Origin of the sequence: Micromonospora sp. NPDC005237, assembly GCF_040607775.1 — a bacterium.
GTDB lineage: Bacteria > Actinomycetota > Actinomycetes > Mycobacteriales > Micromonosporaceae > Micromonospora.
In genome coordinates this window covers 55067-168371 of the sequence record NZ_JBEXHJ010000010.1, presented here as the reverse complement: position 1 = coordinate 168371, position 113305 = coordinate 55067, and the positions used below count along the sequence as shown (strand labels likewise).

General features: G+C 74.2%; 102 protein-coding genes and 1 pseudogene (2 of these 103 cut by a window edge). 73 read left to right on the top strand and 30 right to left on the bottom strand.

The annotated features are described in order from the left end of the window. Window positions 1-739 carry the 5' portion of a lysine 2,3-aminomutase gene (locus ABZT87_RS26615; protein ID WP_355138974.1) on the bottom strand. Its footprint begins 674 nt before the window's first position, so 739 of the gene's 1413 nt are visible here — the first part of the coding sequence; it begins with the start codon at window positions 737-739; the stop codon falls past the left edge of the window. A 124-nt stretch (window positions 740-863) separates the two neighbouring features. On the opposite strand from ABZT87_RS26615, the gene ABZT87_RS26610 reads away from it, so the two are divergent. From ABZT87_RS26610 to ABZT87_RS26570, 9 genes are all read left to right on the top strand, one after another. Beyond that, complete coding sequence (locus ABZT87_RS26610; protein ID WP_355139085.1) at window positions 864-1913, top strand: zinc-binding alcohol dehydrogenase; 1050 nt, start codon at window positions 864-866, stop codon at window positions 1911-1913. Window positions 1914-1917: 4 nt separating this feature from the next. Next, the gene (locus ABZT87_RS26605) at window positions 1918-3483 is read left to right on the top strand and encodes an amidohydrolase (protein WP_355138972.1); all 1566 of its coding nucleotides are present in this window, start codon (window positions 1918-1920) and stop codon (window positions 3481-3483) included. Next, window positions 3480-5042 carry a lysine 5,6-aminomutase subunit alpha gene (locus tag ABZT87_RS26600; protein ID WP_355138970.1) on the top strand — a complete coding sequence of 521 codons (1563 nt, stop codon included), beginning with the start codon at window positions 3480-3482 and terminating at the stop codon, window positions 5040-5042. Before ABZT87_RS26605 ends, ABZT87_RS26600 begins: the two co-directional genes overlap by 4 nt. 65 nt (window positions 5043-5107) lie before the next feature. Then, window positions 5108-5857, top strand: a complete 750-nt coding sequence (locus ABZT87_RS26595) for an OAM dimerization domain-containing protein (RefSeq protein ID WP_355068852.1) — start codon at window positions 5108-5110, stop codon at window positions 5855-5857. Then, window positions 5854-6261, top strand: coding sequence for a hotdog domain-containing protein (locus ABZT87_RS26590; protein WP_355068854.1), 408 nt, complete (start codon window positions 5854-5856; stop codon window positions 6259-6261). The genes ABZT87_RS26595 and ABZT87_RS26590 overlap by 4 nt, the downstream gene beginning before the upstream one ends. 40 nt (window positions 6262-6301) lie before the next feature. Next, a complete protein-coding gene (locus tag ABZT87_RS26585; protein WP_355138968.1) occupies window positions 6302-7639 on the top strand; it encodes a glutamate mutase L in 1338 nt (445 codons plus the stop codon). 676 nt (window positions 7640-8315) lie between these two features. Continuing rightward, on the top strand, window positions 8316-9947 hold the full coding sequence (lnt, locus tag ABZT87_RS26580; protein WP_355139083.1) for an apolipoprotein N-acyltransferase: 1632 nt from the start codon (window positions 8316-8318) through the stop codon (window positions 9945-9947). A gap of 34 nt (window positions 9948-9981) precedes the next feature. Then, window positions 9982-10791 carry a polyprenol monophosphomannose synthase gene (locus tag ABZT87_RS26575; RefSeq protein WP_355138966.1) on the top strand — a complete coding sequence of 270 codons (810 nt, stop codon included), beginning with the start codon at window positions 9982-9984 and terminating at the stop codon, window positions 10789-10791. A 65-nt stretch (window positions 10792-10856) separates the two neighbouring features. After that, complete coding sequence (locus ABZT87_RS26570) at window positions 10857-11390, top strand: FxsA family protein (RefSeq protein WP_355138964.1); 534 nt, start codon at window positions 10857-10859, stop codon at window positions 11388-11390. A 60-nt stretch (window positions 11391-11450) separates the two neighbouring features. On the opposite strand, the gene ABZT87_RS26565 is transcribed toward ABZT87_RS26570, so the two are convergent. The 3 genes from ABZT87_RS26565 to ABZT87_RS26555 form a co-directional block, all read right to left on the bottom strand. Further along, window positions 11451-11792, bottom strand: coding sequence for an RNA polymerase-binding protein RbpA (locus ABZT87_RS26565; RefSeq protein ID WP_046564157.1), 342 nt, complete (start codon window positions 11790-11792; stop codon window positions 11451-11453). Window positions 11793-11980: 188 nt separating this feature from the next. Continuing rightward, entirely contained in the window at window positions 11981-13168 is a 1188-nt protein-coding gene (locus ABZT87_RS26560) for a hypothetical protein (protein WP_355138962.1), read from the bottom strand. Window positions 13169-13194: 26 nt separating this feature from the next. Further along, window positions 13195-14565: an MFS transporter gene (locus ABZT87_RS26555; RefSeq protein WP_355138960.1), complete on the bottom strand. Its 1371-nt coding sequence runs from the start codon at window positions 14563-14565 to the stop codon at window positions 13195-13197. Window positions 14566-14622: 57 nt separating this feature from the next. Here ABZT87_RS26555 and ABZT87_RS26550 point away from each other — a divergent pair, with 57 nt between their 5' ends. Genes ABZT87_RS26550 through ABZT87_RS26540 form a run of 3 tightly spaced genes read left to right on the top strand, consistent with a single transcriptional unit; the run spans window position 14623 to window position 17467 of the window. Then, window positions 14623-15270 (top strand): TetR/AcrR family transcriptional regulator, encoded by a 648-nt coding sequence (locus tag ABZT87_RS26550; protein ID WP_355138958.1) that lies wholly within the window; start codon window positions 14623-14625, stop codon window positions 15268-15270. Window positions 15271-15326: 56 nt separating this feature from the next. Next, window positions 15327-16652, top strand: coding sequence for an NAD(P)-binding domain-containing protein (locus tag ABZT87_RS26545; RefSeq protein ID WP_355138956.1), 1326 nt, complete (start codon window positions 15327-15329; stop codon window positions 16650-16652). Continuing rightward, the gene (locus ABZT87_RS26540) at window positions 16649-17467 is read left to right on the top strand and encodes an SDR family NAD(P)-dependent oxidoreductase (RefSeq protein ID WP_355138954.1); all 819 of its coding nucleotides are present in this window, start codon (window positions 16649-16651) and stop codon (window positions 17465-17467) included. Before ABZT87_RS26545 ends, ABZT87_RS26540 begins: the two co-directional genes overlap by 4 nt. Window positions 17468-17475: 8 nt before the next feature. On the opposite strand, the gene ABZT87_RS26535 is transcribed toward ABZT87_RS26540, so the two are convergent. Continuing rightward, on the bottom strand, window positions 17476-18126 hold the full coding sequence (locus tag ABZT87_RS26535; RefSeq protein ID WP_355138952.1) for a LysE family translocator: 651 nt from the start codon (window positions 18124-18126) through the stop codon (window positions 17476-17478). 214 nt (window positions 18127-18340) lie between these two features. Here ABZT87_RS26535 and ABZT87_RS26530 point away from each other — a divergent pair, with 214 nt between their 5' ends. Continuing rightward, window positions 18341-18820, top strand: a complete 480-nt coding sequence (locus ABZT87_RS26530; RefSeq protein ID WP_355138950.1) for a DUF1992 domain-containing protein — start codon at window positions 18341-18343, stop codon at window positions 18818-18820. 7 nt (window positions 18821-18827) lie between these two features. Here the strand turns inward: ABZT87_RS26530 and ABZT87_RS26525 are convergent, their stop codons facing one another. Then, window positions 18828-19394 (bottom strand): maleylpyruvate isomerase N-terminal domain-containing protein, encoded by a 567-nt coding sequence (locus ABZT87_RS26525; protein WP_355138948.1) that lies wholly within the window; start codon window positions 19392-19394, stop codon window positions 18828-18830. Window positions 19395-19481: 87 nt separating this feature from the next. Between ABZT87_RS26525 and ABZT87_RS26520 the strand changes: the two genes are divergently transcribed. Continuing rightward, complete coding sequence (locus ABZT87_RS26520; RefSeq protein ID WP_355138946.1) at window positions 19482-20468, top strand: helix-turn-helix domain-containing protein; 987 nt, start codon at window positions 19482-19484, stop codon at window positions 20466-20468. Between the two features lie 113 nt (window positions 20469-20581). Here the strand turns inward: ABZT87_RS26520 and ABZT87_RS26515 are convergent. Then, window positions 20582-20980 (bottom strand): annotated as a pseudogene (locus ABZT87_RS26515) (hypothetical protein); the annotation flags it as partial. 372 nt (window positions 20981-21352) lie between these two features. Here ABZT87_RS26515 and rox point away from each other — a divergent pair. Together rox and ABZT87_RS26505 are read left to right on the top strand one after the other, a co-directional pair. Further along, on the top strand, window positions 21353-22792 hold the full coding sequence (gene rox / locus ABZT87_RS26510; protein WP_355139081.1) for a rifampin monooxygenase: 1440 nt from the start codon (window positions 21353-21355) through the stop codon (window positions 22790-22792). Window positions 22793-23788: 996 nt separating this feature from the next. Beyond that, window positions 23789-24238: an HIT family protein gene (locus ABZT87_RS26505; RefSeq protein ID WP_355138944.1), complete on the top strand. Its 450-nt coding sequence runs from the start codon at window positions 23789-23791 to the stop codon at window positions 24236-24238. An 18-nt stretch (window positions 24239-24256) separates the two neighbouring features. On the opposite strand, the gene ABZT87_RS26500 is transcribed toward ABZT87_RS26505, so the two are convergent. Continuing rightward, entirely contained in the window at window positions 24257-24718 is a 462-nt protein-coding gene (locus tag ABZT87_RS26500) for an HNH endonuclease (protein ID WP_355138942.1), read from the bottom strand. Between the two features lie 9 nt (window positions 24719-24727). After that, on the bottom strand, window positions 24728-25309 hold the full coding sequence (locus tag ABZT87_RS26495) for a nucleotidyltransferase family protein (RefSeq protein ID WP_355138940.1): 582 nt from the start codon (window positions 25307-25309) through the stop codon (window positions 24728-24730). Window positions 25310-25438: 129 nt separating this feature from the next. Here ABZT87_RS26495 and ABZT87_RS26490 point away from each other — a divergent pair, with 129 nt between their 5' ends. From ABZT87_RS26490 to ABZT87_RS26470, 5 genes are all read left to right on the top strand, one after another. Continuing rightward, window positions 25439-27253 carry an acyl-CoA dehydrogenase family protein gene (locus ABZT87_RS26490; protein ID WP_355138938.1) on the top strand — a complete coding sequence of 605 codons (1815 nt, stop codon included), beginning with the start codon at window positions 25439-25441 and terminating at the stop codon, window positions 27251-27253. Beyond that, window positions 27253-28344, top strand: a complete 1092-nt coding sequence (locus tag ABZT87_RS26485; protein ID WP_355138936.1) for a phosphate acyltransferase PlsX — start codon at window positions 27253-27255, stop codon at window positions 28342-28344. Before ABZT87_RS26490 ends, ABZT87_RS26485 begins: the two co-directional genes overlap by 1 nt. Window positions 28345-28421: 77 nt before the next feature. Further along, window positions 28422-29390 carry an ATP-binding cassette domain-containing protein gene (locus tag ABZT87_RS26480; RefSeq protein ID WP_355138934.1) on the top strand — a complete coding sequence of 323 codons (969 nt, stop codon included), beginning with the start codon at window positions 28422-28424 and terminating at the stop codon, window positions 29388-29390. Next, window positions 29387-30160: an ABC transporter permease gene (locus ABZT87_RS26475; RefSeq protein ID WP_355138932.1), complete on the top strand. Its 774-nt coding sequence runs from the start codon at window positions 29387-29389 to the stop codon at window positions 30158-30160. Before ABZT87_RS26480 ends, ABZT87_RS26475 begins: the two co-directional genes overlap by 4 nt. Then, window positions 30157-30921 carry an ABC transporter permease gene (locus tag ABZT87_RS26470; RefSeq protein ID WP_354860764.1) on the top strand — a complete coding sequence of 255 codons (765 nt, stop codon included), beginning with the start codon at window positions 30157-30159 and terminating at the stop codon, window positions 30919-30921. Before ABZT87_RS26475 ends, ABZT87_RS26470 begins: the two co-directional genes overlap by 4 nt. A gap of 7 nt (window positions 30922-30928) precedes the next feature. On the opposite strand, the gene ABZT87_RS26465 is transcribed toward ABZT87_RS26470, so the two are convergent. Next, window positions 30929-31768, bottom strand: a complete 840-nt coding sequence (locus ABZT87_RS26465) for a thioesterase family protein (protein ID WP_355138930.1) — start codon at window positions 31766-31768, stop codon at window positions 30929-30931. Window positions 31769-31846: 78 nt separating this feature from the next. On the opposite strand from ABZT87_RS26465, the gene ABZT87_RS26460 reads away from it, so the two are divergent. Further along, window positions 31847-33007 carry an acyl-CoA dehydrogenase family protein gene (locus ABZT87_RS26460; protein WP_355138928.1) on the top strand — a complete coding sequence of 387 codons (1161 nt, stop codon included), beginning with the start codon at window positions 31847-31849 and terminating at the stop codon, window positions 33005-33007. A 32-nt stretch (window positions 33008-33039) separates the two neighbouring features. Further along, window positions 33040-34113, top strand: coding sequence for an acyl-CoA dehydrogenase family protein (locus ABZT87_RS26455; RefSeq protein WP_355138926.1), 1074 nt, complete (start codon window positions 33040-33042; stop codon window positions 34111-34113). Window positions 34114-34176: 63 nt separating this feature from the next. Here the strand turns inward: ABZT87_RS26455 and ABZT87_RS26450 are convergent, their stop codons facing one another. Next, the gene (locus tag ABZT87_RS26450) at window positions 34177-34572 is read right to left on the bottom strand and encodes a VOC family protein (RefSeq protein ID WP_355067498.1); all 396 of its coding nucleotides are present in this window, start codon (window positions 34570-34572) and stop codon (window positions 34177-34179) included. Window positions 34573-34651: 79 nt separating this feature from the next. On the opposite strand from ABZT87_RS26450, the gene ABZT87_RS26445 reads away from it, so the two are divergent. Continuing rightward, on the top strand, window positions 34652-36181 hold the full coding sequence (locus tag ABZT87_RS26445; protein ID WP_355138924.1) for a GMC family oxidoreductase N-terminal domain-containing protein: 1530 nt from the start codon (window positions 34652-34654) through the stop codon (window positions 36179-36181). On the opposite strand, the gene ABZT87_RS26440 is transcribed toward ABZT87_RS26445, so the two are convergent. Further along, complete coding sequence (locus ABZT87_RS26440; RefSeq protein WP_355067502.1) at window positions 36178-37458, bottom strand: condensation domain-containing protein; 1281 nt, start codon at window positions 37456-37458, stop codon at window positions 36178-36180. The genes ABZT87_RS26445 and ABZT87_RS26440 overlap by 4 nt on opposite strands. A gap of 78 nt (window positions 37459-37536) precedes the next feature. On the opposite strand from ABZT87_RS26440, the gene ABZT87_RS26435 reads away from it, so the two are divergent. From ABZT87_RS26435 to ABZT87_RS26395, 9 genes are read left to right on the top strand one after another with little or no spacing between them, the layout of a single operon-like run. Then, window positions 37537-38505 (top strand): ferritin-like domain-containing protein, encoded by a 969-nt coding sequence (locus tag ABZT87_RS26435; RefSeq protein WP_355138922.1) that lies wholly within the window; start codon window positions 37537-37539, stop codon window positions 38503-38505. A 16-nt stretch (window positions 38506-38521) separates the two neighbouring features. Then, on the top strand, window positions 38522-44935 hold the full coding sequence (locus tag ABZT87_RS26430) for an amino acid adenylation domain-containing protein (RefSeq protein WP_355138920.1): 6414 nt from the start codon (window positions 38522-38524) through the stop codon (window positions 44933-44935). Then, window positions 44932-49977 carry an amino acid adenylation domain-containing protein gene (locus ABZT87_RS26425; RefSeq protein ID WP_355138918.1) on the top strand — a complete coding sequence of 1682 codons (5046 nt, stop codon included), beginning with the start codon at window positions 44932-44934 and terminating at the stop codon, window positions 49975-49977. The genes ABZT87_RS26430 and ABZT87_RS26425 overlap by 4 nt, the downstream gene beginning before the upstream one ends. 1 nt (window position 49978) lies before the next feature. Continuing rightward, window positions 49979-51088, top strand: a complete 1110-nt coding sequence (locus ABZT87_RS26420) for an NAD(P)H-binding protein (RefSeq protein ID WP_355138916.1) — start codon at window positions 49979-49981, stop codon at window positions 51086-51088. Then, complete coding sequence (locus ABZT87_RS26415) at window positions 51085-52266, top strand: Gfo/Idh/MocA family oxidoreductase (RefSeq protein ID WP_355138914.1); 1182 nt, start codon at window positions 51085-51087, stop codon at window positions 52264-52266. The genes ABZT87_RS26420 and ABZT87_RS26415 overlap by 4 nt, the downstream gene beginning before the upstream one ends. Next, window positions 52263-53039, top strand: coding sequence for an alpha/beta fold hydrolase (locus ABZT87_RS26410; RefSeq protein WP_355138912.1), 777 nt, complete (start codon window positions 52263-52265; stop codon window positions 53037-53039). The genes ABZT87_RS26415 and ABZT87_RS26410 overlap by 4 nt, the downstream gene beginning before the upstream one ends. Further along, window positions 53036-53866 (top strand): FAD binding domain-containing protein, encoded by an 831-nt coding sequence (locus tag ABZT87_RS26405; protein WP_355138910.1) that lies wholly within the window; start codon window positions 53036-53038, stop codon window positions 53864-53866. Before ABZT87_RS26410 ends, ABZT87_RS26405 begins: the two co-directional genes overlap by 4 nt. Beyond that, window positions 53863-54366 carry a (2Fe-2S)-binding protein gene (locus tag ABZT87_RS26400; protein ID WP_355067513.1) on the top strand — a complete coding sequence of 168 codons (504 nt, stop codon included), beginning with the start codon at window positions 53863-53865 and terminating at the stop codon, window positions 54364-54366. Before ABZT87_RS26405 ends, ABZT87_RS26400 begins: the two co-directional genes overlap by 4 nt. Window positions 54367-54394: 28 nt before the next feature. After that, window positions 54395-56086 (top strand): carbamoyltransferase C-terminal domain-containing protein, encoded by a 1692-nt coding sequence (locus tag ABZT87_RS26395; RefSeq protein WP_355138908.1) that lies wholly within the window; start codon window positions 54395-54397, stop codon window positions 56084-56086. Between the two features lie 47 nt (window positions 56087-56133). Here ABZT87_RS26395 and ABZT87_RS26390 read toward each other — a convergent pair whose 3' ends face one another. Continuing rightward, window positions 56134-56610, bottom strand: coding sequence for a VOC family protein (locus ABZT87_RS26390; protein WP_355138906.1), 477 nt, complete (start codon window positions 56608-56610; stop codon window positions 56134-56136). Between the two features lie 11 nt (window positions 56611-56621). After that, window positions 56622-57710 (bottom strand): methyltransferase, encoded by a 1089-nt coding sequence (locus tag ABZT87_RS26385; RefSeq protein ID WP_355138904.1) that lies wholly within the window; start codon window positions 57708-57710, stop codon window positions 56622-56624. 59 nt (window positions 57711-57769) lie between these two features. Between ABZT87_RS26385 and ABZT87_RS26380 the strand changes: the two genes are divergently transcribed. Continuing rightward, the gene (locus ABZT87_RS26380) at window positions 57770-59167 is read left to right on the top strand and encodes an LLM class flavin-dependent oxidoreductase (protein ID WP_355138902.1); all 1398 of its coding nucleotides are present in this window, start codon (window positions 57770-57772) and stop codon (window positions 59165-59167) included. A 55-nt stretch (window positions 59168-59222) separates the two neighbouring features. On the opposite strand, the gene ABZT87_RS26375 is transcribed toward ABZT87_RS26380, so the two are convergent. Then, window positions 59223-60374, bottom strand: coding sequence for an acyl-CoA dehydrogenase family protein (locus ABZT87_RS26375; RefSeq protein ID WP_355138900.1), 1152 nt, complete (start codon window positions 60372-60374; stop codon window positions 59223-59225). A gap of 92 nt (window positions 60375-60466) precedes the next feature. Here ABZT87_RS26375 and ABZT87_RS26370 point away from each other — a divergent pair, with 92 nt between their 5' ends. Genes ABZT87_RS26370 through ABZT87_RS26360 form a run of 3 tightly spaced genes read left to right on the top strand, consistent with a single transcriptional unit; the run spans window position 60467 to window position 63657 of the window. Continuing rightward, a complete protein-coding gene (locus ABZT87_RS26370; protein ID WP_355138898.1) occupies window positions 60467-62194 on the top strand; it encodes an AMP-binding protein in 1728 nt (575 codons plus the stop codon). Between the two features lie 24 nt (window positions 62195-62218). Beyond that, on the top strand, window positions 62219-62524 hold the full coding sequence (locus ABZT87_RS26365) for a phosphopantetheine-binding protein (protein ID WP_007460186.1): 306 nt from the start codon (window positions 62219-62221) through the stop codon (window positions 62522-62524). Then, window positions 62521-63657, top strand: a complete 1137-nt coding sequence (locus ABZT87_RS26360) for a methyltransferase domain-containing protein (RefSeq protein WP_355138896.1) — start codon at window positions 62521-62523, stop codon at window positions 63655-63657. The genes ABZT87_RS26365 and ABZT87_RS26360 overlap by 4 nt, the downstream gene beginning before the upstream one ends. Before the next feature lie 43 nt (window positions 63658-63700). On the opposite strand, the gene ABZT87_RS26355 is transcribed toward ABZT87_RS26360, so the two are convergent. Beyond that, on the bottom strand, window positions 63701-65293 hold the full coding sequence (locus ABZT87_RS26355) for an AMP-binding protein (RefSeq protein WP_355138894.1): 1593 nt from the start codon (window positions 65291-65293) through the stop codon (window positions 63701-63703). 94 nt (window positions 65294-65387) lie between these two features. Here ABZT87_RS26355 and ABZT87_RS26350 point away from each other — a divergent pair, with 94 nt between their 5' ends. Genes ABZT87_RS26350 through ABZT87_RS26340 form a run of 3 tightly spaced genes read left to right on the top strand, consistent with a single transcriptional unit; the run spans window position 65388 to window position 67658 of the window. Further along, the gene (locus ABZT87_RS26350; protein WP_355138892.1) at window positions 65388-66425 is read left to right on the top strand and encodes a methyltransferase; all 1038 of its coding nucleotides are present in this window, start codon (window positions 65388-65390) and stop codon (window positions 66423-66425) included. Window positions 66426-66434: 9 nt separating this feature from the next. Continuing rightward, complete coding sequence (locus ABZT87_RS26345; protein WP_355138890.1) at window positions 66435-67460, top strand: methyltransferase; 1026 nt, start codon at window positions 66435-66437, stop codon at window positions 67458-67460. A gap of 3 nt (window positions 67461-67463) precedes the next feature. After that, entirely contained in the window at window positions 67464-67658 is a 195-nt protein-coding gene (locus ABZT87_RS26340) for a ferredoxin (protein ID WP_234584997.1), read from the top strand. Between the two features lie 232 nt (window positions 67659-67890). Here ABZT87_RS26340 and ABZT87_RS26335 read toward each other — a convergent pair whose 3' ends face one another. From ABZT87_RS26335 to ABZT87_RS26325, 3 genes are read right to left on the bottom strand one after another with little or no spacing between them, the layout of a single operon-like run. Next, entirely contained in the window at window positions 67891-70152 is a 2262-nt protein-coding gene (locus ABZT87_RS26335; protein WP_355138889.1) for a xanthine dehydrogenase family protein molybdopterin-binding subunit, read from the bottom strand. Between the two features lie 34 nt (window positions 70153-70186). After that, complete coding sequence (locus tag ABZT87_RS26330) at window positions 70187-71395, bottom strand: cytochrome P450 (RefSeq protein ID WP_355138887.1); 1209 nt, start codon at window positions 71393-71395, stop codon at window positions 70187-70189. Then, window positions 71392-72603, bottom strand: a complete 1212-nt coding sequence (locus tag ABZT87_RS26325; protein ID WP_355138885.1) for a cytochrome P450 — start codon at window positions 72601-72603, stop codon at window positions 71392-71394. Before ABZT87_RS26325 ends, ABZT87_RS26330 begins: the two co-directional genes overlap by 4 nt. Window positions 72604-72681: 78 nt before the next feature. Between ABZT87_RS26325 and ABZT87_RS26320 the strand changes: the two genes are divergently transcribed. The 18 genes from ABZT87_RS26320 to ABZT87_RS26235 are packed head-to-tail and all read left to right on the top strand — an operon-like array spanning window position 72682 to window position 90441. Beyond that, window positions 72682-73956 (top strand): cytochrome P450, encoded by a 1275-nt coding sequence (locus ABZT87_RS26320; protein ID WP_355138883.1) that lies wholly within the window; start codon window positions 72682-72684, stop codon window positions 73954-73956. Between the two features lie 41 nt (window positions 73957-73997). Next, window positions 73998-75137, top strand: coding sequence for a steroid 3-ketoacyl-CoA thiolase (locus ABZT87_RS26315; protein WP_355138881.1), 1140 nt, complete (start codon window positions 73998-74000; stop codon window positions 75135-75137). Window positions 75138-75142: 5 nt separating this feature from the next. After that, complete coding sequence (locus tag ABZT87_RS26310) at window positions 75143-76396, top strand: CoA transferase (RefSeq protein WP_355138879.1); 1254 nt, start codon at window positions 75143-75145, stop codon at window positions 76394-76396. Window positions 76397-76408: 12 nt separating this feature from the next. Next, entirely contained in the window at window positions 76409-77161 is a 753-nt protein-coding gene (gene fabG / locus ABZT87_RS26305) for a 3-oxoacyl-[acyl-carrier-protein] reductase (protein ID WP_355138877.1), read from the top strand. Next, entirely contained in the window at window positions 77158-77628 is a 471-nt protein-coding gene (locus tag ABZT87_RS26300; protein WP_354855239.1) for a hypothetical protein, read from the top strand. The genes fabG and ABZT87_RS26300 overlap by 4 nt, the downstream gene beginning before the upstream one ends. After that, on the top strand, window positions 77628-78101 hold the full coding sequence (locus tag ABZT87_RS26295; RefSeq protein WP_355138875.1) for a beta-hydroxyacyl-ACP dehydratase: 474 nt from the start codon (window positions 77628-77630) through the stop codon (window positions 78099-78101). Before ABZT87_RS26300 ends, ABZT87_RS26295 begins: the two co-directional genes overlap by 1 nt. Window positions 78102-78119: 18 nt before the next feature. Beyond that, complete coding sequence (locus tag ABZT87_RS26290; protein ID WP_355067542.1) at window positions 78120-78374, top strand: acyl carrier protein; 255 nt, start codon at window positions 78120-78122, stop codon at window positions 78372-78374. 2 nt (window positions 78375-78376) lie between these two features. Beyond that, window positions 78377-79582 (top strand): beta-ketoacyl-[acyl-carrier-protein] synthase family protein, encoded by a 1206-nt coding sequence (locus tag ABZT87_RS26285; RefSeq protein WP_355138873.1) that lies wholly within the window; start codon window positions 78377-78379, stop codon window positions 79580-79582. After that, the gene (locus tag ABZT87_RS26280; RefSeq protein WP_354855243.1) at window positions 79579-80613 is read left to right on the top strand and encodes a beta-ketoacyl synthase N-terminal-like domain-containing protein; all 1035 of its coding nucleotides are present in this window, start codon (window positions 79579-79581) and stop codon (window positions 80611-80613) included. Before ABZT87_RS26285 ends, ABZT87_RS26280 begins: the two co-directional genes overlap by 4 nt. A gap of 3 nt (window positions 80614-80616) precedes the next feature. Continuing rightward, entirely contained in the window at window positions 80617-81729 is a 1113-nt protein-coding gene (locus tag ABZT87_RS26275) for a beta-ketoacyl synthase N-terminal-like domain-containing protein (protein ID WP_355138871.1), read from the top strand. After that, the gene (locus ABZT87_RS26270; protein ID WP_355067548.1) at window positions 81726-82745 is read left to right on the top strand and encodes a beta-ketoacyl synthase N-terminal-like domain-containing protein; all 1020 of its coding nucleotides are present in this window, start codon (window positions 81726-81728) and stop codon (window positions 82743-82745) included. Before ABZT87_RS26275 ends, ABZT87_RS26270 begins: the two co-directional genes overlap by 4 nt. Next, window positions 82742-83551 (top strand): alpha/beta hydrolase, encoded by an 810-nt coding sequence (locus tag ABZT87_RS26265; protein ID WP_355138869.1) that lies wholly within the window; start codon window positions 82742-82744, stop codon window positions 83549-83551. The genes ABZT87_RS26270 and ABZT87_RS26265 overlap by 4 nt, the downstream gene beginning before the upstream one ends. Next, window positions 83548-84456, top strand: coding sequence for a thioesterase family protein (locus ABZT87_RS26260; RefSeq protein ID WP_354855247.1), 909 nt, complete (start codon window positions 83548-83550; stop codon window positions 84454-84456). The genes ABZT87_RS26265 and ABZT87_RS26260 overlap by 4 nt, the downstream gene beginning before the upstream one ends. Next, entirely contained in the window at window positions 84456-85148 is a 693-nt protein-coding gene (locus ABZT87_RS26255; RefSeq protein ID WP_355138867.1) for a DsbA family protein, read from the top strand. The genes ABZT87_RS26260 and ABZT87_RS26255 overlap by 1 nt, the downstream gene beginning before the upstream one ends. After that, window positions 85141-85899, top strand: a complete 759-nt coding sequence (locus ABZT87_RS26250) for a class II aldolase/adducin family protein (RefSeq protein WP_354855249.1) — start codon at window positions 85141-85143, stop codon at window positions 85897-85899. Before ABZT87_RS26255 ends, ABZT87_RS26250 begins: the two co-directional genes overlap by 8 nt. A gap of 3 nt (window positions 85900-85902) precedes the next feature. Beyond that, window positions 85903-88683 (top strand): cytochrome P450, encoded by a 2781-nt coding sequence (locus ABZT87_RS26245; RefSeq protein WP_355138865.1) that lies wholly within the window; start codon window positions 85903-85905, stop codon window positions 88681-88683. A 4-nt stretch (window positions 88684-88687) separates the two neighbouring features. Continuing rightward, window positions 88688-89860, top strand: coding sequence for an LLM class flavin-dependent oxidoreductase (locus ABZT87_RS26240; RefSeq protein WP_355138863.1), 1173 nt, complete (start codon window positions 88688-88690; stop codon window positions 89858-89860). Continuing rightward, window positions 89857-90441, top strand: coding sequence for an NAD(P)H-dependent oxidoreductase (locus tag ABZT87_RS26235; protein WP_355138861.1), 585 nt, complete (start codon window positions 89857-89859; stop codon window positions 90439-90441). Before ABZT87_RS26240 ends, ABZT87_RS26235 begins: the two co-directional genes overlap by 4 nt. Here ABZT87_RS26235 and ABZT87_RS26230 read toward each other — a convergent pair. Both ABZT87_RS26230 and ABZT87_RS26225 read right to left on the bottom strand, forming a co-directional pair. Beyond that, complete coding sequence (locus ABZT87_RS26230; protein WP_355138859.1) at window positions 90428-90967, bottom strand: hypothetical protein; 540 nt, start codon at window positions 90965-90967, stop codon at window positions 90428-90430. The two genes, ABZT87_RS26235 and ABZT87_RS26230, sit on opposite strands and share 14 nt — an antisense overlap. A 177-nt stretch (window positions 90968-91144) precedes the next feature. Next, a complete protein-coding gene (locus ABZT87_RS26225) occupies window positions 91145-93943 on the bottom strand; it encodes a LuxR C-terminal-related transcriptional regulator (protein ID WP_355138857.1) in 2799 nt (932 codons plus the stop codon). A 569-nt stretch (window positions 93944-94512) separates the two neighbouring features. Here ABZT87_RS26225 and ABZT87_RS26220 point away from each other — a divergent pair. Then, complete coding sequence (locus ABZT87_RS26220; protein WP_354855255.1) at window positions 94513-95196, top strand: hypothetical protein; 684 nt, start codon at window positions 94513-94515, stop codon at window positions 95194-95196. Window positions 95197-95249: 53 nt separating this feature from the next. Beyond that, entirely contained in the window at window positions 95250-95732 is a 483-nt protein-coding gene (locus ABZT87_RS26215) for an NUDIX domain-containing protein (protein WP_354855256.1), read from the top strand. Between the two features lie 52 nt (window positions 95733-95784). Here the strand turns inward: ABZT87_RS26215 and ABZT87_RS26210 are convergent, their stop codons facing one another. Beyond that, on the bottom strand, window positions 95785-96519 hold the full coding sequence (locus ABZT87_RS26210) for an NAD(P)H-binding protein (RefSeq protein WP_355138855.1): 735 nt from the start codon (window positions 96517-96519) through the stop codon (window positions 95785-95787). Between the two features lie 69 nt (window positions 96520-96588). On the opposite strand from ABZT87_RS26210, the gene ABZT87_RS26205 reads away from it, so the two are divergent. Further along, window positions 96589-97056: an Rrf2 family transcriptional regulator gene (locus ABZT87_RS26205; RefSeq protein WP_355138853.1), complete on the top strand. Its 468-nt coding sequence runs from the start codon at window positions 96589-96591 to the stop codon at window positions 97054-97056. A gap of 6 nt (window positions 97057-97062) precedes the next feature. On the opposite strand, the gene ABZT87_RS26200 is transcribed toward ABZT87_RS26205, so the two are convergent. Continuing rightward, window positions 97063-98607: a glycosyltransferase family 39 protein gene (locus ABZT87_RS26200; protein ID WP_355138851.1), complete on the bottom strand. Its 1545-nt coding sequence runs from the start codon at window positions 98605-98607 to the stop codon at window positions 97063-97065. 110 nt (window positions 98608-98717) lie between these two features. Here ABZT87_RS26200 and ABZT87_RS26195 point away from each other — a divergent pair, with 110 nt between their 5' ends. Genes ABZT87_RS26195 through ABZT87_RS26185 form a run of 3 tightly spaced genes read left to right on the top strand, consistent with a single transcriptional unit; the run spans window position 98718 to window position 100846 of the window. After that, entirely contained in the window at window positions 98718-99749 is a 1032-nt protein-coding gene (locus ABZT87_RS26195) for an aldo/keto reductase (protein WP_355138849.1), read from the top strand. After that, a complete protein-coding gene (locus ABZT87_RS26190) occupies window positions 99746-100252 on the top strand; it encodes a DUF664 domain-containing protein (RefSeq protein WP_355138847.1) in 507 nt (168 codons plus the stop codon). The genes ABZT87_RS26195 and ABZT87_RS26190 overlap by 4 nt, the downstream gene beginning before the upstream one ends. Before the next feature lie 24 nt (window positions 100253-100276). After that, window positions 100277-100846, top strand: a complete 570-nt coding sequence (locus ABZT87_RS26185; RefSeq protein ID WP_355138845.1) for a GNAT family N-acetyltransferase — start codon at window positions 100277-100279, stop codon at window positions 100844-100846. Here the strand turns inward: ABZT87_RS26185 and ABZT87_RS26180 are convergent. Then, a complete protein-coding gene (locus ABZT87_RS26180) occupies window positions 100843-101106 on the bottom strand; it encodes a flavin reductase (RefSeq protein WP_355138843.1) in 264 nt (87 codons plus the stop codon). The genes ABZT87_RS26185 and ABZT87_RS26180 overlap by 4 nt on opposite strands. 199 nt (window positions 101107-101305) lie before the next feature. Here ABZT87_RS26180 and ABZT87_RS26175 point away from each other — a divergent pair, with 199 nt between their 5' ends. Both ABZT87_RS26175 and ABZT87_RS26170 read left to right on the top strand, forming a co-directional pair. Continuing rightward, on the top strand, window positions 101306-102076 hold the full coding sequence (locus tag ABZT87_RS26175) for a Scr1 family TA system antitoxin-like transcriptional regulator (protein ID WP_355138841.1): 771 nt from the start codon (window positions 101306-101308) through the stop codon (window positions 102074-102076). Continuing rightward, window positions 102067-102258, top strand: coding sequence for a DUF397 domain-containing protein (locus ABZT87_RS26170; protein ID WP_354855266.1), 192 nt, complete (start codon window positions 102067-102069; stop codon window positions 102256-102258). The genes ABZT87_RS26175 and ABZT87_RS26170 overlap by 10 nt, the downstream gene beginning before the upstream one ends. A gap of 66 nt (window positions 102259-102324) precedes the next feature. Here ABZT87_RS26170 and ABZT87_RS26165 read toward each other — a convergent pair whose 3' ends face one another. After that, window positions 102325-103557 (bottom strand): MFS transporter, encoded by a 1233-nt coding sequence (locus ABZT87_RS26165; protein WP_355138839.1) that lies wholly within the window; start codon window positions 103555-103557, stop codon window positions 102325-102327. Window positions 103558-103626: 69 nt separating this feature from the next. Between ABZT87_RS26165 and ABZT87_RS26160 the strand changes: the two genes are divergently transcribed. Then, window positions 103627-104121, top strand: a complete 495-nt coding sequence (locus ABZT87_RS26160; RefSeq protein WP_355067577.1) for a MarR family transcriptional regulator — start codon at window positions 103627-103629, stop codon at window positions 104119-104121. 7 nt (window positions 104122-104128) lie between these two features. Here ABZT87_RS26160 and ABZT87_RS26155 read toward each other — a convergent pair whose 3' ends face one another. Beyond that, window positions 104129-104905 carry a maleylpyruvate isomerase family mycothiol-dependent enzyme gene (locus ABZT87_RS26155; protein WP_355138837.1) on the bottom strand — a complete coding sequence of 259 codons (777 nt, stop codon included), beginning with the start codon at window positions 104903-104905 and terminating at the stop codon, window positions 104129-104131. Window positions 104906-105464: 559 nt separating this feature from the next. On the opposite strand from ABZT87_RS26155, the gene ABZT87_RS26150 reads away from it, so the two are divergent. The 3 genes from ABZT87_RS26150 to ABZT87_RS26140 all read left to right on the top strand — a co-directional run bounded on the left by ABZT87_RS26150 (window position 105465) and on the right by ABZT87_RS26140 (window position 107027). Beyond that, entirely contained in the window at window positions 105465-106007 is a 543-nt protein-coding gene (locus ABZT87_RS26150; RefSeq protein WP_354855270.1) for a DUF2087 domain-containing protein, read from the top strand. 10 nt (window positions 106008-106017) lie between these two features. Further along, complete coding sequence (locus ABZT87_RS26145) at window positions 106018-106533, top strand: GNAT family N-acetyltransferase (RefSeq protein ID WP_355138835.1); 516 nt, start codon at window positions 106018-106020, stop codon at window positions 106531-106533. Window positions 106534-106601: 68 nt separating this feature from the next. Beyond that, the gene (locus tag ABZT87_RS26140; protein ID WP_354855272.1) at window positions 106602-107027 is read left to right on the top strand and encodes an Hsp20/alpha crystallin family protein; all 426 of its coding nucleotides are present in this window, start codon (window positions 106602-106604) and stop codon (window positions 107025-107027) included. Here ABZT87_RS26140 and ABZT87_RS26135 read toward each other — a convergent pair. Continuing rightward, window positions 107017-108174, bottom strand: coding sequence for a WYL domain-containing protein (locus ABZT87_RS26135; protein ID WP_355138833.1), 1158 nt, complete (start codon window positions 108172-108174; stop codon window positions 107017-107019). The two genes, ABZT87_RS26140 and ABZT87_RS26135, sit on opposite strands and share 11 nt — an antisense overlap. A gap of 95 nt (window positions 108175-108269) precedes the next feature. Between ABZT87_RS26135 and ABZT87_RS26130 the strand changes: the two genes are divergently transcribed. Both ABZT87_RS26130 and ABZT87_RS26125 read left to right on the top strand, forming a co-directional pair. Continuing rightward, on the top strand, window positions 108270-109268 hold the full coding sequence (locus tag ABZT87_RS26130; RefSeq protein WP_354855274.1) for a tyrosine-type recombinase/integrase: 999 nt from the start codon (window positions 108270-108272) through the stop codon (window positions 109266-109268). Window positions 109269-109297: 29 nt separating this feature from the next. Next, entirely contained in the window at window positions 109298-110143 is an 846-nt protein-coding gene (locus tag ABZT87_RS26125; RefSeq protein ID WP_355138831.1) for an LLM class flavin-dependent oxidoreductase, read from the top strand. 22 nt (window positions 110144-110165) lie between these two features. On the opposite strand, the gene ABZT87_RS26120 is transcribed toward ABZT87_RS26125, so the two are convergent. The 3 genes from ABZT87_RS26120 to ABZT87_RS26110 all read right to left on the bottom strand — a co-directional run bounded on the left by ABZT87_RS26120 (window position 110166) and on the right by ABZT87_RS26110 (window position 112922). Continuing rightward, window positions 110166-110537 carry a VOC family protein gene (locus ABZT87_RS26120; protein ID WP_354855276.1) on the bottom strand — a complete coding sequence of 124 codons (372 nt, stop codon included), beginning with the start codon at window positions 110535-110537 and terminating at the stop codon, window positions 110166-110168. 104 nt (window positions 110538-110641) lie between these two features. Continuing rightward, a complete protein-coding gene (locus tag ABZT87_RS26115; RefSeq protein ID WP_355138829.1) occupies window positions 110642-111118 on the bottom strand; it encodes a hypothetical protein in 477 nt (158 codons plus the stop codon). A 100-nt stretch (window positions 111119-111218) separates the two neighbouring features. Beyond that, window positions 111219-112922: an acyl-CoA dehydrogenase family protein gene (locus tag ABZT87_RS26110; RefSeq protein WP_354855279.1), complete on the bottom strand. Its 1704-nt coding sequence runs from the start codon at window positions 112920-112922 to the stop codon at window positions 111219-111221. A 183-nt stretch (window positions 112923-113105) separates the two neighbouring features. Here ABZT87_RS26110 and ABZT87_RS26105 point away from each other — a divergent pair, with 183 nt between their 5' ends. Continuing rightward, on the top strand, window positions 113106-113305 hold the 5' end (the start) of the coding sequence (locus ABZT87_RS26105; RefSeq protein ID WP_354855320.1) for a hypothetical protein. The gene runs 211 nt beyond the window's last position; the window shows 200 of its 411 coding nt (coding positions 1-200); it begins with the start codon at window positions 113106-113108; its stop codon lies beyond the right edge, outside the window.

The following is a 113305-nucleotide window of genomic DNA, read 5'->3' as shown; positions in this document are numbered from 1 at the left end:
GGTACGACTCGAGGTTGCGCCACGGGACGTTGGCCACGTCGCCGCCGGAGACGACTACGTCGCGTACGCCGGGGTGGGCCTTGAGGTAGGCGATGTGGGCGTCGTAGCGGTCGACGGGCTTGAGGGTGAGTTTGAGCTTGTCGACGGCGGGGGTGGAGTTGCCGACCAGGTCCATGCGGGTGCAGTGGCCGCAGTACTGGGGGCAGGTGGAGAGCAGCTCGGCGAGGACCTTGGTGGGGTAGCGGTGGGTGAGACCTTCGGCGACCCACATGTCGTGCTCGTGCAGGCTGTCGCGGCTGGCGTAGGGGTGTGAGGGCCAGTCGGTGCGTCGGTCGGAGGCGACCGGGATCATGTAGCGGCGGATGGGGTCGGCGAGCAGCGCCTCGGTGGTCAGCGGCGTGAACGGCACCATCGTGTTGATCATTTGTGGCGGCACCAGCATGGACATGGTGGCCAGGGCCTTCTGGTCGGCCTCGAGGTCGGTGTAGAAGCTGTCGTCGACGAGGTCGCCGAAGACGGCGCGGAGCTGCTTGATGTTCTTGACGCAGTTGACGCGTTGCCACTGGGCGGATTCCCACTGGTCGCGGGTGACGGTGCGCCAGCCGGGGAAGCGGGTCCAGTCGGGTTCGACCAGGGGGCGGCGGTGGTATTCGTACGGCTGCCCGGCGGTCGGTACGGCGACCGGGGCGTGACGGGGTTGCGGGATGGTCTGGGTCACGGCCCCTCCTCGGTGGATCATCGAAGCTCGAAGGCTACTGGAAAATATTCGGTACAGAAACTAGTCTGCCGTAAGTTTTCCCGCTACGCGAGCCTTGACCGGGGCTTCGAGCGGCCGGACAGGGGAGGTCGGCGTGACGTCACCGGTGGGACTGCACCGCGTCGTGGAACCGGCGGGGGTGCTGCCGCAGGCGGCCTGGCGGCTGGACGCGTCCGCGGCGATCGCGCCGAACGAGGTGCGGATCCGGGTGGAGCGGCTGAACCTGGACGCGGCGAGTTTCCGGCAGTTGTCGGAGAAGCACGGCGGCGACGGGGCTGCCGTGCGCGCCGAGGTGCTGGAGATCATTTCCGCGCGGGGGAAGATGCAGAACCCGGTGACCGGCTCCGGCGGGATGCTGATCGGCACTGTCGAGGAGGCCGGTCGGCGGTCCCCGCTGGGACTCAAGGCCGGTGAGCGGGTCGCCACGCTGGTGTCGTTGACGTTGACGCCCCTGGTGATCACCGACGGGTTGGCGCGCTGGGACGGCCGCAGCGAGCAGGTGCCGTGTGACGGGTGGGCGATCCTGTTCGCGCGGTCCATCGCGGCGGTGCTGCCCGACGACGAGGATCCGCAGTTGTCCCTGGCCGTGCTGGACGTGTGCGGGGCGCCCGCGCTGACCGCCCGGGTGGTGTCGCGCCACGTCGAGGAGCGTCGGCGTAGCGGTGATCCGACGCCGGTGCGGGTCGCGGTGATCGGCGGGGCCGGCAAGAGCGGGTCGCTGTCTCTGGCGGCGGCGCGACGTGCGGGCGCCGCGCGTACCGTCGGGGTGGTTCCGGTGGCGGCGGAGCGGGACGCGCTGACGGACGCCGGGCTGGCGTCGGTGGTGGCGTTGGCCGACGCGCGCGACCCGGTGGGGTTGTCCATGGCGGTGACCACCGCGCTGGGCGCTCCGGCGGACGTGACTGTGGTGTGCGTGGACGTGCCGGGCTGTGAGCACGGGGCGGTGCTTTCCACCGCGGACGGCGGCACGGTGATCTTCTTCTCGATGGCGACGAGCTTCTCCGCGGCGGCGTTGGGCGCGGAGGGGTTGGCGGCGGACGTGACGATGCTGGTGGGCAACGGGTACGTGCCGGGGCACGCGGAGTTGGCGTTGGGGCTGTTGCGCGCCGAGCCGGGGGTGCGTCGGCTGTTCGCGGCGCGGATCGCGGCAGACTGAGGTCATGACGAACCCCTCGACGTTGTACCGCGGCGGCGTGCTGCACTGCCCCGCCGACCCGAGCGCGACCGCGCTGTTGGTGTCCGGTGGGCGGATTGCCTGGTTGGGCACCGACGGTGACGCGCCGCCGGCCGACCGGGTGGTGGACCTGGACGGGGCGCTGGTGACGCCGGCGTTCGTGGACGCGCACGTGCACGCCACCGACACCGGGTTGGCGCTGTCCGGGCTGGAGCTGTCCGGGGTGCGCTCGGCGGGGCAGTTGCTCGACGCGGTGGCCGGGTTCGCGGCGGGGTTGCCGACGGACGCGGTGGTGCTGGGGCACGGCTGGGACGAGTCCGGCTGGTCGGACAAGACGTTGCCGGACGCGGCGGCGTTGGACCGGGCGGCCGGTGGCCGGCGGGTGTACCTGTCGCAGGCGTCGATCCATTCGGCGTTGGTGTCGTCGGCGTTGCTGGCGGCGTGTCCGCAGGCGGCGCAGGCGGCCGGGTACGACGCGTCGGGCTGGTTGCGGCGCGACGCCCACCATGTGGTGCGGGCGGCGGCGCAGGGGTCGGTGACGCGGGCGCAGCGGGTCGCCGCGCAGCGGGTGGCGCTCGCGCACGCGGCGTCGCTGGGCATCGCGGCGGTGCACGAGTGCGGCGGTCCGGAGATCTCCGACGAGGAGGACTTCACCGGCCTGCTGGGCATCTCCGGGGCGGGGGTGCCGGAGGTGTACGGGTACTGGGGTGAGCTGGGTGGCGCGGCGCGGGCCCGGGAGTTGGGCGCGGTGGGCGCCGGGGGTGACCTGTTCGCGGACGGGGCGTTGGGGTCGCGCACGGCGCACGTGTCGCAGCCGTACGGCGACGGTGACGGCTGCGGGCACGGGTATCTCAGCGCCGAGCAGGTGCGTGATCACTTGCTGGACTGTGCGGCGCAGGGCCTGCAGGGCGGGTTCCACGCGATCGGGGACACCGCGATCGACACGGTGCTCGACGGGTTCGCGGCGGCGGCGGCGACGCTGGGTGTGGAGCGGCTGCGCGCGGCCCGGCACCGCATCGAGCACGCGGAGATCATGAACAAGCGGATGATCGCGCGGTTCGTGGAGTACGGGATCGTGGCGAGCATGCAGCCGGCGTTCGACCGGTTGTGGGGTGGGGCGGGCCGGATGTACGAGGCGCGGTTGGGGTTGGACCGGTCGTTGGAGTCGAACCCGATGGGTGCGATGCACTCGGTGGGTGTGGCGTTGGCGTTCGGGTCGGATTCGCCGGTGACGCCGCTGGACCCGTGGGGGTCGGTGCGGGCGGCGGCGGCGCACCACAACCCGGCGCAGCGGATGAGTGTGCGTTCGGCGTTCGCGGCGCACACCCGCGGTGGGTGGCGGGCGGTGCACCTGGACGTCGAGGGTGTCCTGGCGCTGGGTGCGCCGGCGACGTTCGCGGTGTGGTCGACGCCGGCGGGGGTGGAGCGGGGTCTGCCGGTGCTGGTGGCCGAGGACCCGGAGGTGCGGGGTCCGGACGATCCGACGCCGCTGCCGGTGTGCCGGCGGCTGGTGCTGCGTGGTGAGGTCATCTATGAGGAAGGGTCGTCGTGACCGGGAAACTTGACCTTGATCCGGTGTTGGTGGCGCGGGCGCGGGAGTTGGCGCGGCGGGCCGGGCAGCCGGTGGTCGACCTGGCCCGCAGCCACACGACGGTGTCGGTGGAGCGGGCGGTGCTGCGGTTGGCCGGGGTGAGCGGCGCCGACCCGGACGGCATTCCGTGGGTGAACCGGCTCGTGGACGCGGTCGTCGCGGACGTGGGGTTGGGGCACGGGGTGGCGGTGCCGGTGTTCGACGCCCTCGCTCGCGAGGGGATCACGGATGTGACGTTGCTGGCGCAGAAGGCCGCCGCCGGGTCGGTGCGGTTCGCGCTGCCCAGCGGTCGGTCGGCGACGGCGGCCCGGTCGGCGGCCCGCAAGGCGGTCGGCGCGGGTATCCGGCGGATCGACCGGCGGCGCGCGGAGCGCGAGCGCCTCGTCAAGCGGCACGGGGACCCGAAGCAGCGGCCGTGGATCTACCTGATCGTGGCGACGGGCGACATCTACGAGGACATTCCGCAGGCGCAGGCGGCTGCACGCGCCGGTGCGGACGTCATCGCGGTGATCCGCTCGACGGGGCAGTCGTTGCTGGACTACGTGCCCGAGGGCGCCACCCGGGAGGGCTTCGCCGGCACGTACGCCACGCAGGAGAATTTCCGGTTGATGCGCGCGGCGCTGGACGAGTCGTCGAAGGAGCTGGGCCGCTACGTGCGGCTGACGAACTACGCGTCGGGGTTGTGCATGCCGGAGATGGCGACCCTGGCCGGGTTGGAACGGCTCGACATGATGCTCAACGACTCGATGTACGGGATCCTGTTCCGCGACATCAACCCGGTCCGTACGTTCGTCGACCAGCGGTTCTCCCGGCAGGTGCACGCCCGCGCCGGGATCATCATCAACACCGGTGAGGACAACTACCTGACCACCGCCGACGCGGTCGACGAGGCGCACACGGTGACGGTGTCGCAGCTGCTCAACGAGTTCTTCGCGCACGAGGCGGGCCTGGCGGACTGGCAGTTGGGCCTGGGGCACGCGTTCGAGATCAACCCGGAGGTGCCGGAGTCGTTCCGGTTGGAGTTGGCGCACGCGTTGCTGGCGCGGGAGTTGTTCCCGGACGCGCCGTTGAAGTGGATGCCGCCGACCAAGCACATGACCGGTGACGTGTTCCGGGGCAATCTGCTCGACGGGTTCTTCAACCTGGCGGGCGCGCTGACCGGTCAGGGCATCCTGCTGGTGGGGATGATGACCGAGGCGGTGGTGACGCCGTGGTTGTCCGACCGGGACATCGCCCTGCAGAACGTGCGCTACGTGCTGGGTGCGGCCGGTGGGCTGCACGAGGACTTCGTGCCGGCGGCGGGCGGGTTCATCCGCCGGCGCGCCAACCAGGTCCTCGGTGAGGCTCTGGACCTGTTGGAGCGCATCGGGGAGCAGACGCTGCTCACCGCGATCGCGGAGGGCACGTTCGGCATCATGAAGCGGCCGGCGGACCGCGGCAAGGGTCTGGACGGGGTCGCCGCGCACGAGGCCGACTACTGCAACCCGGCCACCGACATCCTGGAGGCGGCGGCGTCGTGAGCGAGCGCAGCGAGAGAACCGGCCAGCACAGCAGCCACGCGCTCGCGCCGTCGCGAAGCGACGGCGTGAGTAAGCAGATCGTGCGTCCGTACGGGGACACCACCGGCGACGGGATGGTGCAGGTGTCGTTCACCCTGCCGGTGGCCCACGACAAGCGGGCCGAGGGCGCGGCGGTGCAGCTGGCCAACAAGATGGGCATCGACCCGGCGATGGTGGTGCACGCCAAGCCGATGGGTGACGGATTCACGTTCTTCGTCGTGTACGGGCGGGTCAACCACCTCGTCGACGTCGACGCGGTGCAGGTGGTGGAACGGGACTTCCCGCTGCTGTCGGCCAAGGAGGTCAACACGGTCGTCAAGCAGCGGCTGCGCCGCAAGCTGTCGGTGGTCGGGGCGTGCATCGGCACCGACGCGCACACCGTGGGCATCGACGCGATCCTCAACGTCAAGGGCATCGCGGGCGAGAAGGGCCTGGAGTACTACCGGGAGTTGAAGGTCACCAACATGGGCGCGCAGGTCAGCGTGCCGGAGCTGGTGGAGGCCGCCCGGGTGGAGAAGGCCGACGCGGTGCTCGTGTCGCAGGTCGTCACCCAACGCGACGCGCACCTGCACAACACGCGGGAGATGTCGGCGGCGTTCCGGGAGGCCATGCCGGCGGGTAAACGGCCCCTGTTGATCGTCGGCGGCCCCCGGTTCGACGAGTCGATGACCGACGAGTTGGGCGTGGACCGGATCTTCGGTCGGGGGACCACGCCCGGCGAGGTGGCCAGCTACCTCGTGCACGCCCTGATCACGCAGCGGAAGGCGATGGCATGACCGACACCAGGCTCGGGTTGACGGTGACGCACCGGCGGTACGTGCCGTACGCGCACGCCCACTACGCCGGCAACCTCGTCGACGGGGCGTACGCCCTCGGGTTGTTCGGCGACGTCGCCACGGAGGTGTGTATCCGCACGGACGGCGACGAGGGCCTGTTCGCCGGGTACTCCGACGTGCGGTTCACCGCGCCGATCCGCGCCGGTGACGTGGTGGAGGTGACCGCCCAGGTGTCCCGGGTGGGCAGTCGCAGCCGCACCCTGGAGTTGAGCTGCACGGTGGTGTGTCGGGGTCGCCCGGACCGCTCCGCGTCCGCCGCCGAGGTCCTGGACCCGCCGATCGTCGCGGTCACGGCGACCGGCACCGTGGTCGTACCCGCCGCATCAGTGAGTCGCGAGGAGTGAGCCGGGGTTGCGAGCCCCGCAGTCGCGAACAGGGAAACTCGTGACCCTGGCGGTCTGCGCGGACGTCGGCTCGACGTACACCAAGGCGGCCGTGGTGGACCTGGCCGCGGGTGTCCTCGTCGGCGCGGCGGCCGCGCCCACCACGGTGGGCAGCGACGTGCTGCACGGCCTGGACGCCGCCGTCGCGGCGGCCACCGCCGGGCTCGGGGCGCGGGACGTGCCGTGGTACGTCTGCTCGTCGGCCGGTGGTGGGTTGCGGCTGGCCGTGCTCGGCTACGAGGCGTTGGTGACCGCGCAGGCGGGCCGGCGGGTCGGGTTGTCGGCCGGCGCGCACGTGGTGCACGTGGCGGCCGGTCGGCTCGGCGCCGCCGACCTGACGGCGTTGCGGGCGGCCCGGCCGGACGTGGTGCTGCTCGTGGGCGGCACCGACGGCGGCGACGCCGACACGATCACCCACAACGCCACCCGCCTGGCCCGGGCCCGCTGGCGGGTGCCGGTCGTCCTGGCCGGCAACACCGACGTCCGTGCCGAGTTGACCGGGCTGTTGGAGACCGCCGGGGTGCCGGTGACCGGTGCGGACAACGTGCTGCCCCGCATCGGGGTGCTCGCCCCGGCGTCGGCGCGCGCGGCGATCCGCGCGGTGTTCCTGCGCCACGTCATCGGCGGCAAACGACTGTCCAGGGGCACCCGGTTCGCGCGGCTGGTGCGGGCGGCCACGCCCGACGCGGTCCTCACCGGCGTGGAGGTGCTCGCCGACACCATCGGTGGGGACCTCGCCGTCGTCGACGTGGGTGGGGCCACCACCGACGTGTACTCGGTCCTCACGCCCGACGAGCGGGCCACCGGGCCGGGCCGGGAGGTCGCGGGCAGTCTGTGGCGGGCCCGCACCGTCGAGGGCGATCTGGGCATGCGGTGGAGCGCCCCCGGCGTGGTGCGCGCCGCCGCCGAGGAGCGGCTGCTCGGCGCCGACGAGGCCGACGGCCTGGCCGTCGCGGCCGACCGGCGGGCCGCCGACCCGGCGTTCCTGGCCGCCGACGACGTCGAGCGGGCCGTGGACGCGCGGATCGCCACGCTCGCGGCGACGGTGGCGTTGCGCCGGCACGCCCGGGGCGCCGCCACCGGCGAGCGGGCCGGGCGGGACCTGCGCGACGTGCGGCTGCTGGTGGGCTCCGGTGGGGTGCTGCGGCACGCGCCCGCCGACGCGTCCGGGCAGGTCCTGGCGGCGGTCCTGGCCGATCACGCGGGCGGGTGGGCGCTGCCGCGCGCCGCCCGCGCGGTCGTCGACGTCGACTACGTGCTGGCCGCCGGTGGGTTGCTCGCCGAGGAGCACCGGACGGCCGCGGGGGCGCTGCTGCGCCACCATCTGAGCACGCAGTGAGACACGCCGACCCGACACGCCGTGGCGCAACACACGACAGGCCGGGGGTGGGTTGACAGGAGGCGGGGTGCAGCACGTACCGTCTTTGAGTCCTACCACGGGAAGCGGCTGTTGTTCGCTTCGTCCCTTCGTCCGCTGGCCGAGCGACATTTTCAGCGTCATCGTCGCGGCGGCCAGGTCCAGCGGGCGGGGGTCGGCGGGGCGGCGCGAACCGGTCGCGGTTACCGGTGTACGGGCAGGGTGAGGTGCACGGCCAGTAGACAACGGCCCGGCGGGGGCAGCCAGTCAACCGCCTGGTCGGTCCGAAGGTCGGCGTGCCCCATCCTCGCCGCACCGGCCGGGGAGGGCCTGGGAGCATCGGGGCGCGGCGCAAGCCGCGCCCCGATTTCATACCCCCACTTCACTCGCGCGCCGATCTGGCAGGTTCGGTCGTCGACATGAGCGGGAACGCCCCTTGCGTCGACGACCGAAAGTGCAAGATCGCGGAGCAGGGGTCGGGCGGGCCCCTCATCGCGGGCCGATGCGGCCGGTGGGGGCGACGGCCGGGTAGCCTTCGCCGGGTGATCGAGGTGAAGCAGCGGTGACGACCCTGGACCGCGACGAGAGCCACGCCCCCACGGCGATCAGCGCGCCGGTCGCCGTGGCTCGGCCACTGCCGCTGCGCGTCGCCGCGCCGATGGCGGTCGCCGCCGGGCTGGCCCTGCTGCTGGCGTTCCCGCCGTACGGTGTGTGGCCCCTCGCGCCGGTCGGCGTGGCGCTGCTGGCCGCCGCCGCCCACCGACGCCGGTTGCGCGCCGGCGCCGGCGTGGGCTTCCTCACCGGAGTGGCACTGTTCGCGCCGCTGCTGGCCTGGACGAACCTGCACACCGGCTACCTGCCGTGGGTGCTGCTGTCGCTGCTGCAGGCCGGCTACCTGGCGCTGCTCGGGGCCGCCACCGCCTGGGTGTCACCACTGGCCGACCGGAGCCGCTGGGCGTTGCCGGCGCTGACCGGGCTGCTGTGGGTGGGGCAGGAGGCGCTGCGCGACCGTACGCCGTTCGGCGGGTTCCCGTGGGGCCGGCTCGCGTTCACCCAGGACGACTCGCCGCTGCTGCGCCTGGCCGCCCTCGGCGGCGCGCCGCTGGTCACCTTCGCGGTGGCGGTCGTCGGCGGGCTGCTGGTCACCGCCGGCTGGCACGCCTGGGCCACCCTGCGCCCCACCAGCCGCACCGACACCGACCCGACCGGTGCCCTCGGCGACACCGACGCGACCAGCCACCCCCGTGACACCAGCGACATCGAACCGGCCACCCGGCCCAGCGGCGCCGGGTCGGCGCGGCGGTGGACGCCGGTGGCCGTGCCGGCCGTCGCCGCAGTCGCGCTGGCCGGGGCGGGTCTGCTGGTGCCGCTGGCCGCCGCCGGGTCGGGCGCGCCCGTCACCGTGGCCATCGTGCAGGGCAACGTGCCGCGCCTCGGGCTGGACTTCAACGCCCAACGCCAGGCGGTGCTCAACAACCACGTCGACGCGACCCTGGAGCTGGCCGCGCGGGTCGCCTCCGGCGCGGAGCGGCAACCCGACCTGGTGGTGTGGCCGGAGAACTCCAGCGACATCGACCCGCTGCGCAACCCCGCCGCCGGGGCCCGCATCTCCCAGGCCGCCGACACGATCCGCGCGCCCATCCTGGTCGGCGCGGTGCTGCTCGGCCCCGGCCCGGGGCAGGTCCGCAACGCGGGCATCCTGTGGCGGCCCGACACCGGCGCGGACATGGCGCAGCTCTACACCAAACGCCACCCGGTGCCGTTCGCCGAGTACGTGCCGCTGCGCGACATCGCCCGCATGGTCAGCGACAAGGTCGACCTGATCCGCAGCGACTTCGTGCCCGGCAGCACACCGGGCGTGGTACGCGCCGGCCCGGCCGTGCTCGGCGACGTCATCTGCTTCGAGGTCGCCTACGACGAGGTGGTCCGCGACACCGTCACCGGCGGCGCGCAGCTGCTGGTGGTGCAGACCAACAACGCCACCTTCGACGAGGCGGAGGCCCGCCAGCAGCTGGCCATGGTGCGGCTGCGGGCGGTGGAGCACGGCCGGCCGGCGTTGATGGCCTCCACGGTCGGGGTGTCCGGGTTCGTCGCCCCCGATGGGCGGGTAAGCGACGCCACCGGGTTCAACACCCGGGAGGTCGTGGTGCGGCAGCTACGGCTCGACAGCGGGCGTACCCTCGCCACCCGCCTCGGCTGGTGGCCGGAGCTGGCCCTCGCCGGGCTGGCCGTGGCAGCCCTGGCCGGAGCGGGCGTGCTGCGCCGACGGCAGCGGGTCATGCCCGGATAGCAACAGCCGGTACGCCGGCGGGAGCGGAGGAACCGTGATCCAGGCGACCGATACGATCCGGCGTCCGGACGACGTGCCCGGCCTGGGTCGGGTGCTCGTGGTGATCCCCACCTACAACGAGGCCGACAACGTCGCGGCGATCGTGGGGCGGGTCCGCCGGGCCGCCCCCGCCGTGCAGATCCTCATCGCCGACGACAACAGCCCCGACGGCACCGGCGCGATCGCCGACGCGCTCGCCGACGGCGACCCGCACGTGCAGGTGCTGCACCGCGAGGGCAAGCAGGGCCTCGGCGCCGCGTACCTGGCCGGGTTCGGGTGGGCGCGCGAGCGCGGCTACCACGCGGTGGTGGAGATGGACGCCGACGGCTCACACGCCCCCGAGGACCTGCCGGCGCTGCTGGACGCCGCCCGCGACGCCGACGTGGTGATCGGGTCGCGGTGGACCAGCGGCGCGCAGGTCGTGAACTGGCCGCTGCGGCGGCTGCTGCTGTCGCGCTGCGGCAACCTGTACGCGCGCCTGGCGCTGGGCATGCCGGTGTCGGACGCCACCGGCGGGTACCGGGTGTACCGGATCAGCGCCCTGGACGCCATCGACCTGGAGTCGGTGTGCTCGCAGGGCTACTCGTTCCAGGTGGAGCTGTCGCGGCTCGCCCACCGGGCCGGGGTGCGGATCGTGGAGGTGCCGATCACGTTCGCCGAGCGGGAACGCGGCGACAGCAAGATGAGCCCGCGCATCGTCGCCGAGGCGCTGTGGCGGATCACCCGCTGGGGTGTGCAGGACCGGCGGCAGGCCGTACGCCGCGGCCTGCACGGCACCCCCACGGGTCAGGTGCGGTGGCCGTGAGCGCGGCCGTGTCATGCTGGATGTGCGGTACGTGTCGGTGTGCCGCGGATTGGCGATGAGGTGAGATGCGCCGAGGACTGAGGTTCGTGCCGATCGCCCTGCTGCTGGCGGTGGTGCTGGAGTTGGCGGTGTTCGTCCTGGTGGGGCGGGCGGTGGGGTTCGGCGCGGCGGTGCTGCTGGTGTTCGCCGCGTCGCTGCTGGGGCTGGTGCTGCTGCGCCGGGAGGGAATGCGCGCCTGGCGCGGGTTCCGCACCGCCGCGCAAGCCGGGCAGCCACCGGGGCGGCAGGTGACCGACGGGCTCGTCGGGTTGGCCGGCGCGCTGCTGCTGGCGGCGCCGGGTCTTCTCAGCGGTCTGGCCGGGTTGTTGCTGATGGTGCCGCCGGTGCGTCGCCTGGCCCGCTCCGGGGTGCAACGCACCGCCGAGCGGCGGGTGTCGTCGATGGTCGCCGGTGACCTGTTCGGGCCGCGTACGGTGCGGGTGCGCCAGGGCGCGCCGCAGCCGACGCCGCGTCCGGAGCCGGAGCAGCCGGTGGCCGTCGACGGTGGCCGGGCCATCGAGGGTGAGATCGTCGAGATCGTCGAGCCGGGCCGCAACTGAGCGCACACATGACGGCGCCCCCGGGGAATCCCCGGGGGCGCCGTGTCGTGCGGGTGCGGCTCAGGCGCGGCCGCGGCGGGTCCGAACCTCCTGGAGACGTTCGGCGAGGATGTCCTCGAGCTCAGCGATCGAGCGCCGCTCCAGCAGCATGTCCCAGTGGGTACGCGGCGGCTTGGCCTTCTTCTGCTCCGGCTCGCTGCCGTCGACGAGTCGGGCGACGCTGCCGTCGAACTTGCATTCCCAGGTCGTCGGGACCTCGGCGTCGACGGCGAACGGCACCTCGAACTGGTGGCCCTTGGCACAGAGGTACTCGCGGGTCTGACGCGGCGCGAGCTCCGTGTTGCGGTCGGATTCGTAGCTGACCGCGCCCAGGCGGCTTCCGCGCAGCATACGCTCGCCCATGATCGACTTCCCCTCGTTCGTGGTGCTGGTCTTCTGGGTGTAACGGTGCTTTCCCGTCGCCCCATTCCCGCCCGAGGGCGTGAGGCGTCCACGGGTGAGCCGGACCCAAGGGTAGCCGGCTGAGACGGTGACGCCACGGCGGTGGCGTGTCGCGACTGCCACCGGGGATGTTAACCGCCCGGACAAGGTCAAGGTTGCGCCGGCTGCGCACCCCGATCGGAAGCGCCCGCACCGCCGGGTGCGGCGGCGCCCAGGCGAGCCAGCGCCAACGCCAGGTCGCTGACCTGGTCGCCGAGCTGCGCCACCCGCCGCTGCGCCACGTCACGGTCGGCCTCGGCGGCGTCGAGCCGTACCGTCAGGGCGGTCAGCCGGCCCTCGGCGGTGGCCGCGGCCTGCCGCGCGGCGGTCAGGTCGGCGGTGAGGGCGTCGCGCTGCGCGGCCGTGGCGGTCAGCTCCGCGCGCAGCCGGGCGGCCAGCTCGGCGGCCTCCTGCCGGGCGTCGTCGGCTTCGGCGGCGGCGACCTGGGCGCGGTCACGGGCCCGGTCGGCCTGTTCCCGGGCCCGGGCCGCGTCGGCGGCCTCGGCGCGGGTCCGCGCGGCGTCGGCGCGGGCCTGGTCGATCTGGCGGCGTACGTCCTGCACCTCGGCCTGCCACCGTCCGGCCCGCTCGGTCGCCTCGGCGGCGGCCCGGCTGGCCCGCTCGGCGTCGGTGCGCGCCGCGTCCCGCTCGACGGTCAGGTCGGCCGCGCGCTGCCGCTCGGTGTCGCGCTGCGCCCGCAGGTCACGCACCTCGTTGCGGGCCTGGTCCCGGTCCCGTTCGGCCTGGGCGCGCAGCGCCTCGGCGGCGCTGACGTCGTGCCGCGCCTGATCACGGGCGGCCTCGGCGTGCTGCGCCCGTTCGTCGGCCGCGGTGGCCTGGCGCGCCGCCTGCTCGGCGCGCTGGCGGGCGTCGTCGGCCTCGGCGCGGGCCGCGCGGGCCTGCTCGCGGGCGCGCGCCGCGTCGGCCGCCGCAGCCTCGGCGTCGTCGCGGGCCTCGTCGCGTTCGGTCTGCGCCGCCGCGATCTCGGTGGCGGCCTCCGCGCGGGCCTGCGCGAGTTGCCGCTGCACACCCCCGGGGGACAGCTCGGCGTGCAACGCCTCGGTCAACGTCTCGACGATCTGGTCGAGACGGTCCACCGCCTCCCAGGTGCGGGCCACCTGACCGGGCAGGCCGGGCGCGTTGCGGTGGCGCATCCGGCTGTTGCGCGAGGCGCGCTGGCAGGCGCCGTCGTTGTCGCGGCAGTAGCGAAACGGCCGGCCCGCGCCGACACGCTGCGGCACCGGTCGTCCACAGTGGGCGCACGGGCGGGTTTCGGTGGGGGTGAGCGGGGCGTCCATCGAGGGCGAAGTCTAGTGCCGGCCGCTTAGCTCGCGGCCCGGGCGGTCGTGTCCAGGGTGTAGCGGCGTTGCAGCAGCAGCGCGGCGAGCATCGCCGCCGCGGGCAGCAGCCCGAAGCCGTAGCGGACCGCCGCGAGCGCCGCGTCCGGCTGCACCGGCGACTCGCCCGCCGACGACGCCACGAAACCACCCACGGCCAGGCACAGCGCGTACGCGTAGGGGCCGAGGGCCGCGCCGGTGGCCTCGGTGGCCGTCCACACCCCGGTGTAGGTCCCCGCGCCCGTCGCAGCACCGGCGCCGGTGTCAGCCGCGGCCGCGCGGATCACGTCGGGCAGCATCGAGAACGGCAGCAGCTGCATGCCGGCGAACGCCACCCCGAGCACCGCCACCGCCGCCACCAGCACCGGCAGGCCCGCCGGGCGACCCACCGCCAGCACCAGCGACCCGGCCGCGAACGCGCCCTGCGCGCCGAGCAGCGCCCGCTGCTTGCCGACACGGCGGGCCAGCAGCAGCCAACCGGGAGTGACCAGCAGCGCCGGCGCGACGAACGCGGCCACCAGCACCGTGGTCAGGCCGGGAGCGCGCAGCTCGTACTCGGCGTAGTAGGGCACCCCGGCCAGGACCAGGTGGGTGGTCGTGGACATGGCCAGGTAGGCGGCGACCAGCCAGCGGAACTGCGCGTCGCGCAGGGCGGTGCGCAACGCCCGCCACCCGCCGTGGCCTGCCGTCGTGGTGCTCGCCGCGGCGCCGCGCAGTCGGGCGATGCCGGCCACGCCGACGAGCATGGCGGCGAGCATCCCGACGGCCAGGACCACGCCCATGCGCTGGTAGCCGGCGCGGGTCGCGGCGTCGCCGCCGGTCACCAGTGGGGCCAGCAGCCCGGAGGCCAGGATGCCGAGGGTCAGCACGACCATCCGGAACGCCATCAGCCGGGTGCGTTCGTCGTAGCCGATGCGCAGGTCGGCCGGGGTAGCCAGGTAGGGGACCTGGTAGGCGGCGAAGAGCAGGTTGCCGGCGACGAAGAACACGGCCACCCACGCGGCGGCCGGCACGCCGGTCAGGCCGCCGGGCACGGCGAAGAGCGCGGCGAACGCGACCGGCAGGGCGCAGCCGAGCAGCAGCAGCCGCCGCCGGTCGCCCCGGCGGGCCTGCGCGACGTCGGCGCGGTGCCCGATCCAGGGGTGCAGCAGCACGTCGGCGATCTTCGGCAGCAGCAGCGCGAGGCCGGCCAGCCACGGCCCGACGGCCAGCACGTCGGTGAGGAAGTAGAGCAGCAGCAGGCCGGGCACGGTCACCCAGACGCCCATGCCGAGCGAGCCGGCCGCGAAGCCGGCCAGGGGGCCGCGGGGCAGTGTCGCGTCGGTGGCGGCCGCGGGCCGCCGGTCGAGCCCGGTCATCGCCGCATCCTCTCCGCAATCCAACAGTTGCTGGATTCTAGGGGCAGAATGGCGGCCATGACCATGCCCCGACGCCGTCCGGGCCGGCCCCGGCGCGACGAGACCCGACCGACCCGCGAGGTGGTGCTCACCGCAGCCACCGCGCTGTTCGCCGAACGCGGCTTCGACGCCGTCGGGCTGCGGGAGGTCGCCGCCGCCGCCGGGGTGGACGTCGCCACGGTCGCTCACCACACGGGTACGAAGGCGGCCCTGTACGAGGCGTGCTTCGCGCGGGTGTTCGCCGTCGAGCGGGAGGTCCTCACCGAGGCCGCCGCGCGGGCCCGCGCGGCCCTCGAATCCGGGCCGGACGCGGCGCGGCGGGCGCTGCACGACCTGGTGGACGCGTTCGTGGACTTCCTGGAGGACCATCCGGAGACCACCGCGCTGTGGCTGCGGCGCTGGTTGGAGCCACAGCGGCACGCCGAGCTGGACCAGCGCTACTCCGAGCCGCTCTACCGGCTGGTGGCGGAGCTGCTGACCGCCGCGGCGTCCGCCGGCGCGCTGGCCGAGCCGACCCCGCACATCACCGTGCGCAGCCTGGTCTGGGCGACGCACGGGCACGTCGTGGCGCTGGCCGCGGGCGCGCCGGGCGCTCGGGAACGGCGCGAGTTCCGGGCGTTCGTGCTCCGCCTCCTGGACGGGCTCTACGGACCCCCGGGCCCTTGACGGGCCGCCGCCACCCGACGATTATCCATCGGACGTTGGATTAATTGGGGGCAGCGATGCAGGCACCACCCAGGGTTGCGGTGATCGGCGCCGGCGCGGCCGGGCTCGCCGCCGTCAAGGCACTGCGCGACGCGGCCGTCGCGGTGGTCTGCTTCGAGGCCACCGACCAGGTCGGCGGCCTCTGGGTGTACGGGGCGCCCGACTCGCCCGCGTACCGCACGCTGCACCTGAACACCAGCCGCGGCCGCACCGAGTTCGCCGACCACCCGATGCCCGCCGACTGGCCCGACTACCCGGACCACACGCGGGTCGCCGGCTACCTGGCCGACTACGCCGACCGCTTCGGGCTGCACGACGCCATCCGCCTGCGGCACACCGTCGAGCGGGTCACCCGGCGACCCGACGGCACGTGGACGGTCGCCGCCAGCGGGCCGGACGGGCCGGTCGAGGTCACCGTCGAGGCCGTGGTCGTCGCCAACGGACACAACCGGGCGCCCCGGCTGCCCGACCCGGCGTACCCCGGGGCCAGCACCGCCGAGCAGCTGCACAGCCACGACTACCGGGGCCCCGAGCAGCTGACCGGGAAACGCGTCCTGGTCGTCGGGGGTGGCAACTCGGCGATGGACATCGCGGTGGACGCCTCGTACGCCGCCGAGCGGACCCTGCTGTCGCTGCGCCGGGGCGTCTGGGTGGTGCCCAAGTACCTGCTGGGCCGCCCGTCGGACACCCTCAACGGCGCGCTGGCCCGCCGGCTGCCGTGGCGGCTACGCCAGCGCATCAGCCAGGCGATGCTCACCGCCACCGTCGGCAGCCCCGCCCGCTACGGGCTCCCCGCGCCCACGCACGGCTTCCTGCAGGACCATCCGACACTCTCCGACGGGCTGCTGTCCCGGCTGACCCACGGCGACGTCGAGGCCCGCCCCGGCGTCGCCGCCCTCGACGGCGATCGGGTCGAGTTCACCGACGGCCGCGCCGACGAGGTCGACCTGATCGTCTGGTGCACCGGGTACCGGGTGGAGATCGGATTTCTCGACCCCGAGCTGCTCGGCGGCGGCGCCGACACCCTGCCGCTGTACCGGCACGTGTTCCACCCCGAGGCTCCCGGCCTGATGTTCGTCGGGCTGATGCAGTCCACCGGCTCCGCGTTCCCCCTGGTCGAGGCGCAGGCCAAGCTGATCGCCGCGCAGCTCGCCGGCCGGTACGCGCTGCCGGACCCGGCTCGGCAGCGGGCCTCCTGCCGGGCCGAGCTGCGGGCGGCGACGGCCCGCTGGGGGCAACGCCGCCCGGCGATGCGGGTGGACTTCGACGCCTACCTGGCCGAGCTGACCCGGGAACTGGCTTCGGGCGCCCGCCGCGCCCGCCCGGCCGGAGCGCGCCGGTGACGGGCCTGACCGGCCGGCGGGTCCTCGTCACCGGCGCGAGCGGCACCTTTGGCCGGCACCTCGGCGCCGCACTGCACGCCGCCGGCGCCCGGGTGGTCGGGCTCGACCTGCGCGCGGGAGGCGACGACGACCTGCCGGTGCTCGGCTGCGACCTGACCGACCCGGCCGCCGCCCCCGCCGCGGTGCACGCCGCCGTCGAACGCCTCGGCGGGCTCGACCTGCTGATCAACAACGCCGGGGTCGGTGGCCCCGCCCCGGCCGAGCTGCCACCCGACGAGGTGGTCCGCCAGCAGTTGGAGGTCAACCTGCTCGCCGCGTGGCGCACCACCGCCGCCGCGCTGCCCCCGCTGCTCGCCGCGCGCGGCCGGGTGATCTTCGTGGCCAGCCGGATGGCGGTGCTGCCGCTGCCGCTCGCCGCCGCGTACGGGGTCAGCAAGCGGGCCCTCGTCGCGTACGCCGACGCGCTGCGCCACGAGGTGGGCACCCACGTCGGGGTGAGCGTCGTCTACCCGAGCATGGTGGCCTCACCGATCCACGACAGCACCGCCGAGGCCGGGCTGTCCCTGCGGGGAGTGTCCCGCCCAGAGCCCGTCGAGGGTGTCGTCGCGGCGATCCTGCGCACCGCCACCGCCCGACGGGCGCCCCGGGACGTGGCGACCACCCGACGCGGCCGGCTGGAGATGGCAGTCGGCCGGCACGCGCCCGCGCTGGCCGACCGGCTGGTGCGCCGTACCCTCGCCGCCCGGCTCGCCGCCGGTGACCTGGACGCCGCGCCGCTGGCCGCCGGGATGCTGCGCCGCCACCGGGGGCGGTGACCGCCAGGTCAGGGCGTGGCGACCGCGGCGCGGGACCGGTCGGCGGCGATGCGCACGGCCAGCGCCGCGAGGGCCGTCCCGGTCACCCAGCGCTGCACCCGCAGCCACACCGGCCGGCGGGCGAAGAAACCGGCCAGCGCGCCGGCGCTGAGCACGATCAGCGCGTTGACGCTCAGCGCGACGGTGATCTGGGTCAGGCCCAGCAGCAGGCTCTGCGCCGCCACGTGCCCCCGCGCCGGGTCGATGAACTGGGGCAGCAGCGACACGTACAGGATGGCGATCTTCGGGTTGAGCAGGTTGGTGACCAGGCCCATGGTGAACAGCCGCCGTGGCGGGTCCGGTGGCAGCGGCGCGGGCGTGAACGGCGACCCGCCGCCCAGGCGCAGCGTGCGCCACGCCAGCCACAGCAGGTAGCCCGCGCCGGCCAGCTTCACCACCGCGTACAGCGTGGGGACCAGGACGAACACGGCGGCCAGGCCGGCGACCGCGGTGGCCAGGTAGACGCCGAACCCGGCGGCCACCCCGAGCAGCGAGATCAGCCCGGCGCGGCGGCCCTGCGCCACCGAGCGGGAGACCAGGTAGACCATGTTCGGGCCGGGCGTGAGCACCAGTCCCAGCGCCACCAGCGCGATCCCCAGCAGCGCACCCGTGCCGATCATGACGTTGCCCCCGTTCGCCGCCGCCTGGAGGAGAACCTAGACCGACCGGCGGCCCCGGCCCAGGACCACCTCACCGATGGTGGCCTGCGAATCGGTCGCGCGGGCGCAAACCACCTCGCGGGAATGGTCACGCGCCTGGGCGCGCTGACCTGTGGCACGTGTGTCGTCGCGAGCCGGAGGCGGCGCGTTACGGTGGCCAGGGAGGTGCCGCAGGGTGACCGAGGCGTGGGACGCGGCCGTGGAGGCGCAGATCCGGGGAGCCGTGCAACGCGGCGAGTTCGACAACCTGCCCGGCATGGGCAAGCCGATCCCCGGGCGCGGAATGCCGTACGACGAGTCGTGGTGGATCAAGAGTTTCCTGGAGCGCGAGAAGCTACCCAGCGACCTGCTGCTGCCCACCCCGCTGCAACTGCGCCGGCGCATCGAGCAGGTCCCCGACGAGATCCGTGGCCTGCCCACCGAGCAGTCCGTGCGGGACTTCGTGGGACAGCTCAACACGCAGATCGTCGCCTGGCTGCGCAACCCCGAGGGGCCTCGGGTGGCCGTGCGGCCGGTGAACGCCGACGAGGTCGTCCGTCGCTGGCGTGCCGAGCGCGCCGGACCCGAGGTAACGGTCGCCGCCACCGACCCGGCCGTCGCGCCGGCCCGCCGAGCCCGCCGGCGCTGGTGGCTGCGCTGGCGCCGCCGGGGCTGAGAACGGATCAGTCCACCGCCGCGCGCCACGTCCAGGACGTGCGCCGTGCCCGACCGGGCAGCTCGCCGCGACCGGTCATCCACAGCAGCACGTCGGGCGCGGCGCCGGCCGGGGCGTCCGGGAAGAGGCGCCGCAGCACCAGCGCGCTCAGTCGGGGCGACGGCCGCCACGGCACACCGAGGCCGAGGGTGATGTCGTGGGTGTGCAGCAACGTCTCGGCCACCCCCATCGCGGCGAAGCCGGCCGGGTCGCAGGGGCCGAAGTGCCAGGCCCGCGCGTCCGGTGCGGCGGCGTCGACGGCGACGGCGAGCAGCCCGGCGCAGGCGCGCGCCACGTCGAGCACCCGCGCCGGGTCCGCGGTAGGGGAGACCCGCAGGTCGTACGGCAGGTAGCCGTCCGATGCGAGGCCGGTGACCTGGCCGGCGTACGCGAGCAGGTCGTGCGCGATGTGCGCCGCGGTGGTCCAGCAGCTCCACGTCAGCGTGCCGGCGGGCACCGACCAGTCGCGTTCGCGGTGCGGCGTCAGCGCCCGTGTCATCTCGTCGGACGCCTCCCGCAGGTCGGCGCCGGTCACCGTGGACACCCGTGGCCCCGGTGGCCAGCACCGTGGAAGGTCGATCCGTGCAAGAATCCATCCTCGCAATCGGGGGAGGCGAACAGGATGTTGCCCAGCCTGGTGGTGGACACGACGGTACTGCCGCCGCCGGAGCGGTTCGATTTCTGGTACGCCCTGGTCGCCCAGGAGGCTGCGCCCGCGCACATCACCAGCGCACGGCTGGACAACTTCGTCGCGTACGCCCAGGCCATCGACCTCGGCCGGATCCGGTTGACCTCACTGCGGTACCCCTCGCTGCACGCCACCCGGCCCGCCGGGCTGGTCCGCCGAGCCGAGGCGGACATCTACCAGCTCGCGCTGCCACTGACGGGTCTCAGCACCCTGGTCCAGGACCGCACCGAGACCACGCTCGTCGCCGCCAGCCATTTCACCCTGCTGGACACCGCGCGCCCGTACATCGCCCGGCACCGCGCGGACGGCCCCGGTCTCGCCGCGACGATCACCGTGCAGATACCCCGCGCGGCGCTGCCGTTGGCACCGGACCGGCTGCGCCACCTGCTGGCCACGCCGCTGCCCGCACGCCTCGGCGTCGGCGGGCTGTTGACCCACCACCTGCGCAGCATCGCGGCCCACCCGGAGCAGTACGAGGCGGCGCAGGCCGAGGTCCTGGGCACCGTGACGCTGGACCTGCTCGCCGCCACGCTCGCTCAGCACCTCGACATCGAGGACACCCTCTCACCGGAGGCCCGGCACACCGCCCTGCGCGCCCGCGTCGTCGACTTCATCGACCGCCACCTCGACAGCGCCGAGCTCAGCCCGCGTAGCGTCGCCGCCGCCCACCACATCTCGCTGCGGTCGCTGCATCGCCTGTTCGAAGGGGAGGCGACGACGGCTGCCGAGCTCATCCGCGCCAAGCGCCTGGAGCGGTGCCGGCGTGATCTCAGCAACCCGCTGCACCTGCGCCAGCCGGTCCATGTCATCGCCGCACGCTGGGGGTTTGCGGACAAGGCTCACTTCAGCCGCCTCTTCCGTGCTCGCTACGGACGTTCACCGCAGGCGTACCGGATGGCCATCGCGCACCGAGAACGGTGACTGATTCCCCGGCCGCCCGTTCTTTCCTGCACCGTGGCGAGGCGGCCGGGTGTGCGGAACCGCTGGCGCCGCCGGCGATCGGTCGGGTCGTCCGCCACGAAGTCACGGACAGCGGCGCGGATGGTCTCGCCGTACGGGTCGTCCGGTAGCTGCGCCAGGTGTTCGCGGGCTCGGGCGAGGCATTCCCGGGCCGGGCCGGTGTTGCCCAGCCGCCGGTGGCAGTCGGCAAGGTTCAGGTACAGCGACGGCAGGAACGCCTGCACCTGGAGCGCGGGCAGGTAACGCTGGGCGCGTTCGGCGGTCAGCTCGGACACAGCGGCCAGGGCCCGTTCGTCCCAAGCCAGCTCCGCCTCGGTGGTGTCCTGCAGGTCGGCGAGGTGGTGGGCCAGGGTGCAACGGTGCAGGGCGTCACCGGCGGGGCCGATCTCGTCCCACAGCGTGGTGAGCAGCTCACGGGCCTGGGCGGGTGCGCCGGTCTGGCCGAGCTGCACCGCCTCGATGATGCGGGTCATGGTCGGATCGGGTGCCAGCTGGTCGTTCACGTCGCCGATGCTCGGGCCTCGACCGGGTCGAGGGTCAAGCGGATGGCGGCGCCGGTTCAAAGAACTGGACGCGATCATGTACGGGCTTGTAGCTTGCAGGGGACCGCGACACCGCCCGAGGAGGTGAGACCCATGAACGCTCGTTCGATGTGGGTGCTCCCCCTGCCGTCACGGTTTGGGCGACTGACGTAGGTGTCGCCGGGAGCGCCTCTCACAACAAGGCACTCCCGAAAGGCCACTCCTGTGCCCTCCGCGCACTTAACCGCCGAACCCCCGTCGACCGACACGGGCCGGCGCGACCCCATCGTGAACGACGCCTCCGAACTTTCATCGCCGAGCCCCATCTTCGATGTGATCATCGCCGGCTGTGGGCCGACGGGTGCGATGCTCGCCGCCGAGCTGCACCTGCACGACGTGCGGGTCCTCGTCCTGGAGAAGGAGACCGAGCCGACCTCGACCGTCCGGATCGTCGGCCTGCACATCCGCAGCCTCGAGTTGATGGCGATGCGCGGACTGCTGACCCGGTTGCTCGAGCATGGACGAAAGCGTCCGGCCGCCGGCTTCTTCGCCGCCATCAACAAGCCCGCGCCCACCGGGCTGGACTCCGCGTACGCCTATCTGCTGGGCATACCGCAGCCGGTCATCGAACGTCTGCTCGAACAGCACGCGATCGATCTGGGCGCGCAGGTCCGGCGCGGCCAGGCGGTCACCGGTCTCGCGCAGGACGACGAGGGTGTGACCGTCGAGCTGTCCGACGGGCAACAGCTGCGCACGCGCTACCTCGTCGGCTGTGACGGCGCGCGCAGCACGGTGCGCAAACTCCTGGGCGTCGGTTTCCCCGGCGAGCCCGCGCGCACCGAGACGCTGATGGGCGAGATGGAGGTGGGTGTGCCGCCGGAGGAGGTCGCCGCCACGGTGGCCACGATCCGCGAGACCCATAAGCGATTCTGGCTCCGTCCCGCAGGCGTCGGCGTCTACAGTGTCGTGGTCCCAGCGGCGGACGTCAGCGACCGCGCGCGACGGCCCACGCTTGAGGACTTCAGACAACGACTGCGGGCCGTGGCCGGAACCGATTTCGGCGTGCACTCCCCACGCTGGATGTCCCGCTTCGGCGACGCCACCCGGCTGGCCGAGCGGTATCGGGTCGGGCGGGTGCTGCTGGCCGGCGACGCCGCCCACATCCATCCGCCCATCGGCGGGCAGGGCCTCAACCTGGGTGTCCAGGACGCGGTCAACCTCGGCTGGAAACTGGCCGCGCAGGTCCGTGGCTGGGCACCGGAAACGCTGCTGGACACCTATCAGGCCGAACGTCATCCGGTCGCCGCGGACGTGCTGGACAACACCCGAGCCCAGACGGAACTGCTGTCCAGCGAACCGGGCGCGCAGGCCGTACGCCGGCTGCTCACCGAACTGATGGATTTCGACGAGGTGAACCGCCATCTCCTGGAGAAGATCACCGGGGTCGGGATCCGGTACGACGTCGGCGAGGGCCCCGACCTGCTCGGCCGCCGCCTGCGCGACGTCGACCTGCGGCACGGCAACCTCTACGCCCTGCTGCACCGCGGCCGCGGCCTGCTGCTGGACCGCACCGAACGCCTCAGCGTCGGCGGCTGGTCAGACCGGGTCGACCACCTCGCGGACCCGACCGCGGACCTGGACGTTCCGGGTGTGCTGATGCGCCCAGACGGTCACGTCGCCTGGATCGGCGACGACCAGCAGGACCTGGACGATCACCTGTCGCGCTGGTTCGGCGAGCCCGCCGACCAGGGTCGCCGACTCTGACGGAAGACCGGTGTTGCGCCACGCGGCGGGCGGCCGAGCGTCGGCGTCAGTCGAGGACTGGCGTCGATCGCCCCTCGTCCACGGTGTACGCGCCCGTGGAGATCACGCCGAGGGTCGTGGGCGTCAGAACAGGCGTTTCCCGGTTCCGACGACGACCGGGTACTGCGGTGTGTCACTGGAAGGGGATATACCTCAGAGTCATATTCATACCTCTGAGGTATATCGCTTACCGGCGCGGCAGCGCCCAGGCGGGCCTGAGACGCGCTTTCGCGCCTGCGATGATCTGCCTGGTGTAGCGCCTGCACGAGCCTCCAACTGCCGTGGACCTGGAGCTCTCGGCCGGGAAGCTCCTTGAGCCGGCGCGCGGCGTCGACGATGCCGGTGCGGCAGGCGGAGGCTAGCTGCCCGGCCGCGGGCCGGTCTTGTACAGGACGACATCGTCGGGTCGTCGCCCGCCCGTAGCCCTCGCGCGGTGCGCCCGACGTAGCGCCGCAGCGCATGTGCCAGGTGAGCCTGGTCGAAGTACCCCAGCGCCTCGACAACCGCGTACCAGTCGAGACCGTCGCGCAGCATCGTGGCCGCGGCGTTCGCACGGTCGATCTGGGTCACGGCGGTCCGCGGCAGGCCGGTGATCGCGCGGTGCTGCCGCTGGAGGGTCCGCGTTGACCGCGTCCGCATCGGTGTCGCGATGCGTGAATCGCAAGCCCAAGGCCCCTTCATAGCGTTCTGGCGTCGTCGGCTCCTGAGCGTAGAGGAGCGAGCAGCGGGCCAGTCGGCGCTCATTTTCGGTTTACCAGTAACGATAATCCGATAATCCACTCCCACAAAAAGGGCATACCGTGCGCACATCATAATGACAGTTATTGTGCGTAAGGGGTCAGGATGGTGTACGCGCGAGATCGCGGCTGCTGTCCAGCCTCGCGGAGCGCGGACAGCTGGTGCCCATCGGGCCTGACGAGGCTCTACCGCAGGAGGCCGCGGCATTAGTGTTCGACCGTGGATTGCTACGCCTGTGACCAGAATCGGCGGATCGACACCCTGCCGGCCCGTGAGCTCGTCGCCGCTGACGAGCACTGGCGGGTCGCCCACGCGTTCGACTCGACCTTGCCCGGGTGGCTGGTGCTCGTTCCGCGCCGGCACGTGACGTCGATCGCTGAGCTGTCCGACGCCGAGGCGGCCAGCCTCGGCACGTGGCAGGTCCGGCTGTCGCGCGCCCTGCACGCCGTGACGGGGTGCGCGAAGACCTACGTCATCCAGCTCGCCGAGAAGGAAGGTTTCGCCCACGTGCACTTCCACGTGGTGCCACGGATGCCAGATCTCCCGGCTGATCGCCGCGGCCCTGCGGTCTTCGGCTACCTGAACGCCGCCGAGGGTGACCGCCTTGACGAGGCGCAGCAGGATGACATCGCCGCCGCGCTCCGCGCACAGCTCGACCCGGCGCGATGAGGAGCTGGTGACGAAGCCCTATCCCGGGACGTACGCCGAGCGGGCCTGAGCCACCTCGGCTGCCTGGCGTTCGCGCCAGCGGCGCTGGCTGTCCCGGTTGCAGGCGCGGCACGTGCGGCGGTACCGGCCCGTCGACTCGTCGAGTTCGCGCTCGTGCCCGTTGCGGCAGGTCGGCGTCTGCGTTCTCGTGCGGCATTTGTCCGCGTGGCTGACCTGCCGCAGGTGGGTGGGCTCGACGCAGTCCTTCGCGGGGCAGAGGTGGTCGACCTCCAGGTCGGGGTCGTACCCGCCGACGAAGACGGCGTACGCCGCGATGTGCGCCCAGGCTCTGCCGGCGACCTTCTGGTAGACGCCGCGCTGTGAGCCGTAGCCGCGGATGATCAGGCAGCCGTCGGCCTGCCGGACCGAACGCTGCAGCAGATACTCACGCAGACTGTCCTCGGTGAAGTGTCGGGACAGGCCGTTGACCCCGCTGAGCACGCCGTCACCCTATCCGGGGAGGCGGGCCGCCTGCTCGGGCAGGTCCACGTCGGTGCCGTCGGCGACGTCGGCGCAGGGGACCAGCCGTACCTCGTCGTCCCGGGCCCGCAGGTAGTCCCGCGCGCCCCGGTCTCCGGTGGCCGCCTCGGACGCGCCGGCCCAGTGCCGTCGGCCGAGCAGCACCGGATGCCCGCGCCGACCGTCCGCATAGGTGGCCACGGCGAGGGAGTCGGCGGTGGCGTCGCGGGCGACGCGGCGTACCGCCTCGGGGGTGAGGCCGGGCATGTCGACCAGGGTGACCACGACGGCCACGGCCGGACTGGCCGTCAGGGCGGACAGCCCGGCCCGCAGGGACGAGCCCAGGCCCGTCGCCCAGTCGTCGTTGAGCACCACCACACCGGGCAGTCGCGTCCGGGAGCGGACCTGGTCGGCCTGCGCGCCGAGCACCACCATGACCGGTTGGCAGCCGGCGGCCGTGAGGATCGCCGCCGCGTGGTCCACCAGGAGTCGCCCCCGGTAGGGCAGGAGGGCCTTCGGCATGCCGAGTCGACGCCCGGCGCCGGCCGCGAGGAGCAGTCCCGCCGTCACCATGGGCCGAGCGTAGTCAGCCGCGCGCCCCTCGGCGTCGGATCGGGATGGGCTTCCGGGGGTGAACTGGTCGGCCGGGACCGCTAGCATGCATCTCGTATCTGCTGTCACGTATTTACGGTGAGGTGCCGGATGACACCGGACGAGACGTCGGCGTGGCAACGACTCTGCCCCCTGCCGATGGCCCAGGTCGACCCGCTGCCGGCGATCGCCCGTCACCTGGGTCACCCCGACACCGCCCGCCGGCTCGCGGCGGCCGACGCGGGGCGCACACCACCGGACGACGTCCTGGCCGAGCTGCGGGAGATCGGCGTCGCCGCCGTGTACGACCCCGACAGCGCCACCGCCGTGCACGTCAACGCCCTCAACGCGCAGGCCGCGCGGCACAGCGGGAGCCTCGCCATCACGCTCGGGGTCAACGCGCTGGCCCTGCTGCCGCTCTGCATCGCCGGCACGCCGGAGCAGCGCGATCGGGCGGGCGCGGTGCTGCGCGACGGTGGCGCCGCCGCCATGCTGCTCACCGAGCTGGCGCACGGCAGCAACCTGGCCCGCACCGGCACCCGCGCCGACCCGGTCGACGGCGGGTACCGGCTGACCGGGGAGAAGCAACTGATCAACGGCGGCACCCGGCACGACCTGCTGGTCACCCTGGCCCGGCTTGCCGACACCGACCGCTTCGGCCTGTTTCTCGCCGAACGCGACGACACGGTGACGGCCCTGCCCCGGTGGCGGACGCTGCCCGCCGTTGCCGCCGACATCTCCGGCGTACGGTTCGCCGGCACCCCGGCCCAGCCGATCGGCGCGCCCGGCGACGGGCTGACCATCCTGCAGCTGACCCTGGCGCTGTCGCGGGGTGGCATCGGCTCACTCGCCTCCGGCGCCGCCAGCGGCGCGCTCGCCCAGGCCGTGCGGTACGCCCGCGAGCGCGACGTCTACGGCGAACCGATCGTGCACCTCGGCGCGATCGCCGAACACCTCGTCCGGGCGGCGGCCCTCGACGTGCTGGTCGCGGCGACCGCCGTGAAGGCCACGTTCCTCATCAACGCGCTCGGGCCGGCCGCCGCGTACGCCGCCGCGGTGGCCAAGTACGCCTGCTGCGAGCTGGCCGAGCAGGCCGTCACCGAAGGCCGCGCGGTGCTGGGGTCGCGGGCACTCGTCGAGGAGTTCGGGTACGCGGCGCGGGTCCGTGACGTGCTGCTCTACGGCGTGTTCGACGGCACACGCCACATCCTGCTGGATCAGTTGCAGTGGCGGTTGGAACGCTTCGCCGCCGGCTCCGACCGCTCCGGTGACGGCTATCGGGTGCTGGCCGAGGCGTACTCCCGGACACCGCAACCGCTGGTGCGGGCCGCGCGGCTGCGGCTGCGGCCGTACGCCCCGGGCCCGGCGGCCCGCGCCGCGACGCTCGCCGTCCGGACCGGTCGTCCGGCGGTGGCCGCGCTCGGCGCGCTTCTCACCCGCCTGGTCGACCTGGTCGGGGAGGCCCGCCGCGACGGGCGGTGGGCCGCCGACCAGGCCTGGCGGTTCGCCGCCGCCGGCGTCCTCGCCGAGGCCGAGGCGCTGCTCGCCGCCGTCGAGCTGATCGACCCCGAGTGCCGTGCCGTCGCCGGCCTGCCCGGGCGGGCCGCCGCCCGGGACGAGGCGGCGCTGGGTTACGCGCTGGGCTGGCGCGGCGCCGACCTCGCCACCCGGGTCCAGGTGCTCGCCGCCGACCTGCGCGCCGACCGCCCGGCCGGCACGGCACACGGTCACCCGGACCTGGTCGGCGCGTTCGCGGGCGAGCTGGCGCCGGCCCGTGCCGCGCTGCGCCACTGGCTGACATCGCCACCCGCCGAGCGGGCGGCGACGGACGCGCTCGCAGGACCGCCGACACCGGACGGACCCGACGGCGACGGCGTGACCGGCAGATCCGCGACGGCGGACCGGCTCAGCGCCGGCATGCGGTGATGGCGCGTCAGGGCGCGTCACCGGACCGGCGGTTGCGGGTGGCGGGACAGGAAGCACCGCCGGAGCGGCGGCTGCGGGTGGCGGTCGACGTCGCCGGCGCGGATCTCGGGCCGGAGCCCGTCGTCGCCGGCGCGCTGGCCGCGGCCGCCACGGTGGACATCACGCTGGTCGGCCCGCAGGCGCTCATCCGGCCGCTGCTGCCCGGCGGTGTCGCGCCGGCGGGCGTACGAGTGGTGCACGCCCCGGACGTGGTCGGCATGGGTGAGGATCCGGTGGCCGCGACGTACGCCAAGCGGCGCTCCTCGCTCCTGGTCGCCGCCGGGGAGGTGGCGGCGGGTCGGGCGGATGCCATGGTGACCCCGGGCAACACCGGCGCGGCGGTGCTCGCGGCCGCCGTCCGGCTGGGTCGGGTGCCGGGGGTGAGCAATCCGGCCCTGGCGACGGTGCTGCCGGTGCCGGGCGCCGGTCCGACCGTGCTGCTGGACATCGGCGCGACGGCGGCGGCCGTACCGGAGTGGCTGGTCGAGTTCGCGGTGCTGGGCGCGGAGTACGCGCGGGGGCGGCTGGGGCTTGCCCGGCCGCGGATCGGCCTGCTGTCCAACGGGCACGAGGCGGTCAAGGGCGGGCCGGTCCGCCGCGACGCGCACCTCCTGCTGGCCACAATGCCCGGTTACAGCGGTCAGATCGAGGCGTACGACGTGCTCGGAGGCCGGGTCGACGTGGCGGTGACCGACGGGTTCACCGGCGACGTGGCGTTGAAGATGTACGAGCGGACGTTGGACGCCACCGTCGGCCTGGCGCTGGACGCGGTGCGGGCGTTCTCACCGATCGGGGCGCTGGCGCGTGAGCGGCGGCGGCGGGTGACCCGGGCGGTGCGCGACGGGCTCGCGGCCGAGCCGGGGGGAGCGCTGCTCGGGGTACGCGGTGTGTGCGTGATCTGCCACGGAACGGCCACCGCGGTCGACGTCGAGGCGAGCGTGCGCATCGCCGGGGAGTGCGTCCGCTCGGGTGTGGTCGAGCGGATCGCCGCCGCCTTCGCGGCCTCGTCGCGCCAGCGACTACGTAGCCGGCGCAGCCCTGTCGACGGGTGAGTTATCCGTTCTCGTATCTGGCTTTACACAGACAAGCGTTGATATGGTTCCGGGATTCCTGGCATGAGGGTGGTGCGATGTCACAACAGTTGATCCAGGTCAGCGATCTGCGCCGGTCGTTCGGCGCGACGGCGGCGGTCGACGGGGTGAGCTTCGAGGTGGACGCGGGCGAGGTGGTCGGCCTGCTCGGGCCCAATGGCGCGGGAAAGACCACCACGATCCACTGTCTCACCACGCTGCTGAAGCCGGACTCCGGCACCGCCCGCGTCGCCGGCTTCGACGTCGTCGCCCAGGGCGCCGAGGTGCGCCGCAGCATCGCGGTCACCGGCCAGTTCGCGGCCCTCGACGAGCTGCTGACCGGCCGGGAGAACCTGGTGCTGTTCGGCCGGCTGCTCGGGCTGGGCCGGCAGGCGGCTGCCGCCCGCGCGGACGCGCTGGTCGACCGCTTCGACCTGGGTGAGGTGGCGGGCAAGGCGGTGCGCACCTACTCCGGTGGCCTGCGCCGCCGCCTCGACCTGGCCGCGAGCCTGGTGGTCGACCGACCCGTGCTGATCCTCGACGAGCCGACCACCGGCCTCGACCCGCGCAGCCGGCGGGCCCTGTGGGAGGTCGTCCGGGAGTTGCGCGACGGCGGCACGGCCGTGCTGCTCACCACGCAGTACCTGGAGGAGGCCGACCAGTTGGCCGGGCGGGTCCTGCTCATCGACCACGGCCGGGTCGCTGCGGAGGGCACCCCCGACGAGCTCAAGCGTCAGCTCGGCGGCGCGGTCTGCGAGGTGCGGATCGAGGACCCGCGGGCCCGGGCGGTCGCGGCCGGGCAGCTACGAGTGGCGTTCGAGGGGCTGACCGAGGACGAGGACGTGCTGCGGCTGGCCGCCGGCTCCGGCACGCTGACCGAGGTGGTGCGGCGGCTGGAGTCGGCGGGTGTGGAGGCCGACGACGTCACCGTGCGGCGGCCCACCCTGGACGAGGTGTTCCTCTCCCTGACCGTGCCCGTCGACGCCGAGAAGGCGGTCGGGGCGGACGCGGCGGGAGCCGGCCGGTGAGCACCACGACGGCGGTGGCGGCCAGCGGGCCGCGGCAGTTCGCCGTCCTGGCCGCCCGCAACCTGCGGCAGGCTCGCGCGGGCCGGTCGGTCGGCCTGACCGTCGTGTTTCCGCTGACGTTCTTCGCCGGTTTCATGGTGGTCTTCCAGCGGCTGATGTCCGACTACGGGATCGCCTACGAGCAGTTCCTTCCGCCCGCGATCGTCGTGCAGACCACCGCCCTGGTCGCCATGTCGGCCTGCTACCTGATCGCCGGCGACGCGCGCAGCGGGCTGATCGCCCGGTACCGGACGCTGCCGATGAGCGCGGTCGTGGTGCCGCTGGCCCGGCTCGTGGTGGACGCGGCCCGCGCCGCCGTCGCGGTGGCGGTGATCCTCGTCGCCGCGGTGCTCGTCGGTTTCCGGTTCACCGCCGGGGCGGCCCGCGCCGCGGGCTTCGTCGCGCTGGCGGTCGGCTTCGCGGTGGTGCTCGCGGCGGGCTGCGCGGCCCTGGGGCTGGGCGCCCGCGACCCCGAGCAGGTGTACTCGGCGCTGACCCTGCCGTACCTGGTGCTCATCACGGTCTCCACCGCCTTCGTCCCGGTCGACGCGTTTCCGGGCTGGCTGCAGCCGGTGGTCGAGGTGTCACCGTTCTCCGCCCAGGTCGACGCGTTGCGCGCGCTGTCCACCGAGGGCGCCGACGAGAGGGTGTGGCCGGCGCTCGTCTGGCTGCTGGTCCTGGGGCTGCTGTTCGGCGCGGCCGCGGCACGTTCGTTTCGGAGGAGCCGATGAGTACCGTCACGCAGGCCTCGCTGTTCGCCGGGCGTAACCTTCGCCGGTTCTTCCGGGCGCCGCCCGCGCTGGTCTACGCGTTCGCGTTCCCGGTGCTGCTCCTGCTCACCCAGTACGCGGTCTTCGGCCGGATCGTCGGTGACGGCGACCGGCAGCACTACCTGGAGCGGTTGGCCCCGCTGGTGGTGCTGTCCACCGCCGCGTTCGGGTCGCCGTCGAGCGCCGTCGGTTTCCTGCGCGACCTGCGCGGCGGGCTGGTCGACCGGCTGCGCACCATGCCGGTGGCGCCGGGGGCGCTGCTGGCCGGTCGGGTCGTCGGTGACGTGCTGCGCATCGTCGGCATCGGAGCGCTCACCACGGGCGTGGCGATGCTGCTGGGTTTCCGGTTCCGGGAGGGGCCGCTGGCCGTCGTCGGCTTCTTCGCGGTGATCGCGCTGTTCGGCCTGCTGTGGGCGGCGATCGCGTTGTGGCGGGGCTCCGGTCCCGGTGACGAGGAGTCGCTGCCGCCGTCGCTGACCGGCCCGGCGACCCTGCTGTTCATCTTCTCCTCGGGGTTCGTGCCGGTGTCGGCGTTCCCCTCGGTGGTGCAGCCCGTGGTGCGGGCCAACCCGTTCTCGGTCGCCACCGAGGCGCTGGTCGGCCTGTCCAGTGGCGGGCCGGTGCTGTGGCCGGTGCTGCAGACCCTCGCGTGGGTGCTCGGGTTGGGCACGGTCTGCCTGCTGGTGGCGGTGCGCCGGTTCGGCCGCCGCGCCGACGGCTGAGCCCTCGTCAGACGGGGCTGGCCATCCGATAGAGCATCTGCTGCCCGCCGGTGGCCAGCAACAGCCCGCTGTCGGACCAGACGCGGGCGCGGGCGCCGAGCACCCCACCGGTGGCGGCGGCGGCCTCACCCTCCACCAGCAGCCAGCCCGTGCCGTCGTCGCCGCCCTGGAAGCCCACGTACAGGTCCATGCTCGGGGCCATGAACGTGGTCCGCTCGAACGCCTGCACCACCGCCGGGAACTGCACCACGTCGACGGCGAAGACCAGTCGGGCCGCCGCCAGCCAGGGGTCCGCGTCGGCCGGCAGCTCCTCGTGCAGCCGTAGCCAGCCCCGGATGGTGGGCACGCCGTCGCGTTGCGGCTGCCAGCCGCCGGCCGGCCAGCCGGCCAGGCGTACCTCGTAGCACCGCTCCCAGATCGGCAGCACCGGCAGGCCGTCGCGGCGCATCAGCTCGACCAGGGTGGGCAGCTCGTCGGGTTTGGGCAGGTCCGGTGGCGGCATCCAGCGCCGTTCGGGGCCGAGCAGGCCGGCGGCGATGGTCCAGACGTACGCGGCGAGCAGGATCCGGCCGCGCTGGCGCAGGGTGACGTGCAGGGCGGCGGCGCGTCGGGTGCCGTGCACGCGGGTGACCTCGACGTCGACCTCGCCGTAGCGCGGCGGCGCGAGAAACTGGCAGCTCAGGCTCACCGGCAGCATGGCGCCGGCCTCCTCGCCCGCCGCGCGCAGCGCGATCGCGGCCAGGTAACCGCCGTTGGGCCCCCAGACCGACCAGTCCTCCGACAGGTGGGCCTGGTAGTGACCGGGCGCGGTCTGCCGTACCGCGGCGTCGTCCGCGAGACTGGCCATCGAGGACCCCTTCCGGCGTCGGGACGCGTGAAAACAAGATACTGCAGATCAAAACCAGATACGAGTACGATGCGGCGCATGGATCTGCGTGACAGCGCCGAGGAGGCCGAGTTCCGGGCGGGCCTGCGTGCCTGGTTGGCGGACGCGGTGCCGGTGACCGCCGGCCCGGACGGGGCGCCGCCGCAGGGCCGGTGGGGCGACATCGAGGCGGTGCGGTCGTTCACCCGCGCGCTGCACGCCGCCGGGTACGCGGGCCTGACCTGGCCGGCCGAGCACGGCGGGCGCGGGTTGTCCCCGGCCTACCAGGCGATCTACCTGGAGGAGACAGCCCGGGCCGAGGCCGCCGAGCACATCGGAGTCATCGGCCTGGGCATGGTCGGGCCGACCATCATCGCCTGCGGGTCGCCCGAGCAGCGCGCCTGGTATCTACCGCGCATCCTCACCGGGGACATCATCTTCTGTCAGGGCTTCTCCGAGCCGGAGGCCGGCAGCGACCTGTCCGCCGTGCGGACGCTCGCGCGCCGCGACGGCGACGAGCTGGTGGTGACCGGGCGCAAGGTGTGGTCGTCGTACGCGCACCTCGCCGACCACTGCCTGCTGCTGGCGCGCACCGACCCCGAGCAGCGCCGCCACCGCGGGCTGACCTGCCTGCTGGTGGACCTGCGCTCGGCCGGCGTCACGGTGCGCCCGATCCGCCAGATGACCGGCGAGGCCGAGTTCGCCGAGATCGAGTTCGACGAGGTGCGGGTGCCGCTCGACGCGGTGGTCGGTGCGCTCGACGACGGGTGGCGGGTCGCGATGACCACCCTCGCCCACGAGCGGGGCACCTTCGGGTTCACCCTGACCGCTCGGCTGGACGTGGCGTTCCGCCGGCTGGTCGCGACCGCGAAGGCCCGCGGCCGCGACACCGACCCGGTCGTACGCGACCAGCTCGCCGCCCGCTACGTCGAGTTGGAGGGTCTGCGTTGGACCAACCGGCGGGGGTTGGCCGCGCTGGCGCGTACCGGGGTGCCCGGCCCGGAGACGTCGGTGATCAAGCTGCGCTGGTCGCAGGCGCACCAACGGCTCACCACCCTCGCCGTGCAGCTGCTCGGCGACGACGCCGAACCGGACGGCTGGGACCGCTACTGGCGGCACCAGATGTTGCGCAGCCGCGCCAACACCATCGAGGGCGGCACCTCCGAGGTGCTGCGCAACCTGGTCGCCGAGCGCGTACTGGGCCTGCCCCGGTCGTACTGACCGCCGACTCGCCCACGACGAGGGGAGACCTCATGGACTTCGCACTGACCGGTGAGCAGGAGGCGCTGCGGGACACCGCGGCGAAGTACCTCGCCGATGACCGGGCCGCCGACGACGGCCAGGCGTGGGCCGAGGTCACCGACCTGGGCTGGCTCGACGCGGAGCTGGGCACCGTCGAGTTGGCGCTGCTCGCCGAACGGATGGGCTGGGCGCGCAGCCCGGCACCCTGGTGGGCCACCGTGGGCCTGGCCGGCCCGGCGCTGCGGGCGGCGGGCCGGCCGATCGCGGCTCCCGCGACGCTGGCCTGGGCGTGGGCGAACGGCCCCGGCACCCTCGCCGAGGCGGTTGCCGCCGCCCGCCGACCAACAGGCGCTCGCTCGTCGACGGACGCCCCGCGGGTCGGCTGCGCCGCCGCAGCCGACGGGACGCTGACCGGCCGCGCGGTCCGCGTGCCACACGCGCTCGACGCGGTGGACCTGGTGGTGGCCGCGACCGGGGCGTCCGGCGTGGAGCTGCGCCTGGTCGACGCGTCGGCGGTGCAGGCGACGCCGGCCGGTGCCGGCGGGCAGGCGCTCGATGAGAGCCGCACCGTCTCGACGGTGGAGCTGACCGGCGTACCCTCGACGCTCCTCGTGGCCGCGGACGCCGCCGCCGACGTGCTCGCGCTGACCCGGCGGCGGGCCCTGGCGCTGCTCGCCGCCGAGGCCGTCGGCGTGGCGGCGAGGGCGCTGACCTGGGCCAGCGGGTACGCCGCCACCCGCACCCAGTTCGGAGCGCCGATCGGCGCCAACCAGGCGGTCGCGCACCCCCTCGCCGAGTGTTACGGCCAGGTCGAGACGGCCCGGTCGCTGGCCTACCGGGCCGCGTGGGCGGTCGACGCCGAGCCGGGCCGGGTCGCCGACCAGGCCGTGCTCACGGCCAGCGTGGCCGCCCGGGAGGCCGCGATGACCGCCTGCGAGGTGGCCATCCAGACCTACGGCGGCAGCGGCTTCACGTGGGAGCAGCCGCTGCACCACTGGTACCGCCGGGCGTGGTGGCTGGCGACCTTCGACGGCACGGTCGCCGACACCCGGGCCGAACTGGCCGGCCTGTTGCTGGACGACTGACCCGGCCGCAGGCGCGCGGGTCCGGCTCACGCCGCCCGCGCGTCGGGGATCAGCCGTCGGTGGTCAGGACGAGCCGGGTCGGTAGGAGCCGAAGCTCCACAGGTTGCCCTCGGCGTCGCGGACCGAATAGCCCTGGCCGCCGTAGTCCTCGTCGCGGAGCTTCTGCACGACCTCGGCGCCGGCGGCGACGACCCGTTCATAGTGCGCCGCCACGTCGTCGAGCACCACGTAGGTCGCGGCGGGCCCGGTGTCCAGAACGAGCCGGCCGTCGCTGCCGTCCGTCTGCGAACCGAGCATGACCATGCCGTTGCCCCAGGTCAGTTGCGCGTGACTGATGGAGTCGTCCGGGCCGGGGACGACCAGCTCCGCGCGGAAACCGAGGACGTCGACCAGCCACCGGATGGCGGCCGGCGCGTCTCGGTAGCGCAGGGTGGGGATGACTTCCGGGCCTCTGCTCATACCCGAGAGTCTAATGAAGAATCGCGGATAGCACATGTGATGCGTCCTGGCATGTCGTGTGTTCGGCTACGCTGAGCCCATGCTTCGCTACGATTTCGTGGTCGTCGGCGCGGGCGCGGCCGGCGCGGTGCTCGCGGCCCGCCTGAGCGAGGACCCGGGCCGCTCGGTGTTGCTGCTGGAGGCCGGCCCCGACCTCGTCGGGGCCGCGGTGCCCGAGGCGTTGCGGACCGGCTCGGTGGAGGCCGAGGACGGCTTCGACTGGCCCCTGCGGGCGACCGTCGCCGCCGGGCGGGAGGCGCCGCTGCGGCGCGGCCGGGTGGTCGGCGGCTCCACGCAGATCAACGACCGGGGCGCGATGCGGGCCCCGGCCGCCGACTTCGTCTCCTGGGGCGCCCGCGGCCTGCCGGAGTGGGACTGGCCGGCGGTGCTCCCGGCGTTTCGGCGCTTGGAGGCCGACCAGCAGTTCGGCGACCGTGACCACCACGGCGCCGACGGGCCCGTACCGATCACCCGGTGGCCGCGCGGTGAGCTGACGCCGGCGATGGACGGCTTCCTCCAGGCCACGCTCGGCCTGGGCCACGACTACCAGGAGGACATGAACGCCCCCGACGCCGTGGGCATCGGGATGTACCCGCAGAACCGGCGCGACCGGCTGCGGATGTCCACCGCCCTCACCCACCTCGACCCGGCCCGGTCGCGGTCCAATCTGGTCGTTCGCGGCGACGCCGAGGTCGAGCGGGTGCTGCTCGACGACGGGCGGGCGGTGGGTGTGCAGGTCGCGGGGGAGCGGATCGACGCCGGGGAGGTCATCCTCTGCGCCGGCTCGCCGTACACTCCGGCTCTGCTGCTGCGCTCGGGGATCGGCCCCGCCGACGAGCTGCGCGCCGCCGGCATCACGCCGCTCGTCGACCTGCCCGGCGTGGGCGCGGACGTGATCGATCAGCCCGGCGCGATCATCCTGGTGGTCCCCGAGCCGGAGACGATCGGCGGCGACTGGCCGCGTACGCAGCTCATCGCGCGGCTCGCCGGCATCCCGGGCCACGCGGCCGACCAGGCGTTCTACCTGAGCCTGTTCACTGGCATGAGCACGTCGCGGGGCGCCGGCGCGGGTCTGGACCGGATCATCGGCGTCGACCAGGTCAACACCGTGATGATCGGCGACATGGCGATGGCCTCGCGCGGACGCATCTCGGTGCGCGACGCCGACGGGGCGAGCCCACCCGTGGTCGACCTCGGGTTCTACACCGCCGAGGGTGACCTGGCCCGGATGCGCGACGCGTACCGGCACGCGTGGGAGATCGCCAACCAGGCCGCCTTCACCAAGACCGTCGCCCGGTTCGCGCTCGTCGACGACGCGGTGGTGGGCGACGACGAGCAGCTCAACCATCTGCTGCGCGCCACCACGTACAGCCGGTTGAACCTGGTCGGCGGCGCGCGGATGGGCGCGGCGGACGACCCGGGCGCGGTCGTCGACGGGCGGTGCCGGGTACGCGGCGTGGCCAACCTGCGGGTCGTCGACGCCAGCATCGTTCCGGTGCCGCTGCGCGCTCCGGCCGCGTTGACCAGCATCATGATCGGCGAACGCGGGGCCGAGCTGATCGCGGGCTAGCGTCGCGGCAGCGCCGACAGCGCGACGGCGGGGTTGCCCACCACCGCCCGCGCCACGGAGACGTAGCCGTCGAGCAGGCGTACGGCGTCGGCCGGGGCCAGCCGTGGCGTGTGGAACAGCACCACCCGCAGGCCGTCGCCGCGCGGGGCGAGCGCCAGCTCGGTGCCGAAGCGGCTTCCGATCGCCTCGGGGACGAGCAACTCGAACTCGGTGTCGCCGACGCGTACGCGGTGTGACAGCTCGGCCATCATCTGGAACACCACGTCGTCGACCCGGCCGCCCAGGTTGGCGCTGCCGGTGGCGACGGCCTGGTAGGGCTGCTCCTGGTTGGCGAACGCGGCGGCGGTGGTCGCGTGGGTCGCCTGGAGCAGGGCCGCGAAGGTGGCGAACGGCGGCAGCCGGGTGCGCAGCACCACCATGTTGGCGCAGAACCCGACGGTGCGTTGGCTCTCCGGCCGGGCACGGTTGGCGAACAGCGAGGCGACGGCGAGGTCACCCTGCCCGGTGACCCGGTGCAGGACGGCGTAGTAGACGGCCAGGGCCACGGTGAACAGCGTCGTGCGGTGTCGCCGGGCCAGGGCGCGCAGCCCGTCGGCGACGTCGGCGTCGAGGTCCCGGGCCAGCACGCCGGGGGTGGCGTCCGGGGGCGGCTCGCGATACGGCAGGCGCGGCAACCGCAGCCCGGTCAGCTGACCGCGCCAGAACTCGCGTTGCCGGTCCAGCTCCGTGCCGGCCAGCCGACCCTCCTGCCAGGCCACGAACTGCGGGTACTGCCAGCGCACCGGGGGCAGCGCGGCCTGCGCGTCGGCGTAGAGGGTGCGCAGCTCCTCGAAGAGCAGCCCGCACGACCACGCGTCGGTGACCAGATGGTGCATGGTGAAGCACACGGTCACCTCGCGGTCGCTGACCCGCCAGGCGGTGGCCCGGGTCGGCCACTGTGTCACGTCCACCCGGGTGGCCAGCTCGGTGGTGACGGCGTCGTCGGCGGCGGTGTGCGGATCCGGCTCGCCGCGCAGGTCGACCACCCGCAGCTCGACGGGTCGCGGATCGTGCACGAGCTGGGACAGCCGTGGTCCGCGTCCCACGACTGTGGTCCGCAGCGCCTCGTGCCGCGCGGTCAACGCGGTGAGCGCCCGTTCCAGCGCGGTCAGGTCGACCGCGCCGCCGCTGAGGCGGCACAGCAGCGGGCAGTTCAACGCCCCGTGGTCCGCCCGGTAGTGCTCGATGATGCCGAGCAGCCGCTGTCCCACGGAGGCCGGTACGGGTCGGGGGGCCACGCCACGACGGTACCGCTCGTCGTTGTATCTGTCATCAAGGGTCTGGCATCTTGTGTTTTCTCTCGGTACCTTGGGCGCATGTCTGGTCTGTCGGTGACCACCCCCGTGCGTGCGCAGCTGACGTGGCACTACGAGTCCGAGATGCCCCGGGTCCTCTCCCTGTACGAACGGGCCAAGAGCGCACAGTGGAACGCCAGCACGGATGTCGACTGGTCGATCGAGGTGCCGTTCGGTGAGCCGCTGCCCGACGACTCCGCGTTCGCCATGGCGTCGTTCGAGGCGTCCCCGCTGGCGCGGCGCGGCCGTGGAATGTGGGACACGTTCCGCTGGGAGCTCCAGTCGTGGATGGTGAGCCAGTTCCTGCACGGTGAGCAGGGCGCGCTGGTGGTCGCCGCGCGCCTGGTCGAGGTGGTGCCCGACCTCGACAGCAAGTACTACGCCGCGAGTCAGGCCGCCGACGAGGCCCGGCACGTCGAGGTGTTCTCCCGCTACCTGCGCGAGAAGGTGCCGCATCCGTACCCGATCAACCCGGCGCTGTCCGAGCTGATCGAGGACCTGCTCTCCGACTCCCGGTGGGACATCACCGCGCTGGGCATGCAGATCGTGGTCGAGGCCCTCGCGATGGCCGCGTTCCGGCTCGCCAACAGCACCTTCCACGACCGCCTCATCTGCGACATCACCCGCCTCGTAGCCCGCGACGAGGCCCGGCACGTGTCGTTCGGGGTGCTGTCGCTGGAGGGCATCTACCGCGAGATGACCAGCGCCGAACTGGCCGACCGCGAGGAGATGGTGCTCGACTCGGCGAGTCTCATGCGCCGTCGGTTCCTGCTCGAGGACGTCTGGGACCGCATCGAGGTCGACCGGGGCGAGGGCGTCGACTTCGCCGCGCACAACGAGCTGATGATCAAGTATCGGCAGGCCATCTTCGCCCGCGTGGTCACCGCGCTGGCCAACATCGGCCTGCTGACTCCCCGGGTCCGCGACGGCCTGCAGCGGCTGGACCTCATCGGGTTCGCCGACCGCTCGATCCGCGTTCCCCGCGCCTGAGGAGTCGGGAGGAGACATGCCAGTGCCGACCACGCTGACCCTCGACGGCATGTGCGACGACGTCGCGTCGCTGCTCGACGAGCCGGTGTCACCCGACGAGGATCTGCTGGAGCGCGGCCTCGACTCGATCGGGCTGATGCGGCTCGCCGCCCGCTGGGCCGGCGCGGGTCTCACCTTCGCCCAGCTCATCGAGCTGCGCACCGTCCGGCAGTGGCACGCCCTGGCCCACCCGGCGTCGCCGGGCGTCATCGCCGCCGACGACGGGACGACGGTCGACCCGGACGAGCCGTTCGCCCTGGCGACGATGCAGCACGCGTACTGGGTCGGGCGGGCCGGGGAGCAGGCCCTCGGCGGCGTGGGGGCGCACTTCTACAACGAGTTCGACGGCCGTCAGGTGGACCCGGACCGGCTGGACCGGGCCGTCCGAGCCCTGGTGCGCCGCCACGACATGCTGCGCGCCCGCTTCCTCGACGACGGCCGGCAGCAGATCACCCCGGACGGCGCCTGGCCCGGCCTGACCGTGCACGACCTGCGTGACCTGCCGGCGCACGAGCGGGACCGGCGGCTCGCCGACCTGCGCGCCACCCTCTCGCACCGCACCCTGCGGGTGGACCGGGGCGAGGTGTTCGACGTCCAGCTCTGCCTGCTGCCCGACGGGGCGAGCCGGGTGCACGTGGAGATCGAGATGCTGGTCGCCGACGCGCACAGCTTCCGGGTGCTCCTCGGCGACCTCGCCCATCTCTACCGCCGGCCCGACGAACCGCTGCCGCCCATCGGCTACAGCTATCCCCAGTACCTGGCCACCCACGAGCGGCGTCGGGCCGACGCCCGCGAGGCCGCGGCCGGCTACTGGCGCCAGCGGGTGCCCGACCTGCCCGGCGGGCCCGACCTGCCGGTGGCCGTGGCCCCGGAGCGGGTCAGCGGGCACCGGGTCATCCGCCACCACCACTGGCTCTCCGGCGCCGACCGGGACCGGCTCGCCGCCCGCGCGCGCGAGCACGGCGTCACCCTGTCGATGGTGTTCCTGACGGCCTTCGCCGAGGTCCTGGCCGCCTGGAGCAGCCGGCAACGCTTCCTGCTCAACCTGCCGCTGTACGACCGGACGCCGTACCACCCGGACGTGCCGTTGCTCAGTGGGGACTTCACCAACCTGCTGCTGCTGGAGGTCGACGCCACCGACGAGGTGCCGTTCGTCGACCGCGCGCGCCGCCTGGGCGAGCAGTTCGCCCGGGACGTGGCGCACAGCGCGTACTCCGGAGTGGACGTGCTGCGCGACCTGGCCCGCGCCCGCTCCGACCGGGCCGTGCTCGCCCCGGTGGTGTTCACCAGCGCGCTCAGCCTCGGCGACCTCTTCGGCGCGGACGTGCGGGAGTGCTTCGGCGACCCGGTGTGGACGTCGTCGCAGACCCCGCAGGTGTGGCTGGACAACCAGGTCACCGAGCGTGAGGGGGGCCTGTACCTCAACTGGGACGTGGTGGCGGAGCTGTTCGGACCGGGTGTGTCGGAGGCGATGTTCGCCGCGTACGTCCGGCTGCTGGCCGGCCTGATCGACGGCGACTGGGCCGCGTCGCCGGGCGACCTGCTGCCGCAGGAGCAGCGGGCGGTCCGGCCGCTGGCGAACGACACCGCCGCGCCGATCACGCCCGGCCTGCTGCACGACGGGTTCTTCGACACCGCGGCCCGGGAGCCGGCTCGGGTGGCGCTGTGCGGTGACGGGGTGGCGGTGTCCTACGGGGAGCTGGCGGGAAGAGCGTTGACGCTGGCGGGGGCGCTGGCGCGGGCCGGGGTCGCGTCGGGTGACGCGGTGGGCGTGTGCCTGCCCAAGGGCGTCGACCAGATCGTCGCGGTGCTGGGAGTGCTCGCCGCCGGTGGCGTGTACGTGCCGGTCGGCATCGACCAACCCGCCGCCCGGCGCGGCAGGATCTGGCAGCGGGCCGGCGTCAGGGCGGTCGTCGGCGCGGACGGGCTCGACCCGGCCGGCGACGGCGGCCCGGCCCTGGACGGCTGCGTCCCGGTGGAGCCGGCGTCGCTGGCGTACGTCATCTTCACCTCCGGCTCCACGGGCGAGCCCAAGGGCGTCGAGGTGCCGCACTCCGCCGCCGGCACCACCATCGAGGCCATCCGCCAGCGGTTCGACATCAGCGCGGACGACCGGGTCCTCGCCGTGTCGGCGCTGGACTTCGACCTGTCGGTGTTCGACATCTTCGCCCCGCTCGGCGTCGGCGGCGCGGTGGTGCTGATCGGCGAGGAGCAGCGACGCGACGCGAACGCCTGGCGTCGGCTCGTCGACACGCACCGGGTCACCGTCTGGCAGTCGGTCCCCGCGCTGCTGGACATGCTGCTGACCGCCGCCGAGGCCGACGGCGGGCTGGACCACCTCCGGCTCGCCCTGCTCGGCGGCGACTGGGTCGGCCTGGATCTGCGCGACCGCCTGGTGGCGCTGCGCCCGGACGCCCGGCTCGTCGCCCTGGGCGGCACCACCGAGACCGCCATCCACTCGACCGTCTTCGAGGTCGGTGCGGTGCCGGCGCACTGGCGGTCCATCCCGTACGGGGTTCCGCTGCCCAACCAGCGCTGTCGCGTGGTGGACGGGCGGGGGCGCGACTGCCCGGACTGGGTGGTGGGGGAGTTGTGGATCGGTGGCGCGGGGGTGGCGGCCGGCTACCGGGGAGATCCGGAGCGCACCGCGCAGCGGTTCGTGACCCATGACGGGGTGCGCTGGTATCGCACGGGTGACCTGGGCCGGTACTGGCCGGACGGGACGCTGGAGTTCCTGGGCCGGGCGGACTTCCAGGTCAAGATCCGGGGTCATCGCATCGAGTTGGGTGAGGTCGAGGCCGCGCTGACCGACTGCCCCGGCGTGCGCGAGGCCGTGGTGGTGGCCGTGGGCACCAGCACCCGCCGGCTCGCCGCCGCGGTCGTACCCGAGGCGTCCGACGTGGACCCGGAGGCCGTACGGGCGTTCGTCGTGGACCGGCTGCCCGCGTACATGGTGCCCGAGCACGTCGCCGTGCTCGACGCGCTGCCTTTGAGCGGCAACGGCAAGATCGACCGCCCGGCGTTGGCACGACGGCTCGCCGAGGGCGCCGGCCGGTCCACGGCTGTCGAGCCGCCCGTCGGACCGGTCGAGACGGCGTTGGCCACCCTCTGGGCCGAGCTGCTCGGCGTACCGACCGTCGGCCGCGCCGACAGCTTCTTCACCCTCGGCGGGGACAGCCTGCTCGCCACCCGCCTGCTCGGGCGGATGCGCTCGGCCGGCCTGGCCGGCGGACAACTGCGCCGCCTCTTCGCCGAGCCGACGCTCGCCGGGTTCGCCGCCGGGGTACGCCTCGACACGGGCGCCACGCTGACCGGGACCTTCGTGGCCGACCCGGCGCACCGCCACGAGCCGTTCCCGGCGACCGACGTGCAGCGGGCGTACTGGATGGGTCGCAGCGGCGACTTCGCCCTCGGTGAGGTCGGCTCCCACTGGTACTGGGAATTCGACGGCGAGGACGTGGACCTCGACCGGCTCACCGCGGCCTGGAACCGCCTCGTTCGCCGACACGAGATGCTGCGGGCCGTCTTCGACCCCGACGGACGCCAACGCGTCCAGCCCGAGGTGCCCGAGGTGACCATCGCAGTCGGCGAGGGCGAGACCGCGCTCGCCGACCTACGCGAACGGCTGTCACACCGGATCGCCGACCCGACCCGCTGGCCGCTGGTGGCCATCGAGGCCGTCCGGTACGGCGAGCGCCGCGTCCGGCTGGCGTTCAGCTTCGACTACATCGTGCTCGACGCGCTCAGCATCGTGACCGTCTTCGCCGAGCTGTCCGCCCTCTACGTCGACCTCGACGCGCCGCTGCGCCCGATCGGCGTGTCGTTTCGCGACTACGTCCTCACCGCCCGGCCCGACGAGGCGACAGTCGAGGCCGACAGGCGCTACTGGTCGGCGCAGGCCGCGGAGCTGCCCCCCGCGCCGCGGTTGCCGCTCGCCGTCGACCCGGACCGGGTGCGCGCCCCCCGCTTCGTCCGCCACGCGGCGCGGCTCGGTCCCGCCGAGTGGACCGCCCTGGTCGGCGCCGCCCGCGCCCACGGGGTGAGCCCGGCCGCCGTGCTCGCCACCGCGTACGCCGAGGTGCTGTCGGCCTTCAGCGCGCGGCCGGACCTCACCCTCAACCTGACCCTCTTCGACCGCCGCGAGGTGCACCCCGACATCGACCACGTGCTCGGCGACTTCACCTCGCTGCTGCTCGTCCCGCACCGCCCCGGCGCGGCCGACGACTTCCTGACCGTGGTACGCCGCCTGCAGGAGCGCATGTGGGACGGCATGGAGCACAACGCCGTCTCCGCCATCTGGGTGCTGCGGGAGATCGCGCGGCGCACCGGCGCCCCCGCCGCCATGCCTGTCGTCTTCACCAGCGCGCTGGGCATCAGCGACGAGCTGGTGAGCATGTCCCTGCCGTTCGGCGAGCAGATCTGGGGCGCCTCGCAGACCCCGCAGGTGTGGCTGGACAACCAGGTCATGGAACGTGACGGTGGCCTGAGCATCAACTGGGACGTGGTGGCGGAGCTGTTCCCGCCCGACGTGGTGGAGACGATGTTCGCCGCGTACGTCGAGCTGCTGACCGCCCTCGCGGCCGGGAACTGGGCGCGGCCCGTGCCGGTCGGGCTCCCCGCCGGGCAGCGGGCGGTGCGTGAGCGGGTGAACGCGACGGCCGCGCCGATCACGCCCGGTCTGCTGCACGACGGGTTCTTCGACACCGCGGCCAGGGAGCCGGCTCGGCTGGCGTTGTGCGGTGACGGTGTGGCGGTGTCCTACGGGGACCTGGCCGCTCGGGCGTTGACGCTGGCCGGGGCGCTGGCGCGGGCCGGGGTCGCGCCCGGTGACGCGGTGGGGGTGTGCCTGCCCAAGGGCGTCGACCAGATCGTCGCGGTGCTGGCGGTGCTGGCCGCCGGTGGCGTGTACGTGCCGGTCGGCGTCGACCAGCCGGTGGTCCGGCGGGAGCGGATCCTCACCCGCGCCGACGTGAAGACGGTCGTCGGCGCGGACGGGCTCGACCCGGCCGGCGACGGCGGCCCCGCCCTGGACCGCTGCGTCCCGGTGGAGCCGGCGTCGCTGGCGTACGTCATCTTCACCTCCGGCTCGACCGGCGAGCCCAAGGGCGTCGAGGTGTCCCACGCGGCGGCCGGGAACACCATCGCGGCGGTCAACGACCGGCTGCGCCTCGGCCCGGACGACCGGGTCCTCGCCGTGTCGGCGCTGGACTTCGACCTCTCGGTGTACGACATCTTCGCCCCGCTCGGCGTCGGCGGCGCGGTGGTGCTCGTCGAGGAGGGGCAGCGACGCGACGCCCGCGCCTGGCTGCGGCTCGTCCGCGAGCACGACGTCACCATCTGGAACACCGTGCCCGCCCTGCTCGACATGCTGCTCACCGCGGCCGGCGACGAACCGCTCGACGCGTTGCGGCACGCCCTGGTCTCCGGCGACTGGGTCGGCCTGGACCTGCGCGACCGGCTGGTCGCCCGCCGACCGGACGCCCGGCTGACCGCCCTCGGCGGCGCCACCGAGGCGGGCATCTGGTCCAACGCCTTCGAGGTCGGCGAGGTGCCGGCGCACTGGCGGTCCATCCCGTACGGCTTCCCGCTGCCCAACCAGCGCTACCGGGTCGTCGACGGGCGGGGGCGCGACTGCCCCGACTGGGTGGTCGGGGAGTTGTGGATCGGTGGCGCGGGGGTGGCGGCCGGCTACCGGGGAGATCCGGAGCGCACCGCGCAGCGGTTCGTGACGTATGACGGGGTGCGCTGGTATCGCACGGGTGACCTGGGCCGGTACTGGCCGGACGGGACGCTGGAGTTCCTGGGCCGGGCGGACTTCCAGGTCAAGATCCGCGGTCATCGCATCGAGTTGGGTGAGGTCGAGGCCGCGCTGACCGACTGCCCCGGCGTGCGCGAGGCAGTCGTGGTGGCCGTAGGCACCAGCACCCGCCGGCTCGCCGCAGCCGTCGTACCCGAGCCGGGCGTCACCCTCGACCCGGACGCCACCGGCGCGTTCGTCGTGGACCGGCTGCCCGCGTACATGGTGCCCGAGCACGTCGCCGTGCTCGACGCGCTGCCCCTGAGCGGCAACGGCAAGATCGACCGGGGAGCGGTGGCCACCCTGCTCGCCAGTGGGGACAGCGGACCGGCCGACGAGCCACCCCACGCCGGCCTGGAGAGCGACCTCGGCGCGCTCTGGGCGGAGCTGCTGAACTGCCCCGTTCCCGGCCGCACCCGCAACTTCTTCAGCCTCGGCGGGGACAGCCTGCTCGCCACCCGGCTGCTGGCCGCGCTGCGGGAACGCTACGGCGTCGACCTGCCGATGCGGGGGCTGCTCGACCGACCAACCATCGCGGACCTGGCCACCGCCGTGCAGCACGCCGCCGGCACGTACGAGGAAGGCGCGATATGAACGGGCAGGACCTCATCGCCGAGCTGGCGCAGGTCGGTGTGCAGCTCTGGGAGGAAGACGGCCAGCTCCGCTTCCGGGCCCCCACCGGCGTTCTCACCGACCAGCGCCGCGCCGCGTTACGCCAGCACAGGGAGCAGGTGCTGGCCGTGCTGCGCGACGCCGCCGCGCCCACCGCGGTGCCGCACCCCGAGCAGCGGTACGAGCCGTTCCCGCTCACCGACGTGCAGAGCGCGTACCTGCTCGGGCGGGGCGACTCGTTCGCCTACGGCGGGGTCGGCTGCCACGGCTACGGCGAGCTGACGTTTCCCGAGCTGGACGTGGACCGGCTGGAACGCGCCTGGCACGAGGTCGTCGCCCGGCACGACATGCTGCGGGCCGTCGTCAACCGCGACGGCTCCCAGCAGGTACGTCCCGACGTGCCGGCGTACCGCATCGAGGTGCGCGACGCCGACGCGGCCGGCTTCGCCGACGCGGTGGCCGCCACCCGGGCGGAGCTGGACCACCGCCGCTACGACCCGCAGCAGTGGCCGCTGTTCGCGTTGCGGGTGACCCGCGGCCCGCACCGCAGTGTCCTGCACTTCTCGATCGACTTCCTGATCTGCGACTTCGTCAGCATCAACATCCTGCTCGACGAGCTGGGCCGCCGCTACGCCGGTGAGCCGCCCACCGACGAGCTGACGCTGACGTTCCGCGACCACCTGCTGGCCACCGAACCGCTGCGCGGCGGCCCCCGCCACGACGCCGACCGGGACTGGTGGCTGGCCCGGCTCGACGACCTGCCTGCGGCACCGGAGCTGCCGCTGCGCGGTGACGCCACGGCCGCGCCGCCCCGCTTCCGTCGCCTCGACCTGCGGCTCGACCCGACCGAGTGGGCCGGATTGCGCCAGCGCGCCGGGCAGCACGGCGTCAGCCCGTCGGGCGCGGTGCTCGCCGCGTACGTCGAGGTGATCGCCGCGTGGAGCGTGCACCCGCGCTTCACCGTCGACGTCACCCTGCTCAACCGGACGCCGACGCACCCGCAGGTGGACCGGATCGTCGGCGACTTCACCTCGGTCAGCCTGCTCGCCGTGGAGCAGAGCCCGGACGCGCCGGTGCAGGAGCGGGCCAAGCGCATCCAGGCGCAGCTCTGGTCCGACCTGGACCACCGCCGGTTCTCCGGCGTCGACGTCGTCCGCGAGCTGGCCCGCCGTCGGGGCGCCGACGCCGCGCTGATGCCCATCGTCTTCACCAGCGCCATCGGGCTGGGCGGCGACACCGGCGTGGAGGGCTTCGGCGAGCTGGGGTACGGCATCAGCCAGACCCCGCAGGTCTGGATCGACTGCCAGAACATCGAACGCTCGGGTGGGCTGGCCACCAACTGGGACGTCCGCGAGGGCGTCTTCCCCGACGGTGTGGTCGACGAGATGTTCGCCGCGTACACCGCGTTGCTGCGCCGGCTGGCAGCCACCGACGAGGCGTGGGAGGAGCTGGCCCCGGTGGCGCTGCCCGAGGCGAGCGCCCGCCGCCGCGCCGAGGTCAACGACACCGCCGCGCCGCTGCCCGACGGGCAGCTGCACGAGGGGGTGCTCGCCCAGGCGCTGCGAACCCCGGACCGGGTGGCCGTGGTGGCCGCCGACGGCACCCTCACCTACCGGCAGCTCACCGGCCGTGCCACGGCCGTGGCCGCACGGCTGGCTGAGGCCGGCTGCCGGCCCGGTGACCTGGTCGCGGTGGTCGCCGACAAGGGCTGGCGGCAGGTGGTCGCGGTGTTCGGCGTCCTGCTGGCCGGTGGGGCGTACGTGCCGGTCGACACGAACCAGCCGCCCGTGCGCCGCGACCTGATCCTCGACGGCGCGGGTATCCGGCACGTCCTCACCGAGGCCGACCGGGTGGACGGCCACTGGCCGGCGCGGGTGACGCCGATCGCGGTGGACGACCTCGACGGGCCGGCGCCGACGGCCCTGCCGGCCCGCGCGGTCGGCCCGGACGACCGCGCGTACGTCATCCACACCTCCGGGTCGACCGGCACCCCGAAGGGCGTGGTGATCACCCACCGGGCGGCCCTGAACACCGTGGCGGACATCAACACCCGGTTCGACGTGACGCCGGACGACCGCGTCCTCGGCCTGGCCAGTCTGGGCTTCGACCTGTCGGTCTACGACCTGTTCGGCCCGCCGGCGGTCGGCGCGGCGCTGGTGCTGCCCGCGCCGCAGCGCCGGGGCGACCCGACCCACTGGGCGGAGCTGGTGGCCGAGAACGAGGTCACCATCTGGAACTCGGTGCCGGCGCAGGTGCAGATGCTCGCCGACTATCTCGCGGCCGCGCCGATGGTCCGGGTCCCCTCGTTGCGGCTGGCCCTGCTCAGCGGCGACTGGATCCCGGTCACCCTGCCGGACCAGATCCGCGACCTCGTCCCCGGTCTGGCGGTGGTCAGCCTCGGCGGCGCGACCGAGGCCGCCATCTGGTCGATCATCCACCCGATCGGCCGGGTCGACCCATCCTGGCGCAGCATCCCGTACGGGGTGCCGCTGACCAACCAGACCTGGCACGTCCGCGACGCGGCGCTGCGGCCTCGCCCGGACTGGGTCGCCGGGGAGCTGTACATCGGCGGGGCCGGGCTGGCGCTGGGCTACCTCGGCGACGAGGCGCGCACCGCCGAGCGGTTCGTCACCGACCCGTCCAGCGGCGAGCGGTTGTACCGCACCGGTGACCTGGGCCGCTACCTGCCCGACGGCACGATCGAGTTCCTCGGCCGGGAGGACTTCCAGGTCAAGATCCGCGGCCACCGGATCGAGCTGGCCGAGGTCGAGTCGGCGTTGCTGGCGCACCCGGGCGTGGGCGGGGCGATCGCGGTGGTCGACGGCGACCGTCCCCTGGAGCGGCGGCTGGCCGCCGTCGTGCAGCCTGCCGCCGTCGTGCAGCCCGCCGCCGTCGAGCCCGGCCCCGGGCAGCCGGTCGACCCGGCCGGGCCCACCGCGGCCGGGTCCGCGCTCGTCGCCGGCACCGACCTGGGCGCGTACGAGGCGTACCTGCACGAGCTGGACCAGCTCGGCCTCGCCGCCATGCTGGACGCCCTGCGCGCCGCGGGTCTCGCGCTCGACGACCGCCCGCACGGCCTGACCGAGGTGTACGCGGCCACCCGCGTCGCACCCCGGCACCGCCGGCTGCTGCGCCGCTGGCTGCGGGCGCTCACCGACAGCGGGGTGCTGCGCCACGACGACGACGGTTACCGGCTGGTCAGCGGGCCACCGCCGGCCGCGCGGGCCTGGGACGCGGTGGCCGAGCGGGCGGCGGCGGTCGGGGAGTCCCCCGAGCTGGTCCGCTACTTCCAGGCCAGCGCCGCGGCGCTGCCGGCGCTGCTGCGCGGCGACGAGGACCCCCTCGCGCTGCTCTTCCCCGGTGGTGAGCTGGAGGTGTCGGACAACCTCTACGCCGACGCCCTGTTCAACAGGTGGGCCAACGCGGTCGCGGCGGCGACCGTCCGGTCGCTGGCCGAGCGGCTGGACGGGCCGGCGCGGATCGTCGAGGTCGGCGCCGGGTCCGGCGGTACGACCGCTGCGGTGCTCGACGCACTGGACGGTCTCGACGTCGACTACCTCTACACCGACCTGTCGGCGTTCTTCCTCGGCGCCGGCCGGCAACGTTTCGCCGACCGGCCGGGGCTGCGTTTCGCGCAGCTCGACCTCGACGCCGACCTGGCCGGGCAGGGAATGGCGCCGAACAGCGCCGACATCGTGATCGCCGGCGACGTCCTGCACGCCACCCGGGACGTGCCGGCCACGCTGGCCCGGCTGCGCGGACTGCTCGCCCCCGGCGGCCACCTGGTGCTGCTGGAGATGACCCGGGAGCACTACCAGATCATGACGTCGCTGGAGCTGCTGGTGCGGCTCGACGACGACCTGGGTGACTTCGCCGACCTGCGTCACGGCACCGACCGCACGTTCCTCACCGGCGACGAGTGGCGCGGCCTGCTCGCCGCCGCCGGGGCGTCGCCCGTACTCGACCTGCCGCCGGCCGCCGACCCGATGGCCGGGCTCGGCATGCGCATCATCGCCGCGCGGGTGAAGGCCGACCGGCGGCGGGTGGTGCCCGACGAGCTGCGGGCACACCTGACCGACCGGCTGCCCGACTACATGATCCCGAGCGTGTTGCAGGTGGTCGACGAGCTGCCCCGCACGGCCAACGGCAAGCTCGACCGCACGGCCGTACGCCGGCTGGTGGCGGCCACGACTGCCGGTCCCGAGGCGACCGCAGCGGCCCCGCTCACCGAGTTGGAGGAGCAGATCGCGGCCGTCTGGGCCGACGTGCTGCGGGTGGAACGGGTCGGGCGGGACGCGGACTTCTTCGCCCTCGGCGGTGACTCGCTGCTCGCGGCGAAACTCGCCGGTCAACTCGCCGAGCGGGTGCCGGCCGCCGCCGACGTGTTCTTCGACGAGTTGCTGCGCCGGATCCTGGAGCACCCGACCGTCGCCGACCTGGCCGATCACCTGGCCGCCGTCGGCGGCGTCCGGCCCGACGAGGAGCCGGCCGTCAGCGACACCGGCGAGGTGGTGACGCTGGCCGGCGAGGGCCCACCCCGCTACGTGCTGGTGCACGACGGCAGCGGCAGCCTCGACGGGTACGCCGGGCTGGCCGAGCGGCTGGCCGCCAGCGGGGCCGTGTGCGGGATCGTCGATGGTGGCCTGCACCGCTACGCGGGTCTCGACCCGGCGCCGCTGGTGCAACGCCTCTCCGCCGACTACACGACCGCGCTGGCCGAGCACGTGTCGGCCGGGGAGCTGGTGCTGGTGGGGCGGGGTGCGGCCGGGGTGCTGGCGTTGGAGCTGGCCCGGCAGCTCACCGAGTCCGGGGTGGACGTCGCCACCCTGGTGATCGCCGACCCGGTCGACGGCGACGGCTACGGCAGTTCCCCGTACGCGGGTGACGTCACATTGCTGTGCGCGGCGGAGCCGGACCCGACGAGCGTCGACTGGTGGCGCGACGTGTGCCTGGGCGAGCTGACCGTGCGACGGGTGCCGGACGATCCGGGCGAGTGGGCCGGTCCGATCGCCGGGGACGGCTGACGTGGCCGCGACGGTCGCCCTGGTGGGCGCCACCGGCGGGGTGGGCCGGCACGCCCTGGCTCACCTGCTGGCCTGGGGCGTGGACGTCGTCCGCGCCGGCGCCCGCGACCCGGGCCGACTCGACGGCGACAACCCGCGGGTCCAGGTGCGCGCGGTGGACGTCACCGACCCGGCGAGCCTGGACGCGTTCTGCGCCGGCTGCCACACAGTCGTCAACTGCGCCGGGCCGGCGGCCTCGATCGGCGACACGGTGGCCCGCGCGGCGGCCCGCTGCGGCGCGGGCTACGTCGACGCGGCCGGTGACGACCCGCTGCACGCGGCGGTGTCCGCCCTGCCCGGGGCCGCCGACCGGGTCGCGGTGCTCTCCGCCGGTCTGATGCCCGGCCTGTCCGGGTTGCTCCCCGCCCACCTCGCCGCGCAGATCCCGGGGGCGCGGCGGATGACCGGGTACGTCGGGGGCCGCGACGGGTTCACGCCCGGCGCCGCCCTGGACTTCCTCGCCGCCGGCACCGCCGAGTACGGCGAGCCGTCGGCCGCGTGGCGCGACGGCGCGCGACGCAGCCGCGCCCTCGCCGCCCGGACGGATGTGCCGGTGCCGTTCTTCGACGAGCCGGTGCTGTTGCAGCCGTACCTCAGCACCGAGACCGAGCGGGTCGCCCGCCGGCTCGGCCTGACCGACGTCGACTGGTGGTCGGCGTTCGCCGGCAGCCGGCTGCCGGCGGCGCTCGCCGCGGGCGCCCGCCGAGCGCGCGACGGCGCGACGGCGGCGCAGCTCGCCGACGCGGCCGCCGAGCTGTGCCGGGCGGCCGAGCTGGACACCTTCGGTCGGCCGCGCTACCAGCTGCTGGTCGTCGAGCTGACCGGCCCGGCGGGCGCCCGCGTGCTGGCCTGCCGGGGAACCGGCGCGAACGCGCTCACCGGCGCGGCAGTCGCCCTCGGCGCCCTGGCGGTCGCCGCCGGCGACGTGCCACCGGGCGTGCACCACCTGGCCGAGGCGGTGGACCCGGCCTGGGCGGTGGACGTGCTGCGCACGAGTCCGGCGGTCACGTCGCTGCGCGTCGAGGACGGCCCGCTGGGGTCGTACGACCTGATCGAGGAGGGGGTGGCGTGAAACCGAGAGTGCTGGTCGCCGGCACCAAGTTCGGCCAGGTGTACCTGCAGGCGTTCCGGCAGCCGGACTTTCCGTTCGAGCTGGCCGGGATCCTCGCCGGGGGCAGCGCGCGGTCGGTGGCCTGTGCCCGGCACTACGGGGTGCCGCTGTGGACCGACGTAGCCCAGGTCCCCGAGGACGTGACGCTGGCCTGCGTGGTCATCCGTGGTGGCCTGCTGGGCGGGCCGGGCGGCGAGGTGGCCCGGGCGCTGATGCGGCGCGGCCTGCACGTGCTGCAGGAGCATCCGTTGCACCACGACGAGCTGGTCGAGTGCCTGCGCACCGCCGGCCGGGCCGGGGTCGTCTACCACCTGAACTCGTTCTACGTGCACACCGCGCCGGTGCGCCGGTTCCTCGCCGCCGCCCGGGCGCTCCTGGCCCGGCAGCCGGCCCGCTACGTCGACGCGGCCTGCGGCTTCCAGGTCGCGTACGCGCTGCTGGACATCCTCGGTCAGGCCCTCGGCGGCGTCCGACCGTGGGGCCTCGGCCCGGCGGTCGACCTGCCCGAGCAGGTACGCCGGCTGTCCCGGGTGGACGTGCCGTTCCGCAGCCTCGACGGGGTGCTCGCCGGTGTGCCGCTGACCCTGCGGGTGCAGAACCAGATGGACCCGGCGGACCCGGACAACTACGCGCACCTGCTGCACCGGGTGACCATCGGCACCGAGGCCGGCAACCTGACCCTGGTCGGCACGCACGGGCCCACGGTGTGGAGCCCTCGGCCGGACTTCCCGCAGCAGGTGCAGGACCGGGGTGTGGGCCGACCGCACTTCGCCGACGGCGACGGCGACGAGCCGGACCACCTGGACGTGCCGAGCGCGCAGCCGCTGGCCGACGCGGTCGCGCCCAGCTATCGCAGGGTTTTCGAGGAGGTCTGGCCGGCCGGTGTCGGGTACGCGTTGGGCAACCTGCACGCCGCGGCGCTGGGCGGGAGGAAGCTGGCCCGCCACGGCCAGTACCACCTGAGCCTGTGCCAGCTGTGGCAGGACGTCACCGCCCGGCTGGGGCCACCCGAGCTGGTGCACTCCGTACCGCCGCGGATGTTCGTGGCGTCCGACGTGGCCGAGCTGGCCGACGCCGCGACCGGGGCCGTCGACCCGCCGATCGGCGCGGAACCGCAGCGGATCGGAGCGCGCCCGTGACCCCCGTCGCGCGGACGTGGCTGCGCTGCTTCCGGCCGCTGCGCTGGCCCGGGCTGCGTCTGGTCTGCTTCCCGCACGCCGGCGGCAACGCCGCGTTCTACCGGTCGTGGTCGGCGCAGGTGCCCGACGACGTCGAGGTGCACAGCGTGCAGTACCCGGGCCGGATGGACCGGTCGGCGGAGCCGTTCGCGGCCGACCTGCCGAGCCTGGCCGAGGGTGTCGCGCAGGCGGTACGGGCGCTGCCGGCCGACGCGCCTGTCGTCCTGTTCGGGCACAGCCTCGGCGCGTCGGTGGCGTACGAGACGGCACGCCGGTTGGACGGGCCCGGCAGCGTGCTGCGGGCGCTGGTCGTCTCCGGTCGCCCCGGGCCGGGCCGGCTGCGCGCCACAAGCGTGCACCTGGCCGACGACGACACGCTGTGGGCGGAGACCGGCCGCCTCGGCGGCACCGGCCGCGAGGCTCTCGACCACGAGGGCGTACGCGCCATCGCGCTGCCGGTGCTGCGCGCCGACTACCGGATCGCCGAGACGTACCGCCCGCAGCCACCCGTGCCGCTGCGAGCGCCGGTGCTGGCCTGCGTCGGCGCGGACGACCCCGAGGTCACCGCCGACGAGGCCGGCGACTGGGCGACGCGCACCCGGGGCGGGTTCACCCTGCACACCTTCCCCGGCGGGCACTTCTACCTGCTGGCACGCCGCAACCAGCTCATCGACACCATCCTGCGGGCCACGCACCGCAGCCCGGTGCCCACCTGGTCGGCGGCCGGCCCGTGATCCCGGCGAGCGTGCACTACCACCGGGCCCGGGACCTCACCGAGGCGCTGGAGCTGCGCCAGGCGTACGGCGACCAGCTGCGGCCGCTGGCCGGCGGGCAGTCGCTGCTGCCGGCGCTCAAGCTGCGCCGGGACCGCGTCGACACCCTGCTGGACCTCGGCCGGGTCACCGAACTGTCGTACGTGGCGCACCGCGACGACCACCTGGCCGTCGGCGCGCTGACCCGCTACCACCGGCTGCTCGACGACCCGCTGGTCGACCGGCACGCCCCGCTGCTGGCGGTCGCGGCCGCGGCGGTCGGTGACCCGCAGGTGCGACACCTGGGCACCGTGGGTGGGGCGCTCGCGCAGGCCGACCCGGCCGCGGACGTGCCGCTGGCCCTGGTCGCGCTGGACGCCGTGGTGGTGCTGCGCAGCGCGACCGGCGTACGACAGGTGCCCGTCGCCGAGCTGGCCGTCGCGCCGGGTGTGACGGTCTGCCGGCCCGACGAACTCGTCACCGAGGTCCGGGTGCCGCTGCCCGGCCCGGCGCGGTGGCGCTACCGGACGTTCGCCCGGCCGGCGTTGGAGTGGTCCCTGGTGGCCGTCGCCGTCGCCGACTCCCGGGTGGCGCTGGCCGGGATGGGTCCGACCATCCGGCGGGCGTACGGGGTCGAGTCGGCCCTCGCGCAGGGCGCCGGTGTCACGGTCGCGGCGGCGCGGGCCGACGAGGGGTGCGACCCGCCCGACGACGGGCGGGCCTCGGTCGCGTACCGGCGGCACCTCAGCCGGGTGCTGGTGGCCCGTGCCCTGACCGATTCCGGCGCCACTGTGGAGGAACCACGATGAGCATCGACGCCCGGCCCGGTACGACGACCGTCGCCGTCACCGCCACCGTCAACGGCCGTCCGGAGAGCCGCCGGGTGCCGGCGCGCACCCTGCTGGTCCACCTGCTGCGCGAGGAGTTGGGGCTGACGGCCGCGACGGTGGGCTGCGACACCTCCTCCTGCGGTGCCTGCACCGTGCTGTTCGACGGTCGGTCGGTCAAGTCGTGCACTCTGCTGGCCGCGCAGGCCGACGGCGCCGACATCCGCACCGCCGAGGGGCTTGCCGACGGCGACCGGCTGCACCCGGTGCAGGAGGCGTTCCGGGAGCACCACGCCCTGCAGTGCGGCTTCTGCACCCCGGGAATGGTCCTCGCGGTGGTGAGCCTGCTCCAGGAGAACCCGGGGCCGCTCACCGAGCACGACGTGCGGCACGCCCTCAAGGGCAACCTGTGCCGCTGCACCGGCTACCACAACATCGTCCGCGCCGTGCTCGCCCTCGACGAGGCCCGACAGGCCGGATGACCGCCAGACACCGGAAGGGAGGCCGACCATGTCGGCGCGTTACGTACTCGGGGTGAACATCGGCTTCCACGACTCCAGCGCCGCGCTGGTCCGCGACGGCGCGCTCTGCGCCCTGGTCGAGCAGGAGCGGGTCAGCCGCCGCAAGCACGCGGTGGGCCAGCCGCCCGCCGAGGCGGTCGCCGCGTGCCTGGCGATGGCGGGCATCGCCCCGCAGGAGGTGGACACCGTCGCCATCGGCTGGGACTTCCGGGACATCCCGCTGGGCCGCAACCGGCGATTCACCACCGAGGGGCTGCGGGCGATGCTCTTCCCCGACGACGAGGACCTGAGCATGCCGGCGGTCCGCTGGGTGCCGCACCACGTCGCGCACGCGGCCAGCGCGGCGTACAGCTGCGACTGCGACGAGGCCGCGGTCCTGGTCCTCGACGGCGCCGGCGAGACGCAGTCGACCTCGTTCGGCCGGTACGCCGACGGCGAGATCGAGATCCTGCGGGAGTGGCCCGTGGAGCAGTCGCTGGGCTTCTACTACAACGCCGCCGCCGAGTGGGCCGGGCTGGGCTACTGGGGCACCGGCAAGCTGATGGGCCTCGCCGCCTACGGCAGACCCGGTCCCGGAGCGCCGGTGCGAGGAGTTCCCGGCGGGTACGAGCTGGTCCGCGGCACGCCCACCGCCGAGGTCCCCACCCGACGCGCCGCGACGCTCGGCCCGCTGATGGCCTACTACCCGGCGGTCGCCGAGTCGCTCAAACCCGAGTTCGGCAAGCTGTTCCCGTACGCGCCGCGCACCGGCGAGGAACCCATCGCGTACGCGGACTTCGCCGCGACGATCCAGCAGGGGCTGGAGGAGACGGTGCTGTCCCTGGCCGCCGATCTGCGTCGGCGGGTGGACACCCCGGTGCTGGCGCTCGCCGGCGGGGTGGCGATGAACTGCACGATGATCGGGGTGCTGGTCCGCAGTGGACTCTTCGACCGCGTCTACGTCCCGCCGGTGCCCACCGACGCGGGGGTGTCCCTGGGGGCGGCGCTGGTCGCGGCGCGGGAGTGCGGGGAGTTCACGCCCACCCGCCTCGACCACGCGTACTGGGGTCAGCCGATCACCACGGAGGCCGGCGAGGCGGCGGCCGCGCGCGCCGGCATGGTGCACCGCCGCCTCGGCGACGACGAGTTGGCCCGCTGCGTCGCCGGTGAACTCGCCCGGGGTCGGATCGTGGGCTGGGCGCGCGGGCGGGGTGAGATCGGACAGCGGGCGCTCGGCGCGCGCAGCCTGCTGGCCGATCCGCGATCCCGGCGCAACCTGGAACGGCTCAACGTGCTCAAGGGCCGGGAGATGTGGCGTCCGGTGGCGCCCAGCATCCTCGCCGAGCACGTGTCGGAGCTGATCGAGGGGCCGGTCGGCGAACCGTCGAGGTTCATGCTGGCCGCCGCGTCGCTGCGCCCGGACGCCCGGCTGCGGGTTCCGGCGGTGACCCACGTGGACGGCTCCGCCCGCCCGCAGACCGTGCACCGCGACACCAACCCCGGCTACTGGGCGCTGATCGAGCAGTTCCGGCAGCTCACCGGAGTGCCGGCGGTGGTCAACACGTCCTTCAACCTGGCCGGTGACCCGATCGTGAACTCGGCCGCCGACGCGGTCGACACCTTCGTACGGGCCAAGGAGATCGACCTGTTGGTGCTCGGGGACGCGGTGGTGGCCCGCAGCGAGGCCGACCTCCCGGCCTGACCTGCGAGGGGGCCGCCCGGTCGGGCGGCCCCCTCGCGTCGAGCGCCTCAGACGCGGGTCGTTCGGCGGTCGCGCCGCCACACCTGGCGGAGCCGGTCGACGAAGAAGTCCCGGTTCACCCAGTAGAACTCCAGCCAGATGTTGTCCGGGTCGCGAAGCCAGATCTGCGAGCCCGCCTCGTGCTTGGAGGTGGTGATGCCGGAGTGCGTGACGCCGACGGCGTCCAGGTGGGTCACCCACTCGTCCAGGTCGGCGCGCTCGGGCACGTGGTAGGCCAGGTGGTGCAGCCCCGGGCGCCGCTCGTCGAAGCGGTCGGTGCCGCCGTCGGGCGGGTCCACGAGGCAGCCCAGCACCACCGAGGCGAACGACGCCGTGTGCAGCAGGGTGCGGAAGCGGAAGCCGGACTCGGGTGGCGTGACGTCGTTGACCACCACCATCTCGAACACCGAGCAGTAGAACGCGGTGCTGCGTTCCAGGTCGACGACGGTGAGGTTGATGTGGTTGCGACCGTCCAGGCGTGGCATCGCCGGTCTCCTCAGGCCGTCCGGCCGGCCGCCGCGACGGCCGGTCTGCCCAGGGGCTGGCCACCGTCGGGCGCGGGCACCGCCGGCACGGCCTCCAGGACCGACATCGACGAGGTCGGCGTGATCCGCGACAGCCGGAACCCGGCGTCGTCGAGCAGCGCCCGGAACTCCGGCTCGGTCCGGGTCCGCCCGCCGAACAGCGCGAGCGCCTTGACGTCCATCACCTTGCCGGTGTCGTCGTGGTTGCCGTAGCGGCTCACCGACTCGACGATGACCAGTCGACTGTCGGGCCGGGCGGCGGCGCGGACGTTGCGCAGGATCGCGGCGGCCTGCTCGTCCGGCCAGTCGTGGATGATCGTCTTGAGCAGGTACACGTCGGCGCCCTCGGGCAGCGGGTCGAAGAAGCTGCCGCCGCGGACCTCGCACCGGTCGGCGACACCCGCGCGGGCCAGCACGTCTGGCGCCTCGGTCACCACGTGCGGCAGGTCGAGCAGGATCGCGCGCAGCTCGCGGTGGCGGGCGAGCAGGCCGGCGACGAAGGTGCCGTGCCCGCTGCCCACGTCCACCAACGTCCGGGCCGTGCCCAGATCCAGCGCCGGCGCCGGCGCCACGGTACGCAGCACGAACGGGTTGACGCTCTCGGCCGACCGCTCGAACCGGACGCACTCGTAGGGGTGGTCGGCGAAGTGGTCGTAGTAGCGCGTGCCGCCGTGCACGTGCCCGAACGCGGTCTCGCCGGTGCGCAGGCTGTGCGTCAGCCGCGCCCACGAGTAGATGTCCGGCGGCATGAGGGGGAAGCACTCGCGGACCGAGAAGGGGTGGTCGCTGCGCAGCGGTTCGGCCAGCGGAGTGAGCCCGAAGACCTCGGGCGTGACCTCGGTGAAGATGCCCCGCCCGGCCAGCGCGCGCAGGCCACGGGTCAACGCGCCGGGGTCGGCGCCGACGCGCCGGGCCAGCACGTCCACCGGCAACGGACCCTTGATGAGCTGGTCGGCGACCGCGAGGTCACACATGACCCGGATGGTGAACGGAACGATGTAGTCGGCCAGTTCGGTGAGGCGGGTGACCGACGCGAGGTCGATGCGAGGCGTCACGGACATGTCCGTACCGTATCCGGTCGAGCGTTGCGATACCAGATAGCATACGAGACACTTGATACGTGCATCTCAACCTGTTCACCCAGTGCTCGCCGTCACCGCAGTTCAAGGGGTTCTGGCGACATCCCGCCGACCGAAGCGCCACCGGCTACCGCGATCTCGGCTACTGGGTCGAGCTGGGTCGCCGCCTGGAGGCCGCCTGCCTGGACGCGCTCTTCTTCGCCGACGTGCACGGCACCTACGACGTCTACCAGGGCTCCTGGCGGGCCGCCGTGCGGCACGCCGTGCAGATCCCGTCGATCGACCCGCTGCTCGTGCTGCCGGCGATCGCGGCCACCACCTCCCGGCTGGGCCTCGCCGTCACCTACTCGACGACCTACCACGCCCCGTACGAGTGCGCCCGGGTGTTCAGCTCGCTGGACCACCTCACCGGCGGACGGGTCGCCTGGAACATCGTCACCTCGTATCTGCGGTCCGCGTCGGCGAACGGGCTCGGCTCGTACCTGGACCACGACGAGCGCTACGACCGGGCCGACGAGTACGTCGAGGTGGCCCGGCGGCTGTGGGAGGAGAGCTGGGACGACGACGCGGTCCGGCGCGACGTCGCCGCGAACGTCTTCACCGACCCGGACCGGGTACGCGAGATCGGCCACGAGGGGCGCTGGTTCTCCGTGCGGGGCCCGCACCAGTGCGAGCCGTCGCCACAGCGCACCCCCGTGCTCTACCAGGCCGGGGCGTCCGGACGGGGGATGACCTTCGCGGCCCGGCACGCCGAGGTGGTCTTCCTGACCATGGCGGACCCGGCCAGCGGCGCGTCGCAGGTGGCCCGGCTGCGCGCCGAGGTGGCCGCACACGGGCGCGACCCGCGCTCGGTGAAGGCGTTGCAGGGCAGCATGGTGATGGTCGCCCCGACCCGGGCGGAGGCCCGCCGACGTGCCGAGGAGTACGTGGCGCTGTGGAGCGGCGAGGGCCAGCTCGCCAAGTGGTGCGGCTGGATGGACGTGGACCTCGCGGCGTACCCGGACGAGACGCCGGTGGCGGAGATCGCCGGGCAGGGCAGCCAGAGCTTCGTGGGTTTCCTGCGCCGGCTCGGACCCGAGCGCACCTGGACGGTCGGCGACGTGCGCTACCTGGTGGCGACCGCCCGCCGGCCCCGCACCGGAGCGCCGGTGACCCTCTTCGGCACGGTCGAGCAGGTCGCCGACCGGATGGAGGAGTGGTGCGCGGTGGCCGACGTGGACGGTTTCAACCTGATCCCCTGCCCGACGACCCAGGGCATCGACGACATCTGCGACCTGCTCGTGCCGGAGTTGCAGCGCCGTGGCCTGTTCCGCACCGCGTACGACCCGGCGGAGCGGACGCTGCGGGAGCGCTACTTCGGCGCCGGCGCGTCCGGGCCGGCCCGGGTGCCGGCCCGGGATACGCGGGCGCCGGCCGAACCCGCCGCCGCGCGCGGCTGACCCGCTGAGCCCACGGCCGGCTCGCACGGCTGGCTGAAATGCCGGCGCCGTGCGGTCAGAACATCGTGGTGTCGACGTCCGCGCCGGCCAGCAGCCCGCCGACCGTGGCGTAGCTGTCGCGGCTGTTGACGAAGTGCTGCGTCGCGGTGTTGATGTCGCGCAGCCGCCGTTGCAGAGGCGACGAGTCGAACACCGTCGACGCGCCGGCCAGCGCGTACGCCGTCTGCACGGCCTGCAGCGCGGTGGCCGTGACCTGCGTCGCGGTGGCCCGCAGGCAGGCGCGGTCCAGCGCGCTGAGCACCTCGCCACGCCGCGCGGTCTCCCAGGCGGTGGCCGCCTCGCGGTGCAGCAGCGCCCGGGCCGCGCGCAGGGCCACGTGGGCCTCGCCGAGCCGGTCGTGGAACACCGGGGAGTCCGCCAGTGAGCGGGTGCTGAACGTGCGCCGGCGGCCGGCGGCGGCGTGGGCCGCCGCGTCGTGCACGGCCCCCTGCGCGATGCCCAGGTCGACAGCGGCGATGAGCAGCCCGGCCTGGGCGATGCGAAAGACCGTGCGGCGCACGTCGTCGCCGTCGCCGACCAGGCTGAAGCCGCGGTGCTCGGGGCAAATTCGGCTGGCCGCCCGCACGTCCTGGCTGGCCGTGCCACGCAGGCCCAGCACCTGCCAGGTGTCGACCTGCTCCAGCTCACTGGCGGGGAAGAGCACCATCCGGGTCAGCGGAGCCCCGTTGGGCAGGGTGCGGGGGGTCCGGCCGTCGAGCACGATGCAGTTCAGGTAGATCCAGCTCGCCTGCGGGCTGCCGGTCACGAACGGCCACTGGCCGTTGACCCGCCAACCGCCCGCGCCGTCCGGGGCGGCCCGGCCCTTCGGCGCGACCGCGCCGGCGCCCAGCACGTCCGGGCCGTGCGCGTAGATCTCGTCGCGGGCGGCCTCGGGAAAGCAGGCGAACAGCAGGTGGGCCAGGCCGACCTGGCCGATCAGCCAGCCGGTGGAGGCGTCCGCCGTGGAGAGCTGCTCGATGACGCGCAGCGCCTCGCCCAGCGGCAGGTCCGTGCCACCGTACGCGGCCGGCACCAGCATCCGCAGGCAGCCCGCGGCGCTCAGCTCGGCGAGAACGTCCTCGGGGACCCGGCCCGCCCGGTCAATCTCGGCCGCCCGCTCGGCGAGCGCGGGGAGCAGTCCGTCGACGCGGGGAAGCGTACTGGTCACGGTTGGACTCTATCGCCTTCCTCGTATCTTGTTTAGCCTTGTATCTGCTATCAATCTCGGATAGACGTACTGGGGGAGGAGGTGACGGGCCGATGACCGAACGCGCCGTTGCGGAATCGCCGCTGCTGAGCTGGCTGGAGCATCCCCGGCAGGACCGGGGCGTGCACTTCGCCGCCGCGGGCGACGACTGGACCTTCCTGTCGTACGCGGAGCTGGCCGAGCGGACTCGGGTGATCCTGGCCGGCCTGCGGGCGGTCGGGGTGGTCCCGGGCGACGTGGTGTCCATCGTCGAGCCCGCCGGCCCCGAATTCGTCGCCACACTGTTCGCCGCGATGGCCGCCGGGGCGGCGCCCTCACCGATCGCCCCGCCGCTGAACTTCCAGGACCGCGCGGTCTACGGCGAGCACGTCCTGGGCCTCCTGCGCGCCGCCGCGCCACGGGTGGTGGTCTGCGCGTCCACCCTCACCGCGGCGATCGCGCCGCTGGCCGCCACCGCCGGGGTCCGGCGGGTGCTGAGCGCCGACGAGCTGGCCGACGCCGCCGGCGGCTCCCGGGGAACGGTCGCGGCGCCCGGCCCGCTCGCGCTGCTGCAGTTCACGTCCGGCTCCAGCGGCCGCGCCCGGGGCGTGCAGGTGCCGCACGCCGCGCTGGCCGCCAACGTCGCGGCGATCCGGCGGTGGCTGGCGATGACCCCCGACGACCCGACCGCGTCCTGGCTCCCGGTGCACCACGACATGGGCCTCATCGGCTGCCTCGTCACCCCGGTGGTCAACACCAGCGACCTGTGGCTGATGCCGCCGGAGGAGTTCGTCCGCAACCCCGGGCGCTACCTGCGCTGCTTCGGGGCACGCGGGGCGCGGCTGACCTCGATGCCGAACTTCGGGCTGGAGTACATCGCCCGCCGCGTCCGCCCGGAGGCGCTGACCGGGCTGGACTTCTCCGCCTGGCGCGCGGTCATCGTCGGCGCCGAACGCGTCGACGCCGAGGCGCTGCGCCGCTTCTGCGCGCTGCTCGGCCCGCACGGCTTCGACCCCCGCGCGCTGCTGCCCGCGTACGGGCTGGCGGAGGCGACCCTGGCCGTCACCGGGCTGCCGCTCGACGAGCTGTACCACGCCGTCGAGCTGCGCCCCGACCGGCTGCGGCTGGGCGCGCGGGCCGTCCCGGACCCGGCCGAGGGCGTCGACGGCGGCGTCGAGGCGTACCCGGTGGTGGGCTGCGGCCGGCCGCTGACCGGGGTACGGGTGCGGATCGTGGACGAGGCCGGCACACCCCTGCCGGACGGGGTGGTCGGCGAGATCGAGGTGCACGGCCCGTCCGTCGCCCAGGGGTACGTCAACGCCGACGACTCGGCGTCGCAGACCGCGCTGGGCGCAGGGGTGCTGCGCACCGCCGACGCCGGGTTCCTGCACGACGGGCAGTTGCACGTGCTGGGCCGGCTCGGCGACAGCATGAAGGTCCGCGGCCGGGCGGTCTTCGCCGAGGACCTCGAATGGGCCATCTGCCGCCCCGGCGTGCCGGCGCAGCGGATGGCCGCGCTGCTGGGCCACCGGGGCGGCACCGCGACAGTCGTGGCCGTGTTCGAGCAGGCCCAGCCGGAGTGGCTGGCCCAGGCGGAGCGCGAGCTGCGCCGCCGGGCGGAGGGCGCGCAGGTCGTCATCGTGGACGCCCCACGCGGCACCATCGCCCGCACCTCCAGCGGCAAACCCAAACGGCGCCAGCTGTGGCAGGCGTTCGTCGACGACCGGCTGCCCGGCACCGTGGTCACCACGGGAGCGGCCGGTCAGCGGGACCAGACCGAGCAGACGACGACGGCGTCCTGAGGGACGTTCGGACAGGAGGCGGGAATGACCGACGCGACCAGGTCGACGACAGCCGAGGTGCGGACCGAGGCGGAGGTGCGGGACTCGGTGACGGCGATCGTCACCGAACTGGCGCCCAACCCGGAGCAGACCGAGGGGGCGGGTGACTCGCGGCTGGTCGAGGACCTCGGCTTCCACTCCCTCGCGCTGCTGGAGTTGGCCTTCACCCTGGAGGACGAGTTCGAGCTGCCGCCGATCGACGAGACGACGGCCCGCAAGATCGTCACGATCGACGCGGTGGTGGAGCACGTGAAGGACATCCTGCGCTCGCGCGGCGAGCTGGCCAGTTGACCGGCCGCCCGGGGAACGCACCGGGCGCGGCGACACTGCGCGGCCCGACGCCCGGCGAGTCGGACCAGCGGGCCCGGGCGTTGTCGCTGCGGCTGTTCCTGGCCATGCTGCACACCCAGGAGCTGCTGGCCGGCTACCTCGGCGCCCGGCTGGGGCTGTACGAGGCGCTCGACCGGGGCCCGGCCGACGTGGCCGAGCTGTGCGCGCGTACCGGGATCGACAGCCGGTACGCGCGGGAGTGGCTGGAACAGCAGGCCGTCGCCGGGTTCATCGAGGTGGACGACGTGACGGCCGCCCCCGAGCGGCGGGTCTACCGGCTGCCGCCGGGGCACGCCGAGGTGCTGCTCGCCTCGGACAGCCCGCTGTCGCTGGTGTCGCTGACCATGCTGCCGCTGGGCGGGGTGGCCGGCGCGTTGCCGGCGCTGCTCGACGCGTACCGCACCGGCGCCGGGGTGCCCGACGAGGTGTACGGCGACGACTGGCGGCACGGGCACTCGGGCGCCAACCGGGCGCTGTTCACGTACTCCCTGCCCGGTTGGCTCTCCTCGGCGCTGCCGCACCTCCACCAGCGGCTCGCCGCCGCGCCGAGCCGGATCGCCGACGTCGGCTGCGGCGCGGGTTGGGCGGCGATCGCGCTGGCCGGGGCGTACCCCCTCGCCGAGGTCGACGGCTACGACCTGGACGCGCCGACGGTGGCCGCGGCGCAGGCGAACGCCGCGTCCGCCGGCATGGCCGACCGCGTGCGGTTTCACCGCCGCGACGCCGTGGACCCGGAGCTGGCCGGCCGGTACGACCTGGTCTGCGTCTTCGACGCACTGCACGAGATGAGCCAGCCGGTGTCGGTGCTGCGGGCGTGCCGGCGGCTGCGCGCCGACGCCGGCGCGGTGCTGGTGCTCGACGCCAAGGTGGCACAGCGGTTCGTCGCACCCGGCGACGAGATCGAGCGTTTCCAGTACGCCACAAGCGTGCTGCACTGCCTGCCGGCCGGTCTGGCCGGGCCCGACTCGACGGCCAGCGGCACGGTCCTGCGGCCCGCGCAGGTCCGCCGGTTCGCCACCGAGGCGGGCTTCGCCGACGTGCAGATCGTGCCGGTGGACGACAGGTTCCACCGGCTGTACCACCTGACCGGCTGAAAGGGGGGCGGGGGAGGGCGGCGGCGCCGTCCCCCGCGCCGGCTCAGCCCGCGAGCTCGGTGCCGAGCGCCCGCTTGTCCACCTTGCCCACCGGAGTGTGCGGCAGCGCCGTGCGCAGCTCCAACCGGTCCGGCAGCTTGTACGCGGCCAGCCCCCGCTCGGTGAGGAAGTCCCGCAACTGCCCCAGGGTGGGGGCGTCGGCGCGGGGCACCACCACCGCGCAGGTCTTCTCGCCCAGGACCCGGTCGGGGATGGCGAGCACGGCGACCTCGCGGACCCCCGGGTGGGCGAGCAGGTGCTCCTCGACCTCGCCGGTCGGGACCTTCTCGCCACCCCGGTTGACCACCTCCTTGATCCGGCCGACCACGACCAGCTCGCCGGTCGGGGTCCAGCGGACCAGGTCCCCGGTGCGCAGGAAGCCGTCCGGGGTGAAGGTGCGCGCGTTGTACTCCGGCACCCGGTAGTAGCCGCGCAGGGTGGTCGGGCCGCGCACGATCAACTCACCCACCTCGCCGGGCACGACCGGCCGGCCGGCGTCGTCGACCACCTGGAACTCGTCGGCGTCGGACAGCGGACGGCCCTGGGTGTGCGCGGCCAGCTCCGGCGGGTCGTCCGGGCGGGTGCAGCAGATCGGGCCCTCGGCCATGCCGAAGAAGTGCGCCAGTCGGATCCCCAGCTCCCGGGTCACCCGCTCGGCCACCGCCGGGCTGAGGTTGGCGCCACCGACCTCGACCACCAGGCCGTTCAGGTCCGCGCCGAGCATCGGCGCGAGGTCGGCCCACAGTGGCAGAAAGGGCGGCATCAGCGTGGTCAGGGTGACCCGCTCGCGGGCGATCAGCCGGAACGCCTCGTCGGGGCTGGGACTGCCGGCCAGCACGGCGGTGGCGCCGACCCGCAGCGCGCCGAGGACGCCGGGGCAGCCGAGCGCCGCGTTGTGGGCGACCGGCAGCGCGGCGAGATAGACCCCGTCCGGCCCGAAACCCATCGCCGCCGCGGTCGCCCGCAGCTGGTACGCGTAGTCGTCGTGGGTACGGGGGATCAGCTTCGGCAGGCCGGTCGAGCCGCCGGAGAGCAGGAAGAACGCGACGTCCGACGGGTCCGGAGCGGGCAGCGGCACCGGGTCTGCGTCCACGTCGGACAGGGCGGTGAACTCGCCGGGGTCGCCGACGACGAACACCTCCCGCAGCGACGGCGTCTCGGCCCGTACGTCGGCGGCGAGTTTGCGCAGGTCGTAGCCCTGGACCTGGTCGACGGTCACGTACGCGACCGCCTCGGTGTGCGCGCACAGGTGGCCGATCTCCGCGCGCCGGTGCGCCGGCAGGGCCAGGACGGGCAGCGCGCCCAGGCGGAACAGGGCCAGGCACAGCACCACGAACTCGACGCTGTTGGGCAGCTGGACCACCACCCGGTCGTGCCGGCCGATGCCGTGGGCGCGCAGCCCGGCGGCCATCCGGTCGGCCCGGCGGTCGAGGTCGCCGTAGCTCACCCGCTGCCCGTCGGTGACCAGCGCGGCCCGCTCCGGGTCGGTCCGTGCCCACTCCCGGCCCAGGTCAGCGAGGGATTCGCCGCGCCAGTAGCCCTGCGCGCGGTAGCGCTCGGCCAGCTCCCGCGGCCAGCTCACACATCCGTCCAGCATCCCGTGCCTCCCGTGAACGACGGTGACAGCGACCCGCTCACAAGCTAGTGTGCAGATACACGAGATACAAGACACGTGATAGTGGAGGCGGTTGATGCTGGCGGCGCGGCCCCGTACCGACCTCGGTGCGCTGACCCGGCTCACCGAACTCGCCGACTACATCGTGCCGTTCACCATCCGGGTGATCGCCCAGCTCGGCGTCGCCGACCAGCTCGTCGACGGGCCGCGCCCGGTGACCGAGCTGGCCGAGGCCACCGGCGCGCACGCCCCGTCGCTGCTGCGCGCCCTGCGGGCGCTCGCCGGCAAGGGCATCTTCACCGAGGTCGAACCCGAGGTGTTCGGCCTGACCAAGCTCGCCGAGCCGCTGCGCACCGACCACCCGCTGTCGCTGCGCGACGCGTACCCGCTGATGGCCGCGGACGTGCGCGCCTGGGCCGGGCTCACCCGGTGCCTGCGCACCGGGGAGGCCGCCTTCCCCCGCGTCCACGGCGCCGACTACTGGTCCTACCTGGCCGGGCACCCCGCCGACAGCCTCGCCGTCGACCGCTGGATGTCGAGCCTGACCCGGCTGCACCTGCGCACCGTGCTGCCGGCGTGGCCGTGGGCGCAGGCCGGCCACGTCGTCGACGTCGGCGGCGGTGACGGCGCGTTCCTGGCCGGCCTGCTCAGCCGCTGCCCGCAGCTGCACGGCACGCTGCTCGACCTGCCGCACGTGGTGGCCGCCGCGCCGGCCCTGCTCGCCCGGGCCGGGGTGGCCGACCGGTGCCGGATCGTGGCCGGCAGCTTCTTCGACCCGCTGCCGGCCGGCGCCGACCTGTACGTGCTCAAGACGATCCTGCCCGGCTGGGAGGACGCCGACGCCACGGCCATCCTGCGCCGCATCGCCGCGGCGATGGGCCCGCGGAGCCGGCTGTTGCTGCTGGAAGCGATCATCCCCACCGGCGACGTCTTCGACGTCGCGAAGCTCGTCGACCTGCACACCCTGGTGCTCACCGGCGGTCGGCACCGCACCCGCGACGACCTCGTCGACCTGTTGGCCGGCGCGGGCCTGCGGCTGGACCGGTTCGTCGCCACGCCCACGCTCACCGTGATCGCCGCCGGTCCCGCCGGGCCGCAGCTGACATCCCCCTAGGAGGTATCGATGGCCCCGAGCCGACCCCGGATCGACATCGAGTCGGTGTTCCGACTGACCGAGCTGGCCGACTACATCGTGCCGTTCACCGTGCGCGCGGTCGCCGAGCTGGGCGTCGCCGACCAGCTCGTCGACGGGCCGCGGCCGGTCAGCGAGCTGGCCGAGGCCACCGGCGCGCACGCCCCGTCGCTGCTGCGCGCCCTGCGGGCGCTCGCCGGCAAGGGCATCTTCACCGAGGTCGAGCCCGAGGTGTTCGGCCTGACCAAGCTCGCCGAGCCGCTGCGCACCGACCACCCGCTGTCGCTGCGCGACGCGTACCCGCTGTTGGAGCCCGACATCGAGGCGTGGGCCCACTTCGACCACAGCATCCGCACCGGAGAGGCGTCGTTCGACCAGGTCCACCCCGAGGGCTACTGGCCGTACATGGCCGCCCATCCGCACGACAGCGCCCGCTTCGACGCCTCGCAGCAGGCGGCCACGCGGCTGGAGCTGCGGGCCGCGCTGCCCGCGTACCCGTGGGGTGAGCTGACCACTGTGGTCGACGTCGGCGGCGGCAACGGCGCCTTCCTCGGCGGCATCATGACCCGCTTCCCGCAGCTGCGGGGCACCCTGTTCGACCTGCCGCACGTGGTCGCCGAGGCCGAACCGGTGCTGCAGAAGCTCGGCGTGGCCCAGCGGTGCACGGTGACCGGCGGCAGCTTCTTCGAGACCATCCCGGCCGGCGCGGACGCGTACCTGCTCAAGCGGATCCTCTACGGCTGGGACGACGACAACGCCGTACGACTGCTGAGCGCCGTGCGGGCGGCGATGCGGCCCGACAGCCGGCTCCTGGTGCTGGAGCCGGTGGTCGAGGCCGGCGACCGCTTCGACGTGGGCCGCCTCTACGACCTGCTCCTGCTGGCCATGGTCGGCGGCGGCGCCCGCTCCCGCGAGCACATCGAACGGCTGCTGGACGCCGCCGACCTGCGGCTGGCGCGCAGCGTGCCCACCATGATGTTCCCCATCCTCGAGATCGTCGCGAAGACGGAGGCGTAAGCGATGCGACTGGTCGTGGACTTCTCCCGCTGCGAGAGCAACGCGGTCTGTGTGGGGCAGGCGCCCGAGGTGTTCGACGTCGGTGAGGACGACCGTCTGCACATCACCGAACAGCCGCTGGAAGGCTCGCTGGCCAACCGGGTGCGCGAGGCCGCCCGCCGCTGCCCGAAGCAGGCGCTGTCCGTCGTGGACGACTGACGACGTACCCGATCCCGGCACGCCCGTGCCTGCACCGGGTCGAGGACGTAGGGGCTACGCCTGCGCATCGGATCCTTTGCTCTGCTTCAACGGAGGCAACACCCGGTGTCCGGATAACGGACGCGTGGTGTTGCGTGGGTTGAAGCAGAGCAAAGGACGGGCCTAAACATCCCCCGCCGCCCGCCGCCCGCCGCCCGCCGCCCGCCGCCCGCGGAGCGCGGTGGCGTCGGAGCTAGCGGACGGCGTACGCCTCCCGGATGGCCGTCCAGACCCGCTCGGCGGTCACCGGCATGTCGATGTGCCGCACGCCCAGGTGGCGGACGGCGTCGACCACGGCGTTCTGCACCGCCGGCGGAAGTCCCACCGCACCCGACTCGCCCAGGCCCTTGGCGCCCAGCGCGTTCACCGGAGTGGGGGTCTGCGTCGCCACCGTCTCGAACGAGGGCAGCTCGGCCGCGCCGATCATGGCGTACCGGTGCAGGTCACCGTGCAGGGGCATGCCGTCGGCGGCGAAACGGACCTCCTCCACCAGCGCCTGACCGGCGCCCTGCGCCAGGCCGCCGTGCACCTGCCCCTCGGCCAGCAGCGGGTTGAGCAGCACGCCCGCGTCGTCGACGGCCACCACCCGGCGCAGGGTCACCTGACCGGTCTCGGTGTCGACCAGCACCACCGCCAGGTGCGCGCCGAACGGGCAGGTCGCCGCCGTCGGCTGGAAGGTCGCCTCGGCCGACAGCCCACCGTCAGGCCCGTCGGCGGTGGCCAGCTCGGTCCAGTGGACGACGTGCCCGGTGGTCGAGCGGAACCGTCCCTCGGTGTACTCCACCTCGTCGCGGGCCACGCCCAGGTGTCCAGCCGCCGCGTCCCGGCCCCGCTCCACCAGGGCCAGGGCCGCTTCGCGGACCGCCATGCCGCCGGTCTGCAACGACCGGGACCCTCCGGTGCCGCCGCCTGCGGGGATCGTCGCGGTGTCGGAGTGGCGTACGTCGACGCGGTCCAGCGCCACGGCGAGCACGTCGGCGGCGAGCATCGCCCAGGCGGTGACGTGGCCCTGCCCGTGCGGGCAGGTGCCGGAGTGGACGGTGAACCGGCCGGTGGTGTCGACGCGGATCGAGGCGTACTCGCTGCGGGTGTCCGCGCCGGTGATCTCCACGAAGGTGGACAGGCCGATGCCGAGCTGCTGGACGTCGCCGCGCTCGCGGCGGGCCGCCTGCTCGGCGCGTAACGCCGGGTAGTCGGCCTCGGCGAGCACCCGATCCAGCGCCGCCGGGTAGTCGCCGGTGTCGTAGCGGGCGCGGGTCACCGTGGTGACCGGAAAGCTCTCCGGCGGCAGCAGGTTGCGCCGACGCACCTCGGCCGGGTCCAGGCCGATCTCCGCCGCGTACACGTCGACCATCCGCTCCAGCGCGGCGACGGCCTCCGGCTGCCCGGCGCCCCGGTACGACACCACGGGCGTGGTCGTGGTGGTGACGCTGGACGAGCTGAACTTCGCCCGGCTGATCGCGTACGGGCCGGTGAGCATCGTCCGGGTCCAGAACGGCAGGATCGCGCCGATGCGCGGGTACGCCCCGGCGTCCTGCACGACCTCCAGCGCGTACGACACGATCCGCCCGTCGCGGGTGCCGCCCAGCTCGGCGCTCTGGTGCTGGGCCCGGCCGTGCCCGGCGGCGGTCATGCTCTCGCTGCGGGTCTCCGCCCAGCGCACCGGGCGGCCGAGCCGACGGCTGGCCCAGGCGACGAGGACGTCCTCCCGGCTGGCGAACGCCTTGGAGCCGAACGCCCCGCCGACGTCGCCGTTGACCACCTGGACCCGGTCCTCCGGCTCACCGAGGGCCGCCGCGAGCTGGCCGCGCCACAGATGCACGGCCTGACTGCCGGCGCGGTAGCGCAGCCCGTCCGGCCCCCACTCGGCCTGCCCGGCGCGGGCCTCCAGGGGGCAGGGCGCGACCCGGGGGTTGCGCATCCGCTGCCGGACGACCACCTCGGCGCCCTCGTGCAGCTCGGCGCGTCCGGCCGGGCGCCGAAAGCCCAGTTTGAGCACCATGTTCGTGCCGGCCTCGGGGTGCAGCACCAGCTCGTCGGCGAGGGCCTCCTCGACGTCGACCAGGGCCGGCAGGGGCGCGATGTCGGCCGCGACGAGGGCTGCGGCGTCGACCGCCTCGGCGCGGCTGGTCGCCAGCACCGCGGCGACGGGTTCGCCGACGAAGCGCACCACGTCGTCGGCGAGCACCGGGGTGGTCATCTTCTGGTTCAGCACCCCGGCCTCGGGGGGCAGCGGCGGCAGGTCCACGTCCGCCGCGGTGAACACCGCGACCACGCCGGGGGCCCGGCGGGCGGCGTCGGTGTCCACGCCTCGCAACCGGCCGTGGGCCACGGTCGAGCGGACGACGACCAGCTCCAGCGAGTCGGGCACCCGTACGTCGTCGACGTACGTGCCGCCGGTGGTGAGCAGGGCGCGGTCCTCGGTACGCCGGACCGGTCGGCCGATCAGTGACATCTGCGACTCCTGGTTGCTGCGGCCCGGCGCCCGCTCAGGCGGGGGTGACGGCGAGCGGGATCGACGCGTACGACCGGAAGAGGGCGCTGGGCTCGCGGACCGGCTCGGCGGCCAGGTCGATGTCGGTGAGCCGGTGCGCGAGCCGCTCGAAGACGACAGCTCCCTCGATGCGGGCCAGCGAAGCGCCGAGGCAGCCGCGTACGCCCCCGCCGAAGCCGACGTGCGGGTTGGGGTGCCGGCCGATGTCGACGCGAGCGGGGTCGGCGAAGACGTCCTCGTCGTGGTTGGCGCAGCCGAGCAGGAGGAAGACCGACCGGCCGGGCCGGATCACCCGGTCGCCGACCGGGATCGGGGCCAACGCCAGCCGCGCGGTGTACTGGATCGGGGCGTCGAACCGGACGAACTCCTCGGCCGCGGTGGCGGCCAGCGACGGGTCGGCGCGCAGCCGACGCCACTCGTCGGGCCGGTCGGCCAGGGCGATGCTGCCGGTGCAGACCATGTTCATGGTCGTCTCGTAGCCGGTGAAGCAGAGGAAGACGATGTTGTCGACGACCTCGTCGATCCCCTCGGCGGGGTCCGCCACGGCGAGCATACGGTCGAGCAGGTCGCCGTTCGGATCGGCGTGCCGGTCGGCGAGCAGGTCGCGGACGTACCCGCGCAGCCACGCGAGGGCCTCGTCGGCCGCCGCGCGGTCGGCCTCGGGCAGGAACGGCGTGAAGGCCCGGCCCAGCGCCGCCGAGCGGGGCCAGACCTCGGCCCGGGTCCGCGCCGCCGGCAGGCCGATGAGTTCGCACACGACTGTCGCGGCGACCGGGAACGCCAGGTCGGCGACGGCGTCCAGGCGGCCGGCGTCCAGCGCCGGGGCGAGCAGCTCGTCGACGAGGTCACCGACGCGGCTCGCGGTGCGCCGGGCCACGCCGGGGCTGAACGCGCGGACGATCTGCTGGTGCAGCCGGCTGTGGTCGTCCGGATCGCGGGTGGGGATGATGCGGCGGAACACCTCGCGGGAGAGATCCTGCGCCATCCGGAACTGCGGGTCGTCCTCCGGGAAAGTGTTGCTCAGCCGGCGGTCGCGCAGCAGCGCGGCCACGTCCCGGTGCCGGGTCACACCCCAGCTCGCCGGCCCGAAGCGGCACAGCGGGCCGGCCGCCCGCATCCGCGCGTACGTCGGGTAGGGGTCGGCGACGACCTCGGGCGCGAGCGGGTCCATCCGCGCCGGCAGGACGCGGCCGGCGGGGCTCACGGCCGCACCGCCACGGGCACGCTGGCGTACGAGCGCAGCGTCCCGTCGGTCTGCCGGCGGGCCGGGCCGGCCGGGGTCAGCGTGCCGAAGGTGCGCAGCAGGGTCTCGAACGCGACCTGCGCCTCCACCCGGGCCAGGTAGCCGCCGAGGCAGTGGTGGATGCCGCCGCCGAAGGACAGGTGCGGGTTCTCCGCGCGGGTGATGTCGAGGCGGTCCGGAGCGGCGAACTGGTCGGGGTCGCGGTTGGCGCTGCCGAGCAGCAGGATCAGCACCCGGCCGGCGCGGATGGTGCGCTCGCCGACGTCCAGATCCTCCCGGGCGAGGCGGGCGACGCCCTGGATCGGGGCGTCGTAGCGCAGGAACTCCTCGACCGCCCGGGGGGTCAGGGTCGGGTCCGACCGGAGCAGGGCGAGCTGGTCGGGGTGATCGAGGAGGGCGGCCACCCCGGTGGCGATCAGGTTGGTGGTGGTCTCGAAGCCGGCGAAGAAGGCGAAGACCGCGTTGTCCACGATCTCGTCGTCGCCGAGCACGGCGCCGTCGTCGTCGGTCGCGGCCAGCATCCGGGACAGCAGGTCCTCACCGGGTTCGGCGCGACGCCGCTGAAGGATGTCGCCGAGGTAGCCGCGCAGCCACTCGACCGCCCGGTCGGCGGCTGGGCGGTCGTCGTCGGGCACGATCGCGGCGAACGCCTTGCTCAGGTCCAGCGCGTACGGGCGGATGCGCTCGTGGTCGGCCGGCGGGATGCCCATCAGGGCGCAGACCACCATCACCGGCAGGGGAAAAGCGAGATCCGAGACCGCGTCGAAACGTCCGGTGCGGGTCGCCGGGGCCAGCAGCTCGGTGACCATCTGCTCGATGCGGGGGCGCAGCCGGCGGACCAGGGCGGGGCTGAACGCCTTGGCCATCAGGCGCCGCAGCCGGCCGTGCTCGGGCGGGTCGCGGTAGAGGATGATGCTGCCGAAGAAGTCGCCGGCCGCGCCGTCGCCGGCCGACATCCGGTGGTAGGCGGCCGGGAACTCGCTGCCCAGGCGCGGGTCGCGGACCAGCCGGGCGACGTCGGCGTAGCGGGTGACACCCCAGCTGCCGGGGCCCATCCGGCACAGCGGGCCGGCCGCCCGCAGCGCCGCGTAGGTGGGATAGGGGTCGGCCACCACCGCGGGATCACGGGCGTCGAATCTCGGCGGCATGCCGGTACGGGCCGAGGTCATGCCCGCCAGTATGCTCAACCAAAGATACGAGAAACAAGTACTTCCGAGATACGCGAAACACTATTAGGCTTCCGAGCCATGACCGAGACCGTGGTGAGCGCTGACCCCCGGATCATCGCGATGGAGTTGCTGATGAAGGCCCCGGCCACCGTCAGCAGCCCGTACCCGCACTACCACGCGCTGCGGACCGCGGCGCCCAAGTACCGGATGGAACAGCCCGGTCAGGGTGTGGGTTGGGTTCTCACCGCGTACGACGACTGCCGGGCCGCGCTGCGCAACCCGTCGCTGGACAAGTCCGCGCAACGCCCCCGGATGGGCGACTCCCGTGGCCGCGAGGGCGCCCGCACCCTGCTGTTCCTCGACGGGCCGGAGCACACCCGGCTGCGCGGGCTGGTCAGCCGGGTGTTCACCCCGCGGCGTACCGAGACCCTGCGCCCCCGACTGACCGCCTTCGTCGACGGGCTGCTCGACGACATCACCGCCCGCATCGGCCCCGGTGGCGGCGAGGTCGACATCGTCGGCTCGTTCGGCTTCCCGCTGCCGGTCATGGTGATCGGCGAGCTGGTCGGCGTGCCGCCGGAGGACTGGCCGCTGCTGCGCCGGCTCACCCGCGCCGCGTCCGGCGGGCTGGAGATCTTCGCCCCGGAGGAGGTGCTCAAGGCATCCGATCAGGCGCTCGGCGAGATGGAGGAGTACTTCGCCGACCTGGTCCGCAAGCGCCGTGAGGATCCCCGCGACGACCTCGCCTCCGCGCTCGGCCAGGTCGAGATCGACGGTGACCGGCTCTCGGTCGACGAGCTGATCCAGGTGATCGTGCTGCTCTTCGGCGCCGGCTTCCAGACCATGACCGACCTGATCGGGCTCGGCACGCACGCGCTGTGCCGCAACCCCGACCAGTTGCAGCGGCTGCGCACCGAACCGGAGCTGACCCGCTCCGCGGTCGAGGAGCTGCTGCGTTTCGACTCCCCGGTGCACGTGCTGGGCCGGGCCGCCTTCGAGGACACCACCTTCGTCGACGGCACCCCGCTCGCCAGCGGCGAACACGTCATCACCCTGATCGGCGCGGCCAACCGTGACCCGGCCCGCTACGCCGACCCGGACCGGCTCGACATCGCCCGTTTCGCCGGCGCCGAACCGCCGGAGACGCCGCTGTCGTTCGCCTGGGGCCCGCACCACTGCCTCGGCGCGCAGCTCGCCCGCGCCGAGGGGCAGATCGCCTTCCGCCGCCTGGTGGACCGGTTCGCGGTCATCGAGCTGGCCGACCCGGACGCCGACGAGATCGACCTCGAATGGCGGCACAGCAGCACGTTCCGGGGCCTGGAGGAGCTGCGCGTCCGGCTCGTCCCGGCCTGAGCACCAGCGAACCACCACGCGCCGACCAGGAGGGGGAGTCCATGCCGGAGGCGGTGATCGTCGAGGCGGTGCGGACGCCGATCGGCCGGCGCGAGGGTGCGCTGTCCGGCCTCAAGGCCGTGCAGCTGCTGCGGCACGTGCAGGTCGAGGTGCTGCGCCGCTCCGGCATCGCACCCGGCGAGGTGGAGCAGATCATCGGCGGTTGCGTCACGCAGGTCGGCGAGCAGAGCCTCAACGTCACCCGCAACGCGTGGCTCAACAGTGGACTCGACTACGAGGTCGCGGCGAGCACCGTCGACGCCTCCTGCGGCTCGGCGCAGCAGGCCAACCACCTGATCGCGGCGCTCATCACCGCCGGCGCCATCGACGTGGGCATCGCCTGCGGCGTGGAATCGATGAGCCGGGTGCCCGTCGGCACCAACCTCTACCAGGGGCCCGGCCACTACAAGACACCCGACTACCCGTACGACGATCCGCCGAAGGCGCAGTTCGGCGGCGCCGAGCGGATCGCGGCCCGGCAGGGGCTGACCCGCGCGGACGCCGACGCCTACGGGCTGCGCTCGCAGCAGCGCGCGGCGCGGGCCCGCGACGAGGGCCGCTTCGACCGGGAGATCACGCCCGTGCCGCTGCCCGACGGCACGTCGGTCGACGCCGACGAGGGCATCCGCGACACCACCGCCGACGGGCTGGCCGCCCTGCGTCCGGTGCTCCCGGACGGCATCCACACCGCAGGCACCACCTCGCAGATCTCCGACGGCGCCGCGGCGATCCTGTGGATGTCGCGGGAGCGGGCCGACGCGCACGGCCTGCGGCCCCGGGCCCGGCTGGCGCACCAGGTCGTCACCGGCGCCGACCCCTACTACCTGCTCGACGGCCCCACGGTGGCCACCCGCAAGCTGCTCAAGCGCGCCGGCAGGACCCTCGACGACATCGACGTCGTGGAGGTCAACGAGGCGTTCGCCGCGGTCGTGCTGTCCTGGGCCGCGCACCACGACGCCGACCTGGACCGGGTCAACGTCAACGGCGGCGCCATCTCGCTCGGGCACCCGCTGGGCAGCAGCGGCACCCGGCTGCTGGTGACCGCCCTGCACGAGCTGGAACGCGCCGACGGCGAGGCCGCCCTGGTCACCATGTGCTGCGGCGGCTCGCTCGGCACGGCGTCGCTGCTGGTGCGGGAGTAGGCGGCATGGACACCGAGACGCGCACCGCGCCGGCCCGCGACGCCGCGGCCTTCTACGCCGACGCCCGCCACGACCTGACCGGGCCGTTGCACGGCGTACGGGTCCTGGACGTCACGAAGGTCTGGTCCGGCCCGATCGCCAGTTGCGTCCTGGCCGACCTCGGCGCGGACGTCCTGCGCGTGGAGATGCCCGGCAACCGGGAGGGGTTGATGCCCCCGGACATTCCCGGCACCGGCCTGTCCTGGTTCCGGCAGAGCGTGCACCGCAACAAGCGCAGCATCGGGCTCGACCTGCGCCGCCCCGGCGCGGCCGAGGTCTTCCTGCGGCTCGTCGCCACCGCGGACGTGGTGGTGGAGAACTACAAGCCCGGCACGCTGGACGCCTGGGGCGTCGGCTACCAGGCGTGCCGGGCAGTCCGGCCGGACGTGGTCCTGGTCTCCGTCTCCGGCTACGGCCAGTACGGCCCCGACGCGCAGCGACCCGGGTACGACCCGACCACCCAGGCGGCCGCCGGCTGGATGGCGCTCAACGGCGACCCCGACGGCGCTCCGCTGAAGGCGCCCACCTTCCTCGCCGACGACCTCGCCGGGCTGCACGCGGTGATCGGCGCGCTCGCCGCGCTGCGCCACCGCGACCGCACCGGCGAGGGTCAGCACGTCGACGTGAGCATGCTCGACTCGCTGCTGTTCTCCAGCAACGGCTACCTCACCCTCGGCGCGACCGGGGTGCCGCTGCGCCGCTGGGGCGACCAGGCCGACTTCGTGGTGCCGGCCGGCTGCTTCCGGTGCGCCGACGGCCACGTCTACGTGGCGGTCGCCCTGGACCGCTCCTGGCGTCGCCTGGCCGAGGTCGTCGGCCGCCCGGAACTGGCCCGCGCGCCCGGGTACGCGACGAACGAGGAACGCCGCGACAACCGCGCCACGGTCAACGCTGTCCTCGCCGACTGGTGCGCCGGGCGGAGTTGCGCCGAGGTGGTCGACACCCTCGACGCCAACGGGATCACCGCCGAGCGGGTGCGGACCTTCGCCGAGGCCGCGACCGACCCGCAGGTGCACGCCCGGGCCATGGTGCAGGAGACGGTGCTGTCCAACGGCAGCACCGCGCCACTGACCGGGCCGGCGGTCAAGTTCTCCCGGACACCGACCGCCGTCCGCTCCGGCGCCCCCGAGCCCGGCGCGGACACCGACCGGGTTCTCGACGAGGTGGGCGTCGACGCGGCCACGCGGGACCGGCTGCGCGCGCAACGGGCCATCGGATGAGCAGGGGGTGACATGACAACGGCAGGCGACGCGCCGCGCTGCGCGCTGGTGACCGGGGTGTCCCGGGGAATCGGCCGGGCCGTCGCGCTGCGGCTCGCGGCGCAGGGGTACGCGGTGGCGGGCTGCTACAGCGCGCCGAGCGAGGCCGCGGACAAGACCCGGGCGGAGGTCGAGGCGTACGGGGTCGGGTCGTGGTTCGGGCCGTGCGACGTGACCGACCCGAACGCGGTCGACGCGTTCGTCACCGCCGCCGAGCGGCACCTCGGGCCGCTCACCGCGCTGGTCAACAACGCCGGCATCACCCGGGACCGGCCGCTGGTGCTGATGGCCCCGGACGAGTGGCACGACGTGATCGGCACCAACCTCACCGGCACCTGGAACACCTGCCGGACCGTCGCGTTCCGCTTCCTCAAGCGACGCCGCGGCGCCATCGTCAACCTGTCCTCGGTGGCCGGGATCACCGGCAACACCGGGCAGACCAACTACGCCGCCAGCAAGGCCGGCATCATCGGGCTCAGCCTGTCGCTGGCCAAGGAGGTCGCCGGGTACGGCGTACGGGTCAACGTCGTCGCCCCCGGTTTCATCGAGACCGACATGACCGCCGCGCTGCCGGCGAAGCTACGCGAGCAGGCGCTGGGGCAGATCCCGCTGGGCCGCTTCGGCGCGCCCGCCGACGTCGCCGACCTGGTCGAGTTCCTGCTCTCCGACCGCGCCGGCTACGTCACCGGCCAGGTGATCCGGGTGGACGGGGGGATCGTGCTGTGACCGCCGCACCCGCGTTCAGCGCCGCGACCCGCCCCGTCGACACGTACGAGGCCGCGGCGGCGCCTCTGCCGGCCATCGACTGGGTCGAGGTGTCCGCCGGGCCGCGCGGCGGGATCAGCCTGCGCGCCGGCACCACAGTCGACGCCGCCGACGTCTACCTGGCCGGGCACTTCCCCGAGCTGACCGTCTATCCGGGCGTGTTCACCCTGGAGACGATCGGGCAGGCCGTGACGTCGGCCGTCGGCTACTGCGCCGGCCGGCTGCCCCAGCTGCACCGGTTGCGCTCCGCCCGGTTCCTCGCCCCGCTGCTGGCCGGCGACACGCTCACCGTCGAGGCGTCGGTCGGCCCGGTCGGCGACGACCAGTCCTTCGACGTCGCCGCCCGGTGCGTACGCGGCGACGGGGTCCACGCGGCGACGGTGCGCGCCGTCTACCGCTGGCCGAGCGCGGACGGCGGGAACGCCTGATGAGACTCGACCACGGCGAGCTGCGGGCCCTGCTGCCGCACCGGTACCCGATGCTGCTGCTCGACCGGGTCGACAGCGTCGAGCCGGGAGTGCGCCTGGAGGCCGTGAAGGCGGTCACCGGCTGCGAGCCCTGCTATCGGGGGATCGCCGAGGGGCAGGCCCCCGACCGGTACGCCTACCCGGCCTCGCTGCTGATCGAGTCGTTCGGTCAGGGCGCGGCGGTGCTGTGGCTGCTGTCGCGCGGGCCGGGCACGACCGGGCTGCCGATGTTCACCGCGGCCCGGGACTGCGTGCTGCTGCGCCCGGTGTACCCGGGCGACGTGATCCGGCACCGGGTTCGACTGGAACAGGTCGTGCACGGCGCCGCGTTCGCCGCCGGATCCAGCTGGGTGGGGACCGACCAGGTGGCGGAGTTCGGCTCGATGATGGCTGTCGTCCGACCGGCCGACGCCATCGCGGAGCGGAAACGATGAGAGGAAGAGGGAACCCCGATGAGTGAACGCGACAAGCACATGGCGGAGCTGCGGGAGATCGTGGCGGAGGTGCTCGAGTTGGAACCCGAGGAGGTCGCCGACACCGCCGACTTCGTCGAGGAGTACGAGGCGGACTCGTTGCGGGCGATCGAGATCCTGGCCCGGATCGAGAAGAAGTACAAGGTGGAGATCCCGCAGGCCGAGTTGAACGAGATGCGCAGCCTCAAGGCCGTCCACGAGGTGGTGGCGCGACACGCCGGCTGGCAGGACTGACCGTGCACCGCGTGGTCGTCACCGGGCTCGGGCCGGTGTCCGGCATCGGCATCGGGGTGAACGAGTTCACCGCCGGGCTGCGCTCCGGCCGGTCGGCCGCCGCGCCCATCGCGAGCTTCGACGCGAGCGGATTCCCGCACCACTTCGCCGGTGAGGTGCCCGCGTTCCGGCCGGAGGCGCTGCTGCGGCGGCTGCGGGTCGCCGACTGGGGCCGCTCGGCGCTGTTCGCGGCGGCGGCTGCCCGGCTGGCCGCGATGGACGCGGGTCTGTCGCTGCCGGCCACCGACCCGGCGCGCGTCGGCGCGGTCGTCGGCACCACCAGCGGCGAGTCCACGGTGGTGGAGCAGCTGACCGCCGAGCTGGTGGCCGGCGGGTACCCGGCCATGTCCGCCGAGGCGCTGCGGCAGGCGCCGGCCGAGCGGCTGTCCTACGCGGTGAGCGCGGAGCTGGGGCTGGCCGGGGAGTCGGTCACCCTCACCACCGCCTGCTCGGCCAGCAACTACGCCATCGGGTACGCGTACGACCTGTTGTGCTGGGGTGAGGCGGACGTGATGGTGGCCGGCGGCGCCGATTCGGTGTGCCGGTGGGCGCACGCCGGCTTCTACCGGCTCGGCGCGCTGACCGAGCGGGCCTGCCGGCCGTTCGACCGGGACCGCTCCGGCATCCTCACCGGTGAGGGCGGCGCGGCTCTGGTGCTGGAGACCCTGGAGCACGCGCAGGACCGGGGCGCCCGGATCTACGCCGAGGTGCTCGGGTACGGCGTCAACTGCGACGCCCACCACATGGTCGCGCCCAACGAGGAGAGCGTCGCGGCGTGCATGCGGCTGGCCCAGGAGAACGCCGGGGTCAAACCGGAGGACATCGACTACATCAGTACGCACGGCACCGGCACGCCCGCCAACGACCTGTGCGAGGCGCGGGCCATCCGGGCGGTGTTCGGCGACCGGGTACCGCCGGTCAGCTCGATCAAGTCGATGCTCGGCCACACGATGGGCGCGGCGAGCGGGTTCGGCGCGATCGCCACCACGCTGGGCATCCGGCACGGGTTCCTGCCCCCGACCATCAACTGGGCCACCCCCGACCCGGAGCTGTCGTGGATCGACCCGGTGCCGAACACGGCCCGGCCGGCCACGGTGCGGGTCGCGCAGAACAACGGCTTCGCGTTCGGCGGCAACAACGCCATCACGATCTTCGGGGCGATCCGGTGACCGGGCTGGTGACCGGCTGGGGAGTGCTCAGCGCGGCCGGGGACTCGGTCACCGAGCTGCTGGCCGCCGTCCGCGCCGGCACGGTCGTCGGCGTCGACGTGCGCGACCGCTTCGACGAGCCGCTGCCCACCGAGCAGGCGCCGGCGATCGCCGACTTCGACGTACGCCGGCTGCTGGGCCGCAAGGGCACCAGCTTCCTGGACCGGGCGACCGCGCTGGCCATGGTGGCCTGCGGGCGGGCGCTGGCCGACGGGGGGCTCACCCCCGACGACGACAACCGGCACCGCGTCGGCGTGGTGCTGGGCACCACCACCGGCAGCCTGAAGTCGACGATGGACTTCTCCCGCGAGACGCTGGTGCAGGACAAGCCGTACCTGGTCAACCCGGTGTTGTTCCCGAACACGGTGATGAACTGCGCCAGCGGCCAGGCCGCGATCCGCTACGGGCTGCGCGGCGTCAACGCCACAGTGGCCGGCGGCCCGCTCGCCTTCCTGTACGCGCTGCGCTACGCGCTCAACGCCCTGCGCCGGGGGTACGTCGACGCCCTGCTGGTCGGCGGGGTCGAGGAGTACACGCCGAACACGGCGTGGGCGGCGCAGCTGACCGGCGCCGGCCCGGCCGGTGAGGCCGCGGCGGTCTACCTGCTCTGCCGCCCGACGCCCGGCCGCACCGGGGCGCCGCGCGCCCAGGTGCTCGCGGTGGCCACCGGTTTCCAGCCGGAGCCCAGCGTCGACGGGCTCGCCGGCTGCGTACGTCGGGCGCTGGCCACGGCGAAGGTCCGACCGGCCGACGTGTGGGCGATCGCGAGCGGCGATCTCGACGCCGACAGCCTGTCCGAGGTGGTGCCGACGGCCGCGCAGCGGTTGTCGGTGCGTCCGGCGCTCGGTGACTGTCAGTCCGCCACCGGCGCGCTGGCGCTGGGCGTGCTGCTGGGCCGCTACGCCGAGGACCCGGACGCGCGCGGTCGGCCCGCGCTGATCGTCGGGCGGTCCCGCGACGGCGCGGTCGCCGCGGCCGTGGTGCGGGGGTAGGACATGTCCGCCACCATCACCGCCACAGCGGTCCGTACCTGCTTCGGCGACGGCCCGGCCACCGTCGCGGCGCTGCTGCGCGGCGCGTGCGGCGCCGCCGGGCTGCGGCGGTCGGACCCGGCCCGGGTGGGGGTCGGCCACGGCTACCCGATCGACGACGACGCGCCGTTCGGCCCGAGCCGCTGGCTGACCGACTGCGTGGCCGAGGCCGTCGCCGCCGCCGGCCTCGATCCCCGTCGACAGCGGGTGGTCAGTCTCGTCGGCACCGGGCTGCGCGAGTCGGCCGAGGTGGAACGGGCGGCGCTGGCGGGCTCGGTGGACTTCCCCGCCGAGCGGCTGCACTTCGCCGCCGCCGTCGCCAGCGCGGCGCCCGGCGTGCGGCAGGTGGTCACCCTGGCCAACGCGTGCAGCGCCGGCGGTTCCGCCCTCGCCCTGGCACAGGACCTGGTGGAGACCGGCGAGGCGGACGCCGTGCTGGTCGGCGGCACCGACGGCAGCAGCGCCTCCATGCTCGCAATGATCGGCCGGGTGGCCGCCCGCCCGACCAGCCGGGTGCAGCCCTTCGACGCCGACCGGGCCGGTGTGCTGCTCGGCGACGGCGCGGCGGTGCTGGTGGTCGAGCCGGAACGACCCGGCGGGCTGGCCCGGCTGCTCGCCACCGGGCTGTCCTGCGACGCCGGACACGAGACGGCGCCCGACCCGGCGGGCATCCTGCGGGCGGTCCACGACGCTCACCACCGCGCCGCGCGCCGGCCCGACCAGGTCGACCTGGTGCTGGCGCACGGCACCGGCACGACGCTGAACGACGAGACCGAGGCGCGGGTCATCGCCGAGGTGTTCGCCGGTTGCGAGCCCGGCCCCCTGGTCACCGCCCTCAAGGGCGCCGTCGGCCACACGTCGGGAGGATCGGCGCTGCTCAGCGTCGCTGTCGCCGTCGAGATCCTGCGCACCGGCCGGGTGCCGCCGGTGGTCGGGCTGACCCGGCCGGCGTCCGAGGCGGCCGCGCTGCGGCTGGTCCGCGACGCGGCCGTGCGGGCGGACGTCCGGGTGGCTCAGGTGGACGCGTTCGGCTTCGGCGGTCTCAACGCCGTCACCCTCCTGGAGGCGGTGCGATGACCGGCCGCGCCCACGCCGGGCACCTCGCCCCGACGCCGGATCGCAGCGTGCCGCCGCCCGCGTCCCGCCGGCCGGGCCAGGTAACCCGGCCGGGACGGTCCACGGCGGACACGCCGCCCGGGGCCGACCCGGATCGACCGGTGGCCGCCGTTCTCGCGGCGGCACTGCACCTGCCGGGAGCAAGCCTGCGCGGAGTCGACCTGCCGGCGGGTGTCGGCGGGGCGTGGGTCGCCGACGAGGAACCCGCCTGCCCACCCGAGCGGGCCGCCGACCTGCTGGGACGCAAGGGTCTGCTGGCCAAGGAGCCGGCCACCCGGCTCGCCCTCTGCGCCGTGCACCGGGCGCTGGGCCGCGCGCCGAAGGCGCCCCGCCCGAGCGGGCCGGCGGATCCGCGTACCGCCGTGGTGGTCAGCTCCAACCTGGGCAACGTCGCCACCGTCGGCGACATCGCCCGCCGACTGCGCGAGGGCGGCCCGCGCGAGGTCGGCCCGTTGGAGGCGCCGAACGCCTCCAGCAACGTCATCGCCGGCGCGATCGCCATCTGGTTCCGCTTCGGAGGCCCCAACCTCACCGTCTGTTCCGGGGCCACCGCCGGCCTGGACGCGATCTGGCTGGCCGGGCTGCTGCTGCGTACCGGCCGCGCCGACCGGGCCGTCGTGGTCGGCACCGAGCCGGACGACCCGCAGGCCCAGGCCCTGCACGCCGCCCGGGACGGCGCCACCGCCGCCCGCCCGCTGCGCGCCGGGGCGGCCTGCCTGCTGCTCGGCCGGGTCGACGCCGAGCCGCACCCGTTGGCCCTGCTGGGGCCGGTGCGGTCGGGCGTACCCGTCGACGGCACACCACGCGGCCCGCTGGTCGACGCGGCCGCCGTGGCGGGCGACCACTACGGCGCCGCGGGGGTCGTGCACACGGCGCTGGCCGTACGCCTGGTCGGCGCCACCCCGAACGTCACGGTCCGCTGCGGCGACCCCGTCGACGGCATGCGCGAACTCGACGTCCGGGCGGCGCGGCGATGAGCGGCACGCCACCGGCGGTCGCCGTGCACCGGCTCGCCGGCCCGGACACCGGAACGCCGACCGTGCTGCTCGCGCACGGTATGTCCGACGCCTGGCGGAGCTGGCGACCCCTGGCGCAGCGGCTGCCCACCGGTTGGCGGCTGCTCGCGGCCGAGTTGCCGTGGAAAGCCGGCACCGATCACCGCTGGCGGCGTCGGGGCACCCCGGGCGCCTGGCTCGCCGCCGCCGTCCGTGCCATGGCCACGCCCCCCGACGTCGTGGTCGGCCACTCGCTCGGCGCGAACGCGGTGCTGGAGATGCTCGCCACCGAACCGGACGTCGCGCCGCGCGGGGCGATGCTCATCGCGCCGTTCTACTGCCCGCCCGACCTGGCGGTCACCTGGGCGGTGCACGAGCGGGCGCAGGCCAACTTCGTCCAGATCATCGACGAGGGGCTGCGCCACCGTCTCGGCCCCCGGCTGGCCGACCTGGACGCGGAGACCCTGACCGCCATGCGGGACATCATGGTGGACCGGATCGGGCCGGTCGGCTTCACCACGCTGTTCGATCACTTCACCGCGACCGCCGGCCTGCCGCTGCACGCGGTGACCGTGCCGACCATGGTGCTCACCGGTGGCCGGGACCCCGGCCTCGACGGCCCGCGCGTCGGCGCGCTGCGGGCCGAACTTCCCGACGCGCACGTCGTCGTGGAGCCGGACTTTCACCACTTCTGTCATCTCGACCGGGCGGCCGAGGTGGCCCGACACGTCGCGGGCTTCGTCGAGAAGGTCTGCCCCGACCCCGCGATCCGAGGAGGTACGCCGTGACCACGGCGGTTGAGAACGCATCCGTGACACTGTCGGCCCGGCCCGGGTTCGAGGGCGCGAACATCCGCACCTGGATCGGCTTCAAACACTTCGCGTACCTGGTGGAGCAGGGTGTGCTGCAGTGGTTCCGGGAGCGGGGGCACGGGCCCGGCCGGCTCTACCACGAGCACGGGGTGGGGCTGTCGATCCGGGACTGTTCGCTGCTGCTGCCCGCCGTCCTCGACGTCGACGACACCGCGACGGTGGTGGCGAGCACCGCCGCCAACGGTCGGTTCGCGGTGCGGATGGGTGTGCGCCGCGACGCCGACGTGACCGTGTGCCGGGCCCGGGTGCGGGTGGCCCTGGTGCGGGAGGCGGACGTACCGCAGGCGGCGCCGCTGCCGGCGGAGCTGGCCGGCCTGGTCGAGGAGCCGGCCCCCGGCGAGCCGGGCGCCCCCGCCGGCGCGGACCCGGCCGATGAGTTGCGCGCCGCCGGGGCGGGATTCGTCTGGCCGTGGCGGGTGCCCTACTTCTACTGCCAGTACTCGCAGCGGATGCAGCACTCCGGGTACGTCCGGCTGCTGGAGGAGGTGGTGGACCGCTACCTCGCCGACCGGGGTGTGTCGGTGGGCCGGATGCTGCGCGAGCGGGGCTGGATCCCGGTGGTCTCCCGCGCCCGCATCGAGGTGCTCGGCGACGCCCACCTCGACGAGCCCGTGTGGGTCAGCTTCACCGTCACCGACGTGCTCAAGGACGTCACGTACGACGCGCGGATGGACTGCCACGTCGTCCGCGACGGTCGCCTGGTCCGGGTGGCGACGGCCAGCATCCTGCACGGGTACGCGGTCAGCCGCGGCCCGGAGGCGGGCCGGCTCGCCACCCTCGACGGGGACACCGTGGCGGCGTTGACCGGTGGGCGGCGGTGATGGCCACCAAGCAGCCCCGCCTGTACTTCTCCTTCCGCAGCCCGTACAGCTGGCTGGCCGTGGAGCGGCTGACCCGGGCGCTGGGCCGGCCGCAGGAGGTGCTGGAGTTCATCCCCTACTGGGACCCGGACGCGCGGACGCAGGAGGCGCTGACCGCCCGTGGCGGCGCCTTCCACTACGTGCAGATGAGCAAGCCGAAGCACCTGTACCTGCTCCAGGACGCCAAGCGGCAGGCCCAGCGGCTGGGCCTGTCGATGCGCTGGCCGATCGACATCGACCCGTGGTGGGAGGTCCCGCACCTGGGCTGGCTGGCCGCCCGGGAACAGGGCGCGGGGGAGGCGTTCTACCGGGAGGTGATCGCCGCCCGCTGGCAGCGGGGCGAGAACGTGTGCACCCCCGAGGTGATCGCCGAGGTGGCCGAGCGGGCCGGGGTGGACCCGGCGGTGGTGCTCGGCGCGGTGGAGGACGAGACCGTCCGGGCGGCCGGGGCGCAGTGCCTGCTGCGGGCGTACGAGGAGGACATCTTCGGCATCCCCTACCTGCGGCTGGGTCCACACCGGTTCTGGGGCGTGGACCGGGTCGACGACTTCCTCGCCGCGTACGCCGAGCGGACCGGCACGCCGGTCGCGCCCCCCGCGGTGCCGGCGGGCGTGGGCGGGTACGACACCGACACCGGAGGCGGCTGTGGCTGAGCGACGAGACCCGGAACAGGAACGCGCCCACCGCCGCCGGCAGTTGGTCCTCACGCTGCGCGCGTTCGCCCTCGCGGGGTTCGACGAGGGCGCTGGCGGCCACGTCACCGCCCGGGACCCGATCGAGCCGGACACCTTCTGGATCAACCCGTTCGGCCGGCACTTCGCCCATGTGCGCGACGACGACCTGCTGCGCGTCGACCACACCGGCGACGTGGTCGACGGCTCCGGCCGGATCAACCCCGCCGGGTACGCCATCCACTCGGCCATCCACAAGGCCCGCCCGGACGTGGTGGCCGCCGCGCACACCCATTCGATCCACGGTCGGGCGTTCTCGGCGCTCGGCCGGCCGCTCGCGCCGATCACCCAGGACGCGTGCGCCTTCTTCGAGGACCACGAGGTCCACGACGAGTACGGCGGCGTCGTCCTCGACGGCGCGGAGGGTGACCGCATCGCGGCGACGCTGGGCACCGGCAAGGCCGTCGTCCTGCGCAACCACGGACTGCTCACCGTCGGCGGCTCGGTGGCCGAGGCGGCCTGGTGGTTCCTGGCGATGGACCGCTGCTGCCAGGTGCAGCTGCTCGCCCAGGCAGCCGGCGAGCTGGTGGTGATCCCCGCCGACGCGGCTCGGGCCGCGCGGGCGGACATCGGCACCGCGCAGATCGCCCGACTGAACTTCCGGCCGGTCGCGGAGCACGTCCTGGCCGTCAGCCCCGACCTCACGCACGGCACCACGCCCAGACAGGAGTGACGAGTGGCCGAGCTGCTGAAGACCATGGTCCGGGACCGGGCCGGCGACGTCGCGCTGACCGACGAGCGGACCACCCGGACGTGGGCGGAGCTGGACCGGTCGGTGGACCGGTGGATCGGCGTGCTGCGCGGGGCCGGCCTGGACGTCGGTGACCGGGTGGCGTTCGTGCTCGGCAACCGGCACGAGACGTTCGAGGCGCTGCTCGCCTGCGTACACGCGGGTCTGGTGGCGGTGCCCGTCAACTGGCACCTCACCGCGCCGGAGATCGCCCACATCCTGACCGACTGCGGGGCGCGGGCGGTGCTCACCGAGGCGGCGTACGCGCCGACGGTGCGCGACGCGGTGGCGCGTACGCCGGGCGGCCCCGACCGGCTGGTGACTGTCGACGGCGGGGACGGGTTCACGGCGGTGGACGACCTGCCGGCGGGCCCGGGCGTCCCGGCGTTCTCCGGCGGCGTGCTGCTCTACACCTCGGGCACCAGCGGACGCCCCAAGGGAGTGGTCAACCCGCTGCTCAAGGTGGGCGCCCCGATCGACCGGGTGGCCGCCACCACCGAGGCGCTCGGCGGCGGCCTGGGCATTCCGACGCAGGGGCAGGCGCTGCTGGTCGGTCCCTGGTACCACTCGGCGCAGCTGTTCTTCGCCCAGTTTCCGCTGCTGCGCGGCTGTGGGCTGGTGCTGCGCCGCGGGTTCGACCCGGTCGAGGTGCTGCGCGTGATCGACGACGAGAAGATCACCATCAGTCATCTGGTGCCGACCCAGTTCATCCGCCTGCTGCGGGTCGACGCGGGGACCCGGGCGGCGTTCTCCGGCGCCAGCCTCGCCCGGATCTGGCACGGCGGCGGCCCCTGCCCGCCGGAGACCAAGCGGGCGATGATCGAGTGGTGGGGGCCGGTGTTCGTGGAGTACTACGCCGCGACCGAGGCCGGCATCGTCACCCTGGCCGACTCGCACACCTGGCTGGCCCGGCCGGGCACGGTGGGCCGGCCGGCGCCGCCGACCGAGGTGGTGGTGGTCGACGACGAGGGCCGGCCGGTGCCCGCCGGGCAGGAGGGCCGGGTGGCCGTGCGGCGGCCCCCGGGCCGGGGGTTCCACTACCACAACGCTCCGGAGCAGACCGAGCAGGCGCACGTCGCCCCGCACACCTTCACCGTCGGCGACCTGGGCCACCTGGACGACGACGGTTACCTGTTCCTCACCGGCCGCTCGGCGGAGCTGATCGTCACCGGCGGCGTGAACGTCTATCCCGCCGAGGTGGAGGCGGTGCTGTCGACGCACCCGGCCGTGCAGGACAGCGTGGTCATCGGGGTGCCGGACGACGAGTTCGGCGAGCAGGTCCGGGCGGTGGTGCAGCTCGACCCGACGTGGCCGACCCGGGGCGTCGAGCAGGCCCTCGACGCGCACTGCCGGACCAGCCTGGCCGGCTTCAAGGTGCCGCGCTCGTACGAGGTGGTCGACCGGATCCCGCGCGAGCCCACCGGCAAGGTGCCCCGCCGGGCGTTGCGGGACCGCTACCGGCGGGCCACGGTGTCGCCGGGCCTGCTCGCGGACCCGGCGACCTTCCTGACCGGCGTGCCGCACGACGAGTTCGCCCGCCGCCGACGGGAGGCGCCGGTGGCCTGGGTCGAGGAGGTCGAGCTGACCCGCACCGACCAGGACCGGTCGGTGCGGTCCCGGGGGCCGGGTTTCTGGGCCGTCACCCGCCACGCCGCGGTGTCCGCGGTGTCCCGTGACCCGGCGACGTTCTCGTCGGCGGCCGGCGGGGCGTTCCTCGCCGACCCCCGGACCCCGGAGGATCTGCACCGCAACCGGCAGCTTCTGATCAACATGGACGCTCCGGAGCACGCCTGGGTGCGGCGGCTGGTGGCGGGGGCGTTCACACCCCGCGCGGTGGGTCGCCTCGGTGAGCTGGTGACCCAGCATGCCGAGGAGGTCATCGCCCGGGCGGTGGCCGCGCGCGACATCGACGTGGTGGCGGACCTCGCGGCCGAGCTGCCGCTGCTCGTCCTCACCGACCTGCTCGGTGTGCCCCGGGCGGACCGGCGGTTGCTGTTCGACTGGAGCAACAACCTGGTCGGGTTCGACGATCCCCGCTACGGCGGTGGCAGCGTGCAGCGCTACCGGGACACCTTCGCGGCGGCCTTCTCCTACGTCCGGCAGCTGGCGGCCCAGCGACGGGCCGCGCCCACCGACGACCTGCTGAGCCTCCTCGTGCACGCCGAGGCCGATGGCCGGGGCCTGACCGACGCGCAGCTGTGCCAGCTGTGGCTGCTGCTGGTCATCGCCGGCAACGAGACCACCCGGCACCTCATCTCCAACGGGGTGCAGGCGTTGCTGGAAAACCCCGAGCAGCGGGACCGGCTGATCACCGAGCCCGACCTGACCACGAGCGCGGTGGAGGAGCTGCTGCGCTGGGTCACGCCGATCATGCAGTTCCGCCGCACCGCCACCCGCGACACCGTCCTCGACGGAACCCGCATCGCCGCCGGGGACAAGGTCGTCATCTACTACATCTCGGCCAACCGGGACCCGGCCGCGTTCACCGATCCTGACCGGTTGGATCTCGCCCGCGATCCCAACCCGCACCTGGCGTTCGGTATCGGTCCGCACTTCTGCCTGGGCGCGCACCTGGCCCGGCTGGAGATGGCGGCCTTTCTCACCGCGATCCGTCCGCATCTGGGCCGGCTCCGACTGACCGGGCCGGTACGCCGGATGCGGACCAATTTCATGAACGCCGTCACCGCGATGCCCGCGCGCTTCGACGTCGCGCCGGAAGGGGAGTGACCCCATGCCATTGGACCTGCACTGGTTTCTGCCGACGCACGGAGACGGCCGTGACCTGGCCGAGCCCGCCCGCGGTGGCGGAATCCGGCCGGCCCGGATCACCCGCCGCTCGCCGGACATCGGCTATCTGGCGCAGGTGGCGCGCGCCGCCGACCGGTTGGGTTTCGCCAGTGTGCTCACGCCCGCCGGGCTGTTCTGCGAGGACCCGTGGGTGGTGGCGTCCGCGCTGGCCGCGCAGACGCAACGGCTGAAGTTCATGATCGCGTTACGGCCGGGGCTCGCCTCGCCCACGCTGGTCGCCCAGATGGCCGCGTCCCTGCAACGTGTCTCGGCGGGCCGGGTGCTGCTCAACATCGTGGCCGGCAGCGACCCGGACGAGCAGCGCCGCTACGGCGACTGGCTGGACCACGACGCCCGCTACGCCCGCGCGGAGGAGTTCCTCACCGTGCTGGGTGGACTGTGGACCGGCCAGCCGGTCGACCACAGCGGCGAGCACTACCGGGTGAAGGCCGCCCTGCTGGCCCGGCCACCGGCCACCGCTCCGGCCGTGTTCCTGGGCGGGTCCTCGCCGGCGGCGCAGCGGGCGGCCGCCCGGCACGCGGACGTGTACCTGGCCTGGGGTGAGACACCGGCCCAGCTCGGCGAGCTGCTGGGTCGGGCACGTGACCAGGCGGCGGAGGCCGGCCGCACGCTGCGCACCGGGAGTCGACTCCACGTGATCACCAGGGACACCGCGCGGGAGGCGTGGGCCGAGGCGGACCGTCTCCTCGCCGGCGTCGACCAGGCGCGGATCGCCGCCGCTCGGCAGCGCTTCGCGCGTACCGACTCGGAGGGCCAGCGGCGGGCGGCGGCGCTGCACGCGGACGGCAACGCCCGGATGGAGGTGTACCCGAACGTCTGGGCGGGCTACTCCCTGATCCGGCCCGGTGCCGGCGCGGCGCTGGTGGGCAGCCACGAGGAGGTCGCGGAGCGGATCGCCGAGTACCACGCCGCCGGGGTGGACCATCTGATCCTGTCCGGGCAGCCGCACCTGGAGGAGGCGTACTGGTTCGGCGAGGGCGTGCTGCCGCTGCTGCGCCACGACGGCCTCCTGAGTGGCGGGGCCGACGCGGACGACGGGGCCGGCACGCACGACGGGGCCGCCCGGCGGACCCCGGAGCTGGCGGTGGGCCGATGATCGGGCCGGTCGCGGAGCTGCCGATGACCGCGCTGATCGGCAACCCGAAACCCCATTCCCGTACGCGGACCGTCGCGTTGGCCACCGCGGCGGCACTGCACTCCCGACTGACCCACGGCCCGACCCCCGTCGGAGCGCCGACGGTGATCGACCTGGCCGAGCTGACGGCCGAGCTGGTCGGGCAGGGTAGCCGGCCGGAGACGCTCGACGAGGTGCTGGAGGCGGTACGCCGACCGGGCCTGCTGCTGGTGGCCAGCCCCACGTTCAAGGCGGCGTACAGCGGCCTGCTGAAGCTCTTCGTCGACGTGCTGCCCCGGGGTGCGCTCACCGGGGTGGTGGCGGTGCCGTTGATGACCGCCGCCCGGTCCGGTCACCGGCACATCGTCGACACCTACCTGGGCGCCCTGCTGGCCGAGGTGGGCGCGTGCGTGCCCACGGCGGGCCTGTGCGTGCTGGAGCGCGAGTTCGACACGGCGGAGGTCGGCATCGAGCGCTGGTTGGGCCGGGCGACGCCGGCGGTGGTGGACGCGCTGGCCGTGGTGCCCGGCGTGCCGGCCGAGCCCGGAGTCAGCCGGCGTTGACCTCGGTGTCGTGCTTGCGGCGCATCCGGCTGATCCAGCCCTGTGCCGTGTGCACCGGAACGTCGAAGTGCTCGGCGACGCGGCTGATCGTGCCGACCTGCTCGTAGACCGCCTCCAGGTCCGCCGGGTCGGGCGCCCGGCGGTACGCGCGACCGGCCTTGAGTCGGCTGAGCCGGTCCGGTTCGCCGGCCCGGCGTGCCGGTCGGGGCGGCTGCGGCCGGGGTGCGGCGGCGGTGGTCGCGGTGGTCGCGGGGACCGGCCCGACCGTCACGGCCGGACGGGGTGCGGCCTCGGCGCGACTCCGGTCGCGGTCCTGCGGGGGGATGAAGGCGCGCAGCAGGGCGTCGAAGTCGACGTACGGCAGCTCGCCGGTCAGACCGGCGCTCTGCGGCGCGCGGACGGTGAGCTCCCGCACGACCGGGTGGCCGTTGCCGGTCTCCAGACGCACGACGGTCTGGGCCACCGGGCCGGTGATCTCCTCACCGTCGTCCTCCACGGGCACGATGGTGATGATGTATTGACTCACGACGATGCCTTTCCTGCGCATCTCCGGGCGAGCCAGTGCGGCTTCCGGCCCCCCGGTCAGCCCTGTCGGGTTTGACCGGTGGTGGGAGACAAGATATCAGATTCCCGCAGGCAGAAGGCGAGATATCCGACACTCGCCACGGGACGCCTATCCTTCATCTCCGTTTTATTGTGGGCATCAACGCTCAAATCGGGCCCTGCGAGTCGCAGACCCTCGATCCTCGACAGCGGATCGCGGGTCGACAGCCCGGGACACCAGCAACGCGGCCAGCCCGGCCCGCGACGACACCCCCGTCTTGCGGAAGATCCGGGTCAGGTGAGCCTCCACCGTCTTGACTGTCACGTACACCTGGTCCGCCGCCTCGGCGTTGCTCGCACCGGCCGCCACCAGGCGGGCGATGTCCCACTCCCGCCGCGTCAGGGTCAGCTCCCCGCCCGCGGCCGCGGCCGGCAGACGGCCCGCGGCCCCGGCCGCGCGGCTCTGCTCGCCGGCCACCGAGCGGCGCAGCGGCGGGGAGTCGACCAACTCCGCGATGCGGCGGGTCTCGGCGAGTTCGACCTCCGCCGCCGACCACTCCCGGGCCTCGCACAGAGCCCGCGCCCGCACCAACCGCGCCGACGCCTCCTCCAGCCTCCACCCCAGACTCGCGAACGAGTCCGCAGCCGCGGCGGCCAGCTCGGCGGCGCAGCGCGGATCCGCCTCCAGGGTCAGCCGCGCCCGGGCCGTCCGGGTCAACGCGGTCTGCCCCCGCAGCCCCAGCCGCTCGGCGTACCCCTCCGCCACGTCCAACCAGCGCCTGGCCTCGTCGCACCGACCGGCCTTGTGGGCCATCTCGGCCAGGGCCGAGGCCCAGCAGGCCCGGTTGGTCAGCTCGACCTGGTCGAGACCATCCCCACCGCAGGCGCGCAGCAACGTCGACGTCGAGCCGGCCCGGTCCCCGGCCAGGAAGCGCAGACGCACCGACACGCGCTGACTCGCCCCGTCGTACCAGTTCTCGCGGCGGGTGCTGGCGTCCAGCACGGCGGTGTCAGCCAGGTGGCGGGCCGCCTTCGGGCCGCTGCGCCAGGCCACCGCGATGGCCCGGTACGCGCGCGCCAGCGCCACCATCGGGTCGATGCCCATGGCGACGGCCACCTCCTCGGCGTCCTCACCCTCGACCCGGGCCCGGTCCAGGCTGCCCAGTCGGGCGGTCACCGCGCAACGGCCGACCAGCAGCCAGGGAGTCAGCGCCACGAGACCCGCGCGGCAGCAGATGTCCAGCGCGCGGTCGAAGTGGTGCAGGGCCGAGCGTTCCCGCTCGTGGAAGTACTCGGCCCAGCCCAGCAGGGCCAGCAGGTCCGGGTGCCGGGCGAGGTCGGTGTCGGCGAACGCGTCCACCTCGGACGACGCCCGGTCCAGGGTCTCGGGCACCCGGATCCCGCAGTCGGTGTACGCGGCCACGAACGACTGCACCACCGCGGCAGTGGTCGAGCTGACCGCCGAGCCGGTCCGTTCCGCCAGCAGGCTCAGACTCCGGGCGTGCTCGGCCGCGTCGGGCGCTGCACAGAGGGCGCCGGCGATCGCCGCCTCGACGGTCAGCAGGAACTGACTGTGCGGCTCCACCCGCCCGTCCCGGTACGGCAGCAGCAGCGCGTACGCGTCGAACGGCCGACCCAGCAGGCGCTCCACCCGCGCCCGTGCGGCCACCGCCCGCAGCCGCTGGTCGCGGTCGGCGAGAGGGCGGCGGGTGAGTTCCTGTAACAGGGTGCGGGCCTGGCGCAGCTGACCCGCGCCGACCAGCGCGTCCGCCATCGCGAACTCCAGCCGCGTACGACGTGGCTCGGTGACCTCGGCGGCGGGCAGCAGCCGCTGGACGTTGGTCAACCACCGGATCGCGTCGAGCCGGGGCACGAGACCGCTCTCCGCCGCCTCGATCAGCGCGTCGGCGGTCGCCGGTTCGGCGCACTGCCCGCTGGCCGACAGGTGTTCGGCGTACCGGGTGACCGGATGCCCGAGCTCGCGCAGGACGCGGGCCGCCGTCGCGTGCAGGCGTCGCCGCCGGCCGGGGGACAACGCGCGGTACACCACGGTGCGGTCCACCTCGTGACGGAACCGCAGGGTCGACGCCTCGGTGGGGTCGGTCCGCAGCAGGTCGGCGGCCACCAGCGCGTCGAGCAGGTCGCTGGTGACCTCGGGGCCGCGATCGGCGAGCGCCGCGGCCAGCGCCGGCTCGAACCCGTTCGGGCACACCGAGACGGCCTCCAGCATCTGCCGTTGCTCGTCGGTCAGCGCGTCGAGATCGAGCTGAACCGCGCCGGTGACGTCGACGGGCAGCTCGGCGGGCAGGCCCCGCAGGGCGGCGACCGGGCCGTCCAGGGCGCCCGGGCGGTACGCGAGGACGTAGCGGGGGACGCCGCCGGAGAGCACGTGCACCCGCTGGGCGGCGCGTCCCTCCACCAGCCCGAGCAGCGCGGCGACGCTGGCCGGATCCAACGGTGTCAGGGTGACCGCCCGACGGCTCAGGTGGATGCCGGCGGCGAGCGCGGTGGTCACGCACGACGGCATCTGCCGCGGCCGGTACGCGGTGACCCACAGCAGGCCCGGGGGCGGCGCCTGCGCGAGCCGACGCAGCAGCGTGGCCGTCGCGGGTGACGCGCTGTGCAGGTCGTCCAGGAGCAGCAGCAGCGGCCCACCGGCGCGGACCGGCGCCGACGGCTCGTCGGTCAGCGCCGCGAGGGCCTGCCCGACCTGGTGGCCGTCGCGGCCGGCGGCGGCGAGCACCGGCACCCCGGCTCGTCGGGCTCGCGCGGCGACCTCGCGCAGCAGCCGCGTCTTGCCGGTGCCGGGGTCAGCCACGAACTCGATCATGGCGGGTTGGCCGTCGCGGACCCCGGCCAGGGCGCGGTCGAACAGGTCGAGCGCGCAGTTGCGCCCGACCAGGGGGTCGAGAGGGTCGCCCGACGGCGGCGGGGCGAACTCCTCCTCGCTGATGTTCATCGGCGCTCCACGACGGGCGCCCGCGCGCCGTGGTCCACCGGCGTACGCCATCGGTCGGTCGTGGTCGGACTCGGCCCGGCGGCGGCCCGACGGTCAGGTCGGACGCGAGAATGCGGCGAGTGTTGGCCCAGCTTCAACTGCCACCCCCAGGATCTGTCCCGTTCGGGCCTCTCGGCGTGCCCGATGCCAGCGGTGCCAATTGCCGGCGCTCGGGCGAGCGGCAGATGCAACTCTAGGTCCGCGCGACAAGAACTGCGATCGCGGGACCGGTTGGTCCTATTGCCGAAGAGAGCAAATGTTGCTGCCCAAAAACCGAAATAGGGGACTTGGTTCTTGACACAGCGCACACCGGCGGTTGCGTTGAGTTCACGACAATGTGGGGTTTCCCCTACTGTCGCATCGTTCCCCGTCGCTTAATGTCGACCCCGGCGGTGCGACGCCTTCTGGGGGGACTTCGGATGACCGTTCATTATCGATCCTATCTGGACAATTCGTCAGATGCGGAGGTGATGCTGAGCGAGCCGGAACGATGGCACGCATTTCAGTGTCTTTTGCCGCCGCGCGCCGCGGTGGCCGACGCGTTCCTCACCCGGGGCATCAGTCCGCTGCTGCACGGCCTGCAGGCTGCCGGTGAGCTGTCCGCCTGGTCGTTCACCCGACAGTCGCCACGGGTGGTCTGTCTGCACCTGCTCGGCAGCGCGCCGCGACTGCTGGCGGCCCGACTGGCGGGGCTCTGCGTGGCGGTCGGGGCGGAGGGGCCCGTGCACGTGCCGCACCTCGCCGCTCCGCCAGCGCGCGATCCACGGCTGGTCGACGTGGCGGTCGACCTGATCGGGATGACCCCGGGGCGGCAGGCCCGCCTCGGCGCCGCCGTGGACCTGGCGATGGTGGCGGCCATGCGCAACTGCCCCGCCCTGCGGGGCGACAGCGAGCTCGTCACGTCCGAGGCGGTGGCCGCCCTGCCGAGCGTCCGCTGGCAGCGGATCACCACCGCGCTCAAGACCGAACGCCACCCGCTGACCTGCTGGGCACACCTGCTGGAGGCGTTCCGTCGTGCACCGGGATACGAGGGCAGGATGACGTTCGACCTGGTCCACCTGCTGCACAATCAGCTCGGGCTCAGCACCCGTGACGAGCAGCGGGTGCACGCCGACCTGATCCGTTCGCTGTCGCGGCGCCGGGCCGGAGCGCGGCGGTCGCCCCGCTCGCACCTGGGCGTCCAGCATCCCGGGCCGGTCCGCCCGAAGAGGTGAACGACCGCGCGACCTGCCGGTCGGGGCCGCCGACCGACCGGCAAGGAGTCGACGTGATCGCGCAACGGCTGCGGGTCGCCGCCTACGCGGTGTGCACGCGGGACGAGCACGTGCTGCTCGCCCGCTTCGTGTCGGCGGACAGCTCGGCGTGCCACTGGACGCTGCCCGGCGGCGGGGTCGAGCACGCCGAGGACCCGTACGACGCCGTCGTCCGGGAGGTGGCCGAGGAGACCGGTTACCAGGTGCGGGTCGAGCATCTGCTCGGTGTGCACTCGCGGACGAGGTACGTGCCGTTGGGCGACGCCGATGCCGCCGAGCTGCACATGCTGGCCATCTATTACCGGGTGCGGATCACCGGCGGCGACCTTCGGCACGAGACGGGCGGCTCGACCGACCGGGCCCAGTGGACACCGCTGGCGAGCGTCGCCGAGCTGGAACGCTCCGTCGTCGTCGACGCGGGGCTCGCGTTGCATCGTGGCCTGCCGCCCAGCGGCCACGTGCCGCCGATCGAGATGAGCGAGCTCCTGCGGCACTGAGGTGTGCGGTGTTCCGGCGCGGGGCGTACGCCGGAACACCGCGGGTGGAAAGTCAGCGGGCCAGCCACTCCCGGTAGGACGTCGGCGCGAGCACCGCGCCCTCCGTGGCGATCAGCGCGTCGCCGGGAGCGGCCGCGAACATGCCGGCGCTGTCGTCGGTGGTGACGGTGCGCTGGTCGCCGTGCGCGGCGAGGGTGATCCGGCCCAGTTCGTCGAGCCCGAACACGTCGGGGCCGGCGACGTTGCGGACGCCCCGCAGGGGGGCGCCCACGCTGACGTCGGCGACGGCCTGGGCCACGTCGGCCGCGGCCATCGGCTGCAGGGGGGTGCTGGGCAGGCGGACGCCGTTGTCGTCGGCGGTCCAGGAGATGACCGCGTCGATGAACTCGAAGAACTGGGTGGCGCGGACGATCGAGTACGGCACCTTGCCGGCCTTGAGGATGTCCTCCTGGAGCACCTTCGCGCGGTAGTAGGCCAGGTCGGGCACCTGGTCGACGCCGACGATGGACAGGACGACCGCGTGGCCGACGCCGGCCCGCTCGGCGGCGGTCAGCAGGTTGTCCATGGTCGTCTGGAAGAAGGCGGGGGAGGCGTCGTCGAAGGTCGGCGAGTTGGTCAGGTTGACGACGACGTCGGCGTCCTTGAGCGCCTCGGGCAGACCCTGCCCGGTGAGGAGGTCGACTCCGGTCGACTGCGAGTGCGGTACCGCGTCGTGCCCGGCCGCCTGCAGGATCCGGACGACCTGGGACCCGATGAGGCCCGTCCCGCCCATCACGGCGATCTTCATATCCGTTCCACCTTCCCTGTCTGTTTTGTCCGCCATGCCGCTACGGCACTTAACTCGGACTTCCTATGGGTGGAGTGGGCGCTGCACTGCTGCGTCGTGCTCACGGCCAGCAGCAGGCCCGTCCCGGCGGCCCGGCTCGCTGAGCTGCACGACGTCTCCGGCAGCTACCTGGCCAAACAGCTCCAGTCGCTGGCCCGCGCCGGGCTCATCCACTCCGTGCAGGGCAAGTCGGGCGGCTACGCGTTGACCCGCGCTCCGGAGAGCATCAGCCTGCTCGACGTGGTCCACGCCGTCGACGGGCCCGGCCCCGCCTTCGTCTGCACCGAGATCCGCCAGCGCGGCCCGCTGGCCAGCCCACCCGAGTCCTGCACCCGCGCGTGTCCCATCGCCCGCGCCATGTCCACGGCGGAGAAGGCGTGGCGCGAGGCCCTGGCCGGGATCACGATCGCCGACCTCGCCCGCGACGTGGACGTCGACTCCGGCCCCGAGGCCCTGGCCGGCGTCAGTGCCTGGCTGACCGGCGACCGCAGCGGCTGACCGCGCTCAGCCGGTGTGGCGTACCTCGGTGTCCCAGATCTGCGCCCACGGACGCCGCAGCCCCCGGCACACGAGGATCGGGCCGCCGTTCTCGTCGTTGTCCACCTCGACCCGCTGGTCCACCCGACCGGCGGGCGTGCACTCCTGGAACCAGGCGTTCAGCGCGTCGGGGCGCTCCCAGCCGACCACGATCGCCACGTCCGCGTCGGCGGGTGGGCGGCCGAAATCCACCATGCTGTTGTGCCCGGAGTACGCCCGGGGGAGCCCCCGGGCCGGCCCGTAGCGGGCGATCGCCCCGGCCTCCCCGTAGTTGCCGGTGAGGATGACCGCCCGCGAACGTTCCTGCGGCGGTAGGCCACGATGGACGGCGGCCACCGAATCGGCGAACTCCGGCCAGCCGATGGTCTCGCCAGCGTCGTAGTTGACGTCGACCACGAAGCTGGGCAGCCGATCGGCCGGCAGCACCGGCAGCAACAGCACGACGGTGGGCAGCAGGAACGGCACCGCGAGCACCCCCCGACGCAGCCACGCCGACCCGCGCGAGGCCCGGGCGGCGCTCACCACCGCGCCCGCGGCGGTGAGCACGAGCAGCAGAGGCGCGTCGTAGTAACCCTTGCCGCCGGCCACCAGGACGATGCCGACCACGACCACCCAGGCCCACCCCACCGCGCGGTACGCCCGCCACGCCGGCCGGCGCAGCAGCGCGACGAGGCCGGCGATCCAGATCGGCACGGCGTACGGGCTGATGATGACGAACTGCAGGGTGAGCGCGTCGAGGCGACCGCTGTAGGAGCTGTCGCCACCGGAGATGGAAGCCGCCACACCGAGCTGCGGGAAGCCGTGCGCGGCCTGCCAGATCAGGTTCGGCGCGGCCAGCAGCACCGCGATCCCGGCGGCGGCGAGCACCCACTTGTCGCGCAGCAGCCGACGCGGCCCCGCGATCACCACCCCGGCGAGCAGACCCACGGCCAGCAACGCGGGCAGCAGCTTGTTGAGCATGCCCACGCCGAGCACCAGCCCGAGCGCGAGCGCCCACCGGCTGTCCCCGGTGCGCAGCAGCCGCACCGCGCACCACGCGACGCCGAGCCAGACCAGCAGGTCGACGGTCGTGGTGCTGAGCAGGTGCCCGCCGGCGAGCACGATGCCGGACAGCGCGGCCAGCACCGCGGCGAAGGTCTGCCCGCCCCGGCCACCGCCCAGCTCGCGGGCGATGGCGGCGACCAGCAGGACCGCGACGCCGGCCAGCAGCGCCGACGGCGTCCGCAGCACCACCAGGTTGCCCGGCGCGATCGTGTCCAGAAGTCGGGCCAGCGCCGGGACGAGCGGGCCCTGGTCGACGTAGCCCCAGGCCAGGTGCCGGCCGCAGAGCAGGAAGTACAGCTCGTCGCGGTGATAGCCGTAGCGGCCGGCGAGCAGCAGCAACGTCACGCTGGTCGCGGCGGCGACCAGCCACGGGCCGAGCGCACGGGGACCGGGCTGCGGCAGCTCGGCCGGCGCGGACGACCGCGCCGGCAGGTGCGGTCGATCGGTGTCGATGGCGGGCTCGCTCACCGACCAATCATCGCCCGCAAAGCGGCCGCGTGGGTGCCCCCGCGCCCGCGGATGCAGGTGGTCTGACCAGGTGCGAAGATCAGCTTCGTAACTCGGACCGAGAGGACGACATGCGATACCGCACTCTGGGCGCCACCGGCACGGTGGTGTCGACCCTGTGTCTGGGCACGATGACCTTCGGCGCGGAGACCGACGAGGAGGGCAGCTTCGCCCAGCTCGACCGGTTCGTCGAGGCCGGCGGCACCTTCCTCGACACCGCCGACGTCTACTCCACCGGCGTCTCCGAGGAGATCGTCGGTCGCTGGCTGCGCTCCCGCCCCGACCTGCGCGACCGCCTCGTCATCGCCACGAAGGGCCGATTCCCGATGGGCCCCGGGGCGAACGACGCCGGCCTGTCCCGCGTGCACCTCACCCGCGCCCTGGACGCCAGCCTCCGGCGGCTCGGAGTCGAGGCCGTCGACCTCTACCAGGCGCACGCGTGGGATCCGCTGACCCCGCTGCCGGAGACGCTGCGCTTCTTCGACGACGCGGTCCGCGCCGGCAAGATCCGTTACGCGGGGGTCAGCAACTTCACCGGTTGGCAGTTGCAGAAGGCCGCCCTGCTCACCCAGCACCTCAACCTCACCCCGATCGTGACCCTCCAGCCGCAGTACAACCTGCTGGCCCGGGAGATCGAATTCGAGCTGGTGCCGGTCTGCGAGAACGAGGGCATCGGCATCCTGCCGTGGTCGCCGCTGGGCGGCGGCTGGCTGACCGGCAAGTACCAGCGCGACACCACGCCCACCGGCGCCACCCGCCTCGGTGAGAACCCGCAGCGCGGCGTCGAGGCGTACGCCGGTCGCAACGCCGAGGAGCGCACCTGGCGGGTGCTCGACGCGGTCCGCCAGGTCGCCGGGGAACACGGCGCTTCCATGTCGGCGGTGTCGCTGGCCTGGCTGGCGGCCCGACCGGCGGTCACCTCGGTGATCCTCGGCGCGCGGACCACCGACCAGCTCGACGACAACCTGACCGCCGCCGACCTGGTCCTCGACGCCGAGCAGATGCGGCTGCTGGACGAGGCGAGCGCCCCGCTGGTGGGCGACTACCCGTACGGCGGCGCGGGTGTGCGCCAGCGCGGTCGTGACCTACCGACCGGCTCATGACGGCGTTCCCCGAACCCATCACCCCGGCCGGCAGCCGCACCGAGGTCTTCCTGCGCTACCTGGATTACTTCCGGGAGTCCGCGGTGGCCAAGGTGTCGGCGCTGGCGGAGCCGGAGCTGCGGCGCAGCCGGCTGCCGTCCGGATGGACCCCGCTGGAGCTGCTCACGCACCTGCGCCACGTCGAGCTGCGCTGGATCGAGTGGGGTTTCGAGGGTCGGGCGGTCGCCGAGCCGTGGGGCGACCGCCGCGGTGACCGGTGGTACGTCGCCCCCGAGGAGACCCTCGCCGACCTGGTGGCGGCGCTGCGCGCGCAGGGCGCGCACACCAGCGCGGTGGTCTCGGCGCACGACCTGGCGGAGATCGGCGCGCCGGGCCCGCGCTGGGACGGCGCCGACCCGGCGTCACTGGAACGGGTGCTGTTCCACCTGGTGCAGGAGTACGCCCGCCACCTCGGCCACCTCGACGTGGTCGCCGAGCTGGCGGGCGGCCCGACCGGAGAGTGAGGCCGCCTGCTCGATAATGGACCGATGCCGCTGCTCGTCGCGCCCGCGCTGCCCGCCGGAAGCCTCGCCGCCCAGGAACAACCCCACCTCCCGGTACGCCCCGGGCTGACGCTGCGGCCGTGGCGCGACGACGACGCCCCGCTCGTGCGGGCGGCGTTCGACTGCCCGGCGATCCAGCGCTGGCACGTTCGCAGGCTGGACAGCGACGACGAGGCGCGGGCGTGGACGGCGCAGTGGTCGGCCCGCTGGAGCGCCGAGACCGCCGTGAGCTGGGCGATCGTCGAGGACGACGACCGGCCGGTCGGTCAGGTGGGGTTGCGGCAGGTGTCACTCGCCGAGGCGTCGGCGGACGTGTCGTACTGGGTGCTGCCCGCCGCGCGTGGCGCGGGCGTCGCCACCGAGGCGCTGCTCGCACTGACCCGGTGGAGCTTCGCGGCGGGGCTGCACCGGCTGGCCCTGGAGCACTCCACCGCCAACGCGGCGTCGTGCCGGGTGGCCACGCGGGGCGGCTTCGCCCTGGAGGGGGTGACGCGCGAGTCGGTGCGCCACGCCGACGGCTGGCACGACATGCACCTGCACGCCCGCCTGGCTTAGCGGGCTTGCGCCCAGCCGACGAAACGCGGGGTCAGGTCGGGCAGCGCCACGCCGGGGTTGAGCGCGGTGAGGTCGGCTTCGGCCTCCTTCTGGATGGTCGCCAGGTGCGTCAACAGGCCGGGCCGATCCTCGCGGTACTCGCCGAGCAGGCGCAGCTTCGCGGTCGAGCACGGCCAGAGGATCCCGCAGACCGGGCAGCGCCACGACGGGCGCAACGGCGAGTGCGTCGACTTCCTGGCCTTTCCTTCGGTGTGTGGCACGGGTCCTCCTCCTGGGTCGGCTGCTGGAAGCGGGGCCGCTTCTGGTCGCGGAAGCGGCCCCGCCACGAACGCGTCCGCCGGGTTCGGGTCCCTGCCGGCCGCGCCGTCGATACCCCACTTTGCCGGGAGTCTCTGGACAACCACACAGCGTTACGTAATCTCCTTGGCGCAGCCCATTTGCTCCCAAGGAAGGGACGGCATGAACCACGCGTTTGTCGCAGCGCTCGCCGAAGCGGGTCACACCGCCGAGAGCCTCGCCGATCGGATCGGTGTGCATCCGAAGACCGTCGCCCGGTGGGCGAACCCGGGCCACGTTCCCCAGAGTCGACACCGCGCGACCGTCGCGGAGCTGCTGGCCCGCGACGCCGAGGCACTGTGGCCGGACGCCCTCCGGCGCCGCGAACCGGTGTGGTTCCGACCCTGGGTCGACCTCGAACGCGAGGCGCTGACGCTGCGGTCGTTCCAGCTGGCATGGGTGCCGGGTCTACTCCAGACCGAGGCGTACGCGCGGGCGACCCTGGCCGGCGGGGTCCTGACGCCGGACGCGGTCGACGAGTTCGCCGGGGCGCGGATCAGCCGGCAGTCGATTCTCGACCGGGAGAGCGACGGTCCGCTGCTCATCGCCCTGCTCGACGAGGGGGTGCTGCGCCGGCGCGTCGGCGACGACCGCGCGTTGATGGCGGCGCAGCTCACGCACCTGCTCGGGTACGTCGAGACGGACACCGTCCAGCTCCAGATCGTCCCGGCGGACGCGCCCAGCTACCCCGGGCTCGACGGGCCGTTCACCATTGCCGACCTGCCGGACGGCTCGCGGGTCGCGCACGTCGACAGCGCCGCGCAGGCGCAGATCCTCGACCAGACATCGGAGCTTGTTAGCCTGGAGCGGCGGTGGGAGCGCATTCGCGGCGAGGCGCTGCCCCGGGGGCGTTCCCTGGACCTTCTCAGAGAAGCGGCGGCATCATGGACCTGACCGACGCGCGGTGGCGCAAGAGCACGAAGAGCGGCGGCAACGGCGGTGACTGCGTCGAGGTCGCCGACAACCTCCCGGGCGTGGTCCTCGTCCGCGACACGAAGGATCGCGACGGCGCGACGCTCACGTTCAGCCCGCAGTCGTGGCGCAGCTTCGTCGCCATGGCACGCGACGCCCGCTGACCGTCCACATCGCACGCGGGGCTCCCGGCGGCGCCGGGAGCCCCGCGCACGGCCGGCCCGATCTGATCAGCGCACGCCGGCCGGTTCGGCCGGTTGCGGTTGTGGGGCCGCCGGCCAGGTGAGCCGGCGTACGCCGGGCACGAGCGCGGTGCCGGCGCAGGAGGCGAGGACCAGCAGGCCGGCGACCGCCAGGGGTACGGGCGCGCCGAAGGCGTCGGCGGCCAGCGGCGCCAGCGCGTAGCCAAGCGGCATCGCGGCCAGCGACACCAGCCAGTCGTACGAGGTGACCCGGGCCAGGACCTCCGGTGGGAAGTGGTGCTGCACGACGGTCTCCCAGACCGGGTTGAGGTAGCCGAGGGCGGTCAGCGCCACGGCGTACGTCACGATCACGGCCGGGGCGGGCGCGGCGACGGCGAGCAGGAACAGCGGCGCGGCGTAGCTGGCGAGCCCGAGGTTGGCCAGCAGCACCGGCCGGCGGAGCCGTACCCGCCCGGCCAGCAGCGAGCCGGTGAGCATGCCGACCGCGCCGGCCTGCAACAGCAGCACCCACGTCGCCTCCCCGCCGAGGCGGTTGATGGCGACGGCCGGGCCGAGGGTCATCAGCACGGCGGCGGCGCCGTTCCACGCGCCGTGCCCGAGCAGGCTGGTCCAGAACCAGTCGCGGGCGCGCACCTCGCCGAAGCCGTGCCGCAGGTCGGCGAGGACCGAGCGGCGGGGCACCGGCACGTGTCGGACCCGGACCAGCGCGAGCAGGGTGGCGCTGAGCGCGAACGACGCGCTGTCGATCACGAACGCCCAGCCGGGCCCGGCGGCCCAGATCAGCGCGCCGGCCAACGCCGGGCCGAGCAGCCGGCTGGCGTTGGCGGTGACTCCCATCAGGGCGTTGGCCCGTTGCCGGTCGGCGGGCGCGACGGTGCCGGCGACCAGGGGAGACGCGGTCGGGATGGCGAACGCCGACGCGGTGCCGCCGAGCGCGGAGGCCACCACGACGGTGGTCAGCGACACCTCGCCGCCGAGCAGTTCGACGCCGATCGCGAGTTGGGTCGCGCAGCGGACCAGGTCGGTCAGCAGGGCGACGCGTCGGGCGGCGAACCGGTCGGCGACGACGCCGCCGAGGGGCAGCAGGAGCAGCCGGGGCACCATCGCCGCGGCGAGGACGACGGCCAACGCCCCGGTGGAGCCGGTGGCCCGCAGCACGGCCAGCGCGAGCGCGGCGGGCACCACCGCGTCCCCGACGGCCGAGACGGTACGGCCGAGGAACAGCAGCCGGAAGGAGCGGGTGCGCAGGGGGTGAGCCATAGCCGCAACCTACTTCGACACCGAACCTTTCGGCAATGAATATTTCGCTGGTGAGCTAAGCTGGCGATCGTGACCGACACTCCGGACGCCGTCGACCGGCACGTCGAGCGGTGGCTGCCCGTGGTGCCCGACCTCGACGCGGACGTCGAGGGCACGGTGGTGCGGATGATCCGCCTGACCCGGCACCTGCGGGCGGTCAAGGAACGGGCCCTGGCCGACTTCGACCTGCCCGCGCACGAGTACGACACCCTGCACGCCCTGGCCGGCCGGCGCGGCCGGGCGGCTCCCTCGGACCTCGCCGCGGACCTGTCCGTGGCACCCGCCTCGATCACCGCGCGCGTCGACACCCTGCTCCGACGGGGCTTCGTGCGCCGGATTCCGTCCACCGTGGACCGCCGTCGGGTGGACGTGGAGCTCACCGACGCGGGCGAGGCCGCGTGGCGCGCAGCGATGGAGGTCCAGGGCGCCGAGGAGCACCGGCTGCTCGACGCGCTGACCCCGGCCGAACGGCGGCTGCTCTCCGACCTGCTGCGCCGGGTGCTGCGCGTCGCCGAGCAACCGTAGCCGCGTCCTACTCCTCTGGCTCCCAGGCGATCAGCTGGTCGAAGACGCGCCGGTCGCCCTCGACCTGCAGCGAGTCCATCTGAATGCGGCCGTAGCAGAACATGACCAGCTCACTGGCCGTACCCCGGGCCGAGACATAGGCCGTCCCCGGGCCCGCGTCGGCGACCGGCGCGACGAGCCGGGCGGTCCGTGCCCCGTCGGCGGAGAACCAGATCCGCCAGGAACGGCCCTCGGTGGCGTGGTAGTCGACGATTGCGGGCTCGTGCGGCCAGGTGGCTGTCGTCGCGACGCAGGTGGTCAGGAACTCGTCGACACCGTCGAGGGCCACCTCGTCCGGTAGCGGCTGCGAGGCGCCCACGGCGACCTGGGCGTCATAGGTGTGCACGGCGACCTGCTGAAGCTGGTGCCGGGCAACGGCACCGGCGGTCTGCGGCGCCTGCGATGAACCCCACCACGTCCAGCAACCACGATCCGGGCCGGCTTCCCGCAACGCGGCCAGCAGCTCTGCCGTCGACGCGGCGAACCAGGCCAGCAGGGCCTCGCGCTCGCGGGGCGGCGCCGGGGTGGAGATGGCCGGCGGGGCGTCGGCGGGCCCCGCGGCCACGATCGCCGCCCACCTGAAGCGTCCCTCGCCCAGGTGCTGCACCAGGTCGAACAGCGTCCACTCGGGACAGGTCGGCACCCGTACGTCGAGGCTGGGCGCCGCGGCGACCGCCGCCCGGAAGGCGGTGGACCGCTCGTCCATCAGCCGCAACAGGTCGGCGAACTCCAAGGTCTCTTTCACCGCGGCTTTGTACCACCGCCCCTCGACAACCGACAGCGGTTTTCCGCGCCCCCGACGGCGAGGCCACCCGGAAATCCGTTGCCCGGCAGCCACGGGTTGACCATGCTGACGGGCATGGATCAGTGACCAGCGGCGCACGTGCGCGATGAGGACGGGTTCGAGTCACCTCCCCGTCTGCCCCTCCGCGCCGAGACGCCGGCTACCCGCCACTGGATCCGGGAGGCCCCCAGTGCCTCCTGCCGAGAGCTTGGAATCGCCGAAACCATGAATGGTTCCCGCCGTATCCGTGTGCCAGCCTTCGCCCGCACGGATACTCCTGCCGTCGAATTCGACGCTTCAGTCGTCTTCTCGCCCCCACCGCTGCCACGCACCCCGCGCGGCGCCTGCGCGGTTCACTTCGCCGCGGTGAACCCGTCGCCAGGATCAATCCCACAGCTGACCGCTGAACCGATCTTCCTCAACCTCGAGGTGCGGACCAGCAGGCCGGCGACAGCTGGCGTGGGCGCGTACTCGGAAAATCGCCTGGCGGCGCTCGTACGCCGATGGGAGGGTGACCGGCATGACTGCGCACGCTCTGGCCGGGGCCCTGGCCGACGACGGACGGCGACGGGTCTTCGCGGCGGTCGCGTTGGGATCGACAAGCGTGGCCGAGGTCGTGCAGCGCTCCGGCTTGGCGGCGCGGGTCGTGCTCACCGGGCTCCGGCGGCTCGCCGACGCGGGTCTGGTCACCGGCGCTGACGGCGCGCTCGCGGTCGACGAGGCGTCGCTGCGGGCGGCGGCGCGCGACAGCCGCCCGGCCGACGACGCCGCGCCGGCCGACGATCCGGTGCTGCGCACGTTCCTGCGCGGCGGCGTCCTGACGGGCATGCCGGCGCAGCTCGGGCGGCGACGGGTGCTGCTGGCACACGTCGCCCGGCAGTCGTTCGAGCCGGGCACGCGCTATCCGGAGCGGGCCGTCGACGACGCGCTCAAACCGTGGTGCGCCGCCGGCGCGTCGGACCACGCCACCCTGCGCCGCTACCTGGTGGACGAGCGGTTGCTCACCCGTGAGCAGGGCGTCTACCAGCTGACGGAGGCCGAAAATCCGTTGACCGGGCAGTGACGATCGACGGGTGACCGCGACCGTTCGACCATCCTGGGTGACCTCCACCGTCCGTCCCGACCATCCGGACGCAACAGTCCTGCTGCGCGAGTACATGACCGAGATGGTGGTGCGCTACCACCGCCGCCCGGCCCGACCCGGCGAGGTCGACGCGGCGCTGGCCGAGATGCCCAGCGACGACCTGGCGTACCCCGGTGGTCTGCTCCTGCTCGCCCACCGCGGCACGGACCTGGCCGGTTGCGCCGGGCTGCGGTGGCGCCCGGACTGTGCCGAGCTGACCCGCGTGTACGTCCGGCCCGCGCACCGGGGCGCCGGCGGGGGCGCGGCGCTGCTGGCCGCCGTCGAGCAGCGGGCGCGGGCGGTCGGGGCGGACCGGATCCGGCTCGACACCCGATCCGACCTGGTCGAGGCCCGCGCCCTGTACGCCCGGCACGGCTACGCCGAGATCCCCGCGTACACGCACGGCCCGTACGCCGAGCACTGGTTCGAGAAGCAGTTGACGTCCGTCGCGGAAGGCGCTAAATAAGAAGAGGAAGTTGAGTCACCACGGCTCAACTCATCACCTTCGGCCAGGAGAACCGAGGAGGCACAGCGATGTTGATGCGTACCGACCCGTTCCGCGAGATCGACCGGCTCGCCGAGCAGTTCTTCGGTACGGCAGCCCGTCCCGCGATGATGCACCTGGACGCCTACCGCGACGGGGACCACTTCTACGCGGCGTTCGACCTGCCGGGCGTCGACCCGGACACCATCGACTGCACCGTCGAGCGCAACGTGCTCACCGTCCGCGCCGAGCGCCGCCGGCCCACCGGCGACGGTGTCGAGCTGGTCGCCGCCGAACGCCCGATGGGCACCTTCACCCGACGGCTGTTCCTGGGCGACACCCTGGACACCGACCGGCTGGAGGCCGGTTACGAGAACGGGGTGCTGACGCTGCGCATCCCCGTCGCCGAGCGGGCCAAGCCCCGCCGGGTGACCATCAGCGCCAACGGCGACGCGCGCCGGCAGATCAACGCCTGACCGCGACGACGCCCTCGACGGCCGGCACCCGCCCCGAGGTGCCGGCCGTCGGCGCGTCGCCGGACTCCCGCTCCCCGGCGGGCGCGTCGCCGCGCTTCGGCTCTGCGGCGGGCGCGTCGCCGCGCTTCGGCTCTGCGGCGGGCGCGTCGCGCTCCCCGGCGGGTCCGTCGCCGGGCGGTGGGTAGAGGGCGGCGAGCGCGTGGGCGGTGCTGGCGAGTAGCTCCCGCAGCTCGGGCGGGGCGAGCACCTCCACCTGTGCGCCGAGCTTGAGCATCTCGACGCAGCCGTGTCGGACCGACTCGATCGGCACGGTCGTGGTGACCCAGCCGTCGGCGTCCGGCGCACCGGCGTGCTCCTGCGCCGCGCGGCTCATCGCCGGTGGGAGCAGGTGCGTCGTGCGCGCCAGCGCCGCCACGGTCATCCGCACCCGGGCCTCGGCGCGATAGACGCCCCGCTCGTAGCGCTCGGCGTGCTCCTGCCAGCAGCCCGCCAGGTCGAACCCGTCCGGCCGCTCGGCCGGTTCTTCCAGCACGGTCAACTCCAGGATCGCGCCCACCCGGTAGGTGCGCACCTGCCCGGACGCGGCGGCGACCAGGTACCAGCGGCCCGCCTTGAGCACCACGCCGAGCGGGTCGAGGGTCCGGGTCACCTCCCGGGGCGCCTGCCACCGCCGGTAGCGCACCCGGACCCGACGGTCCTCCCACACCGCTGTGGCCAGCGCGGCCAGGTGGGGTGTGGGCTCGGGTTCGCGAAACCAGCTCGGCGCGTCCAGGTGGAACCGCTGCCGGATCCGGCCGCCGGGGTCGGCGAGGTCCGCCGGCAGCGCGGCGCGCAGCTTCAGCTCCGCCGTGGCCAGCACCGAGCCCAGGCCCAGCTCGGCGGCCGGGCCGGGCACACCGGCCAGGAACAACGCCTCGGCCTCACCGGCGGTCAGGCCGGTGAGCCGGGTGCGGTAGCCGTCGAGCAGGCGGTAACCGCCGGCCGGGCCACGCTCGGCGTACACCGGCACACCGGCGGCCCCCAGCGACTCCACGTCGCGATACACCGTGCGAACCGACACCTCCAGGGCGTCGGCCAGCTCGGCGGCGGTCATCCGCCCCCGGGCCTGCAGGAGCAGCAGCAGGGAGACCAGCCGGCTGGCACGCACCGTGCGACCGTAGCCGACACCGTCCGCGCCGCCGCGCGGGCCGGCGTCGGCGCGCCTGCGTGGTAATCCCATCCGCTGCTGAGAACCTTTTTCACATGGTGTCCTCCGACGCTCCCGTGCTCGCCCGCCCGACCGCCCGACCGGCCCTGCCGAGCGGACCGGTCGACGTCACCGAGGCGTGGCTGCGCAACCGCCGGCTGTCCGAGCACACCCGCGACGCCTACCGGCGCGACGTCACCGCGTGGCTCAGCTGGTGCGCCGGGCACGACCTGGATCCGCTGCGGGCCAGCTTCCTGCACGTCAACGAGTACGCCCGCGCGCTGGAGTCCACTCTCGTCGTCCGCAGCGGCCGACCGTTGACCCCGGCGACCGTGGCGCGGCGGCTGTCGGCGCTGTCCAGCTGGTACGACTTCCTCGTCAAGCTCGGGGGCGTGCCGGCCAACCCGGTCTCCGGCGCGGACCGGCCCCGCGTCGACCGGGACCACTCCGCCACCGTCGGGCTCACCCCGGAGGAGGTGGACGCGCTGCTCACCGCCGCCGACGCGGAGACCGGCCCGACGGCGGCCCGCAACCGGGCGACGATCGCGCTGCTGGCCGACCTGGGCCTGCGGGTCGGGGAGCTGGTCTCGCTGGACCTGACCGATCTCGGCACCGAACGCGGGCACCGCAGCGTGCGCTTCGTCGGCAAGGGCGGCAAGCAGCGCCGCCGCGCCCTCACCCCGGGCACCGCGTACGCGGTGGACGCGTACCTGGCGCAGCGGGCCGCCACCACCGGCGTGCCGGTGACCCACCTGACCGGGCCCCTGCTGGTCACCGCCAGCGGCGCCCGGCTCGACCGGCACTCGGTGTTCCGGATGGTCCGCCGACTCGCCCGCGCCGCGGGCATCCCGGCCTGGGCGCGGCTGTCCCCGCACTCGCTGCGACACGCGTTCGCCACCACCGCCCGCTCCGAGGGTGTTCCCCTCGAAGACGTGCAGGACGCCATGGGCCACGCCGACCCGCGTACCACCCGCCGCTACGACCGGGACCGGCACAACCTCGACCGCGACCCGGCGTACGCGGTGTGGGCCGCCCGGTCCCGTCGCCGCGGCTGACTGTCCCACCCCCGGCCTACGGTCGGCGGATGAGACACGGTCTGGAGATCCCCTGCGGTGGCGGCGCCGTCGCGGTGTCCACCCTGGTCGAGCTGGGTGAGCTGGCCGAGAACGCCGGATGGGACGGGGTGTTCCTGGAGGATTACCTGATCCACCACTGCGGCGACGACCCGTTCACCTACGACCCGTGGTTGGTGCTCACCGCGATCGCCGGGCGCACCGACCGGGTGCGGCTGGGCACCACGGTCACAGCGCTGCCCCGCCGCCGTCCGGCGAAGCTGGCCCGCGAGGTGCTGACCCTCGATCACCTGAGCGCGGGCCGGGCCACCGTGGCGGTCGGTGTCGGCGACCCCGGCGACCGTGGCCTGGCCGCGTTCGGCGAGCCGACCGAGGTGGCCGTGCGCGCCGCGATGCTCGACGAGGGTCTCGACCTGCTGACCGGCCTGCTCGGTGGTGAGCGGGTCGACCACCGGGGCGCCCACTACCGCGCCAACCGGGTGGCGCTGCGGCCACCGCCCGTGCAGTCGCCCCGGGTGCCGGTCTGGGTCGGCGGCAGCACCCAGGCCGGGGCGGTGCGACGCCGCGCGGCCCGCGCCGACGGCATCGTGCCGTACAAGCTCACCGACACCGACGGCTGGGCCGATTTCACCCCCAACGAGGTCCGCGACCTGGTAGCGGCCATGCCACCGACCCGGGCCGACGGCCAGCCGTTCGACGTGGCGATCGGCGGGCGACGCCGCCGCCCGGACGAGCGCGCCGAACGGGCCTACCTCCGCGAGCTGGCCGCCGCCGGGGCCACCTGGTGGCTGGAGTACGTCCCGGTCGGCGACCCGGCGGCGATGCGCGCCGCGGTGGCCCGAGGTCCGCTGCGCTGAGCGTCCCTCCCGCGCCCGCGGGTCAGCCCTGCGGGCGGGGGCAGATGCAGAACGGCTGCCCGATGGGGTCGAGAAGCACCACCCACCGGTCGCCGCCGGGTTGGAACTCCGGCTTCGAGGCGCCGGCGGCGACGAACTCCTTCTCGGCCACGGCCAGGTCGTCGACGTAGAGGTCCAGGTGGTAGCGCTTCTGCCCGGCCGGGTCCGGCCAGGACGGCGGCTGGTAGCCCTCGACCAGGCCGAAGCCGATGGACGCGCCACCGCCGCTGATCATCGCGTACTCGGCTTGGCTGTGGGTGATCTCCCAGCCCAACGCCCGGTGGTAGAAGGCGGCGTGCGCGGCCGGGTCGGAGCTGTCCAGGTTGACCATCGCGAGGTCGGCGGTTGTCGTCATGCGGGCAGTCTGCACCGGTGTACCTGCCAACCGATGTCAGGTACGTCGGGCGTTTCTCGACACCGACGACGCCCGGGTTCAGGGCGCGCCGAGTGGCCACACCGTCACCCGCGAGGCGCTCTCGCGGCAGGCCAGGCCACCGCCGGCAGTCGGTCACCCCCGCCGGGAGCGGTCCGCGCACCCGGTTCGGCGGCGCTGCGGACCTCGCTGACCGCCACCGCCGCCTCGCCGACCGCGTACACCCGCTCGGGTCGCCGCCACAGCGCCGCGCCGGTGCGCATCGACCGGGCGGTCGTCGCCACGGCCTGACGCACCTGATCGCGCTCGGTGAACAGCAGCACGTCACCGGCGGCCTCGGCGGACCACCCGGCGGCGGGCGGCACGGCGACCCGCCAGCGCGGGGCGCGGTACGGCGCCGCCACGTCGTACGCGCTCAGCGTCGGCGGGTCCACGACCAGCAGCAGCGGGCCCGCGCCCAGCAGTGTCGCGTCGCCGGACACCGGCGGCCCCACCCGCGCCGACAGGCGTACGGGAGCGGCGGCGCCGCCGAGCAGCGCGCACGCCGCCAGCAGCAGCGCCACCCGCCACCGCCGCGACGGCGCGCCCGACGCCCGACGGTGGGCCGGGGGAGCGCCCCGGTCAGGACGTCCACCGGCCGTCACCCCCGCTCGTGTCGACCGGTCAGCAGAGCAGCTCCAGGTGGTGGTGGGCGTCCTCGGCGATGTCCTCCTGCCGCAGCCACCGCCGCGCCCACAGCCGGGCGGCCAGCTCCGCCTGCTCGTCACCCCACGCGGCGTGCTCCACGAGCAGGGCGGCGGTCAGCGCGTACGCCAGGCGCAGCGCCAGGCCACGGGCGCCCGCGAGCACCGCCGCCGCGCCCGGCTCGGCCGTCACCGCCGCGATGGTGTCGCGCAGCTGCCCGGCGGCCGCGGCGAGGGTGTCGGCCAGCGCGGGCGACAGTGGCCGGGCCAGGTCGACGGCGGCGGTCAGCCGGCTCAGCAGCGGCGTCCCGGCGTCCTCCCGGGTCAGCGCGCGCAGCACGTCCAGGGCCAGCACGTTGGTGGTGCCCTCCCAGATCGGCAGCACCTGCGCATCGCGCAGCAGCCGGGGAACACCGGTGTCCTCCACGTAGCCGGCGCCGCCGAAGCTCTCCACGTACTCGCTGGCGGAGCTGACGGCGAGCCGACCGGTGGCGAGCTTCGCCAGCGGCGCCACGATGCGCAGCTCGGCGGCGGCCTCCGGGTCGGCGCCGACCTCGACCCGCCCGAGCAGCGCGAACGCGTGCCCCGCGAGGGCGAACGCGCCCGCCGCGTCGACCGCGAGGGTGCCCAGCGTCGCGCGGTGCAGCGGCGAGGACGCCAACGCGCCGCCCGCGACGTGCCGCGCGTCGGCGAACGCGCGGGCGTACGCGAGCCCGCGTCGCATCCCGCCGGCCGCGGCGGCGGCGTTGTGCACCCGGGTCACCACGACCAGGGTCATCGCCCGGACCAGGCCGGGCACCGCCGGGTCGCCCAACGGCAGGGCGTACGCGTCGCGCAGCCCGATCTCGGCGGTCGGCAGCGCCCGGGTGCCGAGCTTGTCCTTGAGCCGGTGCACGGTGACCCCGGGGGCGGGCGCGTCCGGCGCCGCGCCGGTGGCCAGCGGCGAGTCGACCGCGTAGCGGGGTACGAGGAACGGGGCGAGCACCCGGCTGCCCCGCCCGGCGCCCTCGGGGCGGGCCAACGCCACCGCCATCGCCGCGTCGGCTGCGGAGCAGAACCACTTCTCCCCGGTCAGCCGCCACGAACCGTCGGCGGCGGGACGGCCGACGGTGCCGGAGCGGCCCAGGTCGGAGCCGCCCTGCGACTCGGTCATCCACTGGCCGCTGGTGATCGCCGTGGCCGGGTCGGTGGAGATCAGCCGGGGCAGCCACGCGTCACGGACACCCGCGTCGACGTCGGGGAGGCTGAGCAGCGCCGCCGCCCCGTCGGCCATCGCCACCGGGCAGGAGAACGTCGCCGACTCCGGCCCGTACAGGTGCAGCAGCGCGTGTTGCACGACCCGTGCGGCGGCGCCCCAGGTGCCGCGCGCGTCGGGCAGGTAGGGCAGCGCCACCACGGCGTGCCGGGCGGCGGCGGCCCGCTGCGCCTGCCAGCCGGCGGACGTGTCGATCCGGTCGATCCGCGCGCCCCACGGGTCGTAGCGGACCAGCGTTGGCGGGTGCGCCTCGGCGTCGGCGTGCGCCGCGCGCAGCGGCCCGGTGACGTCGGCGGCCAGCTCGGCGAGGCGACCCTTGGCGGCCGCGTGTCCGGCCGGGCCGAGGTGACGCTCCAGCCAGGACCGCAGCAGGGCGTCACCGGCGTACGGGTCGGCGGGGGGTGGTACCGGCTGCACGAAGCGGCTCATCGATCGACTCCTGGCGCTGCTGGGGGTGTGCGCCGACGGTAGACGATGCGTCGCCGCCGCGAACAGGGCCTCGGGCACACCCGATTTCCCGCTTGTCCTGCCTCACCGCGATGGCGTTCTCTACGGTCGGTAGTCGTGGGTGCCGGCCAGTCGTGGAGCCGACCGGCCCGGCGGCACCGCCCGATGCGCACCGGGCTGGCCTTCGCCGGGTTCGGCATGGCGCTGTGCTGCGTCGGGGTGGCCGGGCTGGGGGCGTGGAACCTGCAGACGGTGCGGCAGGCATCCGGCCCGATCCGGGAGACCGCCGACGGTTTCCTCAGCGAGGTGGCCCTCGGCGACAGCGACCAGGCGTACGAGCGGCTGTGCGCGGACGCGCGTACCCG

Excerpts from the sequence above, each read along its gene's own strand:
- ABZT87_RS26605 (WP_355138972.1), top strand. The coding sequence starts at position 1,918 with ATGACGAACCCCTCGACGTTGTACCGCGGCGGCGTGCTGCACTGCCCC.
- ABZT87_RS26590 (WP_355068854.1), top strand. The coding sequence starts at position 5,854 with ATGACCGACACCAGGCTCGGGTTGACGGTGACGCACCGGCGGTACGTG.
- lnt (WP_355139083.1), top strand. The coding sequence starts at position 8,316 with ATGGCGGTCGCCGCCGGGCTGGCCCTGCTGCTGGCGTTCCCGCCGTAC.
- ABZT87_RS26570 (WP_355138964.1), top strand. The coding sequence starts at position 10,857 with ATGCGCCGAGGACTGAGGTTCGTGCCGATCGCCCTGCTGCTGGCGGTG.
- ABZT87_RS26565 (WP_046564157.1), bottom strand. The coding sequence starts at position 11,792 with ATGGGCGAGCGTATGCTGCGCGGAAGCCGCCTGGGCGCGGTCAGCTAC.
- ABZT87_RS26560 (WP_355138962.1), bottom strand. The coding sequence starts at position 13,168 with ATGGACGCCCCGCTCACCCCCACCGAAACCCGCCCGTGCGCCCACTGT.
- ABZT87_RS26555 (WP_355138960.1), bottom strand. The coding sequence starts at position 14,565 with ATGACCGGGCTCGACCGGCGGCCCGCGGCCGCCACCGACGCGACACTG.
- ABZT87_RS26550 (WP_355138958.1), top strand. The coding sequence starts at position 14,623 with ATGACCATGCCCCGACGCCGTCCGGGCCGGCCCCGGCGCGACGAGACC.
- ABZT87_RS26545 (WP_355138956.1), top strand. The coding sequence starts at position 15,327 with ATGCAGGCACCACCCAGGGTTGCGGTGATCGGCGCCGGCGCGGCCGGG.
- ABZT87_RS26535 (WP_355138952.1), bottom strand. The coding sequence starts at position 18,126 with ATGATCGGCACGGGTGCGCTGCTGGGGATCGCGCTGGTGGCGCTGGGA.
- ABZT87_RS26520 (WP_355138946.1), top strand. The coding sequence starts at position 19,482 with ATGTTGCCCAGCCTGGTGGTGGACACGACGGTACTGCCGCCGCCGGAG.
- ABZT87_RS26495 (WP_355138940.1), bottom strand. The coding sequence starts at position 25,309 with ATGGTGACGGCGGGACTGCTCCTCGCGGCCGGCGCCGGGCGTCGACTC.
- ABZT87_RS26490 (WP_355138938.1), top strand. The coding sequence starts at position 25,439 with ATGACACCGGACGAGACGTCGGCGTGGCAACGACTCTGCCCCCTGCCG.
- ABZT87_RS26485 (WP_355138936.1), top strand. The coding sequence starts at position 27,253 with ATGGCGCGTCAGGGCGCGTCACCGGACCGGCGGTTGCGGGTGGCGGGA.
- ABZT87_RS26480 (WP_355138934.1), top strand. The coding sequence starts at position 28,422 with ATGTCACAACAGTTGATCCAGGTCAGCGATCTGCGCCGGTCGTTCGGC.
- ABZT87_RS26470 (WP_354860764.1), top strand. The coding sequence starts at position 30,157 with ATGAGTACCGTCACGCAGGCCTCGCTGTTCGCCGGGCGTAACCTTCGC.
- ABZT87_RS26465 (WP_355138930.1), bottom strand. The coding sequence starts at position 31,768 with ATGGCCAGTCTCGCGGACGACGCCGCGGTACGGCAGACCGCGCCCGGT.
- ABZT87_RS26460 (WP_355138928.1), top strand. The coding sequence starts at position 31,847 with ATGGATCTGCGTGACAGCGCCGAGGAGGCCGAGTTCCGGGCGGGCCTG.
- ABZT87_RS26455 (WP_355138926.1), top strand. The coding sequence starts at position 33,040 with ATGGACTTCGCACTGACCGGTGAGCAGGAGGCGCTGCGGGACACCGCG.
- ABZT87_RS26450 (WP_355067498.1), bottom strand. The coding sequence starts at position 34,572 with ATGAGCAGAGGCCCGGAAGTCATCCCCACCCTGCGCTACCGAGACGCG.
- ABZT87_RS26445 (WP_355138924.1), top strand. The coding sequence starts at position 34,652 with ATGCTTCGCTACGATTTCGTGGTCGTCGGCGCGGGCGCGGCCGGCGCG.
- ABZT87_RS26435 (WP_355138922.1), top strand. The coding sequence starts at position 37,537 with ATGTCTGGTCTGTCGGTGACCACCCCCGTGCGTGCGCAGCTGACGTGG.
- ABZT87_RS26430 (WP_355138920.1), top strand. The coding sequence starts at position 38,522 with ATGCCAGTGCCGACCACGCTGACCCTCGACGGCATGTGCGACGACGTC.
- ABZT87_RS26425 (WP_355138918.1), top strand. The coding sequence starts at position 44,932 with ATGAACGGGCAGGACCTCATCGCCGAGCTGGCGCAGGTCGGTGTGCAG.
- ABZT87_RS26400 (WP_355067513.1), top strand. The coding sequence starts at position 53,863 with ATGAGCATCGACGCCCGGCCCGGTACGACGACCGTCGCCGTCACCGCC.
- ABZT87_RS26395 (WP_355138908.1), top strand. The coding sequence starts at position 54,395 with ATGTCGGCGCGTTACGTACTCGGGGTGAACATCGGCTTCCACGACTCC.
- ABZT87_RS26390 (WP_355138906.1), bottom strand. The coding sequence starts at position 56,610 with ATGCCACGCCTGGACGGTCGCAACCACATCAACCTCACCGTCGTCGAC.
- ABZT87_RS26385 (WP_355138904.1), bottom strand. The coding sequence starts at position 57,710 with ATGTCCGTGACGCCTCGCATCGACCTCGCGTCGGTCACCCGCCTCACC.
- ABZT87_RS26370 (WP_355138898.1), top strand. The coding sequence starts at position 60,467 with ATGACCGAACGCGCCGTTGCGGAATCGCCGCTGCTGAGCTGGCTGGAG.
- ABZT87_RS26365 (WP_007460186.1), top strand. The coding sequence starts at position 62,219 with ATGACCGACGCGACCAGGTCGACGACAGCCGAGGTGCGGACCGAGGCG.
- ABZT87_RS26355 (WP_355138894.1), bottom strand. The coding sequence starts at position 65,293 with ATGCTGGACGGATGTGTGAGCTGGCCGCGGGAGCTGGCCGAGCGCTAC.
- ABZT87_RS26350 (WP_355138892.1), top strand. The coding sequence starts at position 65,388 with ATGCTGGCGGCGCGGCCCCGTACCGACCTCGGTGCGCTGACCCGGCTC.
- ABZT87_RS26345 (WP_355138890.1), top strand. The coding sequence starts at position 66,435 with ATGGCCCCGAGCCGACCCCGGATCGACATCGAGTCGGTGTTCCGACTG.
- ABZT87_RS26340 (WP_234584997.1), top strand. The coding sequence starts at position 67,464 with ATGCGACTGGTCGTGGACTTCTCCCGCTGCGAGAGCAACGCGGTCTGT.
- ABZT87_RS26335 (WP_355138889.1), bottom strand. The coding sequence starts at position 70,152 with ATGTCACTGATCGGCCGACCGGTCCGGCGTACCGAGGACCGCGCCCTG.
- ABZT87_RS26325 (WP_355138885.1), bottom strand. The coding sequence starts at position 72,603 with ATGACCTCGGCCCGTACCGGCATGCCGCCGAGATTCGACGCCCGTGAT.
- ABZT87_RS26320 (WP_355138883.1), top strand. The coding sequence starts at position 72,682 with ATGACCGAGACCGTGGTGAGCGCTGACCCCCGGATCATCGCGATGGAG.
- ABZT87_RS26315 (WP_355138881.1), top strand. The coding sequence starts at position 73,998 with ATGCCGGAGGCGGTGATCGTCGAGGCGGTGCGGACGCCGATCGGCCGG.
- ABZT87_RS26310 (WP_355138879.1), top strand. The coding sequence starts at position 75,143 with ATGGACACCGAGACGCGCACCGCGCCGGCCCGCGACGCCGCGGCCTTC.
- fabG (WP_355138877.1), top strand. The coding sequence starts at position 76,409 with ATGACAACGGCAGGCGACGCGCCGCGCTGCGCGCTGGTGACCGGGGTG.
- ABZT87_RS26295 (WP_355138875.1), top strand. The coding sequence starts at position 77,628 with ATGAGACTCGACCACGGCGAGCTGCGGGCCCTGCTGCCGCACCGGTAC.
- ABZT87_RS26290 (WP_355067542.1), top strand. The coding sequence starts at position 78,120 with ATGAGTGAACGCGACAAGCACATGGCGGAGCTGCGGGAGATCGTGGCG.
- ABZT87_RS26275 (WP_355138871.1), top strand. The coding sequence starts at position 80,617 with ATGTCCGCCACCATCACCGCCACAGCGGTCCGTACCTGCTTCGGCGAC.
- ABZT87_RS26270 (WP_355067548.1), top strand. The coding sequence starts at position 81,726 with ATGACCGGCCGCGCCCACGCCGGGCACCTCGCCCCGACGCCGGATCGC.
- ABZT87_RS26265 (WP_355138869.1), top strand. The coding sequence starts at position 82,742 with ATGAGCGGCACGCCACCGGCGGTCGCCGTGCACCGGCTCGCCGGCCCG.
- ABZT87_RS26255 (WP_355138867.1), top strand. The coding sequence starts at position 84,456 with ATGGCCACCAAGCAGCCCCGCCTGTACTTCTCCTTCCGCAGCCCGTAC.
- ABZT87_RS26240 (WP_355138863.1), top strand. The coding sequence starts at position 88,688 with ATGCCATTGGACCTGCACTGGTTTCTGCCGACGCACGGAGACGGCCGT.
- ABZT87_RS26235 (WP_355138861.1), top strand. The coding sequence starts at position 89,857 with ATGATCGGGCCGGTCGCGGAGCTGCCGATGACCGCGCTGATCGGCAAC.
- ABZT87_RS26225 (WP_355138857.1), bottom strand. The coding sequence starts at position 93,943 with ATGAACATCAGCGAGGAGGAGTTCGCCCCGCCGCCGTCGGGCGACCCT.
- ABZT87_RS26210 (WP_355138855.1), bottom strand. The coding sequence starts at position 96,519 with ATGAAGATCGCCGTGATGGGCGGGACGGGCCTCATCGGGTCCCAGGTC.
- ABZT87_RS26195 (WP_355138849.1), top strand. The coding sequence starts at position 98,718 with ATGCGATACCGCACTCTGGGCGCCACCGGCACGGTGGTGTCGACCCTG.
- ABZT87_RS26190 (WP_355138847.1), top strand. The coding sequence starts at position 99,746 with ATGACGGCGTTCCCCGAACCCATCACCCCGGCCGGCAGCCGCACCGAG.
- ABZT87_RS26185 (WP_355138845.1), top strand. The coding sequence starts at position 100,277 with ATGCCGCTGCTCGTCGCGCCCGCGCTGCCCGCCGGAAGCCTCGCCGCC.
- ABZT87_RS26175 (WP_355138841.1), top strand. The coding sequence starts at position 101,306 with ATGAACCACGCGTTTGTCGCAGCGCTCGCCGAAGCGGGTCACACCGCC.
- ABZT87_RS26170 (WP_354855266.1), top strand. The coding sequence starts at position 102,067 with ATGGACCTGACCGACGCGCGGTGGCGCAAGAGCACGAAGAGCGGCGGC.
- ABZT87_RS26165 (WP_355138839.1), bottom strand. The coding sequence starts at position 103,557 with ATGGCTCACCCCCTGCGCACCCGCTCCTTCCGGCTGCTGTTCCTCGGC.
- ABZT87_RS26150 (WP_354855270.1), top strand. The coding sequence starts at position 105,465 with ATGACTGCGCACGCTCTGGCCGGGGCCCTGGCCGACGACGGACGGCGA.
- ABZT87_RS26140 (WP_354855272.1), top strand. The coding sequence starts at position 106,602 with ATGTTGATGCGTACCGACCCGTTCCGCGAGATCGACCGGCTCGCCGAG.
- ABZT87_RS26130 (WP_354855274.1), top strand. The coding sequence starts at position 108,270 with ATGGTGTCCTCCGACGCTCCCGTGCTCGCCCGCCCGACCGCCCGACCG.
- ABZT87_RS26125 (WP_355138831.1), top strand. The coding sequence starts at position 109,298 with ATGAGACACGGTCTGGAGATCCCCTGCGGTGGCGGCGCCGTCGCGGTG.
- ABZT87_RS26120 (WP_354855276.1), bottom strand. The coding sequence starts at position 110,537 with ATGACGACAACCGCCGACCTCGCGATGGTCAACCTGGACAGCTCCGAC.
- ABZT87_RS26110 (WP_354855279.1), bottom strand. The coding sequence starts at position 112,922 with ATGAGCCGCTTCGTGCAGCCGGTACCACCCCCCGCCGACCCGTACGCC.